The sequence below is a fragment of the Mesorhizobium sp. M0618 genome, from assembly GCF_040320765.1.
Taxonomy (GTDB): Bacteria; Pseudomonadota; Alphaproteobacteria; order Rhizobiales; family Rhizobiaceae; genus Mesorhizobium.
In genome coordinates this window covers 1-111,853 of sequence record NZ_JAMYQH010000021.1, presented here as the reverse complement: position 1 = coordinate 111,853, position 111,853 = coordinate 1, and the positions used below count along the sequence as shown (strand labels likewise).

At 62.8% G+C, this 111,853-nt stretch carries 110 protein-coding genes and 3 tRNA genes (1 of these 113 cut by a window edge); 70 read left to right on the top strand and 43 right to left on the bottom strand.

Annotation, left to right across the window (positions count from 1 at the left end):
- Positions 1-1,054: the start of a caspase family protein gene (locus tag NKJ04_RS21980; RefSeq protein WP_352677371.1), read on the bottom strand. It extends 1,967 nt beyond the left edge of the window; only the first 1,054 of its 3,021 coding nucleotides appear in the window; its start codon is at positions 1,052-1,054; the stop codon falls past the left edge of the window.
- Between the two features lie 143 nt (positions 1,055-1,197).
- Here NKJ04_RS21980 and NKJ04_RS21975 point away from each other — a divergent pair, with 143 nt between their 5' ends.
- The 3 genes from NKJ04_RS21975 (at position 1,198) to NKJ04_RS21965 (ending at position 4,942) form a co-directional block, all read left to right on the top strand.
- Entirely contained in the window at positions 1,198-2,148 is a 951-nt protein-coding gene (locus NKJ04_RS21975; protein ID WP_352677370.1) for an AEC family transporter, read from the top strand.
- 223 nt (positions 2,149-2,371) lie between these two features.
- Positions 2,372-3,829, top strand: coding sequence for an NAD-dependent succinate-semialdehyde dehydrogenase (locus NKJ04_RS21970; protein WP_352677369.1), 1,458 nt, complete (start codon positions 2,372-2,374; stop codon positions 3,827-3,829).
- A gap of 90 nt (positions 3,830-3,919) precedes the next feature.
- Positions 3,920-4,942, top strand: a complete 1,023-nt coding sequence (locus NKJ04_RS21965; protein ID WP_352677368.1) for an aldose epimerase family protein — start codon at positions 3,920-3,922, stop codon at positions 4,940-4,942.
- A gap of 50 nt (positions 4,943-4,992) precedes the next feature.
- Here NKJ04_RS21965 and NKJ04_RS21960 read toward each other — a convergent pair whose 3' ends face one another.
- Complete coding sequence (locus tag NKJ04_RS21960) at positions 4,993-5,913, bottom strand: sugar kinase (protein ID WP_352677367.1); 921 nt, start codon at positions 5,911-5,913, stop codon at positions 4,993-4,995.
- Positions 5,914-6,064: 151 nt separating this feature from the next.
- Between NKJ04_RS21960 and NKJ04_RS21955 the strand changes: the two genes are divergently transcribed.
- The gene (locus NKJ04_RS21955; RefSeq protein ID WP_023812254.1) at positions 6,065-6,514 is read left to right on the top strand and encodes a FixH family protein; all 450 of its coding nucleotides are present in this window, start codon (positions 6,065-6,067) and stop codon (positions 6,512-6,514) included.
- A gap of 7 nt (positions 6,515-6,521) precedes the next feature.
- Positions 6,522-7,721, top strand: coding sequence for a cytochrome-c peroxidase (locus NKJ04_RS21950; RefSeq protein ID WP_352677366.1), 1,200 nt, complete (start codon positions 6,522-6,524; stop codon positions 7,719-7,721).
- Between the two features lie 94 nt (positions 7,722-7,815).
- On the opposite strand, the gene NKJ04_RS21945 is transcribed toward NKJ04_RS21950, so the two are convergent.
- Positions 7,816-8,268: an Lrp/AsnC family transcriptional regulator gene (locus tag NKJ04_RS21945; protein ID WP_023812252.1), complete on the bottom strand. Its 453-nt coding sequence runs from the start codon at positions 8,266-8,268 to the stop codon at positions 7,816-7,818.
- A gap of 162 nt (positions 8,269-8,430) precedes the next feature.
- On the opposite strand from NKJ04_RS21945, the gene putA reads away from it, so the two are divergent.
- Complete coding sequence (putA, locus tag NKJ04_RS21940; protein ID WP_352677365.1) at positions 8,431-12,042, top strand: bifunctional proline dehydrogenase/L-glutamate gamma-semialdehyde dehydrogenase PutA; 3,612 nt, start codon at positions 8,431-8,433, stop codon at positions 12,040-12,042.
- A 13-nt stretch (positions 12,043-12,055) separates the two neighbouring features.
- On the opposite strand, the gene hmuQ is transcribed toward putA, so the two are convergent.
- From hmuQ to NKJ04_RS21920, 4 genes are all read right to left on the bottom strand, one after another.
- Positions 12,056-12,370 carry a heme-degrading protein HmuQ gene (gene hmuQ, locus NKJ04_RS21935; RefSeq protein WP_023812250.1) on the bottom strand — a complete coding sequence of 105 codons (315 nt, stop codon included), beginning with the start codon at positions 12,368-12,370 and terminating at the stop codon, positions 12,056-12,058.
- Between the two features lie 60 nt (positions 12,371-12,430).
- Positions 12,431-13,444 (bottom strand): TonB family protein, encoded by a 1,014-nt coding sequence (locus NKJ04_RS21930; RefSeq protein ID WP_352677364.1) that lies wholly within the window; start codon positions 13,442-13,444, stop codon positions 12,431-12,433.
- 91 nt (positions 13,445-13,535) lie between these two features.
- Positions 13,536-13,979, bottom strand: coding sequence for a hypothetical protein (locus tag NKJ04_RS21925; RefSeq protein WP_023812248.1), 444 nt, complete (start codon positions 13,977-13,979; stop codon positions 13,536-13,538).
- Between the two features lie 5 nt (positions 13,980-13,984).
- Entirely contained in the window at positions 13,985-16,195 is a 2,211-nt protein-coding gene (locus NKJ04_RS21920) for a TonB-dependent hemoglobin/transferrin/lactoferrin family receptor (RefSeq protein ID WP_352677363.1), read from the bottom strand.
- A gap of 197 nt (positions 16,196-16,392) precedes the next feature.
- Between NKJ04_RS21920 and hemP the strand changes: the two genes are divergently transcribed.
- Genes hemP through NKJ04_RS21895 form a run of 5 tightly spaced genes read left to right on the top strand, consistent with a single transcriptional unit; the run spans position 16,393 to position 20,510 of the window.
- Entirely contained in the window at positions 16,393-16,599 is a 207-nt protein-coding gene (hemP, locus tag NKJ04_RS21915) for a hemin uptake protein HemP (protein ID WP_023757683.1), read from the top strand.
- 23 nt (positions 16,600-16,622) lie between these two features.
- Complete coding sequence (locus NKJ04_RS21910; protein ID WP_128303988.1) at positions 16,623-17,684, top strand: hemin-degrading factor; 1,062 nt, start codon at positions 16,623-16,625, stop codon at positions 17,682-17,684.
- Positions 17,685-17,694: 10 nt separating this feature from the next.
- The gene (locus tag NKJ04_RS21905; RefSeq protein ID WP_128303989.1) at positions 17,695-18,603 is read left to right on the top strand and encodes a heme/hemin ABC transporter substrate-binding protein; all 909 of its coding nucleotides are present in this window, start codon (positions 17,695-17,697) and stop codon (positions 18,601-18,603) included.
- Positions 18,604-18,614: 11 nt separating this feature from the next.
- Entirely contained in the window at positions 18,615-19,712 is a 1,098-nt protein-coding gene (locus NKJ04_RS21900; protein WP_352677362.1) for a FecCD family ABC transporter permease, read from the top strand.
- Between the two features lie 6 nt (positions 19,713-19,718).
- The gene (locus NKJ04_RS21895; protein ID WP_352677361.1) at positions 19,719-20,510 is read left to right on the top strand and encodes a heme ABC transporter ATP-binding protein; all 792 of its coding nucleotides are present in this window, start codon (positions 19,719-19,721) and stop codon (positions 20,508-20,510) included.
- Between the two features lie 115 nt (positions 20,511-20,625).
- On the opposite strand, the gene rirA is transcribed toward NKJ04_RS21895, so the two are convergent.
- Positions 20,626-21,090, bottom strand: a complete 465-nt coding sequence (rirA, locus tag NKJ04_RS21890; protein WP_352627958.1) for an iron-responsive transcriptional regulator RirA — start codon at positions 21,088-21,090, stop codon at positions 20,626-20,628.
- Positions 21,091-21,366: 276 nt separating this feature from the next.
- On the opposite strand from rirA, the gene NKJ04_RS21885 reads away from it, so the two are divergent.
- The 3 genes from NKJ04_RS21885 to NKJ04_RS21875 all read left to right on the top strand — a co-directional run bounded on the left by NKJ04_RS21885 (position 21,367) and on the right by NKJ04_RS21875 (position 23,891).
- Entirely contained in the window at positions 21,367-22,662 is a 1,296-nt protein-coding gene (locus NKJ04_RS21885; protein WP_352677360.1) for a DUF445 domain-containing protein, read from the top strand.
- A gap of 110 nt (positions 22,663-22,772) precedes the next feature.
- Positions 22,773-23,201 carry a phasin family protein gene (locus tag NKJ04_RS21880; protein WP_128303992.1) on the top strand — a complete coding sequence of 143 codons (429 nt, stop codon included), beginning with the start codon at positions 22,773-22,775 and terminating at the stop codon, positions 23,199-23,201.
- Positions 23,202-23,393: 192 nt separating this feature from the next.
- Complete coding sequence (locus NKJ04_RS21875) at positions 23,394-23,891, top strand: MaoC family dehydratase (protein ID WP_023812239.1); 498 nt, start codon at positions 23,394-23,396, stop codon at positions 23,889-23,891.
- A 25-nt stretch (positions 23,892-23,916) separates the two neighbouring features.
- On the opposite strand, the gene NKJ04_RS21870 is transcribed toward NKJ04_RS21875, so the two are convergent.
- Positions 23,917-25,389, bottom strand: coding sequence for an MFS transporter (locus NKJ04_RS21870; RefSeq protein ID WP_352677359.1), 1,473 nt, complete (start codon positions 25,387-25,389; stop codon positions 23,917-23,919).
- 128 nt (positions 25,390-25,517) lie between these two features.
- On the opposite strand from NKJ04_RS21870, the gene NKJ04_RS21865 reads away from it, so the two are divergent.
- Positions 25,518-26,411: a LysR family transcriptional regulator gene (locus tag NKJ04_RS21865; protein ID WP_352677358.1), complete on the top strand. Its 894-nt coding sequence runs from the start codon at positions 25,518-25,520 to the stop codon at positions 26,409-26,411.
- A 49-nt stretch (positions 26,412-26,460) separates the two neighbouring features.
- Here the strand turns inward: NKJ04_RS21865 and cml are convergent, their stop codons facing one another.
- A complete protein-coding gene (cml, locus tag NKJ04_RS21860; protein ID WP_352677357.1) occupies positions 26,461-27,657 on the bottom strand; it encodes a CmlA/FloR family chloramphenicol efflux MFS transporter in 1,197 nt (398 codons plus the stop codon).
- A 232-nt stretch (positions 27,658-27,889) separates the two neighbouring features.
- Positions 27,890-29,293, bottom strand: coding sequence for an aminotransferase-like domain-containing protein (locus NKJ04_RS21855; RefSeq protein ID WP_023812235.1), 1,404 nt, complete (start codon positions 29,291-29,293; stop codon positions 27,890-27,892).
- A 104-nt stretch (positions 29,294-29,397) separates the two neighbouring features.
- Here NKJ04_RS21855 and NKJ04_RS21850 point away from each other — a divergent pair, with 104 nt between their 5' ends.
- Complete coding sequence (locus NKJ04_RS21850; protein WP_352677356.1) at positions 29,398-30,288, top strand: DMT family transporter; 891 nt, start codon at positions 29,398-29,400, stop codon at positions 30,286-30,288.
- A gap of 18 nt (positions 30,289-30,306) precedes the next feature.
- Here NKJ04_RS21850 and NKJ04_RS21845 read toward each other — a convergent pair whose 3' ends face one another.
- Positions 30,307-31,347, bottom strand: coding sequence for a zinc-dependent alcohol dehydrogenase family protein (locus NKJ04_RS21845; RefSeq protein ID WP_023812233.1), 1,041 nt, complete (start codon positions 31,345-31,347; stop codon positions 30,307-30,309).
- Positions 31,348-31,445: 98 nt separating this feature from the next.
- Positions 31,446-31,907 carry a winged helix-turn-helix transcriptional regulator gene (locus NKJ04_RS21840; protein WP_352552400.1) on the bottom strand — a complete coding sequence of 154 codons (462 nt, stop codon included), beginning with the start codon at positions 31,905-31,907 and terminating at the stop codon, positions 31,446-31,448.
- A 99-nt stretch (positions 31,908-32,006) separates the two neighbouring features.
- Here NKJ04_RS21840 and NKJ04_RS21835 point away from each other — a divergent pair, with 99 nt between their 5' ends.
- The gene (locus NKJ04_RS21835) at positions 32,007-33,248 is read left to right on the top strand and encodes an MFS transporter (RefSeq protein ID WP_128303994.1); all 1,242 of its coding nucleotides are present in this window, start codon (positions 32,007-32,009) and stop codon (positions 33,246-33,248) included.
- Between the two features lie 2 nt (positions 33,249-33,250).
- On the opposite strand, the gene NKJ04_RS21830 is transcribed toward NKJ04_RS21835, so the two are convergent.
- Genes NKJ04_RS21830 through NKJ04_RS21820 form a run of 3 tightly spaced genes read right to left on the bottom strand, consistent with a single transcriptional unit; the run spans position 33,251 to position 35,064 of the window.
- Positions 33,251-33,724 carry a DUF4262 domain-containing protein gene (locus NKJ04_RS21830; RefSeq protein WP_023812230.1) on the bottom strand — a complete coding sequence of 158 codons (474 nt, stop codon included), beginning with the start codon at positions 33,722-33,724 and terminating at the stop codon, positions 33,251-33,253.
- Entirely contained in the window at positions 33,714-34,364 is a 651-nt protein-coding gene (gene maiA, locus NKJ04_RS21825) for a maleylacetoacetate isomerase (protein WP_352677355.1), read from the bottom strand. The genes NKJ04_RS21830 and maiA overlap by 11 nt, the downstream gene beginning before the upstream one ends.
- A gap of 4 nt (positions 34,365-34,368) precedes the next feature.
- Complete coding sequence (locus tag NKJ04_RS21820) at positions 34,369-35,064, bottom strand: fumarylacetoacetate hydrolase family protein (protein ID WP_352677354.1); 696 nt, start codon at positions 35,062-35,064, stop codon at positions 34,369-34,371.
- A 175-nt stretch (positions 35,065-35,239) separates the two neighbouring features.
- On the opposite strand from NKJ04_RS21820, the gene NKJ04_RS21815 reads away from it, so the two are divergent.
- Complete coding sequence (locus NKJ04_RS21815; protein ID WP_023812226.1) at positions 35,240-35,923, top strand: response regulator; 684 nt, start codon at positions 35,240-35,242, stop codon at positions 35,921-35,923.
- Positions 35,924-35,960: 37 nt separating this feature from the next.
- On the opposite strand, the gene NKJ04_RS21810 is transcribed toward NKJ04_RS21815, so the two are convergent.
- On the bottom strand, positions 35,961-37,301 hold the full coding sequence (locus NKJ04_RS21810) for a hybrid sensor histidine kinase/response regulator (protein ID WP_352677353.1): 1,341 nt from the start codon (positions 37,299-37,301) through the stop codon (positions 35,961-35,963).
- A 14-nt stretch (positions 37,302-37,315) separates the two neighbouring features.
- The gene (locus NKJ04_RS21805; protein ID WP_050592709.1) at positions 37,316-38,500 is read right to left on the bottom strand and encodes an FIST signal transduction protein; all 1,185 of its coding nucleotides are present in this window, start codon (positions 38,498-38,500) and stop codon (positions 37,316-37,318) included.
- Between the two features lie 264 nt (positions 38,501-38,764).
- Here NKJ04_RS21805 and NKJ04_RS21800 point away from each other — a divergent pair, with 264 nt between their 5' ends.
- The 6 genes from NKJ04_RS21800 to NKJ04_RS33705 all read left to right on the top strand — a co-directional run bounded on the left by NKJ04_RS21800 (position 38,765) and on the right by NKJ04_RS33705 (position 45,775).
- Entirely contained in the window at positions 38,765-39,262 is a 498-nt protein-coding gene (locus NKJ04_RS21800) for a (2Fe-2S)-binding protein (RefSeq protein ID WP_352677352.1), read from the top strand.
- Positions 39,263-39,388: 126 nt separating this feature from the next.
- Complete coding sequence (locus NKJ04_RS21795) at positions 39,389-41,737, top strand: xanthine dehydrogenase family protein molybdopterin-binding subunit (RefSeq protein ID WP_352677351.1); 2,349 nt, start codon at positions 39,389-39,391, stop codon at positions 41,735-41,737.
- Positions 41,738-41,827: 90 nt separating this feature from the next.
- Positions 41,828-42,625: an FAD binding domain-containing protein gene (locus tag NKJ04_RS21790; protein WP_023812220.1), complete on the top strand. Its 798-nt coding sequence runs from the start codon at positions 41,828-41,830 to the stop codon at positions 42,623-42,625.
- 273 nt (positions 42,626-42,898) lie between these two features.
- Positions 42,899-43,921 (top strand): acyltransferase family protein, encoded by a 1,023-nt coding sequence (locus NKJ04_RS21785; RefSeq protein ID WP_352552390.1) that lies wholly within the window; start codon positions 42,899-42,901, stop codon positions 43,919-43,921.
- A 248-nt stretch (positions 43,922-44,169) separates the two neighbouring features.
- Complete coding sequence (locus NKJ04_RS21780) at positions 44,170-45,549, top strand: L-lactate MFS transporter (RefSeq protein WP_352677350.1); 1,380 nt, start codon at positions 44,170-44,172, stop codon at positions 45,547-45,549.
- A gap of 109 nt (positions 45,550-45,658) precedes the next feature.
- Positions 45,659-45,775, top strand: coding sequence for an MFS transporter small subunit (locus NKJ04_RS33705; protein WP_128304000.1), 117 nt, complete (start codon positions 45,659-45,661; stop codon positions 45,773-45,775).
- A 28-nt stretch (positions 45,776-45,803) separates the two neighbouring features.
- On the opposite strand, the gene NKJ04_RS21775 is transcribed toward NKJ04_RS33705, so the two are convergent.
- The 3 genes from NKJ04_RS21775 to NKJ04_RS21765 form a co-directional block, all read right to left on the bottom strand.
- Positions 45,804-46,301 (bottom strand): GNAT family N-acetyltransferase, encoded by a 498-nt coding sequence (locus NKJ04_RS21775; RefSeq protein WP_352677349.1) that lies wholly within the window; start codon positions 46,299-46,301, stop codon positions 45,804-45,806.
- Positions 46,298-47,056, bottom strand: coding sequence for a copper homeostasis protein CutC (locus NKJ04_RS21770; RefSeq protein ID WP_023812215.1), 759 nt, complete (start codon positions 47,054-47,056; stop codon positions 46,298-46,300). The genes NKJ04_RS21775 and NKJ04_RS21770 overlap by 4 nt, the downstream gene beginning before the upstream one ends.
- A gap of 106 nt (positions 47,057-47,162) precedes the next feature.
- Positions 47,163-47,594 (bottom strand): cupin domain-containing protein, encoded by a 432-nt coding sequence (locus tag NKJ04_RS21765; protein ID WP_352677348.1) that lies wholly within the window; start codon positions 47,592-47,594, stop codon positions 47,163-47,165.
- A gap of 284 nt (positions 47,595-47,878) precedes the next feature.
- Between NKJ04_RS21765 and NKJ04_RS21760 the strand changes: the two genes are divergently transcribed.
- The 4 genes from NKJ04_RS21760 to NKJ04_RS21745 all read left to right on the top strand — a co-directional run bounded on the left by NKJ04_RS21760 (position 47,879) and on the right by NKJ04_RS21745 (position 49,691).
- The gene (locus NKJ04_RS21760) at positions 47,879-48,367 is read left to right on the top strand and encodes an Hsp20 family protein (protein WP_352552384.1); all 489 of its coding nucleotides are present in this window, start codon (positions 47,879-47,881) and stop codon (positions 48,365-48,367) included.
- Positions 48,368-48,436: 69 nt separating this feature from the next.
- Positions 48,437-48,892, top strand: coding sequence for a hypothetical protein (locus NKJ04_RS21755; protein WP_352677347.1), 456 nt, complete (start codon positions 48,437-48,439; stop codon positions 48,890-48,892).
- Positions 48,893-48,936: 44 nt separating this feature from the next.
- Positions 48,937-49,161 carry a DUF982 domain-containing protein gene (locus NKJ04_RS21750; protein WP_352439896.1) on the top strand — a complete coding sequence of 75 codons (225 nt, stop codon included), beginning with the start codon at positions 48,937-48,939 and terminating at the stop codon, positions 49,159-49,161.
- 284 nt (positions 49,162-49,445) lie between these two features.
- Positions 49,446-49,691 carry a hypothetical protein gene (locus NKJ04_RS21745; RefSeq protein ID WP_352677346.1) on the top strand — a complete coding sequence of 82 codons (246 nt, stop codon included), beginning with the start codon at positions 49,446-49,448 and terminating at the stop codon, positions 49,689-49,691.
- 384 nt (positions 49,692-50,075) lie between these two features.
- On the opposite strand, the gene NKJ04_RS21740 is transcribed toward NKJ04_RS21745, so the two are convergent.
- Together NKJ04_RS21740 and NKJ04_RS21735 are read right to left on the bottom strand one after the other, a co-directional pair.
- A complete protein-coding gene (locus NKJ04_RS21740; protein WP_352629397.1) occupies positions 50,076-50,324 on the bottom strand; it encodes a hypothetical protein in 249 nt (82 codons plus the stop codon).
- A gap of 444 nt (positions 50,325-50,768) precedes the next feature.
- Positions 50,769-50,843, bottom strand: a tRNA-Asn gene (locus tag NKJ04_RS21735).
- 223 nt (positions 50,844-51,066) lie between these two features.
- Here NKJ04_RS21735 and NKJ04_RS21730 point away from each other — a divergent pair.
- The 9 genes from NKJ04_RS21730 to NKJ04_RS21690 all read left to right on the top strand — a co-directional run bounded on the left by NKJ04_RS21730 (position 51,067) and on the right by NKJ04_RS21690 (position 62,672).
- The gene (locus NKJ04_RS21730) at positions 51,067-51,324 is read left to right on the top strand and encodes a hypothetical protein (protein WP_024503836.1); all 258 of its coding nucleotides are present in this window, start codon (positions 51,067-51,069) and stop codon (positions 51,322-51,324) included.
- Positions 51,325-51,771: 447 nt separating this feature from the next.
- Positions 51,772-51,845: transfer RNA gene (locus tag NKJ04_RS21725), tRNA-Cys, on the top strand.
- A 90-nt stretch (positions 51,846-51,935) separates the two neighbouring features.
- On the top strand, positions 51,936-52,604 hold the full coding sequence (locus NKJ04_RS21720) for a protein-L-isoaspartate O-methyltransferase family protein (RefSeq protein WP_352677345.1): 669 nt from the start codon (positions 51,936-51,938) through the stop codon (positions 52,602-52,604).
- A 181-nt stretch (positions 52,605-52,785) separates the two neighbouring features.
- Positions 52,786-54,177 carry a TolC family outer membrane protein gene (locus NKJ04_RS21715; RefSeq protein ID WP_023812204.1) on the top strand — a complete coding sequence of 464 codons (1,392 nt, stop codon included), beginning with the start codon at positions 52,786-52,788 and terminating at the stop codon, positions 54,175-54,177.
- A 214-nt stretch (positions 54,178-54,391) separates the two neighbouring features.
- Entirely contained in the window at positions 54,392-55,210 is an 819-nt protein-coding gene (locus NKJ04_RS21710; protein ID WP_023812203.1) for a PopZ family protein, read from the top strand.
- A gap of 220 nt (positions 55,211-55,430) precedes the next feature.
- Positions 55,431-58,214, top strand: coding sequence for a valine--tRNA ligase (locus tag NKJ04_RS21705; RefSeq protein ID WP_023812202.1), 2,784 nt, complete (start codon positions 55,431-55,433; stop codon positions 58,212-58,214).
- Positions 58,215-58,572: 358 nt separating this feature from the next.
- The gene (locus tag NKJ04_RS21700) at positions 58,573-59,793 is read left to right on the top strand and encodes an OmpP1/FadL family transporter (protein WP_128304005.1); all 1,221 of its coding nucleotides are present in this window, start codon (positions 58,573-58,575) and stop codon (positions 59,791-59,793) included.
- A 307-nt stretch (positions 59,794-60,100) separates the two neighbouring features.
- Positions 60,101-61,825 carry a dihydroxy-acid dehydratase gene (gene ilvD / locus NKJ04_RS21695; protein WP_352439900.1) on the top strand — a complete coding sequence of 575 codons (1,725 nt, stop codon included), beginning with the start codon at positions 60,101-60,103 and terminating at the stop codon, positions 61,823-61,825.
- Positions 61,812-62,672 (top strand): tetratricopeptide repeat protein, encoded by an 861-nt coding sequence (locus NKJ04_RS21690; RefSeq protein WP_031213511.1) that lies wholly within the window; start codon positions 61,812-61,814, stop codon positions 62,670-62,672. The genes ilvD and NKJ04_RS21690 overlap by 14 nt, the downstream gene beginning before the upstream one ends.
- A gap of 49 nt (positions 62,673-62,721) precedes the next feature.
- Here NKJ04_RS21690 and NKJ04_RS21685 read toward each other — a convergent pair whose 3' ends face one another.
- The 4 genes from NKJ04_RS21685 to erpA form a co-directional block, all read right to left on the bottom strand.
- Positions 62,722-63,021 (bottom strand): hypothetical protein, encoded by a 300-nt coding sequence (locus NKJ04_RS21685; RefSeq protein ID WP_352677344.1) that lies wholly within the window; start codon positions 63,019-63,021, stop codon positions 62,722-62,724.
- Positions 63,022-63,110: 89 nt separating this feature from the next.
- Complete coding sequence (gene xth, locus NKJ04_RS21680; RefSeq protein WP_023812197.1) at positions 63,111-63,905, bottom strand: exodeoxyribonuclease III; 795 nt, start codon at positions 63,903-63,905, stop codon at positions 63,111-63,113.
- A gap of 17 nt (positions 63,906-63,922) precedes the next feature.
- Entirely contained in the window at positions 63,923-64,318 is a 396-nt protein-coding gene (locus tag NKJ04_RS21675) for a VOC family protein (protein WP_128304007.1), read from the bottom strand.
- Between the two features lies 1 nt (position 64,319).
- Positions 64,320-64,667: an iron-sulfur cluster insertion protein ErpA gene (gene erpA / locus NKJ04_RS21670; RefSeq protein WP_013531288.1), complete on the bottom strand. Its 348-nt coding sequence runs from the start codon at positions 64,665-64,667 to the stop codon at positions 64,320-64,322.
- 90 nt (positions 64,668-64,757) lie between these two features.
- Between erpA and NKJ04_RS21665 the strand changes: the two genes are divergently transcribed.
- The 13 genes from NKJ04_RS21665 (at position 64,758) to NKJ04_RS21605 (ending at position 80,749) form a co-directional block, all read left to right on the top strand.
- A complete protein-coding gene (locus NKJ04_RS21665) occupies positions 64,758-65,972 on the top strand; it encodes a deoxyguanosinetriphosphate triphosphohydrolase (RefSeq protein WP_023812194.1) in 1,215 nt (404 codons plus the stop codon).
- A gap of 75 nt (positions 65,973-66,047) precedes the next feature.
- Positions 66,048-67,805: an arginine--tRNA ligase gene (argS, locus tag NKJ04_RS21660; RefSeq protein WP_352439903.1), complete on the top strand. Its 1,758-nt coding sequence runs from the start codon at positions 66,048-66,050 to the stop codon at positions 67,803-67,805.
- Positions 67,806-67,908: 103 nt separating this feature from the next.
- Positions 67,909-71,265 (top strand): SPOR domain-containing protein, encoded by a 3,357-nt coding sequence (locus tag NKJ04_RS21655; RefSeq protein ID WP_352677343.1) that lies wholly within the window; start codon positions 67,909-67,911, stop codon positions 71,263-71,265.
- A 131-nt stretch (positions 71,266-71,396) separates the two neighbouring features.
- Positions 71,397-72,416, top strand: coding sequence for a beta-N-acetylhexosaminidase (nagZ, locus tag NKJ04_RS21650; protein ID WP_128304010.1), 1,020 nt, complete (start codon positions 71,397-71,399; stop codon positions 72,414-72,416).
- Positions 72,417-72,478: 62 nt separating this feature from the next.
- The gene (locus NKJ04_RS21645; RefSeq protein ID WP_050596706.1) at positions 72,479-73,279 is read left to right on the top strand and encodes a segregation and condensation protein A; all 801 of its coding nucleotides are present in this window, start codon (positions 72,479-72,481) and stop codon (positions 73,277-73,279) included.
- Complete coding sequence (scpB, locus tag NKJ04_RS21640; RefSeq protein ID WP_128304011.1) at positions 73,276-74,043, top strand: SMC-Scp complex subunit ScpB; 768 nt, start codon at positions 73,276-73,278, stop codon at positions 74,041-74,043. Before NKJ04_RS21645 ends, scpB begins: the two co-directional genes overlap by 4 nt.
- Before the next feature lie 169 nt (positions 74,044-74,212).
- The gene (locus NKJ04_RS21635; protein ID WP_023812188.1) at positions 74,213-74,434 is read left to right on the top strand and encodes a twin-arginine translocase TatA/TatE family subunit; all 222 of its coding nucleotides are present in this window, start codon (positions 74,213-74,215) and stop codon (positions 74,432-74,434) included.
- A gap of 29 nt (positions 74,435-74,463) precedes the next feature.
- Positions 74,464-75,246, top strand: a complete 783-nt coding sequence (gene tatB / locus NKJ04_RS21630) for a Sec-independent protein translocase protein TatB (RefSeq protein WP_128304012.1) — start codon at positions 74,464-74,466, stop codon at positions 75,244-75,246.
- Positions 75,243-76,118: a twin-arginine translocase subunit TatC gene (tatC, locus tag NKJ04_RS21625; protein WP_023812186.1), complete on the top strand. Its 876-nt coding sequence runs from the start codon at positions 75,243-75,245 to the stop codon at positions 76,116-76,118. Before tatB ends, tatC begins: the two co-directional genes overlap by 4 nt.
- Before the next feature lie 197 nt (positions 76,119-76,315).
- Positions 76,316-77,635, top strand: coding sequence for a serine--tRNA ligase (gene serS, locus NKJ04_RS21620; protein ID WP_352677342.1), 1,320 nt, complete (start codon positions 76,316-76,318; stop codon positions 77,633-77,635).
- Positions 77,620-78,378: a 5'/3'-nucleotidase SurE gene (surE, locus tag NKJ04_RS21615; protein WP_023812184.1), complete on the top strand. Its 759-nt coding sequence runs from the start codon at positions 77,620-77,622 to the stop codon at positions 78,376-78,378. Before serS ends, surE begins: the two co-directional genes overlap by 16 nt.
- Positions 78,375-79,034, top strand: coding sequence for a protein-L-isoaspartate(D-aspartate) O-methyltransferase (locus tag NKJ04_RS21610; RefSeq protein ID WP_023812183.1), 660 nt, complete (start codon positions 78,375-78,377; stop codon positions 79,032-79,034). Before surE ends, NKJ04_RS21610 begins: the two co-directional genes overlap by 4 nt.
- 203 nt (positions 79,035-79,237) lie before the next feature.
- Entirely contained in the window at positions 79,238-80,749 is a 1,512-nt protein-coding gene (locus tag NKJ04_RS21605) for a peptidoglycan DD-metalloendopeptidase family protein (RefSeq protein WP_352677341.1), read from the top strand.
- A gap of 133 nt (positions 80,750-80,882) precedes the next feature.
- Here the strand turns inward: NKJ04_RS21605 and NKJ04_RS21600 are convergent, their stop codons facing one another.
- Positions 80,883-81,773 carry an NAD-dependent epimerase/dehydratase family protein gene (locus NKJ04_RS21600; protein WP_023812181.1) on the bottom strand — a complete coding sequence of 297 codons (891 nt, stop codon included), beginning with the start codon at positions 81,771-81,773 and terminating at the stop codon, positions 80,883-80,885.
- A gap of 111 nt (positions 81,774-81,884) precedes the next feature.
- On the opposite strand from NKJ04_RS21600, the gene NKJ04_RS21595 reads away from it, so the two are divergent.
- Complete coding sequence (locus NKJ04_RS21595; protein ID WP_023812180.1) at positions 81,885-82,703, top strand: AraC family transcriptional regulator; 819 nt, start codon at positions 81,885-81,887, stop codon at positions 82,701-82,703.
- A 39-nt stretch (positions 82,704-82,742) separates the two neighbouring features.
- On the opposite strand, the gene NKJ04_RS21590 is transcribed toward NKJ04_RS21595, so the two are convergent.
- Positions 82,743-83,618, bottom strand: a complete 876-nt coding sequence (locus NKJ04_RS21590) for an ATP-binding protein (RefSeq protein ID WP_023812179.1) — start codon at positions 83,616-83,618, stop codon at positions 82,743-82,745.
- A 275-nt stretch (positions 83,619-83,893) separates the two neighbouring features.
- On the opposite strand from NKJ04_RS21590, the gene yajC reads away from it, so the two are divergent.
- The 6 genes from yajC (at position 83,894) to NKJ04_RS21560 (ending at position 89,559) form a co-directional block, all read left to right on the top strand.
- Complete coding sequence (gene yajC / locus NKJ04_RS21585) at positions 83,894-84,232, top strand: preprotein translocase subunit YajC (protein WP_023812178.1); 339 nt, start codon at positions 83,894-83,896, stop codon at positions 84,230-84,232.
- Positions 84,233-84,283: 51 nt separating this feature from the next.
- The gene (gene secDF / locus NKJ04_RS21580) at positions 84,284-86,833 is read left to right on the top strand and encodes a protein translocase subunit SecDF (protein ID WP_352609624.1); all 2,550 of its coding nucleotides are present in this window, start codon (positions 84,284-84,286) and stop codon (positions 86,831-86,833) included.
- A 28-nt stretch (positions 86,834-86,861) separates the two neighbouring features.
- Entirely contained in the window at positions 86,862-87,254 is a 393-nt protein-coding gene (locus NKJ04_RS21575; RefSeq protein ID WP_352609625.1) for an Mth938-like domain-containing protein, read from the top strand.
- Between the two features lies 1 nt (position 87,255).
- Positions 87,256-88,098 carry a phytoene/squalene synthase family protein gene (locus NKJ04_RS21570; protein WP_352629417.1) on the top strand — a complete coding sequence of 281 codons (843 nt, stop codon included), beginning with the start codon at positions 87,256-87,258 and terminating at the stop codon, positions 88,096-88,098.
- Positions 88,099-88,234: 136 nt separating this feature from the next.
- Entirely contained in the window at positions 88,235-88,609 is a 375-nt protein-coding gene (locus NKJ04_RS21565) for a hypothetical protein (protein WP_348629836.1), read from the top strand.
- A complete protein-coding gene (locus NKJ04_RS21560; protein WP_206638039.1) occupies positions 88,609-89,559 on the top strand; it encodes a sterol desaturase family protein in 951 nt (316 codons plus the stop codon). Before NKJ04_RS21565 ends, NKJ04_RS21560 begins: the two co-directional genes overlap by 1 nt.
- An 8-nt stretch (positions 89,560-89,567) precedes the next feature.
- On the opposite strand, the gene NKJ04_RS21555 is transcribed toward NKJ04_RS21560, so the two are convergent.
- The 5 genes from NKJ04_RS21555 to NKJ04_RS21535 form a co-directional block, all read right to left on the bottom strand.
- On the bottom strand, positions 89,568-89,900 hold the full coding sequence (locus NKJ04_RS21555) for a type II toxin-antitoxin system RelE/ParE family toxin (protein ID WP_128304048.1): 333 nt from the start codon (positions 89,898-89,900) through the stop codon (positions 89,568-89,570).
- Positions 89,884-90,174, bottom strand: a complete 291-nt coding sequence (locus NKJ04_RS21550) for a type II toxin-antitoxin system ParD family antitoxin (protein WP_352552353.1) — start codon at positions 90,172-90,174, stop codon at positions 89,884-89,886. The genes NKJ04_RS21555 and NKJ04_RS21550 overlap by 17 nt, the downstream gene beginning before the upstream one ends.
- A 73-nt stretch (positions 90,175-90,247) precedes the next feature.
- Positions 90,248-91,666 (bottom strand): methylenetetrahydrofolate--tRNA-(uracil(54)-C(5))-methyltransferase (FADH(2)-oxidizing) TrmFO, encoded by a 1,419-nt coding sequence (gene trmFO, locus NKJ04_RS21545; RefSeq protein ID WP_352439910.1) that lies wholly within the window; start codon positions 91,664-91,666, stop codon positions 90,248-90,250.
- A 555-nt stretch (positions 91,667-92,221) separates the two neighbouring features.
- Positions 92,222-92,362: a DUF1127 domain-containing protein gene (locus NKJ04_RS21540; protein ID WP_013531314.1), complete on the bottom strand. Its 141-nt coding sequence runs from the start codon at positions 92,360-92,362 to the stop codon at positions 92,222-92,224.
- A 49-nt stretch (positions 92,363-92,411) separates the two neighbouring features.
- A complete protein-coding gene (locus NKJ04_RS21535) occupies positions 92,412-92,552 on the bottom strand; it encodes a DUF1127 domain-containing protein (RefSeq protein WP_013531315.1) in 141 nt (46 codons plus the stop codon).
- A 237-nt stretch (positions 92,553-92,789) separates the two neighbouring features.
- On the opposite strand from NKJ04_RS21535, the gene NKJ04_RS21530 reads away from it, so the two are divergent.
- The 3 genes from NKJ04_RS21530 to NKJ04_RS21520 are packed head-to-tail and all read left to right on the top strand — an operon-like array spanning position 92,790 to position 95,964.
- A complete protein-coding gene (locus NKJ04_RS21530) occupies positions 92,790-93,908 on the top strand; it encodes a DUF2157 domain-containing protein (protein WP_352677340.1) in 1,119 nt (372 codons plus the stop codon).
- Positions 93,905-94,489 (top strand): GDYXXLXY domain-containing protein, encoded by a 585-nt coding sequence (locus tag NKJ04_RS21525; RefSeq protein WP_128304022.1) that lies wholly within the window; start codon positions 93,905-93,907, stop codon positions 94,487-94,489. The genes NKJ04_RS21530 and NKJ04_RS21525 overlap by 4 nt, the downstream gene beginning before the upstream one ends.
- A gap of 26 nt (positions 94,490-94,515) precedes the next feature.
- A complete protein-coding gene (locus tag NKJ04_RS21520; protein WP_352677339.1) occupies positions 94,516-95,964 on the top strand; it encodes an aromatic amino acid lyase in 1,449 nt (482 codons plus the stop codon).
- Between the two features lie 240 nt (positions 95,965-96,204).
- Here NKJ04_RS21520 and NKJ04_RS21515 read toward each other — a convergent pair.
- The 3 genes from NKJ04_RS21515 to NKJ04_RS21505 form a co-directional block, all read right to left on the bottom strand.
- Positions 96,205-96,290: transfer RNA gene (locus NKJ04_RS21515), tRNA-Leu, on the bottom strand.
- A 284-nt stretch (positions 96,291-96,574) separates the two neighbouring features.
- Positions 96,575-97,240, bottom strand: a complete 666-nt coding sequence (locus NKJ04_RS21510) for an outer membrane protein (protein WP_023812168.1) — start codon at positions 97,238-97,240, stop codon at positions 96,575-96,577.
- A 93-nt stretch (positions 97,241-97,333) separates the two neighbouring features.
- Positions 97,334-98,185, bottom strand: a complete 852-nt coding sequence (locus NKJ04_RS21505; RefSeq protein ID WP_352552344.1) for an alpha/beta fold hydrolase — start codon at positions 98,183-98,185, stop codon at positions 97,334-97,336.
- Between the two features lie 147 nt (positions 98,186-98,332).
- Here NKJ04_RS21505 and ade point away from each other — a divergent pair, with 147 nt between their 5' ends.
- On the top strand, positions 98,333-100,141 hold the full coding sequence (gene ade, locus NKJ04_RS21500) for an adenine deaminase (protein WP_352552342.1): 1,809 nt from the start codon (positions 98,333-98,335) through the stop codon (positions 100,139-100,141).
- 25 nt (positions 100,142-100,166) lie between these two features.
- Here the strand turns inward: ade and NKJ04_RS21495 are convergent, their stop codons facing one another.
- Both NKJ04_RS21495 and NKJ04_RS21490 read right to left on the bottom strand, forming a co-directional pair.
- Entirely contained in the window at positions 100,167-101,330 is a 1,164-nt protein-coding gene (locus tag NKJ04_RS21495; RefSeq protein ID WP_352677338.1) for an alpha/beta hydrolase, read from the bottom strand.
- A gap of 143 nt (positions 101,331-101,473) precedes the next feature.
- Complete coding sequence (locus NKJ04_RS21490; RefSeq protein WP_013531324.1) at positions 101,474-102,547, bottom strand: alpha/beta hydrolase; 1,074 nt, start codon at positions 102,545-102,547, stop codon at positions 101,474-101,476.
- A gap of 464 nt (positions 102,548-103,011) precedes the next feature.
- Here NKJ04_RS21490 and ilvA point away from each other — a divergent pair, with 464 nt between their 5' ends.
- Positions 103,012-104,268 (top strand): threonine ammonia-lyase IlvA, encoded by a 1,257-nt coding sequence (gene ilvA, locus NKJ04_RS21485; protein ID WP_023812162.1) that lies wholly within the window; start codon positions 103,012-103,014, stop codon positions 104,266-104,268.
- A gap of 15 nt (positions 104,269-104,283) precedes the next feature.
- Positions 104,284-104,844, top strand: coding sequence for a DUF1697 domain-containing protein (locus tag NKJ04_RS21480; RefSeq protein WP_352677337.1), 561 nt, complete (start codon positions 104,284-104,286; stop codon positions 104,842-104,844).
- Between the two features lie 8 nt (positions 104,845-104,852).
- On the opposite strand, the gene NKJ04_RS21475 is transcribed toward NKJ04_RS21480, so the two are convergent.
- Both NKJ04_RS21475 and gloA read right to left on the bottom strand, forming a co-directional pair.
- Entirely contained in the window at positions 104,853-105,143 is a 291-nt protein-coding gene (locus NKJ04_RS21475; RefSeq protein ID WP_023812160.1) for a DUF2218 domain-containing protein, read from the bottom strand.
- Between the two features lie 146 nt (positions 105,144-105,289).
- On the bottom strand, positions 105,290-105,730 hold the full coding sequence (gene gloA, locus NKJ04_RS21470) for a lactoylglutathione lyase (protein ID WP_127291474.1): 441 nt from the start codon (positions 105,728-105,730) through the stop codon (positions 105,290-105,292).
- A 217-nt stretch (positions 105,731-105,947) separates the two neighbouring features.
- Between gloA and NKJ04_RS21465 the strand changes: the two genes are divergently transcribed.
- From NKJ04_RS21465 to NKJ04_RS21455, 3 genes are read left to right on the top strand one after another with little or no spacing between them, the layout of a single operon-like run.
- On the top strand, positions 105,948-106,544 hold the full coding sequence (locus tag NKJ04_RS21465) for a cold-shock protein (RefSeq protein ID WP_502897956.1): 597 nt from the start codon (positions 105,948-105,950) through the stop codon (positions 106,542-106,544).
- Positions 106,545-106,568: 24 nt separating this feature from the next.
- Entirely contained in the window at positions 106,569-107,129 is a 561-nt protein-coding gene (locus tag NKJ04_RS21460; protein WP_027160409.1) for a DUF192 domain-containing protein, read from the top strand.
- A 20-nt stretch (positions 107,130-107,149) separates the two neighbouring features.
- A complete protein-coding gene (locus NKJ04_RS21455) occupies positions 107,150-107,917 on the top strand; it encodes an alpha/beta fold hydrolase (protein WP_352677335.1) in 768 nt (255 codons plus the stop codon).
- Positions 107,918-107,950: 33 nt separating this feature from the next.
- On the opposite strand, the gene NKJ04_RS21450 is transcribed toward NKJ04_RS21455, so the two are convergent.
- Positions 107,951-108,553, bottom strand: coding sequence for an HD domain-containing protein (locus NKJ04_RS21450; protein WP_352677334.1), 603 nt, complete (start codon positions 108,551-108,553; stop codon positions 107,951-107,953).
- Between the two features lie 147 nt (positions 108,554-108,700).
- Here NKJ04_RS21450 and cysE point away from each other — a divergent pair, with 147 nt between their 5' ends.
- A complete protein-coding gene (cysE, locus tag NKJ04_RS21445; protein ID WP_013531333.1) occupies positions 108,701-109,549 on the top strand; it encodes a serine O-acetyltransferase in 849 nt (282 codons plus the stop codon).
- 150 nt (positions 109,550-109,699) lie between these two features.
- Positions 109,700-109,903: a DUF3126 family protein gene (locus tag NKJ04_RS21440; RefSeq protein WP_013531334.1), complete on the top strand. Its 204-nt coding sequence runs from the start codon at positions 109,700-109,702 to the stop codon at positions 109,901-109,903.
- A gap of 62 nt (positions 109,904-109,965) precedes the next feature.
- On the opposite strand, the gene NKJ04_RS21435 is transcribed toward NKJ04_RS21440, so the two are convergent.
- Entirely contained in the window at positions 109,966-110,691 is a 726-nt protein-coding gene (locus tag NKJ04_RS21435; protein ID WP_352677333.1) for a hypothetical protein, read from the bottom strand.
- A gap of 125 nt (positions 110,692-110,816) precedes the next feature.
- Between NKJ04_RS21435 and NKJ04_RS21430 the strand changes: the two genes are divergently transcribed.
- Both NKJ04_RS21430 and NKJ04_RS21425 read left to right on the top strand, forming a co-directional pair.
- Positions 110,817-111,158, top strand: coding sequence for a DUF6949 family protein (locus NKJ04_RS21430; protein WP_352677332.1), 342 nt, complete (start codon positions 110,817-110,819; stop codon positions 111,156-111,158).
- 19 nt (positions 111,159-111,177) lie between these two features.
- The gene (locus NKJ04_RS21425; RefSeq protein ID WP_127291439.1) at positions 111,178-111,705 is read left to right on the top strand and encodes a gamma carbonic anhydrase family protein; all 528 of its coding nucleotides are present in this window, start codon (positions 111,178-111,180) and stop codon (positions 111,703-111,705) included.
- Positions 111,706-111,853: the final 148 nt, after the last annotated feature.

Genomic DNA, 111,853 nt, shown 5'->3' with positions numbered 1-111,853 from the left:
ACGGATCCTCCGGGATCTTTTCCGTGCCGAGCGCCTTCAGCACGCCATAGAGTGCATCGAGCGGCACACCTTCCTGCAGCGAAGCCAGTTCCACCTGCGCCCGTTTGGGGTCGGGCAGGTCGGAAATCGTCAGCAGGAGCTGGCGCCGCTCGCCGGTGATCAGCCCGTCGTCGCCGGTCGGCTCTGCTGGTGCGACACCAAAATAGAGCAGGCGGCGCAGGCTCTCATTGACCCAGGGGCGCTGCCTTGCCTTGGTGTCGAGATAGACCTCCTCGGTCACCATGCGCATGACCGAGCCGAACTCGGTGCCCTTCATCGCTGCGAGGTGGCGCAGCAAAGCGGATGCGTAAGGGCTGTTTTCACCGGCGGCGCCATCGAGTGCCGGACGACCTGGTTCGGCGGCAAAGCCGACCACCGTGCCCAGGCTCGCGTCGGCCGCCGGCGCATTGCCGAGTGCCTTGGCGCCGCGCACCGGCTCCAACCCGCCAGCGCCTATGGGCGAGGCGGAAGCGGTCGGTGAGCGCCGGACCATGGCATCCGCGGGGAATGGATTGGTGCGGCAGGCGTCGAGCAGCATGATCGTCACCGGCACTGTCTTTTTCAATGCCTCCATGACGGCCGATATCGGCACAAGGCTGGTGCCGGCATCCTTCAGCGACGGGACGTCGGCATCGACCGGAACCAGATAGTTTTCGCCGCCGGCCTCGATGCCATGACCGGAGTAGTAGATGAAGGCGACATCGGCGCCGTCGGCATCTTCGGTGAACCGCTGCAGGTCGCGCTTCAGCTTGGTGGCGTCGCGGTCGGTGACGCTGCGGGCGTCGAAGCCAAGGTCGGTCAGCATCTTGGCCATGTCGCGGGCGTCGTTGGCGGGGTTGGGCAGGGCGGCGATGTGCAGGTAATTCGACTGGCCGATGATCAGCGCCACGCCCTTAAGGCTTATTGTCTCGGCAACTGCAAGCGCGGTCGCGGCAAGGCAAAGCAGTGCGGCGATGAAAGCCGTCAGCCATGCCCGCCGCAAAAGATTAAGCTTCGAGGTTTCGACAAAGGTCATTTGTCGTTCGCATCCGCCCTGATGATCCAAGCCCTCTATAACGCTGCCAATGGACCATGATCAAATTTGGCCATGATCAAATTAGGGCATGATCAAATTCGGGCGCGATTGCGCCGCGGCCGTGGCTCGCCTATCCCTGAAAAATGTCGCCGCTCACCGAAACCGTTCTTTTCGTCTTCAGCCTCGTCGCGCTCGGCTATCTCACCGGGCTCACCGGCTATCTAAAGCCGGCCAGCGGGGACGGCATCTCCGAATTCGCCATCAACATGGCGATGCCGCTGCTGCTGTTTCGGACGATGGTGAATTCCGATTTCCATGGCGTGGCGCCATGGTCGCTGTGGGGCGCTTACTTCACCGCGGTTGCAATGACATGGGCTGCCGGCCATCTGGTGACGACGCGAATCTTCGGGCGGGACGCACGCACAGGTATCGTCGGTGGAGTGTCGTCGTCCTTCTCGAATGTGGTGTTGCTGGGCATTCCCTTCGTTCTCGGCGTATTCGGGTCCAGCGGATTCGAAGTGCTGTCGCTGCTCGTTTCCGTGCATCTGCCGACCATGATGATGGCGTCGATCATCATGTTCGAGATATTTGGCCGCGGTGGCAGCGAGCCCGTACACCCGCTGCGCATCATCCAGAGCTTTCTGAGAAGACTGTTCACCAATCCCCTGATCATCGGCATCCTGGCCGGGCTGGCATGGCGCCTAACCGGCGCGCCGCTGCCGAACCTTGCCACACGGCTGGTCGATGCGCTGGCTGACACTGCAGGACCGGTGGCGCTGTTTGCCATGGGCCTCAGCCTGCGTCGCTTCGGTATCTCCGGCAATGTCCGGCCGGCTCTGGCGCTTTCGGTGCTGAAATTGTTCCTGATGCCGGCTCTGGTTCTCGGTCTGGTCTGGCTGCTTGGCCTGCCGCCATTGACGGCCAAAGTGGCGGTGGTGGTGGCGGCGCTACCATCCGGCATCAATTCCTATCTCATCGCCGTGCAGTTCAACACCGGCCAGGCGCTGGCGTCGAACCAGATGACAATCGCCACGGCGAGCGCGGTTGTTACAACCGCCTTCTGGCTGACGGTGGTGCTCCACGTTTTCGGATAGGATATGTCGATAGTCAGATAGTGCGGCCAGCGATCGGCACGGCATATGTCCGGCCTGCTCTCGCCTCGGGCTGGTCCAACCCCTATATGCCATCTTGCGATTGCTTGCGGGCCTTGCCCTCGGTAAAGAGCAGTGGCTCCGGCGTGCCGGCTTCAGTCCATGGCGCACGCTCACCGAAGATTTCACAGACCGGCCCGTCAGCGCGCCGAACGGAGGATAGACCATGCTTCAGAAAACCAGCCATTTCATGCGGCAGGCCAATCTCATCAACGGCGAATGGGTGCAGGCCGACAGCGGCCAGACGGTCGACGTCAACAACCCGGCCACCGGTCTCAAGATCGGCACCGTGCCGAAGTCGGGCAAAGCCGAGACCCGCCGCGCCATCGAAGCCGCCGCGGAAGCTTTCAAGACCTGGCGCAAGACGACCGCGCTCGAGCGCTCGAAGCTGCTGCGCAAGCTGCATGACGCGATGATGGACAATCAGGACGTGCTGGCCGAACTGCTGACCATCGAACAGGGCAAGTCGCTGTTCGAATCGAAGGGCGAGATCGGCTCCGCCGCGGCCTATATATTGTGGTTCGCCGAGGAAGGCCGCCGCACCTATGGCGACGTGGTGCCGTCGCCGTGGGCGGATCGCCGCATCCTGGTGACCAAGGAACCGGTCGGCGTCATCGCCGCCATCACGCCGTGGAATTTCCCGTCCTCGATGCTGGCCCGCAAGCTCGGCCCGGCGCTCGCCGCCGGCTGCACCGCAGTGGTCAAGCCGGCCTCGCAGACGCCGTATTCGGGCCTCGCCTGGGGTGCGCTCGCAGAGGAGGTCGGCTTCCCCAAGGGCGTCGTCAACATCCTGACCGGTTCGGCAAGCGAGATCGGCGACGAGATCTGCGCCAATCCGCTGGTGTCGAAGATCACCTTCACCGGATCGACCGAAGTCGGCAAGCTTCTCATCCAGAAGTCGTCGGTCACCGTCAAGAAAGTGTCGATGGAGCTCGGTGGCAACGCGCCGTTCATTGTCTTCGATGACGCCGACCTCGAGCGTGCGGTCGCCGGTGCGATCACCGCCAAGTATCGCAATTCCGGCCAGACCTGCGTCTGCACCAACCGCTTCCTTGTCCAGGCTGGTGTCTATGACAAGTTCGTCGAGAAGCTCGCTGCCGCCAGCAATGGGCTGAAGGTCGGCTCCGGCCTCGAGGACGGCGTGCAGCAGGGGCCGCTGATCGACGAGAAGGCGGTCGAGAAGGTCGAAGAACTGATCGCCGACGCCACATCCAAGGGCGGCAAGATCGTCGCCGGCGGCAAGCGCCATGCGCTCGGCGGCTCGTTCTTCCAGCCGACGGTCATCGCCAACGCGACACCCAAGATGCGCTTCATGAAGGAAGAGATCTTTGGCCCGGTGGCGCCGGTGTTCAGGTTCGAGACCGAAGAGGAAGCGATAGCGCTCGCCAACGACACCGAATTCGGCCTCGCCTGCTACTTCTACACAGGCGATCTCGGCCGCGCCTTCCGCGTCATGGAAGGGCTGAAATACGGCATGGTCGGCGTCAACGAAGGCCTCATCACCACGCCGGAGGCACCGTTCGGCGGCGTCAAGGAATCCGGCCTCGGCAAGGAAGGCGGACATCAGGGCATCGAAGATTACCTCGATACCAAATATGTCTGCATCGGCGGCCTCGGCCTCTGATATTCTATCCCGGAGATGGGGAGGCCAATGGCCTGCCCATCTCAGCGGGAAACCAAGCCGAAGTCCTCTGGATCAACTGGCATTACGGGCATGGCGATGAAGGACGGCGAGGTTTTCAGCACGACGCAGGCTGGCGAGCAGGTGCGTCGCTTCACGATCAGGGGCGGCGGCATCACAGCCAACATCATCGGTCTAGGCGCGATCATCCAGGATCTGCGCCTGACCGGGCACGATGCGCCGCTGGTGCTCGGCTACGACAGTCTGGAAGGCTACGAGACGGATACGGCCTTCTTCGGAGCGGTCATCGGTCGCTACGCCAACCGCATCCGCGACGGCCGCTTCACCATTGGCGGCAGCCGCTACCAGACCGAGCAAAACTTCCTCGACAAGCATACGCTGCACGGCGGCTCGCAAGGTTACTCCCACCGGCCGTGGACGGTTTCTTTGCATGGCAGGGATTTTGTCACGCTGACGCTGCATGATCCCGACGGCGCGATGGGCTTTCCCGGCGCGCTCGATGTCACCTGCACCTACCGGTTGAAAATCCCCGGCACGCTCAGCGTCGAGCTGACCGCCACCTGCGAGGAGCCGACGCTGTGCAATCTCACCCAGCATTCCTACTTCAACCTGGACGATGGCGGCGCCGGAGACATTCTCGACCACAGGATGATGTTAAATGCCGGCGCCTATCTGCCGGTCGATGGCGATATGATCCCGACCGGGGTGGTCAAGCCGGTTGACGGCACGCCGTTCGATTTCCGCCAGGCGCGGCCGTTGCGCATGGAGACCGAGGGCGAACAGCTGCCCTACGACCAGAATTTCTGCCTCGCTTCGACACGCGGGCCGCTCAAGCAGGCGGCATGGGCGCAAGGCGCCAGTTCCGGTGTCGAGATGGAGGTCTGGACCACTGAGCCGGGCGTCCAGCTCTATACCGGCCAGTATGTGACGCCGCGCACCGGGTTGGAAGGCCGCGACTACAAGGCTTTTTGCGGCTTCTGCCTGGAGCCGCAGATTTGGCCGGACGCGCCGAACCGGCCTTATTTCCCGCAGGCGACGCTGTGGCCGGGCGCGATCTACCACCACGTGACGGAATACAGATTCCGTCTGCCCTGAGGCCTGCCAATGTTCAGGTGAAGCCCGCCTGACCTGAATCGCAACAGACTTTAGCCGGCGAAGGCCGCGCGCAGCGTCTCGAACGGCGCCAGCGCGCCGCGCACCTGCACCACGGCGGCGGCGACGCGATGCGCACGGCGTGCTGCTTCAAGCGGGTCGTGGCCGGCAAGTCGAGCCGCAAGATAGCCGCCGTTGAAGGAGTCGCCGGCGCCCGTCGTATCGGCGGGAGCGGCGACATGGATTGCCGGGACTTCGCGCAGCGCTCCTGCTTGGGCAATCAGTGCCGGTGCTTCGCCGTTCTTGACGACGACCTCGCTGACGAGTTGCCCGAGCCGCTTCGCTGTGGCTTGCGGTGTTGGATCGCCGAACAGCACCTGCTCGTCGGGGAAGGTCGGCAATGCGATGTCGGTGACGGCAAGGGCTTCGACGATCGCTGCCTGCGCATCCTCGCGCTCACGCCAGAGCCGCGGCCGGTAGTTGGGGTCGAAGGCGATAAGTGAACCAGCCGAACGCGCCTTGGCGACGGCGGCCAGCAACTCAGCGCGCGCGGCTTCGTCCAGAATTGCCAAAGTGATTCCGGAAAAATAGACAAGTGCCTGATTTTCCAGGTTTTTCGATAATGCGGCCGGGTCCGAGACAAGCTGCCGCGCAGCGGCGTCGCCACGCCAATAGGTGAAGGAACGTTCGGCTCCCGTCAGCGTGATGGCATAGAGGCCGGGCCGCGCGCCCGCTATGAGCGGGCTGGAGCCGATGCCGATGCCGTTTTCAGCGAAGAAATCGATCTGGCCTTGCGAGAATGGATCGTCGCCGAAGGCCGAGACATAGGTTGCCGGCCGCTCAGCGCTCAGTGCGTGCAGCGCCCACAGCGTGTTGAACGTGTCGCCGGCAAAGCCCATGCGCCAGTTCGGTCCCGTCTGGCCCGACAGTTCGAGCATGCATTCGCCGATCGAGGCGACGCCGGTTCCCGCCATCTACAATCCTCCAGTGATCTCGGTGCTGTAGCTTTTTGCCACCGGCAGCGCCATGCTTGGCAAGCAGGGTTTTTTCCGCCACAGCGTTTTCCCACAGGCTGGCGGGATGCGATCCGTTCGGCAGAGCGTTGTCTGCAGAAGAGGAACCGGTTTGGCATCGATATGGCGTTATCTTCTGGCAGGTCTTGGTCTGGCTGCCTTGCTGGTCGGCATTCTCGCGGTCGTTTACCTGACGGCGCCGCGGTCGGCGCGGCCCGCCGGCCCGGATGTCTCTCGGACGAAGAACACCGCCAACGGGCTGTTCGTGGCAAGCTTCGCGCCGGAGCGAGGCGTTGTGCGGCTAGGCCAACTGCAATCCTGGCTGCTGACGCTGAAGACAAAGGCTGGAGCTCCGGTGGAAGGGGCGGCGATCGCGATCTCCGGCGGCATGCCGCTGCACAGTCACGGCCTGCCGACCAGCCCGCAAGCGACCGACTATCTCGGCGACGGGCGTTACCGGATCGAAGGGGTGAAATTCACCATGAGCGGCTGGTGGCAGCTGCATTTCGCCATCTCGGCCACCGCAGGCTCCGATACGGTGCTCTTCAACGTGGTGCTGTGAGCAGGACATGAGGCGGCGTTCGCGTTTTCTGGCGCTAATGGTGGCCGTTGTCCTTACCGGCTGCACGAAGCCGGATTTTTCCGACGCCGAGAAGACGACCATCGCCTCGCTGGCGCTGTCGTCGCTGCCGGCGCTCAAGCCCGACACCACCGATCGTTTTGCCGACGTGCCGGCGGCTGCCGCACTCGGCTCGACGCTGTTCTTCGACCAGGGCATGAGCGGTGACGGGTCGATATCCTGTTCGACATGCCACAAGATCGACCGCCAGTTCCAGGACGACCTGCCGCAAGCCGTCGGCGTCGGCCGTACCAGCCGGCGGACCATGCCGCTGGCCGGCGTCGCGCGCGATCCCTGGTTCTTCTGGGACGGCCGCCGCGACAGCCTGTGGGCGCAAGCGCTGACGCCGCTCGAAAACCCGCTGGAGCAGGCGGGAAACCGCACCGCCTACGCGCATTACATCAAGGCGCGCTTCGGCGAGCGCTATGAGCGCATCTTCGGGCCGCTGCCCGATCTTTCGGGCATGCCGTCGAATGCCAGCCCGCTTGGAAACGATGCCGAGAAGGCGGCCTGGAATGCGATGAGCGGCGCGCAGCGCAGCGCAATCGACGGCGTCTTTGCCAATATCGGCAAGGCGATCGCCGCCTTCGAACGCTCGATCGAGCCGGCGCCGACGCGTTTCGACCGTTTTGCGCTGGATCTCGTCACCGGCGCTGAGCCGAAAGGCCATGCGGTCTTTTCCAAGCAAGAAATCCTTGGGCTGAAACTGTTCACCGGCAAGGCCAATTGCGTGACCTGTCACAACGGCCCGCGCTTCACCGACAACAGCTTTCACAACACCGGCGTGCCACCCATTGCGGGCCTGCCGCCGGACCGCGGCCGCATCGATGCGGTGCGCCAAGTCGAAGCCGACCCGTTCAACTGTTTCGGCGCCTATCGCGATGGCGACGCCAGCGCCTGCGGCGAGTTGCGCTTCATGGTCAAGGATGGCCCGCAACTGATCCGCGCCTACAAGACGCCGTCGCTGCGCGGTGCGGCAACGCGGTCGCCCTACATGCATGCCGGGCAGTTTTCGTCGCTCGACGAGGTCGTGGCGCACTACGCCAAGGCTGCACCCAGCGTGGAGGGTACGTCCGAAGTTCATCCGCTGGGGCTGTCGGATCGTGAACGTGCGGCGCTGGTGGCTTTCCTGAAGACGCTTTCGGAGTGAGTTAGAGCCCGATCCATCCCGATGTATCGGGATGGGGCTCTACGTTTGACCATGATCTTGTCCGAAAACCGGCTTCCACTTTTCGGGATCATGGTCATCGATCCTTGACTGTCTCCATCGCCACGAAGGTCGAGGTCTGGGCGACGTGGGGCAGGGCCGAGATGCGTTCGCCGAGGACGCGGCGGTAGGCGGCGATGTCCCTGGTGCGGACTTTCAGCAGATAGTCGAAGCTCGACGCCATCATGTGGCACTGCTCGATTTCCGGCACGGCCTGCACGGATCGGTTGAAGGCATCGAGCGCGGCGGACCTGGTGTCGGACAATTTCACCTGGACGAATGCAACATGGCCTTCGCCCATGCGCTCGCGGTCGATGATCGCCTGGTAGCCCCTGATGTAGCCGTCCTTCTCCAGCCGCTTCACCCGCGCCTGCACCGGCGTTTTCGACAGGCCGACGTTTGCCGCCAGTTCTGACATCGAAAGCCGGCCATCGCTTGCCAGCGCCGCCAGGATATTCCTGTCGATGCGGTCCAATTGGTCTTCTGTCATCGAAAATGCAGTCCATATGTCGGTTTTGAGCTGCTACGATAGATCGAATGACCTGCAATGTCGATTTCTTCGGACCGATTGAAAATTCGCATCTGTGCTAGCTTCCACCATTCGGTCCGGTGACCGCCGGCCCGATCCCTTTGCTCGATCCATGGGACCGCCATGCCAGCGCTCGATGCCATCCGCCAGCAGATCCGCGCCAACTACCTGCCCGATGAAGACGAGGCCGTGAAGCGGCTTGCCGACGCGACGGCGCTCTCCGGGAAAGACCGCAAGGCGATCTCGGCCCGCGCCGCCGATCTGGTGCGGGCGGTGCGCGGTTCGTCCGATCCAAGGCTGATGGAAGTCTTCCTCTCGGCCTATGGTCTCTCCACCAAGGAAGGCGTCGCGCTGATGTGCCTAGCCGAGGCACTGTTGCGCGTGCCCGATACCGAAACGATGGACGACCTCATCGCCGACAAGATCGCGCCGCACGACTGGTCGGCGCATTCGGGCGGTTCGAGCTCCATCTTCGTCAACGCCTCGACTTGGGCGCTGATGCTGACCGGCCGCGTCCTCGATGAGGGCGAGGGCGGCATCGAGGGCACGCTGCGCTCTATGGTGCGGCGGTTGGGCGAGCCGGTCATCCGCAAGGCGGTGGCCGCCGCCATGCGCGAGATGGGCGAGCAGTTCGTGCTCGGCCGCACCATCACGGAAGCCGTCAAGCGCGGCCGGCCGATGACGCAGAAGGGCTATCTCTATTCCTTCGACATGCTGGGCGAGGCGGCCCGCACCGAGGCCGACGCCTTGCGCTATCACAAGGCCTATGCCGACGCGATTTCGTCGCTCGATTCCGGCTCCAACGGTCCTGACATCAGGCAGAACCACGGCATTTCGGTCAAGCTTTCGGCGCTGCATCCGCGCTACGAGGTGGCGCAGAAGGAAGAGATGCTGCCTGTGATGGCCGAGCGGCTCTTGTCGCTGGCGCTTGCCGCGCGCCATTCGCGTATGGGCCTCAACATCGATGCCGAGGAGGCCGATCGCCTCGATCTGTCGCTCGACGTCATCGAGCGGGTGCTGGCCGAGCCGGAGCTCGCCGGCTGGAACGGCTTCGGCGTGGTGGTGCAAGCGTATGGGCCACGCGCGGCCTTCGCCATCGATTGGCTCTATGCGCTGGCCAGGAAATACGACCGCAACATCATGGTGCGGCTGGTCAAGGGTGCCTATTGGGACACCGAGATCAAGCGGGCGCAGACGCTCGGACTGTCAGGCTATCCCGTCTTCACCCGCAAGGCCAACACTGATGTCTCCTACATGGCTTGCGCGAAAAAGCTGCTATCGATGACCGACCGCATCTATCCGCAATTCGCCACCCACAATGCCCACACCGTCGCCGCCATCTTGGCGATGGCGGATAATCGCGATTCCTTCGAGTTCCAGCGCCTGCACGGCATGGGCGAGGCGCTGCACGAGACGGTGCGCCGGTCCGAAGGCACGCGCTGCCGCATCTACGCGCCGGTCGGTGCGCATTCCGATCTGCTGGCCTATCTGGTCCGCCGGTTGCTGGAGAACGGCGCCAATTCCTCCTTCGTGCACCAGCTGACCGACGAGGACGTCGAGCCGGAGGACATTGCGCGCGATCCGCTCGAAACGGTCGAGAGCCAGGGTCCGGCCGCCAATCCGGCGATTGCCCGGCCTTCCCAAATTTTTGGGGCCGGGCGTCGCAATTCGAAAGGATTCGACATCACCGACACGGTGACGCTGGCGGCGATCGACAAGGCCAGGGCGGCCTTCGCTGGGCCGGATCGTTGGCATGCCAAGCCGATCACCCGTGCCGCCGGCTACGGCAAGCAGCGTCCCATAGTCAACCCAGCAAAGCCTTCCGAAGTGGTCGGTACGGTCAGCGAAGCCGCCGCCAAGCAAGTCGCGACCGCCGTGCGCTTTGCGGTGGAAGCGCAGCCGGCATGGGCAAAACGTTCCGTCGCCGAGCGTGCTGCCATCCTCAACCGTGCCGCCGATCTCTATGAAGCCAATGCCGTCGAGTTCTTTGCACTCGCCACCCGCGAGGCCGGCAAATCGCTGGCCGACGGCGTCGCCGAAGTGCGCGAGGCGGTCGACTTCCTGCGCTACTACGCCACCGAGGCGGCTAATGCGGAGGCGGGCACGCAAGCGCGCGGCGCCATCGTGTGCATTTCGCCGTGGAATTTCCCGCTCGCCATTTTCACCGGCCAGATCGCGGCCGCACTTGTCACCGGCAATTCGGTCATCGCCAAGCCGGCCGAGCAGACGCCGCTGATCGCCTTCCGGGCTGTCGAGCTGCTGCGCGAGGCCGGTGTGCCGGAAGACGTCATCCAGTTGCTCCCTGGCGACGGCCCATCGGTCGGCGGGCCGCTTACATCAGATCCGCGCATCGCCGGCGTCTGCTTTACCGGCTCGACCGAGGTCGCCAAGCTGATCGAGAAGCAACTGGCCGAGACGGCCGCGCCCAACGCCATGCTGATCGCCGAGACGGGCGGCCTCAACGCCATGATCGTTGATTCCACCGCGCTGCCCGAACAGGCGGTGCGCGACATCCTCGCCTCGGCTTTCCAGAGTGCCGGCCAGCGTTGCTCGGCACTGCGCGTGCTCTATGTGCAGAAGGACGTGGAGAAGAAGATGCTGGAGATGCTGAAGGGCGCCATGGAGGCGCTCAGCATCGGCGATCCCTGGCGGATTTCGACCGATGTCGGCCCTGTCATCGACGACGAGGCGCAAAGCTCTATCCGCGAGTACTGCACGAAAATGGGCTTGCAGGGCCGGCTGATCGCCAAGCTCGAAGCACCCAAGGAGGGGCGCTTCGTCCCGCCGCACGTCTTCCGGGTCAAGGGCATCGAGGACATGGAGCGCGAGGTGTTCGGGCCGGTGCTGCATGTCGCTACGTTCGACGCCGACGAAATCGACGCGGTCATCGCCGCCATCAACCGCAAGGGCTATGGCCTGACCTTCGGCCTGCACACTCGGATCGAGGGTCGCGTCCAGCATTTCGTCGACGGCATCCATGCCGGCAACATCTATGTCAACCGCAACCAGATCGGCGCCGTGGTCGGCTCGCAGCCGTTTGGTGGCGAGGGGCTTTCAGGCACCGGGCCGAAGGCCGGCGGCCCGCACTACCTCCGCCGGTTCCGCAAAGGGCCGGAGGCTGGCACCCATTTGCAGGATGGCCATAAGGTCACGGCGACCGAGCTTGCCGACAATCTGCCTGATCCCACACTTGGCGGCTGGTCGACGCGTCCGGACCGGATCGCCATTCTGAGGAAGCATCTGCGCGGCAAGGGTGCTGCGGCCATAGGTGCGGCCGCCGGCATCGATTTCGGCCAGATCGACCTGCCCGGGCCGACCGGCGAGGCCAACACGCTCTCGCTCTCGCCACGCGGACGGGTGCTGTGCCTCGGTCCCGATGGTGATACGCTGCTGGCGCAGACGATCCAGGCGCTCGCCGCCGGCAATGCGGTGCTGGCCGTGGCGCCCGGCGCACCGGCTGCCCTTTCCCCATTGACCGGCAAGGGCTTGCCGCTGGCCGCCATCGATGGTCGGCCGGATCCGGTCGAAGCACGCTCACTGCGCGTTGATGTCGTCGCCTTTTCGGGCACGCCGGAGGCTGCACGCATCGTGCGCAAGGTCATCGCCGACCGCTCCGGCCCGATCGTGCCGCTGGTCAGCGAGGTACTGAACCCGGCGGCCTATGCACATGAACGGGCTGTCTGCGTCGACACCACCGCCGCCGGCGGCAATGCGAGCCTGCTGGCCGGAGCTTGAGCCCGGCCAGTATTTAAGCGCCTTCGACGACCGAAAAACCTTCGAACTGGGGGTGACCGAGATAGTGGACCTTCGTCGTGCCGACATTTCGATGGGCGGCGCGGAAATTCTCCGACTTGGTCCAGGCGATGAAATCCTCGTGGCTCGCCCACACCGTGTGCGACGCAAACAGCGTGTAGCCTTCGGTCTCGTTGACCGGGCCACGCAGCAGGTGGAATTCCCGAAAACCCTTCATCTCAGCGAGGCTGGAATCGCGGTTCTTCCACACGGCTTCGAAATCGTTCTCCGAGCCGGTCTGCACCTTGAAGCGGTTCATGGCGATGTACATGGCGGTTCCTTTCGTGCGGATGTTGATGATTGGCGGCTGCAGCGTTTGTTCTGCGCACATTCAAAATGGGCCGATTTCGGTCTCGAACTCCAAATTTGCGCTTGCTGCCTGTGGTGGAATTGGAGGGAAGGGGGCTGCCTTGCGGACAATGCCAAGCGCCGCCTGATCGAAAGCCGCCGACCCTGAGGTCTCCAGGATGCGCAACTCATTTATGTTGCCCTTCCTGCCTATGACGAATGTGACAACCGCATTGTTGCGTGCCGCCAGCTGTAGGGAAGGCGGGAGGGTGCGATTGACGCTGCCGAGTTTTCTAAAAACATCGCCGCGGTAATTGTCTTCCGCGGCCGTGCCTGCCTCTTTTTGCCTTTTGCCCTTGCTGGCTGCTTGCGCCGACCGGTCCTCGCCATTCGCCGTGCCGCGCTTCTCATCCGCCGTCTTTGAAGGGGCAGCTGCCGACGTTGGCCTGGCGCTGGGGATCGGTGGCTGCTCTGGAACGGCGACAGGCACTTCGGCGCTCTCGGCCTGCACGATCGGCTGCGCCGGCGTTTCGGCCTTGGGAGCCACGCTCTGGTCATCGGGGCGAGGGGCGCCGGCCACCAATATGTCGGGCGTCACCGTCTGCTGTTTGGCAGGTTCCGGCAAAGGCTTGAGCGGCTTTGCTGCGTCCTTCGCGGGTTGCGAAGGCTCTGTTGGCGGCGTTGGCTTGGGCGGCGTTGCCGGCTGTGGTTTGGCGGGTTGCGGGTTCGGCACCAGTGCAACGTTTATTGCCGTCGGGTCCTTGTCCAGCGCGCTGCCGACCACGTTGGTGCCCGACTGTTCACTGCCTTCCGGCTGCTCGGCATCTTGGAAACTGGAAGTCCCCGTAGGGGAAATCAGAAAGGCCGCTGCCACCGCGGCATGGAGCAGGCAGGAGACGACGATCGCCGCCGTCCACTTGCGGTTCCAGGCCGATGGCCGCGGTAGCGCGAGCGGCTCGGTTGGCTCTATCGCCAGCTCGGCCCTGGCTTCGGGGAGGGGACTGATATCCTGCATGTCTCGCCGCGAGACCTGCAGCGACAAGAGCAGAATTGTCAAATCAAGATCGTTCACTCGCAGCGGCAGTCGGCAGTGGCCGGCAACTGGCCACGCCGCATTGTTTTGCAGGAATGCGGGATGCAGTCCCACCTCAGACGCCGAAAGCGATACCGGTCTTGGTGTCCGTCTTCAGCTTGCGCATGCAGGCGTTCGGTTCGACGCCGGTACCGGTGCATTCGGTCGCGCTGTTGATCAGCACGCGGCTGACTTTCGAGCACTCGGTGCCGGCCAGATCGAAACGCGTCACCTTGGTCTTGCCCGCCGGCAATTCCTTGAAATCGAGCACGGTCAGCCGGTCGACGACGCCTGCCTCGTTGAACAAGGCGATCTCAAACGCCGCCTTGGATAGGTCGGCGCCGAGATTGTTGTTGACCACGAACGTCAGGCGGCAACCCTTGTCGGAAGGTTGCGCACCATTGAGTTCTAGGGTGAGTGCGGGGACCGGCGCGGACTCTTGTGCCCACGCCGGAACCATCGCAAGCGACATCGCCAGCATCGAGGTCAGCAGACGAAGGGATGTCATCAAGCTCGTCATGGTAATCAGCCTCCAAATCGCATCGTCGCCGCCAGCTTCAGGGTGACGCCGGGCTCGTAGGCCGCGAAGACCGGCTGCGGCGGCTGGCCGGCCGTGGTCAGGTTGAGCGGGTTGGCGTATTTGACATCGAACAGATTGTCGGCGCGGAAATCAATCTTCAAATTGTCCGTCGCCTGGTAGCTGGCAAAAGCATTGACCAGCGTGTAGTCCTCGGCGATCGGGTTGCCCTTGGGCTTGCCATTGTATTGCACTTCGCCGCCCACGGTTAGCTTGTCCTCGAGGAAGCGCAAGCCGAGCTGCGCGGTGACCTGGGATGAGGGGATGGTCAGCAGATCGGCCCGAACGTCCCTGTAGGAAATGGTATGACCATTGGTGATTGAGGCCGAAAGCCCGGCATAGCCCCATCCGGCATCATAGACGCCCTCAAGTTCGAAGCCGTCGATCTTGGCCTTGGCAAAATTCTGGTACTGGAAGCATATCGGGATACCGGGTCCGCTCGGGCAGCCGGCTGTCGGGTCAAACCGCGACAGGGTAACGCCATCGATGTAGTCTTCGACATCGTTGTTGAAATAGGCTGCCTTGATGCGCAGCGCATCGCCGGCTTCGAGGATGTCATTCTGCTTGTAGTTGAGGCCGAATTCGACGGTCTTTCCGGTTTCCGGCCGCAGATTGGGATTGGGCAGGAACGGGAAGGTGACACCCGCCGGATGGCGACCGCTGATCAGTGTTTCCGACAGGGAGGGTGACCGGTATCCTTCCGCATAGGTGCCGTAGAATTGCAGGCCGGCAAGGCTGGCGCTGTCGAAAGGCGAGACGCCGACGGTGATGCGCGGCGACAACCGGTCCCCCGACGTTTCGTGTGTGTCATCCTTGAGGCTGTAATTGTCGTAACGCAGCCCGGCGATGACTTCGAGCCACTCCCAGGTGAGCTTGTCCTGGACATAGGCGCCGGAGACGTTGCGCTTGCCAGACGGCGTGTAGAAACTGTCGCCACCTGCGGTGCCGCCGGTCTCGACGTTGTCGCCGGCCCAGTCGCCGCCATAGGTCAGTTCATGCGCGATGGCGGCAGTCTCGAATCTGGACGTGTTCCAGATGTCGATGCTGGTCGTGTCGATGTCGAAGGTCGATGTCGAGCCAGCCGGCAAAACAACTGGAAGGCCGGTGCTCGGATCAAACCGGTTGAGAGGCACGAGGCTGGTCAGATCGAGATTGGTCTTGTTGTAGGAGGTGTTGATATGGACATCGAGCCAGCTCTTGTCCTCATCCGTAATGTTGTAGCGGGCGGTGAAGGTGTTCGACTTCAGGTCGACGTCATTGACCGGCACGCCGCCGCTGATCTCGTTCCAGCCGTCGCTTGAGCCGACCCAACCGAGCTTCAGTTCGCTGTTGTCGGTCGGGCGGATGGTGGTCTTGAGCAGACCGCTCAGCACATCGAAGCCGGTGCCCTTGACCGTGTCGCCACCGCCATCCTTGTAGTCGTCATAGTTGCGGTAGACGATGTTGCCGAGCACATCCCAGTTCTCGTTGAGGCGGTAGGCACCGGATGCGCTTGTTGTCCAGCCCTTGCCGTTGCTCTCATAGCGTCCCGTGACGGAGCCGGCCCATGTCTCGTCAGGCTTGAGGAAATCCTGGGCATCCTTGGTGTCGAAGAAGACGACGCCGCCGATTGCGCCCGAGCCGTAGGTGTTGGCGACAGGACCGCGGATCACGTCGACAGATTTGACGAGTTCCGGGTCGATGTAGAAGGTCGACTGCGTGCCGTGGTCGGAACGCTGGAAATTCTGGCGCGCGCCGTCGACGATCACCGCGACGCGGCCGAAATCCTGCAAGCCGCGGATGTTGATACTGGTGCTGACGCGTCTGGCGTCGGCCTGCGCGGCGACGCCGGGCACGCCGAGCAGCATCTCATTCGGCGTCGTCGCCATGCGGCGGTCGAGCTGTTCCTGGCCGACATGGCTGGTCGATGCCAGCGATTCGATCGCCGTCTCGCCGGTGCGGCTGATGACGAGGATCTTGTCGAGCAGCGTTGCGCCCGCTTGTGCCGCCTTTTCTTCGTCGGCCTTCTTCGTTTGATCTGTCTGCTGGTCCGCCGGCTGCGCCGCCTGCTGAGCGTTGGCCAGCTGCGCCGACAAGGCGATCGCCGCCACGCTTGCCAGCAAAGCCGCTGCGCCGTTCGCCGCCGACCGGCCGCGCCATTCCCAAGTCACAAACCCCATGCCCCAACTCCAAAGTCCAGGTTTCATGCTGGCTGGCCCGGGGCTGGCTGGCATTTTTGATCTGTCCGGGGTCTTAAATGTTGACTCATTTAATCCGGTATTGCACTGACTAGTAAACATGATTATTCAAGTCAAGAAATGAATCGGATTACGCAACGCCTAGCCAGACGCCCGGCACAGGAAAGGGATCCATCCAGATGAACACCCACAATCCCAACGATTTTCGCTATCGCGTCCGCCGCTCCGACGATGCCTCCGCCCGTTTCGACCGGGTTCCGCTGGCGGTGCGAACCCTGTCCAGCAACACCCTGTTCCAGGGCGAGCACGAGATCGGCATCGAGCATCATGGCGCGCTCTATCGGCTGAAGATCACCCGCCAGGGCAAGCTCATTCTCAACAAGTAAGGCAAGGCCACAGGGACCAAGACATGGACCAGCGCGTAAAACCCGCCCCGCATGAAATCCGGCGGGCACGGACAGACAATCCGAAGACGCGCGAGCGTGATCTCGCCGCCCAGCTCGGCATTTCGGAGGCCGAGCTGGTCGCAGCCCACTGCGGCGACGGCGTCGTCCGTGTCGAGCCACGCGTCAACGATCTTTTGACCGGTCTCGAAGCCGTCGGCGAGGTCATGGCGCTGACCCGCAATGAAAGCGCGGTGCACGAGAAGATCGGCGTCTATGACAAAGTCGTCACCGGCAACCACAATGCCATGGTGCTTGGCGAAAACATCGACCTGCGCATCTTCCCGAAGGTCTGGGCACACGGCTTTGCCGTCGAGAAGCGAGACGGCGACGAAATCCGCCGCAGCCTGCAGTTTTTCGATGCGGCGGGCGAGGCCGTGCACAAGGTGCATTTGCGTCCGGCCTCCAGCCTCTATGCCTATCAGAAACTGGTTGCCGCGCTCGAATCGTCCAATCAGGAGCCGACGGTCGACATTTCAGGACCACTCCCCGATGACGAGATCTATGGCGACGAAACGACCGCCAATCTCGACGATCTCCGCGACCGCTGGAGCCGGCTGACCGATGTGCACCAGTTCTTCGGCATGCTGAAGACGCTGAAGCTCAGCCGCCGGCAGGCGGTCCGCCTGGTCGGGCAAGACTATGCCTGGCAGCTCGACAATGATGCCGTCCGTGCCATGTTTCATCACGCTGCGGAGGGCGAGATGCCGATCATGTGCTTTGTGGGAAACCGCGGCTGTATCCAGATCCATTCCGGTCCGATCAAGTCGATCAAGCCGATGGGGCCATGGATCAACGTGCTGGACGAAACCTTCCACCTGCATTTGCGGACCGACCACATCCAGGAGGTCTGGGCGGTGCGCAAGCCGACCAAGGACGGTCATGTCACCTCGCTTGAGGTCTATGACGTCGACGGCAAGATGTTCATCCAGTTCTTCGGCAAGCGTCATGAAGGCGAAAGCGAGCGGGACGACTGGCGCTTCCTGGCGGAAAACCTGCCGCGCATCCCAAACCCGACCGCAGCCTGAGGAAAATGCGATGCGTTTTTTCCCAAGATTGTCGACCGTGCGCGGATCTATTTTCGGGCCGGTGATCGGTCTCTCCATGGCTGTTATCGCATTGCAATCCGCTAGCGCCATGGAAGGCACGGCCGTGTTTGCCGATCCTTCGAAAATCGTGGCCGTTGGCGGCTCGATCACCGAGATCGTCTATGCGCTCGGCGAGGAAAAGCATCTGGTGGCTCGCGATTCCACCAGCCGGTACCCAAAGGCGGCGCTTGAGCTGCCCGATGTCGGCTACATGCGCGCGCTGTCGCCGGAGGGGGTGCTGTCGGTTAACCCGACCGGCATCCTGGCGCTGCATGGCAGCGGTCCCAAGCAAGCCGTCGATGTCTTGAAGAAGACGAGCGTCCCGTTCATCGAAGTGCCCGAGCACTATAGCCACAAAGGCATCCTCGAAAAGGTCCGTATCGTCGGCAAGGCGCTCGGCGTCGATGCCAAGGCCGAGGTGCTCGCCGGGGAGCTCGATGCCAAGCTCACGGCAGCTGAGAAGCAGACGGCGTCGATCAAGGAGCGCAAGCGCATCCTGTTCGTGCTGTCGATACAGGGCGGCAAGATCCTGGCGGCCGGAAGCGAGACCGCGGCCGACGGTATGGTCAAGCTGGCTGGCGGCGTCAACGCGGTCGAGGGCTTTTCCGGCTACAAGCAAATGTCCGACGAGGCGATCATAACCGCCAGACCGGACGTGATCCTGATGATGAGCAATGCCGGGCCTCCGGTGTCGGACGACGAACTGTTCGGCAATCCGTCGATCGCCTCGACGCCGGCCGGAACGGCGCGCAAGCTGATCCGCATCGACGGTGCCTATCTGCTCGGCTTCGGGCCACGCACGGCCGATGCCATCCACGACCTCGCTGTCTCGCTTTATGGCGGGCAGGTCACGGACTGAACGGGCGGATCATGGTCGATCAATCGATCGCCGGCCCGGTGATGGCAAGCGTATCCGAAGGCGACCGGTCGGGCCGCGCCCGCATCGTCATCCTTCTGCTGTGCCTGGGGCTCGCGGCTGCCATTTTTCTGTCGCTGACATCGGGGGCTTCGGACGCTTCGGCCGTCAACGTCATTGGCGACTGGCTGTTCGGCACAGTGCCTGATGACGCCGCGGTGAGTGCCCGCGACAGCCTGATTGTCTACGACATCCGCCTGCCGCGCATCATTCTCGGCATGCTGGTCGGCGCGGCGCTCGCGGTCTCCGGCGCGGTCATGCAGGGACTGTTCCGCAATCCGCTGGCCGACCCCGGCCTGATCGGCGTCTCGGCCGGCTCCAGCCTCGGCGCGGTTGCCGTCATCGTGCTCGGCGCCACGATATTGGCTCCGGTGACAGCCTTGCTTGGCACATTTGCCCTGCCGCTGGCGGCCTTCTGTGGCGGGCTCGCCACCACGCTGGTGCTTTATCAGGTAGCGACGCGGCGAGGGCAAACCTCGGTTGCCACAATGCTGCTCGCCGGCATCGCGCTGGCGGCGCTCGCCATGGCGCTGACCGGCATCCTCATCTTCATGGCCGACGATCGCCAGTTGCGCGACCTGACCTTCTGGCAACTCGGATCGCTCGGTGGCGCGACTTGGGCGAAGATCGCGTCGGTAGGGCCGATCATTGTGCTGGCGCTGGCGGCGATGCCGTTCCTGGCACGCGGCCTCAACGCGCTTGCGCTTGGCGAGGCGACCGCCGGTCATCTCGGCATTCCGGTGCAGCGGCTGAAATACACGGCCATCGTCGGCGTCTCTGCCGCGGTCGGCGCATCCGTCGCCGTCAGCGGCGGCATCGGCTTCGTCGGCATCGTGGTACCGCATCTGCTGCGCCTGCTGATTGGTCCGGACAATCGCTATCTGCTGCCGGCGTCGGCGCTGCTCGGTGCCTCGCTGCTGCTTCTGGCCGATGCGGTCGCACGCACCATCGTTGCGCCGGCCGAACTGCCGATAGGCATCGTCACCGCGATAGCAGGCGCGCCGTTTTTCCTTTGGATCCTGCTGCGCAAGCGCGGCGTGGTTGATTTGTGAGGCTTGATGATCGAGGCCAAGGATGTTTCGGTTGATATCGCCGGCAAGCCTATCGTCAGCGGTATCGATTTCCACGCGCGGCCCGGCGAGATCGCCGCCATCGTCGGCCCCAATGGTTCGGGCAAGACGACCTTCCTCAAAGCGCTCTCCGGCGAACTCGCCTATACCGGGCGCGTTGCCCTCAACGGCCGAGATCTCTCGACGATGAAGCCGGTAGAGGTGGCCGTCCATCGCGCTGTGCTGCCGCAGGCGACGACGCTGTCGTTCCCGTTCACCGTGCGGGAAGTGGTCAAGCTTGGCCTTGTCGGCGGCCGCTCAGGCGTCTTGCCGGGCGAGGATGCGCGGCTGCCGGAACGGGCGCTGGCGCGTGTCGATCTCGACGGCTTTGCCGGCCGTTTCTACCAGGAGCTTTCGGGCGGCGAGCAACAGCGCGTTCAGCTCGCACGCGTGCTGTGCCAGGTCTGGGCACCGGTGCTCGACGGCAAGCCGCGCTTTCTGTTCCTCGATGAGCCGGTTTCCAGCCTCGACATCAAGCACCAGTTGATCATCATGAACATTGCCCGCGACTTCGCCAGAAGGGGCGGCGGCGTGGTCGCCATCCTGCACGACCTCAATCTGACGGCCATGTATGCCGACCGGATCTTCGTCATGCACCGCGGCAGGCTAGCCGCCACCGGGTCGCCGCGGGATGTGCTGAGCGATGACCTGATCGAGAAGGTTTTCGACTGCCGGCTAAAAGTCGGCGTCCTGCCGACGGGGAACATGCCGTTCGTGCTGCCGCAATCTTCGGTCGGTTGATATTCAGGTGAGGCCGGCATTGCGCGCCAATTGTGGGCGCGCCAATTGTGGAAGTCGGCGCCGCCCCTCATTGCCCTGCCGGGCATTTCTCCCCGTAGAATGGGGAGAAAGACGCTCAGGCAGCCGGGGCGCGGCGCTCCATCAGCATGTCGATGCCGAGCAGGTTGCGCACATTCGGCCGCGCCGCCACCAGATCGGCGATCGTGTAGCGCTCCAGCACCGCGAAGAACGCGTTCAGCGCCTCGCGCAACGCCGAGTTCAGCGCACAGCTGTCGACAAGCGGGCATTCGGCGGCGTCGTTCTCGAAACACTCAGCCATAGCGAAGCTCTCTTCCGTCACGCGCACGACATCGAACAGGCTGATGGCTTCGGCAGCACGGCCAAGCTTGACGCCGCCATTCCTGCCACGCACGGTCTGGACAAGGCCGTGCTCGACCAGGGGCTGCAGGATCTTGAACAGGAAAAGCTCCGACACCGAATACGCGGCCGCGATCTCCGGGATGCGGCTCAATCGGTCATCATTGGCCGCGCAATACATCAAGATGCGCATGGCATAGTTGGTCTGGCGCGTAAGCCGCATTTTGTCCTCACAAGGTACTGGTGCGGTGCAACCACGCCAGATCTGGAAATTTTTGCTGATGCGGCTTTGACCCGAATTTCCGGATTCGCCACATTGGCCTCGGCGGAATATGGCCTATACCTTGGAATAATTCCAGACTAGCTTCGCGCGATAGATGAATTTCCTCCTCAACTTTGTGTGCGCGGCCGGGGAAGATTCCGGGCGAAACCCGCTGTCGCGGGTATTTTGGCTGTCAAACCACTAAATAGCCCGAGATCGACGAGGAGCGGCTCACCCATGTCACAATCGGCTTCGTCCCTGGCGCCTGTCCGTTTCGATGCCGAAGCGGATGCCAAGCTTTCCGCGTTGCGGCGGACAAAATTCGTCGCGGCGGCCGCACTGGCGCTTTGCGTGCTGGTGTTTGCGCTCGCCAAATCATTCGAGCACGTCCATCCGTGGCTCGGCTTCATCGCTGCCTTTGCCGAGGCGGCGACCATCGGCGGCCTCGCCGACTGGTACGCGGTCGTGGCGCTGTTCAGGCGACCTCTGGGGCTGCCGATCCCGCACACCGCCATTATCCCCGAGAACCAGAACCGCATCGCCGACAATCTCGGGCGCTTCATCGAGGTCAACTTCCTGGCGCCTGAACCGGTGCGTGAAAAGCTCGCCGAGGTCGATTTTTCGGCGCTGGTCGCCGATTGGCTGGCCGATACCGAGCGCGCCGCCGGCCTGTCGCGCTTCGTCGTGCGGCTGGTGCCGCAGACGCTGGCGGCGATAGAGCAATCCGGCCTGCGCGGCTTCGTCACCAGCCGCATGCTCGAACAGATCGAAAAGGTGCCGCTGGCGCCGCTGGCCGCCGAGCTGTTGTCAGCGCTTACCGACGACCGCCGCCACCAGAAACTGTTCGACGAGTTCACCAAGGTGATCGGCAGGTTCCTCAATGACGAACAGGCGCTGGCGACGATGCGCGAGAAGATCCGCGAGGAATTGCCGTCGCTGTTCAACCTGTTCCGCGCCGACGCCTATCTGCTGAAGAAGATCGTCGCCTCGGCCGGTTCGCTGCTCGACGAGGTGAGGGCCGATCCCGATCACCCGATGCGCGCCGAATTCGACCATTTCGCTCAAGGCTTCATCGAAAAGCTGAGGACATCGAAGCAATATGCCAAACGTGCCGAGAAGCTGAAGCGCGATTTCCTGGCCCGGCCGGAAGTCAGGGGACTGGCCGGCGACATGTGGGCAAGCCTCAGCCAGTTCATCGAGCAGGACGCCAAGGCGCCGAATTCGGTCATTTGCGCGCATCTTGCCAACATGTTCGTCGAGGTCGGCCGCCATCTTGCCGGCGATGCGCAGATCCGGGCCGACATGAACCAGGGGTTCGTGGTGGCGCTGGCGTCGTTCGTGGAGAGCCAGAAGGCCGGCGTGTCGACATTCATCGCCGACCAGGTCAAGCGCTGGGACCTGGCGCAGCTGACGCGGCTGATCGAGATGAACATCGGCAAGGACCTGCAATACATCCGCTTCAACGGCATGATCATCGGCGGCCTCGCCGGTGTCGTGCTCTATGTGGCCGAGCGGCTGTTCCTCGTGAATTGATGCGCGGCCCGACTGGCGCTCATTCCTCCGCGTTCATGGACTCGCGGCATGCGAGTGCTATTCTCCCGCCGAGGGTGCCCGCATCATGCGGCAAAGGGGAGCAAACGAGCATGGCAAAACAACCGGAATCCGATTCTTTCATGGACATGTTCGGCAGGTTCGGCCGCGACCTGAAGGTGCCCAATGTCGATGTCGAGGCGATCCTCGCCCATCATCGCAAGAACATCGAAGCGCTGGAGAAATCGGCACGAGCCGGTGCCGCCGGCGCCACCTCGCTGTTGTCCCGGCAGCGCGAGATGCTGCAGGATACGCTGCGCGAGGTCACCGATATCGCGCAAAGCTACAGGGCGCCGGGCAATCCGCAGGAACTGATGGCCAAACGGAGGGAGTTTGCCAGGAAGTCCTTCGAGGCCGCGTTGAAGAATGCGGGCGAAGTGGCTGAACTGGTCAAGAAATCCGGTGCCGAATCGGTCGACATCCTGCGCACCCGCATCAAGGAGGCGATGGAGGAAATCCGCGCCGGCTACGAGAAGAAGTAGCGGATGTGGCCGGGGCCGGCTCATTGCTGCCGACAGCGCCCTGAAGCCCGGAAAGCCCGATTTGACCTGCGACTGCGCCGGCGGCGTGGCACGATTGCGGCCGAAATCGACGGAACGGATTCGCGCAGAGCGAATTGACAGAGGCCGTCAGTTCGTGGTCCGGAGGCTCTGGAAGCGATCGGGAAACCAGGAATGAACGAAATACGGCCTAAAACGCCGCCTACCTACGAGCAGTTGAGGACGATGGCCGGGCTGGAACTCGGCGTGTCGGAGTGGACGACGGTCGACCAGAACCGCATCGACCAGTTCGCTGAATGCACCGGCGACCATCAATGGATTCATGTCGACCCTGAAAGGGCGCGGCGGCAAAGCCCGTTCCGCACGACGATCGCGCATGGCTATCTGACGCTGTCGATCATCGGCGCACTGGCGCTCGGCATGGGCATCGTGCCCGAGAATACGCAGGCCGCCTTCAATTATGGCTTCGACAAGGTACGCTTCCTGGCACCGGTCAAGGTCGGTGCCCGCATCAGACTGCGCATCACGCTGCTGTCCATGGAGGACAGGGGCCCCGGCCAGTATCTGATGAAGGCCGCCAACACGGTCGAGATCGAAGGCGAGGAAAAGCCTGCTTTGATGGCCGAAACGCTGGTCATGCTTTATGAACGCCGCAAGCGGGCAGGGGCGTGAGAGGCTGTTCACCTGGAGCGCAAAATCAGAGGTCTTGTGATACTTCCACCAGCCTCTGCCGCTTGAACTCGGCGCGGGCCGAGAGCAGTGCGAGGAACAGTGCAGCCAGCGCCAGCACCGTGGCCGTCTGAAATGTGACCTGCATTCCCCGTGCTGCGGCCTCGGAACTCAGAAGTCCAATGCCTTCCTGCCCTTTGGCCGATGCGACGGCGAATATGGCGCCCATCAACGAGGCGCCGGTGATCAGCCCGAGGTTGCGCGAAAGGTTGAGCAGGCCGGAAACGACGCCGCGCTGGCCGGCGCCGACACCGGTCATGACGGCTGCATTGTTGGATGTCTGGAACAGGGCATAGCCGATGCAGGTGACGGTGATCGCAACGACATAGCCGGCAATGCCGAATCTGATCACGGCGAGCGACAGCAGGAACGTGCCTGTCGCGAGGCTGAGCAGGCCTGCGACCATCATCCTGTGGGCGCCGAAGCGGTCGGCCAGGCGTCCGGCCACCAGCGCCGACAAGGTCGAGACGAGCGGCCCGGTGGACAGGACGAGGCCGACCATTGCGGCATCGAGCCCAAGTCCTCGCGACAGGTAGAACGGGGCCACCACCAGGGTCGCCATCATCACCGTGGCGACGACGAGGCTCATGGTGAGACTGGCGCTCAGTTGGAGGTCGCGGAAGCTGGCAAGCTGGATCAAGGGGTTTTTCACTCTCGCCTGCGCGGCGGCGAAGAGAAACACGCCGATGCCGGCAGCGATCAGCAGGCCGATGTTGAGTGCGCCGAAATTGCCTCTGCCCAGCGTCATGGCCAGTGCATAGGCGGCCAGCGTCAAGGCCAGCAAGGCGGTGCCCACGACATCGAACGTGCCTCGGTCGACCTGCTGCGCTGTCTTGCTGTGTGCCGGCAGGGCACGCCAGGCGAGAGCGAAGGTGAGCACACCCAGCGGGACATTGACGAGGAAGATCGCTCGCCAGCCGAAGCCGGCGATCAAAAGGCCGCCGAGCGAAGGGCCAAGTGTCGTGCCGATCGCGGACATGGCGCCGAGCAGGCCCATGGCGCTGCCAATTCTGTCTTTGGTCACGGTTTCGGCGACAAAGGCCAGCGTCAGCGCCATCATCAGCGCCGCGCCAAGTCCCTGCACGGCGCGTGCGGCGATCAGCAGCCACAGCGTCGGCGCCAGGCCGCAGAGCACCGATGCCGATGTGAACAGCGCGATGCCGGCAAGCAGCAACGGCCGGCGCCCGAACATGTCGGCCAGCCGACCGGCGCTGACGATCAGTGTGGTGATGGCGAGAAGATAGGCCAGAACAACCCATTGCACGGCCTGGAACGTCGCGCCGAAATTCTGCATCAGCGACGGCAGCCCGACGCTGGCAATGCTGGTTCCCAGCGACGACAGCAGCGTGGCGAGCGACAGGCTTGCCAGCGCCCAGCGGGCAGATTGGGTTTGTGGCTGCGCCGACACGTACTCATTTCGATTTTGCTCAGCGATTGCCACGGCGATCTCCTTCCATCAGTCCCACAACCGGAACTGCTGGAGATCTAGTTCCTTGGCCAATGTGGTGGAAGGCGCAGCATTTGCATCTTATTCGTGCGTTTGGCGCCATATCATGCCATGATCTGCCGATGACATCACCCGATCTCAACTTACTGTTCGCTCTCGACGTCCTGCTGACCGAAGGCAGCGTGGCGCGTGCCGCCAGCCGCCTGCGCCTCAGCCCCTCGGCGATGAGCCGGACGCTGGCGCGGCTGCGCGAGGCGACGGGCGATCCGCTGCTGGTTCGCGCCGGTCGAGGCCTGGTGGCGACGCCGCGTGCGGAAGAACTGCGACAACAGGCTGGTCGTGTCGTCCAGGATGCGGAGGCGCTGCTGCGTCCTGCCACCTTGCTCGATCTCCGGAGCCTGGACAGGGTCTTCACGCTGCGCACCAATGAGAGCTTCGTCGAAGAATTCGCACCTCGTCTCGTTGCCCGCATCCAGGCCGATGCGCCCGGCGTGCGGCTCCGCTTTGCACCGAAGTCCGATAGAGACGTCATGTCGCTCCGCGATGCGGCGATCGACCTGGACATAGGCGTCGCTGGCGAGACCGGACCGGAGGTGCGCATCCAAGCATTGCTTCGCGACTGCTTCATCGGCGCCGTGCGAACGGGCCATCCGTTGAGCGAGGGCGCGGTGACGCCAGAGCGCTATGCCGCAGGCCGGCACATCAGCGTTTCACGGCGTGGCCGCGAGAAAGGGCCGATCGACGAGGCTCTGAACCGGCTCGGGCTGCAGCGGACAATCGTGTGCATGGTGTCCGGGTTCTCGGCAGCCCTTGCCATGGCCCGCACATCAGACCTGATCGCCAGCGTTCCGGAGCGGCACACCGAGGGCGCACGCGTCGGCATGCACAGTTTTGCCCTGCCTGTTGCCACGGCTGGGGTCACCATCTCCATGCTGTGGCACCCGCGCCTGGATGCCGATCCGGCGCAACGCTGGCTGCGCGACTGCGTGCGGGAGATCTGCGCGGCGTCTCGCTGACAACGATGAGAAGCCTGCGCCAATCGCCCAGGCTTCTCATCCGTCCCGTTTATTCGGTTTGGCGTTTTCGCAAATATCTCAGCGCGCTCAGTGTGAGCGTCGCCATGACCGAACAGTAGCCCACCAATGGCCACGCCGTGTCTCCGCCGAGCACGATGACGAACAGCGTGCCGAGGGTGCCGACGACAAGACTCTGGATGCAGAAGTAGAGCGCGACGGCGGTTCCCGCGACATCGCCGAAGGCCTCGAGTGCGCCGTTCGCGGTGACCGAAACAGTGAAGACGATGCCCACGGCAATGATCCACATCGGGCCGACGAATGTCTCGAAGGACGGCGCCGCGAACAGTTGCCCGGCCGCCAGCAGAGCCGCGCCGAGCAGCAACATCGCCATGCCTCTGATAGCACTGCCCGCGATGCCCCAACGTGCAATGAACCTTTTGGCGAAGCGGGTGGTCACGATCATGACCAGTGCCGCGGTGGCAAAGGCAAGGCTGAAACCGAGTTGTGAAAAGCCGGCGCGATCCATGAGCACCCGTGGCGCTGTCGAAAAGAACACGAAGAAGGCGCCCATGGCGGCGCTGAAGCCGAGCGTATAGGTCCAGAAGGCTAAGCTGGAGAGAATGGGACGAAACGCCATTCGCCTGTCGTTGCCATTGATGGGCCGTGTTTCATGCCATCTCGGCCATGCGTTGAGGGTGGCGGCTACCGCCAGACCGCCGAGCGTCAGGAAGATCGCGCGCCAGCCGAGATTGTCGGCGATCAATGCACCGGCAACCGGCCCCAACGCCGGCACGAAGGCCAGCATCGAACTGAACAGGCCGTAGATGACGGCACTTTCAGGCCTCTGCGCATAAACGTCGCGAACCGTTGCAAAGGTCGCAACGAGAATGGCGGATGCACCGATGGCCTGCACGACCCGCAAGGCGACGAACACCATGGCCAGCGAGGTGCAGGCGAGCAGGACGGAAGCGCCTGCAAATAAAAGCGCGCCGCCGATCAGCACCGGACGCCTGCCGATCCTGTCGGAAATCGGGCCGAAGACGATTTGGCCGAGCCCAAGACAGATCATGTAGAGGCTCAGCGTCAGCTGGATGACATCAGGCGATGTCTTGAGGATTCCCGGCATCGCCGGGACGATCGGGAGGTAGATATCCATGGCCAGCGAGGCCAGGATGTCGAAGGGCGCCATCAGCACCATGGCTGCTGGCAGGGAAGTGGTCCATGTCGGGTTTTTTGGACAAGGCATGATTGAACATCCGCTCAAATGGCTACATTTGGCGGCGATCTGCCGTTCTCACTGAAAATGGGAAATGACGGGCCGCCGCAACAACGAACTGCTGTTGCGGCCTACTTGTCTGCTGACTTGCTGGTTCCCATAACCACTATCCCGGAATGATTGCGCGGACATTCTCTCGAGTGCGCTCGCGGTTCCCTAGCAGCCGAAGGTTGCCCAGGCAACAGGATCAGCTTGATGGGCATCAACGCGCCATCGCAGCTTCGATCACCGTGAAAATCCGCTCGTCCGTGCATTGGGCGACGTTGAAGCGCAGGAAGCGGCTGGCCGTTCCGGACAGGCTGAATGCGTTGCCGGGCGCCAGCACGATGTTGTCGGCCAAAGCGCGGCGGGCCACTTCAGCCGCATCGACGCCATCCGGCAGGCTGCACCACAGGAACAGGCCGGCCGGCTGGTCGATCCAGGGTGAGATACCGATCGCCTTCAGACGAACGCTGGTCTCGCCCATGGCGCGGGCAAGCTTCGCGCGCAGCAAATCCATATGCTTGCGGTAGCTGCCGTCCTTGAGCAGCGTCAGCACCAGTTCGGCCGCGAGCCGGCCGCCGCCGAAGGTGGTGGCGATCTTGAGGTCGGTCAGGGGCTCGATCCAGTCGCGCGGTGCAGCGATGAAGCCGCAGCGAACCGACGCCGAAAGCGTTTTGGAGAAGCTGCCGATGTGGACAACGCGGTTGAGACCATCGAACGCCGCCAGCCTCGGGGCGGGCGCATGTTCGAAATCGGCGAAGATGTCGTCTTCGACGATGGTCAGATCCGATTGGTCGGCGAGCTTGAGCAGCCGATGGGCGGTGACTGGCGACAGCACCGCGCCGGTCGGGTTGTGGATGGCGGAATTGGTGATGTAGAGGCGCGGCCGGTGCTCGGCCAACGCTTGCGCGAACAGATCGATATCCGGCCCCGACGGCGTGTAGGGGACACTGACGACCTTGGCCCGGTGGGCGCGCAACAGAGCGTGGAAGTTGAAGTAGCAGGGGTCGTCGACCAGCACGGTGTCGCCGGGCTCGATCAGGAACCGGCACAACAGGTCGATGGCCTGCGTGCCTGATTCCGTCAGCATGATCTGCCCGGGAGAGGCCTCGATGCCGTGCCCGGCCATACGCCGCGCCAGCAATTGCCGCAGCGGTGGCAGGCCGAGCGGCGTGCCGTAATCGACCAGTGCGATATCGTCGGCACGCGCTACCGTGCGCAGTGCCCGGCGCAGACCTGCCTGCGGCATCCACGAGGCCGGCAGCCAGCCGCAGCCGGGTTTCAGCATGTCGTCGCCGGCCTCCAGGGACTGGCGTGAGATCCAGAGGGGGTCGACCGCGCGGTCGAGGCGAGGACCAATCTCGGCCAGCGACAGCGGCGCCAGCGATCCGGCGGCATAGAATCCGGAGCCCGGCCGCGAGCGGATCGCACCTTCGGCGGCGAGCCGCTCATAGGCTTCGACCACGGTGGATTTGGACACTCGCATGGATTTGGCAAAGGTGCGGATCGACGGCAATTGCGCTCCCGGCGTCAGGCTGCGCGCCGCGATCCGCTGGCGGATCGTCGCCATGACGCCTTCGACCAGCGTTCCGCTGCTCTCGCTTCCTGTTGTCTGTTTGTCCATCCGTACTGCTCTTCTAAGCATGACAGTTGTGTGTAATTGTACCGCATTGTCTCTGGCGATACTACCGGCTCCGCGCGATACGGAGCCGACAAACGGAGCATACGATGGACAAGACCGCGAGCGGCTGGATGAATGGATTCATCGGCGTGTTGATCTTCAGCGGCTCGCTGCCGGCAACGCGCGTGGCGGTCAGGGATTTCGATCCGACATTCCTGACTTCGGCCCGAGCGGCGATTGCCGGACTGCTTGGCCTGGCACTGCTGCTCCTGTTTCGGCAAAAGCGTCCGGAGCGCGGCGACCTGCTGTCGCTGGTGATCGTCGCGCTTGGCGTGGTGGTCGGCTTTCCCTTGCTGACCGCACTGGCGCTCAAGCACGTCACCACGGCCCATTCCATCATCTTCGTCGGCCTGCTGCCGCTGGCCACTGCGATTTTCGGCGTGCTGCGCGGCGGCGATCGGCCGCGCCCGGCGTTCTGGCTGTTTTCATGCATCGGCAGCGCGCTGGTCGCGGGTTTTGCCCTGACGCAGGGCGTGACGGCCTCGCCGGTGGGTGATGGTTTGATGCTGGCTGCCATCATCGCCTGCGGTCTGGGCTATGCCGAGGGTGCCGCGCTGTCACGCAAGCTTGGCGGCTGGCAGGTGATCTGCTGGGCGCTGGTGCTGTCGCTGCCGATCATGCTGGTGGTGACGCTGATGACCATGCCGCCGTCGTTCGACGGCGTTGGCGTCAGTGCCTGGATCGGGCTTGCCTATGTCTCGCTGTTCAGCATGCTGATCGGCTTCGTGTTCTGGTATCGCGGGCTGGCGCAAGGCGGCATCGCCGCGGTTGGACAGTTGCAGCTGCTGCAGCCATTTTTCGGACTGGCACTGGCAGCGACGCTGCTGCACGAGCAGGTCAGCCCGCTGATGGTGGTCGTCACGCTTGGCGTCGTGCTTTGCGTCGTCGGCGCCAAACGATTCGCGAAGCAGGAATTGCCACGACGCGCGATCGCCTGACGACGGTGCCGTCCCCGCCTAAAACTTCGTGACCACCCCAATACCAATGCCCTCGAAGCCACCCATCGCCATCAGGGCCGCGGGCGCCTCGTCGAGGCTGATCCTCTTGCCGACCAGCAGTTCGGGCTTCAGCTTGCCGTTGCGGATCATGTCCATCATCGCCTGGTAGCGGTAGGCCTGCATGCCGTGGCTGCCGAGGATTTCGAGTTCGAAGGCGATCACCTTGTCCATCGGCACCTGCGGCCGGGCATGCTCGCCCAGCATCAGGCCGACCTGCACATGGCGGCCGCGCCGGCGCAGATTGGATATCGAATTGAACGAGGTGGTGGGGTGGCCGAGCGCGTCCATCGACATGTGCGCGCCGCCATTGGTGATCTGCTTGACCGCCTTGACCACGTTCGGTGTCGTGGATGCATTGATGGTGGCGACGGCGCCGATCTTTTTGGCGAAATCCAGTTTCTCGTCGGTGAGATCGATGGCGATGACATTGGCGCCCATTGAACTGGCGATCATGATCGCCGACAGGCCGACGCCGCCGCAGCCATGCACCGCGACCCATTCGCCCGGCTTCACCCGGCCCTGGTCGACGATGGCTCGAAACGAGGTGACGAAGCGGCAGCCGAGGCTGGCGGCGGTGGCGAATTCCATCTCGTCGGGCAAGCGCACGAGATTGGTATCGGCGTGTTCGATGGCGACATATTCGGCAAACGAGCCCCAGCCGGTGAAGCCAGGCTGCGTCTGGTGCTCGCAGACCTGGTGATTGCCCGAATTGCACTCGAAGCAGCGGCCGCAGCCGACGGCAAACGGCACGGTGACGCGCTCGCCGGCCTTCCAGCGGGTGACCTGCTTGCCGGCGGCAACAACGACGCCGGCCAGCTCGTGGCCCGGCACATGCGGCAGCGTGATGCCGTCGTCATGACCCATCCAGCCATGCCAGTCGCTGCGGCACAGACCGGTCGCCTCGACCTTGATGACGACGCCATCAGCGGCCGGCTTCGGATCAGGAACGGTCTGGATCCTCGGCGCTTCGCCGAATTTCTCGAAGACGACGGCTTTCATCGGTCACTCCACCCTCTGTGCTGCAGGAAACGATAGCCGATTCCCTGTCTGGTCGATCAGAAATCGATTCCGCCAGGCCTGTTGGCAGGCAGCAGCCCTTAACTGGTTCCGCGGTTGCGAAAGTCGGCAAGCCGGGTTTCGCCGGGGGCAAGCTGCCGCCCGTCCTCGGCATGTACTTCCAGTCGCTTGATCGGCCGGCTGGTGAGATTGTCGACCATGAAGGTATAGGGTTCGCCCGGTCCGGCGAAGTAGGTCTCGCCCCATTGCCGCAGGGCAACCAGGACATAGAACAGGCCGCGTCCCTTTTGCGTCAGCACATATTCATGATGCGCGCTGCCGTCGGGCGCCGGGACCGTTTCGAGGATGCCATGCGCGACAAGATTGCGCAGCCGCGACGACAGGATGTTCTTGGCGACGCCGAGGCTCTTCTGGAATTCGCCGAAGCGCCGCAAGCCGTCGAAGGCGTCACGCACGATGAGCAGCGACCACCAGTCGCCAATCGCGTCCAGTGGTCGCGCTATGAAGCAATCCGCTTCGTGGTGGCTCGTTCGTTTCACCATGGCAGTCGTTGGTCCAATGCTCTAATTTCGGTTGCAACATAAAACTGTTCCGCCTATCCAGCAAGAGGTTTCAAGTTGAAACCTTTTGTGGAGAGAGACATGAACATGCAGGTGGCGAACAGCGGTGCAACAAGCCTCGAGCAATCCGATGGGCCGCATCGGGTGGCGCCGCCGCCTACGGGATTGTCACGATTGACCGCGCTGATCTTCGCCATCGCCTGCGGCCTGAGCGTCGCCAATATCTATTTCGCTCATCCGCTGCTCGACGCCATAGCGCATGATTTTGCTATCGCGCCGGCCTCGGTCGGCATCGTGGTGACGGTCACGCAGATCGGCTATGGGCTCGGCCTGTTCTTCATCGTGCCGCTGGGCGACCTGTTCGATCGCCGCAAGCTGATTGCCGGGCAGGCGATTCTGTCTGCCGTGGCGCTGGTGGCGGTCGGGATCGCGCCCAACGCGGCGATGCTGCTGGCGAGCCTCGCGGTCGTCGGGCTGCTGGCGGTGGTGGTGCAGGTGCTGGTCGCCTTCGCTGCCGACCTCGCTGTAGCATCGGAGCGGGGGCGGGCGGTCGGCACCGTCACCAGCGGCGTCATCCTGGGCATCCTGCTTGCCCGCTTCGCTTCGGGGGTCGTCGCCGATTTCGCCGGCTGGCGCTGGGTTTATCTTGTCTCGGCCATGTTGACGCTCGTCATGGCGATGGTTCTCTACCTGATCCTGCCGCGCCACGAGGCGGAGCGGCCACGCACATCCTATCCACGCCTGCTCGCTTCGGTGCTGCTGCTGTTCGCGCAGGAGCCGCTGCTGCGCGTGCGGGCGGTGCTGGCCATGCTGATCTTCGCCAGCTTCAACGTGCTGTGGGCGCCGCTGGTACTGCCGTTGAGCGTCGCGCCATTTTCACTTTCGCATACCGAGATCGGGCTTTTCGGCCTTGCGGGCGTCGCCGGCGCGCTCGGTGCGCGCTGGACCGGCGGCCTCGTCGATCGTGGATGCGGCCAGTTGGTCACCGGCCTCAGCCTGCTGCTGATGATGGCGGCCTGGCTGCCGATCGCCTTCATGGGCATGTCTCTGTGGTTGCTCGTCGCCGGCATAGTCATGCTGGATCTGGCGATCCAGGCCGTCCACGTCACCAACCAGAGCCTGATCTTCGCCCGGCGGCCGGATGCGCGCAGCCGACTGGTTGGCGGCTACATGATCTTCTACTCGGTCGGCAGCGCCCTGGGCTCCATCGCCTCGACCATGGCTTATGGTGCAATGGGCTGGAATGGCGTCTGTGTGCTTGGCGCCGGCATCGGCCTGTTGGCGCTGCTGTTCTGGGCGTTGACGCTGCGCGTCGGCAGATAAGCCTATGGCCACGGCGCGGTGTCGAGAAGCGGCTGCCAGGCTCGGAACCAGTCGCTCGCCTCGGCCTGCCACGGCCAGATGCCGTCCACAGTGGGATAGATCAGCTGGAGAACACCGAAATCCAGGCCGTCGTAGAACCAGAGGTCCCAGCCGAAATGCTCGCGATAGTGTTCGATATGAACGGCGCCGAATTGACAGTCGAAACCTTCGATAAAACCGGACGATCGCTGCCCTGGTTGGAAAACCTCGCCGGAGCGGACGCGGCTGCAATACTCGTTGATGATGAACTGGGAGATTTCCGGCTTCAGGCCGATGACGATGAGTTCCGGCGCCTTGAAGTTGTGCTCTATCCCAACCGAATAGGTGAAAGGCGGATCGTCGCCTTCCTCCAGCACATGCAAGATGTGGCAGCCATAAGCCTCTATATCGGCCAGCGCCTTGGCTTCACCTGGGTCGGTGGCTTTTCTACTCGGCATCGATCTGGTTCTGGGGCGCGGCTTTCTGGAAGGCTGGCAGCGCCATGCAGGCGGCGTTGATGCGCGCGATCGTCGGGTAGGGCGTCAGATCGACGCCGAACCGGGCGTTGCTGGCAATCTGCGCGGCGAGGCAGATGTCGGCCAGGCCCGGCGCGTCGCCATGGCAGAATGCACCCGTTTCGGGCGAGGAAGCCAGGATCTGTTCAAGCGGCTGAAAGCCCTCGTTCACCCAATGGCGGAACCAGTTGGTGATGTCTTCGTCGCAGGCGCCGAACAGAGTGCGCAGCGAGGTCAGCACGCGCAGATTGTTCACCGGGTGGATGTCGCAGGCGATCATCTGCGCCAGCATTTTCACGCGGGCCCGTCCGGCCGGGTCCTTCGGCAGCAGCGGCGGTTCCGGGCTGGTCTCGTCGAGGAATTCGATGATCGCCAGCGATTGCGTCAGCAGCGTGCCATCACCGAGGATCAGCGCCGGCACCAGCCCTTGCGGATTGACCGCGAGATAGGCTGGTTCCAGATGCTCGCCATGGCGCAAATGATGCGGGACGTAGTCGTAGCTCAGCCCCTTCATCTCCAGCGCGATCCGCACCCGATAGGAGGTGGAGGAGCGATAGTAATTGTGCAGGACGAGTTCGCTCATGGCCTCACTTCGGCTGGCCGATGGTCACTTCGATGGTCCCGATGCCGTCGACGCCGCCGGTCATCGTGTCGCCGGGGCCAACCGCGCCGACGCCTGCCGGCGTACCGGTGAAGATCAGGTCGCCGGGCTCGAGTTCTATCGCCTCGCTGCAGATCGACACGATATCCGATATCGGCCAGATCAGTTCGGCGAGGTCGGCATCCTGCCTGACCTTGCCGTTGACGGCGAGCCAGATGCGGCCCTTCCGTGGATGGCCGGATTCCTGCGCTTGCACCAACGGGCCGCAAGGGGCGGAGCAGTCGAAGGCCTTCGACCAGTCCCAGGGCCGGGCGGCCTTCTTGGCCTCGTCCTGCAGGTCGCGGCGGGTGAGGTCGATGCCAACACCATAGCCCCAGACATGGTCCAGTGCCTTGTCGCGGGGAATGCGGAAGCCGGCTTTGCCGATCGCAGCCACCAGCTCGATCTCGTGGTGCAGATTGGCCGTCAGCGGCGGGTAGGGGATAGCGGTGCCGGAATCGACCACCGCGTCGGCCGGCTTGGTGAAGAAGAAGGGCGGATCACGCTCGTCATTGCCGAATTCGCGGGCATGCGCCGCGTAGTTGCGGCCGACGCAGTAGATACGGCGCACCGCGAAACGATCGGACGAGCCCGCAATGGCCACCGATGCGGTTGCGGGCAAGGGAAGGACGAATTCTGTCATGTGGGTCTCTGCTTGGTTGCCGGAACATTCGACCGATTTGGGGGCCTGGACAAGGCGATTTGGTCGAGAAAGTGCCGGCGGCACTTTCCGCCGGAGATGGCGATATACTATTTGGCAATAATCTGGCCATGCTGACGAGGCTATTCTAATCGCCCACGAACTGAAATGAACCCCTATGACCGCAACCCACGATCGCGCCCGGTTCCTGATCATCGACGATCACCCGCTGTTTCGCGAGGCGCTGCACAGCGCCGTGCAGATGGCCTACCCGGAAGTCGACACCGTGGAGGCGCGCTCGATCACCGAGGCGCTGGACCTTCTGGCCGGCGCCAAGCCGTTCGATCTCGCGCTGCTCGACCTCAACATGCCCGACGTGCATGGCTTTGAAGGCCTGCTGCAGCTCCGGACCCGCTATCCGCGCCTGCCGGTGGTCATCGTCTCGGGCTATGAGGAGCCGAAGATCATTTCCGAGGCGCTGTCCTATGGTGTCGCCGGCTTCATCCCGAAATCGGCGCGCAAGAGCGACCTCGCCGCCGCCATACGCTCGGTGATGGAAGGCGCGATCTATGTGCCGGAAACCTATGAAGGCCGCACGCCCGACGCCGAAAGCGTCGACCGCGCCGACATGGTGCAGCGCCTGTCGACGCTGACGCCACAACAACTGCGCGTGCTGCAAATGCTGCGCCAGGGCCTGCTCAACAAGCAGATCGCCTACGAGCTGCAGGTGGGCGAGACCACCGTGAAGGCGCATGTCTCGGAGATCCTGCGCAAGCTCAATGTCTACAGCCGCACCCAGGCGGTGATCGAGGTGTCGAAGCTGGACAATGCGGAGCTGTTTCGCGATCAGGCGGGGTTTTGAGTTTTACCCTTCTCCTCAAGGGGAGAGGGTATGGAAGCTAAGCCAGCAAATGCGCCAGTAGCGCCCTTAGCTGTGCCGGCTTCAGCGGCTTGCGCATCAGTTCGATGCCGCCGGAGCGGGCGGCTTTGGCGACCGCTTCCGAACTGTCGGCGGTGACGATCAGCGCCGGCACGGCGCGGCCGAGATAGTCGCGGACTTCGGCGATGGTCGTGGTGCCGAGATCGCCGCCGTCGAGATGCTGGTCGGCAATGACGATGTCGGGCACCCAGTCGGTGTCGCCAAGCATGTCGAGCGCATCGTCGGTCGAGGTCGCGGCCCGCACCAGGCATTGCCAGCGTTCGAGCAGGAAGGTCATGGCCTGCAGCACTTCGATATCGTTCTCGACCAGCAGCACCTTGGTGCCGAACAGGCCATAGCCGCGCGGCCGTTCCATGTCGGCAACGCTGGCGATGGCATCGACTGGCGCGCCGATGCCGACGGGAACATCGATGTGGAAGATCGTGCCGCGTCCGACCTTCGACGAGAATGTCACGGGATGACCGAGCGCGCTGGCCATGCGGCGCACGATGGCAAGCCCGAGCCCGAGACCGCCACCGTCCAGTTCGGCATTGGCCGGCGAGGTGCCGCGGTGGAACTCCTCGAACACCGCCTCGCGCTGGTCGTCGGGAATGCCGCAGCCCGTATCGGCGACGTCGATGCGGATGGTGTCGCCGCGATGCCTGGTGCCGACAAGCACGCCGCCCGAGCGTGTATAGCCCAGCGCGTTGGAGAGAATGTTCTGCAGGATACGGCGCAGCAGCGTGCGGTCGGAGCGGACGACGGCATGGACCGGCCGGAATTTCAGCGACAGGCCTTTCATCTCCGCCACCGGCAGGAAATCCGAGCGGAGCGACGAGAACAGCGCCTCCAGGCTGACATCGCTTATGTCGGGCTGCACCACGCCGGCATCGAGCTTTGAGATGTCGAGCAGCGTTCTAAGCAGATCCTCCATCGTCTCCAGCGAGCGCTCGACCTGCCGCACCAGTTTCTTGCCCTCGTCGCTGGTCTGAACTTCGGCGAGGGCCGAAACCGAGAGATGGGCCGCGTTCAGGGGCTGCAGCACGTCGTGGCTGGCAGCGGCGAGGAAACGGGTTTTCGACAGGTTCGCCAGTTCGGCGTTTTCCTTGGCGGCGCTGAGGTCGATGTTCGACTGCTCCAGCCGGCGCAAGGTCGAGTGCAGTTCCTCGGTGCGGGTGCGCACCCGGTTTTCCAGCGAAATCGCGGTCTGGAACAGCGAAAAGGCGTTGCCTTGCTGGTCCATAGAGCGCTCGACGCGGCTGACCAGTGCCGCGTTGATCTTCTTCAGCTTTTCAAGATCGTTTATGTCCCTCAGCGGCATCCTGTTGCGCCGTCCTATTCCGCCGCCTGGCGCTCGCCGAAGGCGATGCCGGTAAAAGTCTGATTCAGATGCATCGACCGGTACTGTTCGCCATAGGTGCCGAAGCCGATGACATTGTTGACCCGGTAGAGTTCCGAAATCTCGCGAAACACCTGCCGATTGCGCGCGTCGAGCCGGCGCAGCACGCAGTCGAAGCCGAGGATCATGTCGATGCCGCCAAGCCTCTCCTCGACATCGCGCAGGGCGGCGCGCGTCGATTCGACCATGTCCTTTGGTTGGGCGATCGACAGCACGACGCCATCGTCTATGGCGCAGAAGAACGACAGCGAGCCGTCGGCATGCATCTTCTGGATCGATCGGCAATAATATTGGCCGCCCACCTTCACCACCACGGGATGCGAGGCGAAGCTCAGTGGCGTCAGCATCTGCGCGACGATGCCGACGGACGCGGCATATTCCTGCGCTGCATTGGTGGCGTTGAATTCGCGCACGATGCGGTGATCGGGATCGGAAGCCGTCACCACCAGTTTTTCATCGGTGGGAACGAAGTTGTCGGTCTTGAAGACATGGAAGGGAATTTCGGTCGATATCAGCACGATGATGGCGCTGTCGGAGGTGACCTTGCCGTTCGAGATCAGGCGCGTCGTCTCGAATTTCAGATCGTCGCCGGCGGAGCCGCCAAGCAGCGGTATGTCATCGAGGCCCCAGTGGATGGCTGAACTCACCGCTTCTTCGGCATAAGAGAGCCCGTCGATGAAGCAGAGCGCGAAAGTGCCTTTGGTCCGATCGCAACCGAGGCGCGCGCGCAGCGATCGCCGCAGGGTCTCCACCTCGCCGGTGATCCTGTCCATACCCGACGAGGACAGATTTTCGACCATCACGCTAACGGCGGTGAACGCGGTGGACGGAAGCAGCATGGCCAGCACATGACCATCCTCGAGACCTTGCGGCGTGATCTCGCCGGCAGTCGAACAGCCGGCGTGGTGGAGCGCCGGTGCGTGGGTCATGAGCGCCTGGGAAAGGGCGCTGGCTTCGACTAGGCTCTGGGAAAAGAACAGCAGGGCAAAGCCTGCGTCGATGGCGGCTGCTTCCAGTGCGATCGCCTTGGCGAACGCCTCCATGTCGGGCTCGTCCGTGGTGAGCGCCGACAGGCCGCATGCATAGCGCGTCTGTGAATTGGCCAGCGATGTTCTCCGCATTTCCTCCGACGCTTTTTTGTGCGCGGCTGTTTTTAAATGCTTCTGGCGCGCGGGCGTCGACCGACATTGTTGCCTTCAATCGGCGGTTTGGCAATGGGGCCACCGGCACCGCATGTTTGGGCGCGGCCATGACCGAAAGTACAATGTTCCGCGTTTGCGACGTGCTGTTTTTTGTCCGATGTGCGGTGTACGAATAATGCACCACCGAAGCGCGAATACCGCGTCGGCAGCGTGGATACCAAGGTTGATACCCAGGGAGGGACCATGTCGGACGTTTCGTTGATGGTGAACGGAAAGCGGGTCAGCGGTGCTGCCGAGGACCGAACACTTCTGGTTCACTTCCTACGGGAAAATCTCGGTCTTACCGGCACGCATGTCGGTTGCGACACCTCGCAATGCGGTGCCTGCGTCGTCCACGTCGATGGCAAGGCGGTCAAATCCTGTACGATGCTTGCGGTGCAGGCCTCCGGCTCCACCGTGTTGACGATCGAGGGCCTGGCCAATGGCGCCGACCTGCATCCGGTGCAGGCCGCCTTCAAGGAACATCACGGGCTGCAGTGCGGCTTCTGCACGCCGGGCATGATCATGACGGCGACCGACATGATCAGCCGCCACCCCGAAGGGCTCGACGAGGCGACGGTGCGCGCCGAGCTCGAAGGCAACATCTGCCGCTGTACCGGCTACCACAACATCGTCAAGGCGATCCTCGCCGCATCGACGACGATGAAGGGGTCGAAGGGTAAGGCGAAACAAGCTGCTTAAGGCAAGGGAATAAGGGAGTAGGGCAGTAGGGGAGTAGGGCAAAAAGGCCAACGCAACGAGGCCTCTTTTTCCCTACTCCCTTGCTCCCCTACTGCCCTACTCCCATAAATTCCGGAGGAATTTCTGATGGGCATTGAAGGTGTTGGCGCTCGGGTCGCGCGCAAGGAAGACAAACGGTTCATCACGGGCGCCGGCCGCTATGTCGACGACATGGTGGTTCCCGGCATGAAGCACGCCGCGTTCGTGCGCAGTCCGCACGCGCATGCGCAGATCAAGAAGATCGATGTGAAGAAGGCCCAGGGCATGCCCGGGGTCATCGGCGTGCTGACCGGCAAGGAACTCAAGGCCGACGGCATCGGCAATCTCATCTGCGGCTGGATGATCCACTCCAAGGACGGCTCGCCGATGAAGATGGGGGCATGGTCGCCACTGGCGTTCGACCGGGTCCGTTATGTCGGCGACGCCGTCGTCATCGTCGTCGCCGAGACCAAGGGGCAGGCGCGTGATGCCGCCGAGGCGGTCGAGATCACCTACAAGGAGTTGAAGGCCGTCGTCGATGCCTCCAAGGCGATGGACAAGGGTGCGCCGCAGATCCACCCCGAAGCCGACAACAATCTGATCTTCGACTGGGACATCGGCAATGCCGACGACACCGCGGCGGCCTTCGGGAAGGCGGCCCATGTCGTCAAGATGGACATCATCAACAACCGGCTGGTGCCCAACGCCATGGAGCCGCGCGCCGCACTTGGCCATTACGACAAGGCCGAGGATCACTATACCTGCTGGACGACCTCGCAGAATCCGCATGTGGCGCGGCTGGTGATGAGCGCCTTCTACAATGTCGCGCCGGAAAACAAGCTGCGCGTGATCGCGCCCGATGTCGGCGGCGGCTTCGGCTCGAAGATCTACATCTATCCCGAAGAGATCGTCTGCCTGTGGGCGTCAAAGAAGACCGGCGTGCCGGTCAAATGGGTGGCCGACCGGACCGAAAGTTTTCTGACCGACGCGCATGGCCGCGACCATCACACCCATGCTGAAATGGCCTTCGACAAGGACCACAGGATCCTCGGCCTGAAGGTGGAAACCCAAGCCAATCTTGGCGCCTATATGTCGCTGTTTTCATCGGCGACGCCGACCTATCTCTATGCGACGCTGCTGTCGGGCCAGTACAACATCCCGGCCATCCACGCCAATGTGAAGGCGATATACACCAACACCGCGCCCGTCGATGCCTATCGCGGGGCAGGGCGGCCGGAAGCGACCTTCGTCATGGAGCGCATGATGGAGACGGCGGCCCGCCAGTTCGGCGTTTCGCCGGCTGAGCTGCGGCGCAAGAACTTCGTCACAGCGTTTCCGCATCAGACGCCGGTCATCATGTGCTATGACGCCGGCGACTATGCCGCTTCGCTCGATGCGGCAATGCAGGCGTCGGATTATGCCGGCTTCGCCAAGCGCAAGGCCGCCGCCGCCAACAAGGGGTTGCTGCGCGGCATCGGCATGAGCTGCTACATCGAGGCCTGCGGCATCGCGCCGTCTGCGGCCGTCGGCTCGCTCGGCGCCGGTGTCGGCCTTTGGGAATCGGCGGAAGTGCGCGTCAACGCGGTCGGTACGATCGAGGTGCTGACCGGCTCTCACAGCCACGGCCAGGGCCATGAGACGACCTTCGCGCAACTGGTCAATGAGCGCTTCGGCGTGCCGCTCGATTCGGTCTCGATCGTCCATGGCGACACCGACAAGGTGCAGATGGGCATGGGCACCTATGGCTCGCGCTCGGGTGCGGTCGGCATGTCGGCCATCGTCAAGGCGCTCGACAAGGTCGAGGCCAAGGCCAAGAAGATCGCGGCGCACCTGCTCGAGGCCGACGAAGGCGACATCATCATCGAGAACGGCGCGCTGAAGGTGGCCGGCACCGACAAGAACGTGCCGTGGTTCCAGATGGCGCTGGCCGCCTACACTGCCCACAACCTGCCGGGCGGCGTGGAGCCCGGGCTCAAGGAGACGGCGTTCTACGATCCGTCGAATTTCACCTTCCCGGCGGGCTGCTATATCTGCGAGGTCGAGGTCGACCCGGAAACCGGCGTCACCGAGATCGTCCAGTTCGTCGCCGCTGACGATTTCGGCAACATCATCAACCCGATGATCGTCGAGGGCCAGGTGCATGGCGGGCTGGCGCAAGGCATTGGCCAGGCACTGCTCGAAGGCGCCTATTACGACAACAGCGGACAATTGCTGACCGCGAGCTACATGGATTACACCATGCCGCGCGCCGGCGATCTGCCGTCGTTCAAGGTCTCGACCTCGAACACGCCTTGCCCGGGCAATCCGTTGGGGATCAAGGGCTGCGGCGAGGCCGGCGCCATCGGCTCACCGCCGGCGGTGATCAACGCCATCACCGATGCCATCGGCAGCAACGATCTTGCCATGCCGGCTTCGCCGTCCACCGTGTGGGCCGCGATCCGCGCGACGAAACATTGAACGCGAATGGCGAATAGGGAGTAGCGAATAGGGGGAGAACGCGATGTTCGCTACTTCCTGTTCGCTCTTTCACCCAGGGGAGAAAGACAAATGTACGCAGTCAACTATCACCGCGCCGCCTCGGTCGCCGATGCCGCCAAGCTGATCAAGACCGGCGACGCCAAGCTGCTTTCGGGCGGCATGACGCTGATCCCGGCGATGAAGACGCGGCTTGCCGCGCCGTCCGACCTTGTCGACCTGTCGCGGATCACGGAGCTGCAGGGCGTCACGGTGTCGGGCAAGACCGTCGCCATCGGCGCCGCCACCACGCATCACGCTGTTGCCAATGACGAGAAGCTGAAGAAGGTCTGTCCGGCGCTTTCTCATCTGGCATCGCTGATCGGTGATCCGGCGGTGCGCCACAAGGGGACGATCGGCGGCTCGATCGCCAACAACGATCCGGCGGCCGATTATCCGGCGGCGCTGCTGGCGCTGGGCGCCACCATCATCACCAACAAGCGCCAGATATCAGCCGACAAATTCTTCAAAGGCCTGTTCGAAACGTCGTTGAAGGATGGCGAAATCGTCACCGCCGTCACCTTCACCGCGCCGGCCAAGGCGGCCTATGAAAAATTCCGCAATCCGGCATCGCGCTACGCCATCGTCGGCGTGTTCGTGGCCAAGGGCAAGGATGGCGTCAGCGTCGCCGTCACCGGTGCCGGCGACGACGGCGTTTTTCGTTCGAAGGAGATCGAGGCAGCATTAGCCGGGAACTTCGCGGCCTCGGCACTCGAAGGGGTAAAAGTGCCGGCGAAGAATTTGATGACCGACATCCATGCCTCGGCCGACTATCGCGCCAATCTGATCGCGGTGATGGCCAAGCGCGCGGTGGCTGCCGCCAACGCCTGATACGGTCAGTTGTGAACACGGGAGAAGGGGTCATGCGGCCCCTTTTCCTTTTTGGGACGACCTGTAGTTGTCCAATTTTGATGGAATCGCCCCCCGCACCAATCGTTTGCCTGAGCAATTTCTTCCGCCGACACTTCACCTGGAACTGCACCGGCGGCAATCTCGCACTTGCACAAATCCATATTGCACTGCAATATGGATTTGGGCGGGAATGCGAGCTGGGTTCGAAATGTACCGTCGTACCCTTCGCATACCTATTGCGAGAGGATCGGCATGACCGACATTTCCGCGACGCATGTCGTTCCGTCCCGATCCGCCGCCGACAGATCAACCAGAACAAGACTGGCCTATCTCGACGGCTGGCGCGGGCTTTCGATCGCGCTGGTGCTGATCGGCCATTTCTTTCCGGTTCCGGGAATCAATCTTGGCGTGCTGGGCGTCGAATTCTTCTTCGTGCTCAGCGGCCGGCTGATGGGCGAGATCCTGTTCATCGAACGCTACCCGCTGAAAAAATTCTTCAAACGCCGCTTCTCCCGCATCTATCCAGCTCTTCTGGTCTTCGTAGTCGTCGCGATGATCGCGCTGGCCGGCACGTTCATCGCCTTCAAATGGAAGGCGGCGCTGACGGCGCTGACATTCACCTACAACTATGCCGGCATTCTCGTGACGCGGGCAGGGGCGCTCGACCATATCTGGTCGCTCTGCATCGAGGAGCACGCCTACATGATCCTGGCGCTGATCAGCGTCATCGTCTCAAGTCGCTCTCGCGTGGTCGTGCTGCTCCTGGCGCTGGCCTTGCTGGCCATGGCCAATGGCGCGGTTTCGTACTGGGTCTTCGGGATGGACTACGAAACCACGTATTGGCGCACCGACGTGCACATCGCGTCGATCCTGCTGTCGGCTTCGATCTGCCTGCTCAAGGCCGATGGCAGGCTGCCTGCGTTTTTGAGAGGCAAGCATGTGGCCCTGGTGGCAACGTTCTGTGCCGTTGTCCTGTTCCTGGATCAGGTGCCGACGCCGATCCACTATCTCTTCGCGGTGCCGCTGCTGGCGCTGGCCGTCAACGCACTCGATTTCAGCCCACGGTATTTTTCCGGATTGCTGTCCTCCTGGCCGATGGCGACGCTGGGCCTGTGGTCGTACTCGCTCTATCTGTGGCAGCAGCCGTTCTACAAATTCGTCTATGAACAAGGCAGCGCGCCGATCCCGATGCTGGCCGGCGTTTTTGCCTGCGCGCTCTGCAGCTACTACCTCATCGAGCGCCCGGCGCGCGAATGGCTCAACCGCAACTGGTGAATGCCGTCGTGCCCGGCCAGATGATCGCGAGTGCAGGTGGAGTGGATCGCGCTTCATAAGCAGACAATCAATTAATTATCTCTAATATAATTTTTTTGGAAAGTAATGACCTGCTTTCGATATAGGCCAGTCTCATTAGACATTGGCCTTATGACAGGCATTCCTTATTGCCTCACCGGCTCACCCGCCTAGTTTGTTCGCAGGACACATCTGAGAAGATGGTTCGAAGACGCATCTGGGAGGATGGAATGGACACGACCGGGGAGAGGGCGGGCGGCTGGCTCGACCGCTCACGCACCGTCGCCGAGCCTGGCTTCAGCAGGTGGATGGTGCCGCCAGCGGCGCTCTGCATACACCTTTGCATCGGCCAGGCCTATGCGTTCAGCGTTTTCAACCTGCCGATGTCGAAGCTGATCGGCATCACCGACTCGGCGCCCGACGACTGGAAGCTGACCGGCCTTGGCTGGATTTTCTCGATCGCGATCCTGTTCCTGGGCATTGCGGCGGCGTTCGGCGGCGGCTGGCTGGATCGTGTCGGGCCGCGCAAAGCCATGGTCGCTTCCGCCTGCTGTTTCGGTGGCGGCTTCATTGTCTCGGCGCTCGGCGTCTATCTGCACCAGTTGTGGATCATCTATCTCGGCTACGGCGTGCTGGGCGGCATCGGTCTCGGCCTCGGCTACATCTCGCCGGTCAAGACGCTGATCACCTGGTTTCCGGACCGGCCGGGCATGGCAACCGGCATGGCGATCATGGGCTTCGGCGGCGGCGCCTTCATCGCCTCGCCGCTGTCGGTTTATCTGATGAAGCTGTTTTCGACGCCTGAGCATATCGGCGTCGCTGAAACCTTCCTCGTGCTGGGCATCGTCTATTTCGTCTTCATGCTGATTGGGGCTGTTATCGTCAGGGTGCCGCCGGAGGGCTGGCGGCCCGCCGGATGGACGCCGCCGGCGGCACAGGATGCGATGGTGACGACGTCCAATGTCCATCTCGACGATGCGTTGAAGACGCCGCAGTTCTGGCTGCTTTGGGGTGTGCTGTGCCTTAACGTCACGGCAGGCATTGGCGTGCTCGGGCAAGCCTCGGCCATGAGCCAGGAGATATTCCCGGGACGCATCTCGCCGGCCGCTGCTGCCGGTTTCGTCGGCCTGTTGTCGATCTTCAACATGCTCGGCCGCTTCTTCTGGGCCTCGACCAGCGATTATATCGGCCGCAAGACAACCTATGCCATCTTCTTCGCGCTGGGCGTCGTCCTCTATGCGGCGGTGCCTTGGACCGGCCAGACCGGCAGCGTCTTCCTGTTCGTGCTGTTCTACGGGATCATCCTCAGCATGTATGGCGGCGGCTTCGCCACCATTCCCGCCTACCTGCGCGACGTCTTCGGCGTGCGTTACGTCGGCGCCATCCACGGCCGATTGCTGACCGCGTGGTCGGTGGCGGGCGTGCTTGGCCCGGTGCTGGTGAATTATATCAGGCAGTACCAGATCGACAGCGGCGTGGCGAAGGCCGACGCCTACACGGTCCCCATGTACATCATGGCCGGCCTGCTGGTCATCGGCCTCCTGCTCAACCTGATGATGCGGCCGGTCAATGCGCGCTTCCACATGAAGACCGAACCAGCGGTGGCTTAGAGCCAGTTCCATCCCGATAGAATCGGGATGGGCTCTATCGTATTGTTTGAGCATGATCTTTTCCGAAACCGGAGCCCAATTTCGGGATCATGCTCTGAGGAGACCGACCATGGCGCAAGACAACGGCAATTCGATCAAACTGACGCTGGCCTGGCTGCTGGTCGGCATCCCGTTGGTCTGGGGGTTCTGGATGACGCTGGTGAGTGCGACAGCCTTGTTCCAGTAGCCCTGTCTTCAGTTCGATCCGCCTGGCCTCAGACGGAGGTTCGTCTGATGTAATAGCGGACCGCTTTCTTGCCGCCATGGATGACGGCGTCGCCGGCCTCAGTGAAGCCAAGGGCGGCGTGAAAGGCATCCGAGGCAGGGTTCGGCGGGGCGGTGTTGACTTCGCAGGTGACCAGATTGTAGCCGGCGCGCTCAACATGGCCGAACAGATCCTGATAGAGCCGGCGGGCATGGCCGCGGCCGCGCGAATGCGCCGCCACGACGACGCGGTCGACATAGACGAAGCGCTTATAGCGCTCGCGGAACCACAGGAAATTCGGGCTGTCGTAGCGGGCGTCCTGGTCGAAGGTCATGATGAAGGCTTCGAGATCGCCGATGCGCCTGGTGTAAAACGCTTCGCCAAGCAGGAAAGACAGCCGCTCAGCCTCCAGCCACGACAGTTCGGCGGCATGCTCGTTGTTGAGCGCCAGGATCGCCGCTTCGTCTGCGGCCGATACACGGGCTATCGGGGCAGGGGTAGAGGTCATGCCTTGGCTGCCGCAATCGTTGCCGCCACCAGCGGTGTGTCGGTCAGCGTGTTGCGATACTCGCGATCGAGATCGGAACCACCCATGCCGACATGGGGATTGCGGTAGTCCATGGCACTCGGCACATCCTTGAGGGCGGCAAAATGCATTTCGGACAGGCCGGTTTTGCTGCGCACTTCGGCAATGTTGTGCAAATCCAGGCCGCCGCAGCCGAGGATGACGATGCGGTCGCCGGCCTGCCGCACCAGATCCGCCAACAGCGGCAAGCCTTCGACGGCAGTGTCACGCTGGCCGCTGGTCAGCACGCGGCCGACCTTGCTGCGGATCAGCGATTCGAGCGCCTCGGCCGGATCGCGCGTCATGTCGAAGGCGCGATGGCAGGTGACGTTCAAGGGGCCAGCGGCTTGTGTCAGTTCGCTCATGCGCGCCTCATCCATGGTGCCATCGGCGTTCAGGCAGCCAAACACCACGCCGGGCACGCCGAGTTCGCGCAGTGCCGAGACATCGGCCAGCATCGAGGCGTATTCGGTCTCACTGTAGAGAAAATCGCCGCCGCGCGGCCGCACCATGACGTGAAACGGCACGCTTGCCTGCTCGATGGCGGCGCGGACCGTGCCGAGGCTCGGCGTGATGCCGCCTTCGATGAGGCTGGCGCATAGTTCGACCCGGTCGGCGCCAGCGGCTTGCGCCGCGAGCAGGCCGTCAATGCCTTCGACACAGATTTCGATCAGCGGCAGGCGGAGAGCTTTGGTCAAGGAGCGATCCAGTCCATGATTTCCCGGCCAGCCCTACCACCGGGCCGGCTGCTGCGAAAGCGCGAACAGCCTTCCGCCTTCCCGCCTTCGGGCACGGACTTCATGGTTATTGGCGCAATTCCGTATTCTTGGCGCCTTGCTCGACCTGATCGATCACCAGAAGCTTCACCTCGACATCCCCGATATTGGTGGCCTGATGCCACTGGCCGATCATTTCGATGATGAAATCGCCAGCCTTGTAGGTGTTGCTGATGCCGGTCTCGACATTGGTGACCTTTAGCGTACCGGCCTGGACATAGGCATAGCGCGGGAAAGGGTGCCTGTGGACCGGCAAGGTCGCGCCCGGCGCGATGTCGTAGCTCGAGACCAGCACCTGCACGTTCTTCTGCGGCAGCGTGATCGGCTGGCCGGACGCGGTCGTCGTGCGCGACGCAAGAGGGGTCACGACGACAGGCGTGCCGCTGCTGTCCAGCGCGTGGGCCGGGTTCGCGGAAAAGGCCACCGCGAGCAGCAGTCCGGACATCAAAATTTTTCGCATGATTCGCTCCACCCCGCCGCCAACATCGCGCAGTGACCGCCAGCACGCAAGGCAGTGCCTTGGGCACCCGCTTCAGCGGACCTCGTACGGTGTGGCGGAATTCCCCGCCGAAGAGCATGGCTCGCTGGATCTGCCTGCCGGCCAGAAAATTTTTTACGCCCCTCTTGACGGAAAAAAACACGATTACCAGATCGTTTTCCGTCGAGGCTTCGGCTCGACATATTGGCGTCGCAGCGGCGCTGCGACAGCCTCGTAACCCATGTTGCTTCACGGAGGATATGGCTATGAGAAGCTTTGATTATACCCCTCTTTACCGCACAACGGTCGGCTTCGACCGTCTCTTCGATATGCTCGAGAAAAGCGGGCGCTCCGACTGGCCTCCCTACAATATCGAGAAGATTGGCGAGAACGACTATCGCATTACGATGGCTATCGCCGGCTTCGCTCTCGATGAAGTCGAACTCATACAGAACGGCCCCGAATTGTCTGTCATCGGCCAAAGGAAACCCGACCAGGAAAATCGGGAGGTCCTTCATCGCGGCTTGGCGACGAGCAACTTCAAGCAGGTGTTCAAACTTGCCGACCATGTAAAGGTCAAGGCGGCCAACCTCGAGAATGGCTTGCTGTCGGTGGACCTGATCCGCGAAGTGCCCGAGGAACTCAAGCCTCGGCGCATTGAGATAGGGTCCGAAGCCAAAGCGGTTTCGCTCGAGCAACCCGGCAAGAAGCGGTTGATCGATTCCGATGCGGAGCCTCAGCGCGAGGTCGCCTGATTCCCTGGAACCTAGATCTACGGTCCGCCTCCCGGTTCGGCCGGGAGGCACAGATCGCGGAGAATGGAGATGAGAACCGAAGCTTACAGTTTTTACCAACCCGAACCGAAAAATCTTGCCGCGGAACCCGCGGGGTTGCGGACGCCAGATGACGTCCTGAACGAGGAGACGATGACAATCGGCGCAAAGCGGGCTTTGCTCGCTTTCTGGGCTTCCGACGTTCATGCGGTTCCTGACAATCCCGCGTTGCGGCAATTGGACAACGGCGCCATCGTGGAAGTCAGTGACATACTTCGCGCCCTCCACCTCCTGGACGAATCCGGGCGGGAACCGCGTATTTCAAAGATGCCGGGCACCGTCAGCCCGTCTTTCGACCGTCGCCGCAGGAAGAGCCGCCTCGGTTGGATGCGGCACCCCTGGCGAGATGACGACGATGATCCGCCGCCAATCCCGGCCATTGCAACGGTACCGCCTGGGCGTGGAGGTGGCGGCATGTTGGCCGAGCCGGAGCATGCAATCGCATGATGACCCGAACCAGCAACAACCCACCGTGCCGAATGGAGGATTACATGAGTGACAGGACGTTCGACCAACCGGTCCTGGTCAAGAATGGCGAGTTCATTCAAGAAATAGGGTGCCTCGACGACGCCTTTGACTTCTTTGACGAGTGGCCAAGGGAACGGCGGGGTCCGATTTTCGAAACGGCCTTTCGAGCCTGCCAGCGTGCTTACGACGGCCAGGTTCCGCTGACGGTTGCGCGCGATGCCGTCGCCGGCTTCGCAAGATCCGTCTAGATCCTGCAGGACCCGCTTGCTCAGTTCCCTTGGATGGACACAAGGTCAGGTCGCGGTGGGATTACCGCTTAGCCTTGATAAAAGGGGCGGCGCTACCAGGACGGCTGGGCCTGCATCGTCGTTTTCACATCGCTGCAAGGTGAGCTGCCCTACCAGTTCACCTTGTAGCGGGGCGGCTCGATCTTTTGTTCGAACTCCCTGGTGCGGTCTTTGGCGACTGGCTAGGTCAGCCTCGCAACAGTCAACGCTAATATAATGTTCGAAGCGTCGCCACAGGAGGTTCAATGGTTTCCGCTATCGTAAGTCAACATCCGCATGTCCCGGAAAAACAAACGGCAGTGGGGAAGCCGCAAACCGGGGAAGGATTTTCGCCGGGCCGCAGCGCGGACGCCGTGGGACATCTGGCCAAAATCATGGTTGCCGCAGGCGGCGATATGGATGCTGGCGCGCAAGGCCGCGTGGCATCCAAGATCGCCAGGATGGACATCACGGTTTTGACCGCACCACCCGTAGAAACACCAACAGAGTAAAATATGCTCGTTCGGGCGCCTCCGCGCCGTCATCAGCGGCATGCGCGGCTCTCGCAGATTACGCCACGGCTCTCAGCGGAGGCTCCGCCATCGTCCCCAGGCCGCCGTCGCATTCCGCGCAGGCGCCCGTCTTTCCAGGGCAGCCACCCCGATGGGTTCCCTGCGGGCAGCAGTGCCCGTTTGACGCATACCACTTGGAGCAGTCGAAAACCCTGCCGCTGCCATGACAGCGCGGGCATTCCATATTCGATGAAATCATACTAATTCTTGCCCAACCCAAACGCACTCGCCCTACGTCGCAAGTAACAGGAATCATTGTGCTTTCAAGCACATTGCCCTGACTTAAATTGGGGGGATCGACGGATGGCCGGCATCGATGGCGAGCTATTGTTGCGCCGTAATTACGTTCCCCGTGAAGACCTTGCTCGCCACAAGCCGCGTTGGACATTGGCCGGCAACAATAGGTTGCGCCGCCTTGTCCCGTTCGTTCTCAATGGTGACGGCGACTGCGTCGCCGGGCTTCGCGTCGGCGGCCTGTGTGGCCGTGGACGCGAAGAGGACCGTCTGGGTGATGAGAGCCGAAAACGCGGCAACCTGGACCAGCACGGCGGCGAGGGCGATCTTCTTCAGCATGCGAGAAAACGCTCTTCGATGTTCCCGGTTCCCCACGCATTCAGGTTTTCTGCTCGCTACGGAACAAGAGACCGGCAGGGCGGTTAACTCGATTATGCCGAGCAAGATCAAAGAGCCACCATCGAAGCCCGCACCGGAGAAGATACCTGTGCAACGCCGGGACAAAGAAGTCCCGCCAGAGCTTAAGCATGTCGACCCGCCACCGCGAGATGTGCGAGAGGCACCGGCACCCAACCCGAACGGCGACAAGAGATGAGATCGCCGAGATCGAAGCAAGGCCTTATGCCTGCTCCCGCGAACCGTCCCGATGCCGCGGCGTCATCGACGGCGCTGGACAGCGGGGCCAAGGTCAAGTTGAGAATCAACCTGCTGACCGCGATTTTGCAGACATGCCATAGATCAGCCCCTATGGGCGACCTGACCGTCTCAAGGCTTTGAAAAGATTGGCTCCCCGGGCCGGATTCGAACCAGCGACCAACCGGTTAACAGCCGGTTGCTCTACCACTGAGCTACCGGGGAACGGATGCTCTTATGTGAGTGGCGCAGCCTATAGCTGCCCTTTTCGGCTTTGCAAAGAAGCTTTTCACATTTTTCCGAGGCTTTTTCGCGCAGGCGTTTCTCGCAATCGTCGAAGGAAGCCCTCATATTAGCCGTCTTGGCGGGGATATGGAACCGAAAGCGCGGCGGCGGCTTTGGTTCAAGCATGCCTGCGAACGATCAAACGGGTCAATTTTTCGAGACGATGACAGCACAAGACAACCAGATGCCGGCGCGGAAAATCTCCGTTTTCGGGCGCGAGTTCAAAATGCCGCGCTCGCGCGGGCTCAGAATCACGATCGGCATCCTGCTGACCATCGGCGGTATCCTCGGTTTCCTGCCGATCCTCGGCTTCTGGATGGTTCCGCTCGGATTGCTGGTGCTGTCCTATGAATTCGCCATGGTTCGCCGTCACCGGCGTCGCTTTGTCGTCTGGTGGGAACGGCGTCGCCGGCCCGATTGACCTCCGATAGCGCAAGGTGGGTGTTCAGCGGGCGGCGTGTTCTTCCAGTGCCTCATGGATTTGCTTGAGAATCGCCGCGGCCGAGGCAAGCCTTGCCCTGTCATGCGGCGACAGGCTGTCCGCACCTTCGATGGACCGACGGTCGATTGCGTAATGCAGAAGCTCTCCGCATTGTGGCAGGGACAGGCCGGACGAGGCTTGTATTTGCTGCCACTGTCCGGTGCATGGCTCTTCCTCCTGCCATGTCCAACGCACGGGCCGCCGATGAGTTTCTTCTCCGGGCAGGCTATGCTTAATTGTCCGCTAATGGAGCGGTCAGGCCCGGTCCGGCGATTTGCCGGGTGCCGTCTGGACTGACGCGAGGAAACCGTTCGGAATGCACGGTGGCCGCTTGACGGCATTTTCGCCGCAACCTATTGGAACCGGGTGGAACGCCGGGAGCAATGAGGCCTCGTGGCGGAGTGGTTACGCAGAGGACTGCAAATCCTTGCACCCCGGTTCGATTCCGGGCGAGGCCTCCAATGCCCGGGCCCCCGCGCGGCAGCGCAGGGGCCTGAAGTTTCTGACACAATGGACCGCGGTTCTGGCGCGGCAAGCGGATTGGTTGGGACATGAGCGCTGATTTCTCCGAACTACGCGTCAAGATGGTCGACGGCCAGGTCCGCACCACCGATGTGACCAGCGCGCCGCTGCTCGATGCAATGCTTGTCGTCCCAAGAGAGATGTTTGTCGGCGCCGCCCAGCGCGATCTGGCCTATATCGACGAGGACATCCGCATTGCCGCCGGCGCGGCCGGCGCGCGCTACCTGATGGAAGCATCGCCGTTGGCCAAGCTTATCCAGCTGGCGGAGATCAACCCGACCGATTCGGCGCTCGATGTCGGTTGCGGAACCGGCTACGCCTCGGCCATCCTGTCGCGACTGGCCAGGTCCGTGGTGGCGCTCGAAAGTGATTCGGCGCTGGCGGAAACCGCCAGATCGACGCTTTCGTCGCTGGGCTGCGGCAATGTGACCGTCGTCCAGGGCGCGTTGCCGCAGGGGCATGCCGCCAAGGCGCCTTATAACGTCATCTTCGTCGGTGGCAGCGTCGCGGAAGTGCCGGTGGCGCTGCTGGACCAACTCGCCGAAGGCGGCCGCCTTGTCGCCGTCGAAGGGCAGGGCAATTCCGGCGTGGCCCGTCTCTTTTTCAAGGCCGGGGGGGTTGTAACCGGAAGACGTGCATTTAATGCGGCAATTAAGCCACTACCGGGGTTTGAACGCATTCGTGCTTTCGAATTCTGAATGATTTGGCCTTGCAGGAGAGGCTGTGTCATGGTCGCTTGCATTTGAACGATCGCTGCGGATCCCAGACTGGGGGCACTTTGGGGTGAGCAGCAGGGAACATCGAACACGCGGCGCCGGCTGATCTATGAGAGAAGCAGGCGCGGCGCGGTTCCCATGGAAAACGAATGAGGGTTTAACCGTGCCGTCTTTACGCAAGTCACTTTTCACCGCCGTCCTCGTTTCGGCGACCATGCTGTCCCCACTGGCGGCTTCAGCCGAAAGCATCTCCGGCGCGCTTGCAAAGGCCTATCAGTACAATTCTTCGCTGAATGCATCCCGCGCCGGCGTTCGTGTCACCGACGAGGGTGTCGCCATCGCCAAGTCGGGCTACCGCCCGATTGTCACCGGCTCGGCGGATATTGATTATTCGAGCAGCCATCTCAATGGCACCAATTCAAGCGTGAGGCTGACCACCGGAAATTTTGGCGTCCAGATAAACCAGATGCTGTTCGATGGCTTTCAGACCAGGAACAATGTCGCTGCCGCCGAAGCGCAGGTCCGCGCTTCCGTCGAAAGCCTGCGCAACACCGAAGAGGGTATCCTGTTCAGCGCGGCCCAAGCCTATATGAACGTGATTCGCGACCGGCAGGTCGCCGTGCTGACTGAGCAGAACCTTCAGTTCCTGACCGAAACGGCGCGCGCGGCGCGTTCGCGTTTCGAAGTTGGCGAAGGCACGCGCACCGATGTCGCCCAGGCCGATGCTTCGCGGGCCGCCGCCGTGGCATCGCTGAGTGCCGCCCGGGCGCAGGCGCTGGCAAGTGCGGCGATCTACCGCCAGATCGTCGGCGACGAGCCGGGCAAGCTCAAGGGCGCTTCGCCGGTGGCAAAGCTGTTGCCGTCGAGCCTCGCCGCCGCCGTCGGGGTGGCCTCGAACGAGCATCCGGCCATCCTTGCCACGCAGCATCTGGTCGACGCGGCCGCGTTTTCGGTGAAGTCGGCCGAAGGCGCGCTGTTGCCGCAGCTGTCGGCTTCCGCCGGCGTTTCGAGCGCCTATCGCAATACCTCGCCTTTGCCGGGCGTCGGTTCGCAGGATGGCACGACCAATTCGGCCAGTGTCGGGGCAACGCTGACCATCCCGATCTATTCGGGTGGCCGCACCTCGGCGATCGTGCGCCAGGACAAGGAATCGCTCAGCCAGGCCCGCATCCAGGTCGACGTCAGCCGCGACCAGGTGCGCCAGGCCGTCACCGCCGCCTGGACCGAGTACACCGCCGCGCAGCAGCAGCTGACGGCCAACAGGCAGGTGATCGAGGCCGCGAAGCTGGCACTGAACGGTGTCATCGAAGAGCGCAATGTCGGCCAGCGCACCACGCTCGACGTCCTCAACGCGCAGGCGACGGTCATCACCGCCCAGATCAACCAGGCCGGTTACGAACATGATGTGGTGGTGGCGAGCTACGCCATCCTGCAGGCGACCGGCCGTCTGTCCGTCGACCGCCTTGGCTTGCAGGTAGCGAAATACAAGCCTGAAGAGCATTACAACGCGGTCAAGGACAAGTGGTACGGCCTGCGCACGCCGGACGGCCGCTGAAGCGTTCGGCCAGGACTGGCCGTGCTCCTCGTTTGAGCAGGATCTTTCGTACTGCGCTCTCGGGTTCAGATCGCGCTAATCTGTTGAAATCCCACAAGTCCCCAGATTGGGGATTCTCGTGCGGCGATCCGTCGGTTACGCTGTCGCCATGATTCGATCCGGCTCTGCCGGATCGGAAAACCCAACAGGGGTCACAAGGGCGGCGGATGTGACGATGGCAACGGCAAGCAGCGCACAGCGCGAACCTTCCATGGAAGAGATACTGGCTTCCATCAGGCGGATCATCGAGGACAGCGACGGCGGCCGCAAGCAGCCGGGCGACGCCGATGAGTTGAGCCAGGATCTGGAGCGCGCGTCGAGCGCCTATGCAGCCCCCGACGTGGAAGCATTCCGTGCCGACCTGCATGCCGCCCCCGACGGCAGGAAGCCGGTCACGCTGGCGGAAGTCCAGACACAGTTGCCGGCGGCCGAGCCGGTGGCCGCACGCATGGAAACGCCGGTGCGCCCCGATCCCGGCCCGGCAAAGCCATCGATGACACTTGCCGAGGTCAGCGCCCGCGTCGCCGCCGAGCCAATCACGGTTGAAGCGCCGGGATCGCGTCCTGTCGCCGACGCTTCCATCGCCGATTGGCGTCGCGAGATCGCCGCGGTCGGTGAGCAGGCGAGGGCGGTGTCGGACCGGAGCGAAGCCCCCAAGACCGCTGCCCAGCCGTCCGTGGAGACTCCAAGTGACGAACCGACCGCGAAAGCAGCCGTCGAGCCGTCTCGTCCGGATGCAAGCGTGGTGCGACCGGTGGCGGCCAGCGACGCGCCGCGTCCGGCGATCGTTTCCGAGCACACCGGCCGGCAGGTCGCGGCTGCCTTTGGCGAGCTTTCCGACGCGTTTGCCAGCCGCAGCAAGAAGACATTCGACGAAATGGCCGAAGAGATGCTGCGGCCGATGCTGCAGGACTGGCTCGACAACAATCTGCCGACACTGGTCGAAAGGCTGGTGCGCGAGGAGATAGAGCGCGTGGCGCGCGGGGCGCAGTAGTTCCCCATGCCGATCGCCAAAGGAAACGGCGCCCTCGTGGCGCCGTTTCCTTTGGTGAGGTCAGCTTGTTGGCAGGACGACGGATCGCTTTCCGTTGAAATGACCAAGGCCGCGCCTATCTGGTTGTGAGGGTCCGAGACAGCCCTTGCGGTTGACTTGGTCAAAGCCTTCCGATTTACAGCGGACCAGCAAAACTCCCGACAGCGCGGACCATTTTCCCATGCTTGAAAAGACCTACGACGCCAAAACCGTCGAGCCGAAGATCGCCAAAGTCTGGGAAGAGGCCGACGCGTTTCGCGCCGGTGCCGGGGCCGAGGAGGGGGCGGAAGCCTTCACCATCGTCATCCCGCCGCCGAACGTCACCGGCTCGCTGCATATGGGACACGCGCTCAACAACACGCTGCAGGATATACTGGTGCGCTTCGAGCGCATGCGCGGCAAGAATGTCCTGTGGCAGCCGGGCATGGACCATGCCGGTATCGCCACGCAGATGGTGGTCGAGCGGCAGCTGATGGAAAAGCAGATCCATCGCCGCGACCTGACCCGCGAGCAGTTCATCGAGAAAGTGTGGGAGTGGAAGGCCGAATCCGGCGGCGCGATCTTCAACCAGTTAAAGCGGCTCGGCGCCTCGGCCGATTGGTCACGCGAACGCTTCACCATGGACGAAGGCCTGTCCAAGGCCGTGCTCGAAGTGTTCGTCACGCTCTACAAGGAAGGGCTGATCTACAAGGATAAGCGCCTTGTGAACTGGGATCCCAAGCTGCTCACCGCGATCTCCGATCTCGAGGTCGAGCAGCAGGAGGTCAACGGCAATCTCTGGCACTTCCGCTACCCCGTAGAGGGCCAGGTCTTCGACGCGGAAAACCCAACAACCTTCATCACCGTGGCGACGACGCGCCCGGAGACGATGCTGGGCGATACGGCCGTCGCCGTGCACCCTGACGACGAGCGCTTCCGGCATCTGGTCGGCAAGAACATCGTCCTGCCGATCGTCGGTCGCAGGATTCCTGTGGTGGCGGACGAGTACTCCGATCCGGAAAAGGGTTCGGGCGCGGTCAAGATCACGCCCGCGCACGATTTCAATGACTTCGAGGTCGGCAAGCGCCACAAGCTGCCGGCGATCAGCATCCTGACCACGGAGGCGGCGGTAAGTCTCAGGGATAATGAGGATTTCCTTGCCGGCCTCGAGGTGACGCCGGAGCGCCAAATTGTCTGGGACGAACTCGACGGCCTCGACCGCTTCGTCGCGCGCAAGAAGATCGTCGAGCTGATGGAAGAGGGCGGCTTCCTCGAAAAGGTCGAGCCGCATCGCCACGCCGTCCCGCATGGCGATCGCGGGGGCGTGCCGATCGAGCCGTTCCTGACCGAGCAATGGTATGCCAATGCGGCGGAACTGGCCAAGCCAGCGATCGCTTCGGTGCGCGAGGGGCGCACCAAGATCATACCCGGGAATTGGGAAAAGACTTATTTCCAGTGGATGGAAAATATCGAACCCTGGTGCATCTCACGCCAACTGTGGTGGGGTCATCAGATCCCGGCATGGTACGGGCCGGATGGGCGCGTCTTCGTCGAGAAGACCGAGGAAGAGGCGCTCGGCGCCGCGATCGAATACTACCTGGCTCTGGAAGGACCCTGGAAGGGCTGGGTCGAGGACAAGTTGGAGAATTTCCAGCCGGGCGAGATCCTGACCCGCGACGAGGATGTACTCGACACCTGGTTTTCGTCGGCGCTGTGGCCGTTCTCGACATTGGGATGGCCTGATGAGACGCCGGAGCTGAAGACCTACTACCAGACCGACGTGCTGGTGACCGGCTTCGACCTCATCTTCTTCTGGGTTGCCCGTATGATGATGATGGGCCTGCACTTCATGGACGAGGAGCCGTTCCACACCGTCTACATGCACGCGTTGGTGCGCGACAAGAACGGGCAGAAGATGTCGAAGTCGAAAGGCAACGTCGTCGACCCCCTCGACCTGATCGACGAATACGGGGCCGATGCGCTGCGCTTCACCCTGACGGTGATGGCGGCGCAAGGCCGCGACGTGAAGCTCGACCCGGCGCGCATCGCCGGCTATCGCAATTTCGGCACCAAGCTGTGGAACGCCACGCGCTTCGCCGAAATGAACGAGGTCGCGCGCAATGACGAGTTCTGGCTGAATGACGCGAAGCTGGCGGTCAACCGCTGGATCCTGACCGAACTGACGCGCGCGGCGCGCGAAATCACGGACGGCATCACCTCATACCGCTTCAACGAGGCGGCGGGTGCCGCCTACCGCTTCGTCTGGAACCTGTTCTGCGACTGGTATCTGGAATTGCTGAAGCCGGTGTTCATGGGCGCCGACGAGGCGGCCAAGGCCGAAAGCCGCGCCTGCGTCGCCTTCGTACTCGACGAGATCTACAAGCTGCTGCACCCGATGATGCCGTTCATGACCGAGGAACTGTGGGCGCAGACCGCTGGCGAAGGCAAGCAACGCCTCTCGCTGCTGTGTCATGCGGCATGGCCGTCACCGGATTTCGAAGACGCCGAGGCCGCAGCGGACATCAATTGGCTGGTCGAACTCGTCTCTGGCATTCGCTCCGTGCGTTCGGAGATGAACGTGCCGCCGGCAGCCATTGCACCGCTCGTCGTGGTCGGCGCCAATAATCTGACACGCGAGCGCCTCGTTCGCGAGGATTCGGCGATCAAGCGGCTGGCGCGGGTCGGCGACATCTCGCTTGCCGATGTCGCGCCCAAGGGCTCGGCGCAGATCGTGCTCAATGAGGCGACGGTCTGCCTGCCGCTTGGCAGCCTGATCGACCTCGCCGCCGAGGCGGCACGGCTGCAGAAGGAACTGGCCAAGGTGACCGAGGAGATCGCGCGCCTGCACAAGAAACTGTCGAACGAAAGGTTCGTCGCCAGCGCGCCGGCCGAGATCGTCGATGCCGAGCGTGAAAAGCTCGCCGAATACCGCGATGCGCAGGGCAAGCTGTCGGTCGCGTTGGCCAGGGTTCGCGACGCCGGCTAAGGATAGATTCGCGAGACTTTAGCCCTCTCTAAACTGCTGGTTTTCCGCCTCGAAAATCAGCGTTCCGTTGCGTTAATGTTGACGTAAACGGAAGTTTTAGCCCCATTGTTGCCATAATGTAACAATGGGGCTCCCGGACCGCAAAAAACGCTGTTTTCGAACCCTTTTTGATGGGTTTCCTCTGTTTTTTGGAAGCGGATCCGCCATCATGGACCGTTTTTCGGCCTTGCCGCATGCCGTTGCATTTGCTCGAAAATGCGCCTGACGAATGTGTACATGTACGCCCTTGAATTCGTTGTTGCACCGTTAACCTGAATTGGTTCTAGCTTGATGCACTCGAATTCGGGGAGGACATTTCATGACTATTCTGCGACTGAAAGCGCTGCTTGGGGCGGGCTGCTTTTCGCTGGCTTTGATCGGGACGGCGATGAACCCGGCACATGCCGGCGGCCTGGAGCGTGCTGGCTACGATATCGACCTGTTGTTTGATCCGGCTCCGTTCGCGACCGAAGCGGAAGCGACCTATGTGATGCCGGACCGCAAGTACAAGAATGCGCGCGGCCCGGGCGGAGCCGATCTCGGTTTGGGCACCTCGGCCGACGGAGCCGAGGGCTATTGGGTTCCACGCATTGGAGCCAAGGTCCAGGTCGTGCAAGGCGTGGATTGCATGGTCGATTATTCGCAGCCCTGGGGTGCACATACCGCGCCGGGAAATGCGTGGAACGGCGCGTTTTCGAATATCGAAACCGACATCAAGAGCGACAACTACGCGGCTACCTGCTCCTACAAGATGGACGCCGGCAAAGGCCAGCTTCGGTTCATAGGCGGTGTTTTCTACCAGAAGATCTATGGCTTCAAGGAGAACTACACAGATATTGGCTTCGGCACGATGGTCGGTCGTGTCGATCTGGAGGCCGATGGCTGGGGCTGGCGTGCGGGCGTCGCTTATGAAATTCCAGATATCGCGCTGCGCGCCAGCCTTGTCTACAATTCGCAAGTGAAGCTCGACAATATCTCTGGTACTCTGAACATCGGCGGCGTCGTCTCTGTACCGATTTATGGTGCGACGGAGTCAATGCCGGATTCGCTCGAATTGAAACTGCAGTCGGGCATCGCACCTGGCTGGCTCGCTTTCGGTTCGATCAAGTGGGTCAATTGGAGCGTCCTGCAAAGCGTTCCGATCTGTGCCCAGGGTACACCCTCCTCATTCTGCGTCACGAATGGTCTGGGCCAACTAACTTCACTCGACCTGATGTATCGTGATGGCTGGACTGTCACGGGCGGTATCGGTCACAAGTTCAATGATCAGTGGAGTGCCGCTGGGCAGCTTTCCTGGGATCGTGGCACGTCGCATGGCTATGGTGCACAGACCGATACCTGGACGCTGGGTGGTGGCGTTGCCTATACGCCCAGGCCGAATATCGAGGTTCGTCTGGCAGGTGCGGTCGGTGTGCTGACCAGCGGCCATTCAGGGGAGTTGGCTGGCGAGAACGGCTATATCGCGGGCACCGATGACAGCTATGACTTCGGCAACGATCTGGTCACGGCAATTTCCGGCGGTATCAAGATCAAGTTCTAAGCAACTGAAAATTCTAAGCAAAAGGCCGGGCGTTGCTCGGCCTTTTTCGTTTGAGCCGGCATCGCCCGTGCGCCCCGTATCCAAGCTGCGTTGCATATTAGCCGCACCTCTTTCGCCCCGTGCGATTGTGACGTTTTGGCAACACTTTCTGAACAACCCCTGCGCTGGAAGCCGGGCTGAGGAAATTGCCCATTTCCCGCCATAAACCCGGCGCACCTCGATCTTGTCTCGGGACACGCGCCAAAAGGCTCGGCGAGGGGGCAGGCCGCTCCGCCCCATTTGCAGGGAAGATGGGGCAAGGAAGAGTATGGACGCCAAAGTCATCTCCAAGGCTAAGCTCCCCAGCCGCCATGTGACCGTCGGTCCGGCGCGTGCGCCGCATCGTTCCTATCTCTATGCGATGGGTTTGTCGGCGGCCGAGATTGCGCAGCCGCTGGTCGGGGTCGCCTCCTGCTGGAACGAGGCGGCGCCCTGCAACATCTCGCTGATGCGCCAGGCGCAGGTGGTCAAGAAGGGCGTCGCTGCGGCCAGCGGCACGCCGCGCGAATTCTGCACCATCACCGTCACCGACGGCATCGCCATGGGTCACCAGGGCATGAAGTCATCGCTGGTGTCGCGCGAGGTCATCGCCGATTCGGTCGAACTCACCATGCGCGGCCATTGCTACGACGCGCTGGTCGGGCTGGCCGGCTGCGACAAGTCGCTGCCCGGCATGATGATGGCCATGGTGCGGCTCAACGTGCCGTCGATCTTCATCTATGGCGGTTCGATCCTGCCCGGCAGCTATCGCGGCCGCCAGATCACCGTGCAGGATGTTTTCGAGGCGGTCGGCCAGCACTCGGTCGGCACGATCAGCGACGACGAACTGCTTGAGATCGAGCAGGTCGCGTGTCCCTCGGCCGGTTCCTGCGGCGCCCAGTTCACCGCCAACACCATGGCCACCGTCGCCGAGGCGATCGGCCTGGCGCTGCCCTATTCCTGCGGCGCGCCGGCTCCCTATGAAATGCGCGACCGGTTCAATTTCGCCTCCGGCGAAAAGATCATGGAACTGATCGCGAAAAACATCCGGCCGCGCGACATCGTCACGCTGAAGGCGCTGGAGAATGCGGCGACCGTGGTCTCGGCCACCGGCGGTTCGACCAACGCGGCACTGCATCTGCCGGCGATCGCCCACGAGGCCGGCATCAAGTTCGACCTGTTCGACGTGGCCAAGATCTTCGAGAAGACGCCTTACATCGCCGACCTCAAGCCGGGCGGCAAATATGTCGCCAAGGACATGTTCGAGGCCGGCGGCATTCCGCTGCTGATGAAGACGCTGCTCGACCACGGCTATCTGCATGGCGACTGCATGACCGTGACTGGCCGCACTTTGGCCGAAAACATGCAGCACGTTGTCTGGAATGAGCATCAGGACGTGGTCCGCCCGGCCAACACACCCATTACCCAAACCGGCGGTGTCGTGGGTTTGAAGGGAAACCTTGCCCCCGAAGGCGCGATCGTGAAGGTCGCGGGCATGGCGGAGTTGAAGTTCTCCGGCCCGGCACGCTGCTTCGATTCGGAAGAGGAATGTTTCGAGGCGGTGACGCAGCGCAACTACAGGGAAGGCGAAGTTCTCGTCATCCGCTACGAGGGGCCGCGCGGCGGCCCCGGCATGCGCGAGATGCTGTCGACGACGGCAGCACTTTACGGCCAGGGCATGGGCGGCAAGGTGGCGCTGATCACCGACGGGCGCTTCTCGGGCGCGACGCGCGGTTTCTGCATCGGCCATGTCGGCCCCGAAGCAGCCGTAGGCGGCCCGATCGGACTGCTCAGGGATGGTGACGTGATCTCGATCGACGCGGTGAACGGCACGATCGACGTGGCGTTGTCCGATAGCGAACTGGCGGCGAGGGCAAAGACATGGAAGGCGCGCGCGACCGATTATCAGTCGGGCGCGATATGGAAATATGCACAGACGGTAGGGCCGGCGCGCGATGGCGCGGTGACCCATCCAGGCGGTGCGAAAGAAACACACTGTTATGCGGACATCTGAGTTGTTGAAGTCAACACCAGAGTTGTTGAGGTCGTCTGTCTTTTCGGCACTGGTCGTGATCGCCACTTTTGGCGCGACCTTTGGCGCCGTGGGCCAGGCCATGGCCTTCGACGACAAGGTGTTCGACGACAAGACCGGGGTGAAGCCGCAATCCAGCCCATGGGCGGTCTTCCAGTTCGGCTTCTCCGCCTACAAGAACGGCCACAAGGAACAGGCTGCCGAGGCCTACAAATACGCCGCCGAAAACGGCCAGATCGGCGCCACCTGGAAGCTTGCCCGCATGTATGCCGAGGGCGACGGCGTGGCGCGTGACGACTACGAGGCGTTCAAGTTCTTCTCCGAGATCGTCGATCAGGACGTCGAGCCCGGCTCGCCTGAGGAAAGCTATGTCTCCGACGCGCTGGTGGCGCTTGGCGACTATTTGCGCACGGGCATTCCCGGCAGCCCGGTCGCCGAGAACGAGGTGGCGGCCCAGGAATATTACATGCGCGCCGCCGCCAACTACCGCAATCCGAACGCGCAGTTCGAAATGGGGCAGATGTTCCTGAAGGGCGAGGGCGGCGTGAAGGCCAGCGTCAAGCAGGCCGGGCGCTGGTTCCAACTCGCCGCCGAGAAAGGCCATGCCGGCGCACAGGCGACACTGGGCCATTTGTTGTTCCAGAGCGGCAAGATCGTTCGTGGCCTGGCGATGATGACGGCAGCGCTCGAACGCGCTTCACCGGCTGACCAGCCCTGGATCCGCGGCATGCAGGAAGAGGCATTTGCCACCGCCGGCGAGGCCGACCGCCGTACCGCCATCTCGCTGGCCGATGATATCCTCACCAAGGGCAACAACGCGGACCAGTAGTCTCGCGGCCGCGTCAGCTTCACCAGCAGCACTCGATTTTCGGCCGTGATCAGTTCACGATCGGCTCCGCCGGCACCATGCTGGGCGCCGGCGTCGAGATCGGCGTGACATGGGGTTGTGGCGCCAGCGTGTTTTCCGGGCAGCTATCCCCGATCTTCGTCCACGATGTGTTGTTGAGCACCATGTCGCAGCGAGCCAGATGGCTCCGGTCGGCAAGCGTCAGGCAGGCGACCTGGCCAAGCTGGTAGGATTTTCCATTGGCCAGGCATTCCTGGTCGGCAAATGCCGCACCGGGAGCGGCCATGGCAAATGCCAGGCCGATCGGACAAAGATGAAATCGTGTGCTCATGGAACCCCAGCCGCCATGCTGGCCCGCAATGAGCGGCGCGAAATGTGGCGATATGAGGTCCAGCGCAGACGTGCCCGGCGAGGGTTCTCTCAGGCCGGCTGAAGCGCGAGATCGATCGCCACCGGCACGTGATCGGACGGTTTTTCCCAGGCGCGCACGTGCTTTTCGATCGACGCGGAAGAAAACCGGTTGGCGGCTTCCGGCGACAAGAGCAGGTGGTCGATGCGGATGCCGTTGTTCTTCTGCCACGCGCCGGCTTGATAGTCCCAGAATGTGTAGGTGTCGGGTGCGTCGGTGACCGCGCGCACCGCCTCGGTGAAACCAAGGTTGAGCAGCCGCCGGAAGGATTGTCGCGTCTGCGGCTGGAACAGCGCGTCGCCCAGCCAGTTCTCCGGAAACCGCGCGTCGATCCGCTCGGGAATCACGTTGTAGTCGCCGGCGAGCACCAGAGCCTCCTCCAGCCTCAGCCGCTCTTCGGCCCAGCGCTCCAGCCGCGCCATCCAGGACAGCTTGTAAGGAAACTTCTTCTCGTCATCGATCGGATTGCCGTTCGGCAGATAGAGCGAGGCGACGCGCAGCGCGCCCTTGTCAGTCGAGAAAACCCCTTCGATGAAACGCGCCTGTTCATCGGCATCGTCGCCGGGCAGGCCTCGGATCACCTCGTCGAAGCGCAGCTTCGACAGCAGGGCGACGCCGTTAAAACCCTTTTGGCCGTGGGTTTCGACATTGTAGCCAAGCGCCTCGATCTCGGCGCGCGGGAATTGCTCGTCGACCGACTTGATCTCCTGCAGGCAGACGATGTCGGGTGCGCTCTCGGTCAGCCAATGGGTGAGGTTGCCAATGCGGGCGCGGACACCGTTGATGTTCCAGGTGACGATTTTCATGGCGGTCTCGATGCTGTTCAGTTGGATTCTTGCGGCGGATGGCGTTCGACGAGGCCAATCGTATTGCCAGCCGGGTCCTTTAGGAAGGCCATCCATTCGCTTTCCCCCGCTGGACCGAACTGGCCCTCTGTGTCGCGATGGACAAGTGTTGGCGGCGCGGTGAAGGGTACGCCTGCCGCGACCGCAGAGGCATGGAAGTCATCGAGGCCCGATATGTCGAGATAGACGGTTCCGGCCGGTATGCCGTCGGTGAACAGCAGCCTGATATCGCCGGCCATGATGAAGGCGATGCCCGGCGGGTCGAAGCGCGCATGAACCGCCATGCCGAGCACGTCGCGCCAGAAAGCCAGCGTGGCGTCGAGATCACGGCCAGCCGACAGCGCGATCTGACGGACCGCACCGATAGCAGGCATTCTATATGGAGAAACTCGTGCCGCAGCCGCAGGAGGCGACGGCGTTCGGATTGCGGATCTGGAACGACTGGCCCATCAGATCGTCGACGAAATCGATCACAGAGCCGCCCATATAGACCAGCGACAGATCGTCGATCAGCACGGTGGCACCGTCCTTCTCGATGGCGACGTCGTCGTCATTGCGCGTATCGACCAGATCGAACTTGTAGGAGAAGCCCGAGCAGCCGCCGCCTTCGACCGACACGCGCAGCGCCGTCTTGCCGGCCTCGTTCGAGACAATCCTGGCGATCCGCTTGGCGGCGGCCTCGGTCATATCGACTTTCATGGCAGTCTTGGCATCAGCGCCCATGGGCGTCACCTTGCTTTCGGTTTCACATGATAGGTATGAAGCGCGAGGGGCCAAGTCAACCTGGCTAAGTCAAACGCGGCAGCATCAGCCATGACCAATGAGTTGGGCGACATCGGATTCGGCTATCGGCCGCGCGCCGCCTATGCCTGCGACCCGGCAAAGTCGCGCGGACGGCTGTTCGACGAGGTGGAAAGCCCGACCCGCACGCCATTCCAGCGTGACCGTGACCGCATCATCCATTCGACGGCCTTCCGGCGCCTGAAGCACAAGACGCAGGTCTTCATCGCGCATGAAGGCGACCACTATCGCACCCGGCTGACCCATTCGATCGAAGTGGCGCAGATCGCGCGCGCCCTGGCACGGGCGCTGCGCGGCGACGAGGATCTCGCTGAGGCGGTGGCGCTGGTGCATGATTTCGGCCACACGCCCTTCGGCCACACCGGCGAGGACGCGCTGAACGAAAAGATGGCCACCTGGGGCGGCTTTGACCACAACGCGCAATCGCTGCGCATCGTGACGAGGCTGGAGGCGCGCTACGCCGAGTTCGATGGGCTCAACCTGACCTGGGAAACGCTGGAAGGCCTGGTCAAGCACAATGGACCGCTGACGGACGCCAACGGCAAGGGTCTGAAAGGGCCGGTGCCGCAGGCGATCCGTGATTACTCTGAACTGCACGATCTCGAACTCGACCGGTTCGCCGGCATCGAGGCGCAATGCGCGGCGATCGCCGACGATATAGCCTACAACACGCATGACATCGATGACGGCTTGAGGGCAGGGCTACTGACGCTGGACATGCTGGAGACGGTTTCGCTGCCGGGAACGATCCTGAAAGGCGTTCGCTCACGCTATCCCTCCCTCGATGATGTGCGCACCGGCCACGAGCTGATGCGGCGGCAGATAACCGCCATGGTCGAGGACGTGATCAAGTCGACGACCGCCAATCTCGATCGCATCAAGCCGCGGAGCGCCGATGCAGTGAGGGCAGCTGGCGAGACGATGGTAGTTTTCTCGGCCGAAATGGCTGCCTTGGAGAAAGAACTGAAGGCCTTCCTGTACAAGCACCTCTACCGGCACGCGGAGGTTATGCGGGTGCGCGCGGACGCCGAGCAGATCGTCAAAAATCTGTTCGACGCCTATTTCGCCGATCCGCGCGCCATGCCGGACGGCTGGCGCGAGGGGCTGGATCGGGCCGACGACCGCATCAAGGCGCGCAGCGTCGCCGACTTCCTGGCGGGTATGACCGACACCTACGCGCTCAAGGAACACCGGCGTTTGTTTGACCATACGCCTGAATTGGGCTAGGGCGGGCTCGATTTTGCCGGCCAACGAGCCGGATTCGCTGCAAAGCCGCCAGAGCCAGACCCCAGAGTCACACAAATGAACATCTTCGCCGATTTCACCGCGCGAATCATAAAAGCCGTCGAAGCGCTTGATCTGAAAGACAAAGACGGCGTTTCGCCTGACCTGTCGCGCATTGCCGTCGAGCCGCCGCGCGACGCCAGCCACGGCGACCTGGCGACCAATGCGGCGATGGTGCTGGCCAAGCCGACCGGCCAGAACCCGCGCGCGCTGGCCGAAAGACTGGCGCAGGCGCTGCGTGACGACAAGGATGTCGCGGCGACGGAAGTGGCAGGGCCCGGTTTCGTCAATCTCAGGCTCAAGGACGGCTTCTGGCAGACACATCTGACCGCACTGCTCGGCGAGGGCCGCAACTATGGCCGCTCGACGGTTGGCGGCGGCAGGAAGACCAATGTCGAATATGTCTCGGCCAATCCGACCGGGCCGATGCATGTCGGCCATTGCCGGGGTGCTGTCGTCGGCGACGCGCTTGCCAATCTGATGGCCTTCGCCGGCTACGATGTGACCAAGGAATATGTCATCAACGATGCCGGCTCGCAGATCGACGTGCTCGGCCGTTCCGCATTCCTGCGCTACCGCGAAGCGCTGGGCGACGATATCGGCGAAATACCCGCCGGTCTCTATCCCGGCGATTACCTGGTGCCTGTCGGCCAGGCGCTGGTCGCGGAATTCGGCCGCTCGCTTCTGCAGATGCCGGATGACGAGGCGCTCGCCATCGTCAAGGATCGCACCATCGATGCGATGATGGCGATGATCCGCGAGGACCTGGCGATGCTCAACGTGCATCACGACGTGTTCTTCTCCGAGCGCACGCTGCATGCCGACAATGCCAGGAAGATCCGCTCGGCGATCAACGATTTGACGCTGAAGGGCCATATCTACAAGGGCAAGCTGCCGCCGCCCAAGGGCGAGAAACCCGACGATTGGGAGGACCGCGAGCAGACGCTGTTCCGCTCGACCGCGGTCGGCGACGACATGGACCGGGCGCTGGTCAAGTCCGATGGCTCGTTCACCTATTTCGCCGCCGACGTCGCCTATCTCAAGGACAAGGTCGATCGCGGCTTCGTCGACCTGATCTATGTGCTCGGCGCCGACCATGGCGGCTACGTAAAGCGGCTGGAGGCCTTGGCGCGGGCGATTGCCGGCGACGAGGTGAAGCTCACTGTCCTGCTGTGCAATCTGGTCAAGCTGTTTCGCGAGGGCGAACCGGTGCGTATGTCGAAGCGGTCGGGCGATTTCGTGACGCTGCGCGAAGTGGTGGAGGAGGTCGGCCGCGACGCGATCCGCTTCATGATGCTCTACCGCAAGAACGATGCGCCGCTGGATTTCGATTTCGTCAAGGTGACCGAGCAGTCCAAGGACAATCCGGTGTTCTATGTCCAGTACGCCTCGGCGCGCTGTCATTCGGTGTTCCGGCAGGCGAGCGAGCAACTGGGCGAAGCCAATTTCGACCGCAACAGCCTGGCGTCGGCCGCGGCATTGCTGACCGATGAGGGCGAGATCGGCCTGATCCGCAAGCTCGCCGAATACCCGCGGCTGATCGAGTCCGCCGCCCTTGCTCTCGAGCCGCATCGGCTGGCATTTTACCTCTATGATCTGGCTTCCAGCTTCCACGGACACTGGAACCGTGGCACGGATAATCCGGACTTACGTTTTGTTAAGGTTAACGACCGACAATTGACGCATGCCAGACTAGGGCTGGTGCAGGCTGTTTCGGACGTTTTGACGTCCGGCCTGACGTTGATCGGGGCCGCCGCGCCCACCGAAATGCGTTAGGTTTGACTAAATAACCTGTCACCTTTTGCCCACATTGCGCTGGTAAGGGCCAACCCTACGCGACGTCCATGGCGTCCGAATGAGTGCGAGTTCGGGAACAATAATGGCAGACAGAACCCAGCTGAGAGTAGCCGACAACAACGACATCGCTGACGATGATCCGTTCGCGGAACTGACCAGGATCATGGGATTCGACCCGCGCCAGCCGGTCAGGCCGCAATCGCCCGCCCAGCCGCAGGCCCCAGCCGCCGATCGCGGGCTCGAAGAGGGCGATTTCGATATCGATCTCGAGAAAGAAATGATGGGCGAGTTCGGCGCTGACGACAGCGACGCCGCTCCGGTTGTCCAGGCTCATGAGCCGACCTTCGAGCATGAGCCGGCATTCCAAGCGGCTGACGCCAGCGCGATGGACGACGAGCTTTCGGTGTCGCTCGACGACGATTTCCAACTGGACATGGCTGAGATCGACGGCCACGTCGCCGGCACCAGCCATGCGGTCGCAGCTGAAGCCGCGCCGTCCGTCGAGCCGGCTTTCGCGTCTGATTTTGACGATGCCGTCGCCGGTTCGCTTGAGGACGTCTCCCCCTTCGAGGACGATCAGTCGATGGCGGACGAGCTTGCCACTTCGCTCGACCAGGACCTCCGGATCGATGAGGAAGCCGAAGAGGCCCAATACGCCGTTGCCGACACGCACGCTTCTGTCGAGCCAGTTGCCTCAGATGACGAATTCGACGATGCGGTGGCAGTCTCGCTTGAAGACGAGCTGATGCTCGACGGCCATTCGGCGACCGAACAGTCATTCGTGGCCGCCGAGCCCGTCGAGTATCCCATGCCGGAGCAGGCGGCGGCGCGTGACGGCCATGCAATCTCCGATGAGAGCTTTGCCGGCCATTTCGACGACGCCATGGCTGATGTCGACATGGATTTCGACGTTCGCGCGGATGAGCCGAATGCCTTCGACGAGCCGCCAACGCATGATGCGTTTGCCGATGTCGCTGATGCGAAGGGCGAGCTTCCCAGCCCTGAGGGCGTGCCGGACGATGCTTTTGACCTGAATTTGGACGACGCGTTTGCCGAAACGGTCGAAGAGCCGGTCACAGAGGTTGCCGCCGTTGCCGCCCAGCCGGCGGCGCCGGAAGCCTACATCGCAGCCGCGGCGCATGCCCCGACCGCGGACGAGCGGAGCCTGGAAGACGAGTTAAATGCGCTGCTGGGTGCCATGACGGCGCGCACAGTGCCGGTGGACAGTGAGCCCGTCACGGCTCAGCCGGCTGTCGCCGCCCTGCCGCCTGTTGCCGAGACCACCGAGGAGCCGGCCGACCTTGTCGGCGACCTCGACTGGGATCTTGACGGACCCGCGCCTGAGCAGGACCGGCATGTTGGCACGGCCCAAGCGGCCGATGCGGATATTGACGACCTTATGCTTGATGAACTCCAGGATACGACCTGGAACACGGTTGGCGATGTCGATTTCGACGATGATGCGTTCGACGCGGCTTTGCCCAAGGATCTTGATCCGCGTGACGAAGCCGCTGACCGGGACAATTCGGCGGATTCTCTCGATTGGCTTGCGGAGCGTTCCCAACCGGCAGAGCCGCCGCGTTCGTGGAGCCGCGTGACGCCGGTTCCGCAGCAGCCGTCATTCAGCGCTCAGCCTGCGTTTGGTGCTCAGCCGGCCGCTTCGGTGGCATCCGTGGCCGCCGGGCCGGCAGTCGCCGCCATGACATCCTACCGTTCGTCCGAGCCGGTCGAGGCCGTGGCTCCCGCTGCCCCGGTATCGGCGCCGCAATCGCGCCAGCCGGCGCATTACGAAGACATGCCCGACGTCGAAACGGTCGATGTACCCGAGCGTGTCGTCGCGCTGGCGGACGATCTCGATATTCCCGAACTGCACTTCGAGGAAGACCAGCCAGCGTCGCCTGGCTACGACGATCTCGATGCGGAGTTCTCCAGCCTTCTCTCCGAGATGAACGCGGTGGAGGTCGCTGCCGCTCCCACAGGCAATTTGGCCGGCGCGTCTTACGATGATGACTCCTATGCCGCGGGCTTCAAGCCGGGCTATGACAGCCTCAAGCCGGCATATGACGGGGTCAAGCCGGGCTATGATGGGATCAAGCCGGGCTATGAGCCGGAAGCGCGGACCTATGCCGCGCGGCCGATGGACATGTCCGCCCGCGCGGCGGCGCCCACGGGTTATGCCGACGCCTCTGGTTTCGACCTTGACAGTCTGCCAGGGAGCCAGCCGGTTTCCCAAGCCGATGATTTCACCGTCGATGAACTCGACTACGATCCCGAACTCGACGAGGCTATGGCTGTCCCGGGGCTCGGCGAGCGTGAGGCCGCGAGGCCGTCGCGCGGACGCGGCCTGTTCATCGCCGCGATTGTCGGCGCGGTCGCCGTCGCGGGCGGTCTCGGTGCCTTTGCGCTGTCCTTTGGCGGCAAGGGCGGCAGCGAAGCGCCTGTCATCGTCAAGGCCGACAACGCGCCGATCAAGGTTAAGCCGGAGAATCCGGGCGGCGCCGTGGTGCCCAACCAGGACAACAAGGTCTACGACGCGGTCAGGGGCGCAAAGCCAGCCGAGCCGGTCCAGGAAAAGCTGGTCACCAACGTCGAAGAGCCGGTTGACGTGCAGGCGAAGGACCCGGCCCGCGCCATCGATCTTTCGCCGGACCAGAATGCAGCCGCCGCTGGAACCGATGTCGGCAATGCCGCGCCGATGTCCGGCGCCGCTTCGGCCGACAACGCTTCTGCCGATAGCACTGCGCCGGCGCCCAAGTCCGAGGATCGCATCGCGCAGGTGCTGCAGGATGCCGACAAGGGCACCAATGCCGATGTCGTCGCCGTTGCGCCGCGCAAGGTGAGGACCATGGTGGTCAAGTCGGACGGTTCGCTGGTGCCGCGTGAAGATCCGGCAGCGCCCGCCGCTCCGCAAATGGCCGCTACCGAGCCGGTCGATCCGGCGCCGCAGCATGTCGCCCCGGCGGCGCAAGCCGATGCGGACCAGACCGGCACCGTGGCGCCTGCCGCCGCCCAGGCGGACGACGAGCCGGCCCTCAAGCCGGTCGCCAAGCCGAAAGCCGAGGCCCAATCGGCGAACACGCCGGCAAAGGTTCCGCTCGCGCCGCAGCGTCCGTCCGACCAGCCGGTCGATGTTGTCGGCGAGGTCAAGCCCGATCAGGTTGCGTCCATAGATCCGGCATCGACCGCGGCCGGCGGTGGCTCGTGGTCGATGCAGATCGCCTCGCAGCCGACCGTCGAAAGCGCCCAGTCCAGCTATCAGGATCTGCAGCGCCGCTATGGCAGCGTGCTTGCCGGGCGTACCGCCAACATCGTCAAGGCCGAGATCGCCGGCAAAGGCACGTTCTACCGCGTGCGCGTTCCGGCCCAGTCACGCAATGACGCGATCAATTTGTGCACCAGTTACAAGGCCGCCGGCGGCAACTGCTTCGTCTCGCGCTAAAGCCGGAGCCAACCATCAAAAGCCGGCGCGGTCCACCGCGCCGGCTTTTTCATGGGGAAAGCAGATCCGGCATTGTCCCGGATGAATCCCTGGCGATTCCCTTTGATCGCACAAAGCCCTAAACTGCCGACATGACCGAATCAAAATCCATGATCCTCGGCTGTGCCGGGAAATCGCTTACCCGCGAAGAAATCAATTTCTATCGCAATGAATGCCCGTGGGCCTTCATCCTGTTTGCGCGCAACATTGGCGAGACCGAACAGATCCGCGATCTGGTCGCCGAGATGCGGGACTGCCTAGGGCGTCCGGACGCGCTGGTGTTCATCGATCAGGAAGGCGGCCGTGTGCAGCGCTTGCGACCGCCGCTGGCACCGAACTATCCCGCCGGCGGCGCGCTCGGCGCGCTGTGGCGCGACGATCATGATGCCGGCGCCCGAGCGGCCTGGCTGATGGCGCGGCTGCATGCCTTCGACCTGCTGCGCTACGGCATCACAGCCGATTGCCTGCCGGTGCTCGATGTGCCGATCGAAGGCGCCAGCGATGTCATCGGCGCGCGGGCCTATGGCAAGGATCCGCGACCGGTGATCGAGCTCGGCCGCGCAGCCGCGGAAGGGCTGATGTCGGGCGGCGTGCTGCCGGTCATGAAGCATATTCCGGGTCATGGACGTGCCTTTGCCGACACGCATTTCGAACTGCCGGTGGTCAATGCCTCGCTCAGCGATCTGCAGCGGCATGATTTCGCCCCGTTCAAGGAGCTTAGCCATCTGCCGATGGCGATGACAGCCCATGTCGTCTACAGCGCGATCGACCCCAACAATCCGGCGACCACCTCCGGCAAGGTCATCGACGAGATCATCCGGCGCGAAATCGGCTTCGACGGACTGCTGATGAGCGACGACACCTCGATGAAGGCACTTTCTGGGGATTTCCCGACAAAGGCGGCCTCGATCCTTGCGGCGGGCTGCGATCTGGTCCTTCACTGCAACGGCGTTTTTGAGGAGATGGCCGGCATCGCATCGCGCACCATGGGGCTTGAGGGCACGTCGCTGGAGCGCGCAAAGCGGGCGCTGACCTATATAAAGAACCGTGACACGGTTGAAGAAACCGAAATACGTGCCGAATTCGCCACCTACTTCGATGCGGTGGCATAGCAAAGGGAAAGCGACAGGCAGTGGCGGAAACATTGGAAAGCAAGGCCGCGAAGGCCGCACCGATGGACCGTCTGTGGGCCGAGAATGACGATTCACGCGTTACCGGCGACCCGTCGCTGGTCGTCGACGTGGCCGGCTTCGAAGGTCCGCTCGATCTTCTGCTGCATCTTGCCCGCACCCAGAAGGTCGATCTGGCTCGCATTTCGATCCTGGCGCTGGTCGAGCAATATCTGACCTTTGTCGAGACGGCGAGGGCGCTCAGGCTGGAGCTTGCCGCCGACTATCTGGTGATGGCGGCGTGGCTGGCCTTCCTCAAGTCCAAGCTCCTGATCCCCAAGCAGCCCGGCGACGAGGGCGAAAGCGGCGAGGAACTGGCGGCGGTGCTGCAGTTCCGCCTGAAGCGGCTGGAAGCCATGCGCGACGCCTCGGCGCGTCTGGTCAACCGCAACCGGCTCGGCCGAGACGTGTTTGCGCGCGGCATGCCGGAAATGGTCATCGTCGAAAAGCGTAACGCATATTCGGCCTCGCTCTACGATCTCTTGACCGCCTATGCCCAGCAGCGCCAGAAGCAGGCGATCAACAATGTGACCATCGCCAGGCGCGGTGTCTGGTCGCTCAAGGACGCGCGCGACATCCTGACCCGCCTGGTCGGGGCTGCAAGCGACTGGACGGCGCTGGAGAGTTTTCTGATCGCATACATGACCAGTCCCGAGGAGCGGCGCACGGCGATCGCCAGTTCGTTTGCGGCCACGCTGGAGCTGGTGCGCGACGGCACGATGGACGTGCGGCAGGATCAGACGTTCGCGCCGATCTACCTGCGCGGCCGCACGCAGGCAATCAAGGCAGTCGAGGTGGCATCATGAGCGAACGCTTCAACGCTTCGGTTGTCCCGTTCAAGGTCGGCGATGAACCCGAAGAGGAGTTGCTTTCCCAGGATCCGGCCGAGCAGCAGCTACAGAACCCGGCCGAACGGCTGCATCTGGCCGAGGCCGTGCGCATGGCCGAGGCGATCGTGTTCGCCAGCGCTGAACCCGTCAGCGAAAAGCAGCTTGCGGCCCGCCTCCCTGACGGCATCAACATTGCCCTGGCCATGGCCGAGCTGCAGCAGATCTATGCGCGGCGCGGCGTCAATCTGGTGCGTGTGGGCGACGCCTGGGCGTTCCGCACCGCCGGCGACCTGGCTTTCCTGATGAGCCGCGATACCGTCCAGCAAAGGAAGCTCTCCCGCGCGGCTCTCGAAGTGCTGGCGATCATTGCCTATCACCAGCCGGTGACGCGTGCCGAGATCGAGGACATCAGGGGCGTGGAGACCTCAAAAGGTACGCTCGACACGCTGCTGGAAACGGAATGGGTGCGCATGCGCGGCCGGCGAAAGACGCCCGGACGCCCTGTGACCTACGGCACGACGGAGACCTTCCTCGACCATTTCGCGCTGGAAGAGATTCGCGATCTTCCTGGCATGGAGGAACTGAAGGGGGCCGGACTGCTTTCGGGCCGCATGCCGTCGAATTTCTCCATTCCGCAGCCGCCGGCCGATCCCGACGCATTGACCGACGACGAGGATGCGCTGACCGATATCGATCTCGAGGAACTCGGCCTGCTGACGCCGCGCGTCACGGAAGATTGACTGGCATTGGCGGCGAACTTGATGAGGATGCGCGGATTCGTAGCGGGCGTTCCCGTCGAAAATGCGTGACATCCGTCACCCTTTCATAAACTCTGTCGCAGTTGTGTTTGAATCCCAACGCGAAAACGCATAGATCATCGCCAGGGAAAACATTCGAGAGAGATTTGCTATGGGTTCATTTTCGATTTGGCATTGGCTGATCGTGCTGGTGATCGTGCTTTTGGTGTTTGGCCGCGGCAAGATTCCCGAGCTGATGGGCGATATGGCCAAGGGCATCAAGAGCTTCAAGAAGGGCATGGCCGACGACGAGGTTGCCGAAGACAAGCGCACCGTCGAACACCGTGCCGACGAGACCGTTGCGGCCGCGAAGGAAAAAGCCAGCAAGAGCTGAGCCAAAGGTTCTAGTCGGAACAGAGTGCCATGTTTGAAGTCGGCTGGACCGAAATGCTGGTCATCGCGATCGTCATGATCGTGGTCGTCGGACCCAAGGATTTGCCCAATATGCTGCGCACCTTCGGCCGCACGACGGCGAAGCTGCGCGCCATGGCGTCCGATTTCCAGAAACAGTTCAACGAGGCGCTGAAGGAAGCCGAGCTCGACGACGTCAAGAAGTCAGTCGACGAGCTCAGGGGTCTCAGCCCGATGGCCGAGATCAGGAAGCAGCTCAATCCGTTCGAACAGGCCGCGGCCGATGTTCGCTCCGGCGTCGATGCGGCGATGAAGCCGAAGCCGGCCGATCCGGCAAGCTCTGTCGCTTCGACCCCGCAGGCGGCCGAGCCGTTGAAGAACGGTGCAACGACCATGCCTGGCGTCAACGGACCGGAAGCAGCGCCAGCAGCGCCGATTTTCCCGGCGATGACCGACGAATCGGTGGTGACGACGTCAGTACCGGCGGCACCTGTCGTGGCGCCGAAGGCATCCGCGGCGAAGAAACTAACCAAGCCTGCACCGGCAAAAGCGACGCCGGCTGCAAAAGCTTCGGCAAATGGTGCAAAGGTTGCCGCGAAGGCAGCGTCTGCGTCCAAGACGCCGGCGAAGGCCGTGACGACGGCACAGCCTGAAACGCTCAGGGCCAAGACGCCCGCTGCGGCCAAGGCTATCGCGGCCAAGACTGTAGCGACCAAGACGGGGGCGAAAGCCGAACCGAAGCTTGCAGCGGTGAAGAAGCCGGTGGCCAAGAAGACGGCTGGAGCCGCCAAGTGAGCGTTTCGGACACCGAAAAGGACGAGATCGAGAAATCGTCGGCGCCGCTGATGGAGCATCTGATCGAGTTGCGCCGGCGGCTGATCTGGTCGCTGGGCGGCTTCTTCGTTGCCTTCCTGGTCTGTTTCTTCTTCGCCAAGAAACTGTTCAACCTCCTGGTCGTGCCGTTCAAATGGGCGACGCAATGGGCAGGGCTCGATCCGCACAAGGTCGAGCTGATCTACACGGCGCCGCAGGAATTCTTCTTCACTCAGGTCAAGCTCGCCATGTTCGGCGGCATGGTGATCGCCTTTCCGCTGATTGCCACGCAGATCTACAAGTTCATCGCGCCCGGCCTGTACAAGAACGAGCGGAATGCCTTCCTGCCGTTCCTGATCGCGTCGCCGATCCTGTTCCTGATGGGTGCGTCGCTGGTCTATTTCTTCTTCACGCCGATGGTGATGTGGTTCTTCCTCGCCATGCAGCAGGCCGGCACCGACGATCAGGTGCAGATTTCGCTGCTGCCGAAAGTGTCGGAATATCTCAGCCTGATCATGACGCTGATCTTTTCCTTCGGCCTGGTGTTCCAGCTGCCGGTGGTGACCAGCCTGATGACACGGGTCGGCATGCTGTCGTCCAAGGGACTGGCCGAGAAGCGCAAATGGGCGATCGTCATTGCCTTCGTCGTCGCGGCGATACTGACGCCGCCCGATCCGATGAGTCAGATCGGCCTGGCCATCCCGACCATCCTTCTCTACGAGGTGTCCATCTGGGCTGCCCGGCTGATCGAGCGCGATCGGGAAAAGCAGCGCGTGGCACGCGAGAAGCAGGATGCGGCGGACGAGGTGGCGGACAAAGCACCGGACGAGCCCCCGGCACCTGCCTCCTCATAGGCAACAGAGCGGCTGCAGCGGCGGAAAAACATAGTCGTCGCCCCGCCCATCTTGCATCGATCTCGGATGCGGTTTACGCCCTCTGGCTGAAACGCATCGCGCTCAAAGCGATGCGTTTCAGTTTTGTTTTGAGCATATCGTTGTCCCAAAATCGCTGTGCACTTTTGGGCGACATGCTACCCAGGAGCGTTCAAACCATGCTTGACATCAAATGGATTCGCGACAACCCGAAGGCCCTTGTCGAGGCGCTGGTGAAGCGCTCGTGGTCGGCCGGTGAGGCGCAGTCCATGGTCGACGGACTGATCGCCTCGGACGAGGCGCGGCGCGAGCACGTTACCGAACTGCAGACCAAGCAGGAGCGCCGCAATGCCGCGTCGAAGGAGATCGGTAACGCCATGCGTTCGGGCGATGCCGCCTTGGCCGAAAAGCTGAAAGCCGAAGTCGGCGAGATCAAGGTCTTCATCCAGAACGGCGAGGCGCGCGAACGCGAGCTCGACAAGGCGCTGACCGATGCGCTGGCAGTGCTTCCCAACGTGCCGTTCGACGACGTGCCTGTCGGCAAGGACGAGCACGACAATGTCGTCAAGCACCTCGTCGGCAAGGTGCCGACGCGGCCGAACTGGGTGAAGGAGCACTTTGAGATCGGCGAAGCGCTCGGCATGATGGATTTCGAGCGCGCGGCAAAGCTGTCGGGCTCGCGCTTTACGGTGCTGAAAAGCGGACTGGCCCGGATGGAACGTGCGCTCGGCCAGTTCATGCTGGACCTGCATACGACCGAACACGGCTACGAAGAAGTCATCCCGCCGTTGATGGTCAAGGACGATGTTCTGTTCGGCACCAACCAATTGCCTAAGTTCGAGGAAGATCTGTTCTTCACGCCGCACGGGGAGGGCAGGCTTGGCCTGATCCCGACCGCCGAGGTCCCACTCACCAACCTTGTGCGTGAAGAAATCACCGCGCATGAAAAACTGCCGCTGCGCTACACCGCGCTGACGCCGTGCTTCCGTTCGGAAGCGGGTTCGGCCGGGCGCGACACGCGCGGCATGCTGCGCCAGCATCAGTTCTACAAGGTCGAGCTGGTGTCGATCACCGATCAGGAATCGTCGCTTGCCGAGCTCGAGCGGATGACGCAATGCGCCGAGGAAGTGCTGAAGCGGCTCGGCCTGCCGTTCCGCACCATGACGCTGTGCACCGGTGACATGGGGTTTGGTGCGCGCAAGACCTACGACATCGAGGTCTGGCTGCCCGGCCAGAACGCCTATCGCGAGATCTCGTCCTGCTCGGTGTGCGGCGATTTCCAGGCGCGCCGCATGGACGCGCGCTACAAGGACAGGGACGGCAAGGGCAACCGCTTCGTGCACACGCTCAACGGCTCGGGCACAGCCGTTGGCCGCGCGCTCATCGCTGTCATCGAAAACTACCAGAATGAAGATGGCAGCGTAACCATTCCTGAAGTGCTGCGGCCTTACATGGGCGGTCTGGAAAAGATCGAAGCGAAACAATGCGCATTCTCCTGACCAATGACGACGGCATTCATGCCGAGGGACTGGCGTCGCTCGAACGCGTCGCACGTACGCTGTCCGACGATGTCTGGGTGGTGGCGCCCGAGCAGGACCAGTCCGGCTATGCGCATTCGCTGTCGATCTCGGAGCCGCTGCGGCTGCGCAAGATTGGCGAGAAGCATTTTGCCGTGCGCGGCACGCCGACGGATTGCGTCATCATGGGCGTCAAGAAGATCCTGCCTGGCGCACCCGACCTGATCCTGTCCGGCATCAATTCGGGCGCCAACATCGCCGACGATGTCACCTATTCCGGCACCGTCGCCGGCGCCATGGAGGGTGCGCTGCTCGGCATCCGCTCGATCGCGCTCAGCCAGGGCTACAGCTATGTCGGCGAAGATCGCGTCGTGCCCTACGAGACGACAGAAGTGCTGGCGCCGGCGCTGCTGAAGAAACTTGTCGCGACGCCGTTGCCGGACGGCGTGCTGCTCAACGTCAATTTTCCCAACTGCACGCCCGAAGAGGTCGCGGGCACGGTGGTCACCACGCAAGGCAAGCTCGTGCACTCCCTGTGGGTCGACGAGCGCCGCGACGGGCGCGGCCTGCCTTACTACTGGCTGCGCTTCGGCGGCGAGCCGGTCGAGGGCAAGCAAGGCACCGATCTCTACGCGTTGCGCAACAGGCTGGTGTCGGTGACGCCGCTGCAGCTCGACCTGACCGCGCATGAAATCCGTGACCAATTGAGCAAGGCGCTTGCATGAACCAAGGCCTCCCGATCGATGACCGCGAAGGTTTTGCTGCCTTTCTGCTGCGCCTGCGCGGCCGGGGGACTGTGCCGAAGGCGCTGATCGCGGCCTTCGAGGCGACGCCGCGGCGCGGCTTCCTGGCGGCCCAGTTCCATCAGATCGCCTGGTCGGACCGTATGCTGCCGATCGAATGCGGCGAGGCGATCGAAGGTGCCGACATGCAGGCGGCGGTGATCGCGGCGCTCGCTATCGAGCAGGGCAACCGCGTGCTCGAGATCGGCACCGGCTCGGGCTACACTTCGGCGGTGATGTCGCGGCTGGCGGCGCGGGTCATCACCACCGATCGCTACAAGACGCTCGCCGAGCAGGCGCGGCAGCGCTTCGAGGCGCTCGGCATCGGCAATGTGATCGTGCGCCACGCCGATGGTTCCGGCGGGCTGCCGAATGAAGGGCCATTTGACCGTATCGTCGCCTGGGCTGCCTTCGACAGCCTGCCGCGCTTCCTGCTCGACCAGTTGTCGAGCGGCGGTATCGTCATCGCTCCGATCGGCCCCGAAGAGGGCGAACAGGTGCTGGCCAAGCTGACCAAGGTCGGCAGCCGCTTCGAGCGTGAAGACATCGGCCTCGTTCGCCTGCAGCCGATCCTGCGCGGTGTCGCCGCTGTCATCTAGCGCGTATGTCGATGTTCAGGCCGCGCCGCGTCGGGTGCGCGCGCCGTCTTCGACCCCGGCCGGCATGACCTGAAAATCTCCCCTGGGCTCGCTCTCTAATATTTTAAGAAAAATTGCGTCGGATTCCATGGGGTTAACCGTCGAGTAACATTAACGCGCTTTAATCATGCCTAGTTTGTACCGGGTATGTGCGGGTTAGTGCGATGCAACTCAGTGTTTTGAAGACAAACGGTCGCAATCTGGCGCGAGGCTGCGCCATACTGATGGTCGCGGGTGCCGCTGCGGGGTGCAGTTCCCAAGTTTCGCGGTTCAATGGCGTCGACGATGTCTTTACATCCTCGACCAACAATCAGCGCGCCATCATCAACAAGCAGGATGCCGTACAGCAGCCCTATCCGGGCGATGTCGCCGCCGCTCCGATCGATGGCAGCCATACACAGTCGGTCAGCCGCTCCAGCCTCGATCCGGTCTCGACGCGGCCGCTGCCGCCGCCGGTTGCCCAGGCTTCCGAAGTGGCGCCGGTGTCGAAGCCGGTACGCACCGCATTGGCCCCGGCACCGCATGTCGACAGGACCACGACCGGCACCGTCGCCCCAGTGGCGTCGCCTTTCAAGGTTTCGCAACCTGACGAACCCCGCGTGGCTGCTTCCGGCACTCCGCATGCAACCGAGATCGTCGTCAGGGACGGCGAAACGATCGGCGGCCTGGCGCAGCGCTACAAGGTGCCGTCCGCCGTGATCATGAAGGTCAACGGGTTGAGCGCGACCAAGGGGCTGAAGACCGGCCAGAAGCTGGTCATCCCGGCCTACGCCTATTCGAGCAAGAGCGAGCCGAAGCTCGCGGATGCCAAGCCGGCGAAAGACACCAAGCACAACCTGCCGGCCACCGCGCCCGACAAGGTGGCCGTCCTGCCGCAGCAGCCGAAGCCTAGGGAGGGCAAGTCCGCCGCTCCGGTCGACACGTCGGCCGCCGCGAGCCAGCCCAAGGAGCCCAAGCCGCAGGTAGCTGCGGCCAAGGCGACCAATGCAGCTGGCACCTATACGGTTCAGTCGGGCGACACGCTTTCCTCGATTGCCAGGAAGACCGGTGTCGGTGTCGTTGCCATCAAGCAGGCCAACGGCATGCAGGATGGCTTGCTCAAGATCGGCCAGACCCTGAAGGTGCCTGCCGGTGGAACCGCGATCGTCGCCGCCGCCAAGCCGGCCAAGGTCGATCCGGTGACGACGGCCACGACGCAGCCCGCGGCAAAGACCACGCCGTCGGAAACGCTGGCGTCCTACACGCCGCCGAAGAAGGATTCGAAGGTCATCCAGCAGGCCGAGGCCGACGACGCCGTCGCGCCAGACGCCACCGGCATCGGCAAGATGCGCTGGCCGGTGCGCGGCCGCGTGATTTCCGGTTTCGGCTCCGGCAAAGACGGCGTTGACATCGCCGTACCCTCTGGCACACCGGTCAAGGCAGCCGAAAACGGTGTCGTCATCTATGCCGGCGACGGCCTCAAGGAATTCGGTAACACGGTGCTGGTGCGCCACGAGAATGGCCTGGTCACCGTCTACGGCCACGCCAGCTCGATCGAGGTCCAGCGCGGCCAGAAGGTCAAGCGCGGCCAGGAAATCGCGCTGTCGGGCATGAGCGGCACGACGGACTCGCCGAAGCTGCACTTCGAAGTGCGCAAGAACTCCGCCCCGGTCGATCCGTCCGGCTATCTCGAATAGTCGAGGCTATCTCGAATAGAAGAAAAAAAGCAATTTTGCGGGCCGTCTGACCTCCAGTCCGGCCCGCCGGCTCAGCCCGTTCCGAAAGGAGCGGGCTTTTTCAGCTTCAACGCGACGCGCCAGTCTTCAAGCTTCAAAGATGATCACGCAGGGTGTCGGCGATCATGACGCCAAGGCTGCTGGCCTTGATGCCGAGAAGCGTCTCCGCGTCGGAGGAATCGACCAGCAAGGGATTGTCGAAGAGGTAGCTCATTTCGATGAGCTCATGCATGCCCGATGCCTCCATTTCGGGGATGGAATAGGAACGTGTCTCTGGAATTTCACGGTGAAGCATTGCCGCCGTCGTTAGGATGAGTTCCCGGGGTGAGGCGTGTTGCGATGGAACATGGAATGCTCGTCCCCATTCGCCCGTGTAGCGGGAAGCGGCGACCAGTGTCCTGGCCACGTCCTTCGTGAAGGACCAGGCATGAGTCGCGTCGAGGTTTCCAATGAAAGCAGTCGGCCTCCCCTCGATTATGGAGGGCAGCGCGACCAGTGAGAAAGAGCTGATCGCGCCATGTCCAAGATAATCGCTGGACCGCACTTCGACTGCCGGCACGTCCGCACGGACCGCGCGCTGCCACATGATCGTCCGGGCGGTTCCTTTCTTCGAAGTCGGATCCAGAGACAGGTCGGAGTGAAGCGGACTATCGGCATGTTCGCCATAGCCATAGAGGTTTCCGAGTATCACAAGCTTCGCGCCGACCGCTTCCGCGGCCCGCACGGTGCCGTCGATGATTGGGAAAAAGTCGGTCGGCCACCGGTGATAGGCGGCCATGGCACACATGAAAACGGCGTCGGCGTTTCGGCAGATACGCGCCAGTTCAACGCCATCGGTGGCATCGGCCTGCACCGCCCGGACGTTCCGCAACCCGTTTGAGCCGACACTCCGGCTCGTGAGAACGACATCATGTCCTTCTTCTCCCAGAAGGCGCGCGGTCTCGTGCCCGACCGGGCCTGCTCCGACAACTACATAAAAACCCATGGCAACCTCTCGTCCAAACTCTATGGAGAGGCGTAGGTACATGTCCCCGGCATTGAAAATCGCGCGGAAATTGCCAATTCTTGGACAGGTTTTGCCATGAAGTGAGAAAGCATGCATTCGCAGTCTGTTCCGGCTCGATTTCCGCCCGACGTCACAATGGCCTTCTGGCATATCGAAGCGGGCGTCCATCGTCTCTCCAAAGCGGCCCATCATCGCATCATGGTGCATGCAAGCGCGGCGACGCGTTCCTACTGCAATGAGGTTGGTCGATATTTCGTGAGGCGCGCCGGCGATATTGACCTGGTGCCCGCTGGCCAAGAGGGCGGTTTCGAGACTGAAACCCCGTTCGACACGATCGAGATCGCGTTACAACCAGCCCTGATGGAAAGGGTGGCGGCTGAGCTTGGCGGCAAGGCGCGCGCATTGCCGCTCGACACACGTCACCTGCTTCGTGATCAGCGCATCCAACATCTCGCCCGAGCACTCGAGAGCGATGTCAACGCAAACTCACCGAGTGGACCTTTGTTTGCCGACAGCATTGGCGCAGCTCTTGCGGTGAGGCTGCTCGGTCTTGACAATCTCGATGTCGACCGAAGAAACCGGTTGTCAGATGCCCAGCTCAAGCGTGTGTTGGAGCATATTGAGGCTGGCCTGCACGAGCCCCTTTCGATCCTCCGACTGAGCCGAGTTGCCGGGGCGAGCAGCTCGCACTTGCGGGCTTGGTTCAAGGCGGCGACAGGCTTCACCCTGCACCGGTACGTGTTGCGACGCCGGGTCGAACGCGCACGCGTCCTGCTCCGGCGCGGGGATCTCAGCACAAGCGAGGTTGCGGAATTGACGGGCTTTGCGCACCAGTCACACCTGGCGCATTGGATGCGTCGTGAGATCGGCCAAACGCCGCGTGACTTGCGGCGGTCGCAGCCCAAATGATCTTGTCATTGGATGGCGTTGGCGACGCCACCCAACGTATCAGTCCCTCAGTGGCTTGCCGAGCCGGCCAGCCAGGTCCTGGGTGAACTGCCAGGCGACGCGACCTGAGCGGCTGCCGCGGGTGGTCGCCCATTCCAGTGCTTCGGCGCGCAGTTGCTCGGGATCCACGACAAGGCCATGGTGCCTGACATAGCCGTCGATCATGTCGAGATACTCGTCCTGCGAACATTTGTGGAAGCCGAGCCACAGCCCGAACCGGTCGGACAGCGACACTTTTTCCTCGACCGCCTCGGACGGGTTGATGGCGGTCGAGCGCTCGTTGTCGATCATGTCGCGGGGCAAAAGATGCCGGCGGTTCGAGGTGGCATAGAAGATGACATTGGCGGGGCGGCCCTCGACGCCGCCTTCGAGCGCTGCCTTGAGCGATTTGTAGGAGGTGTCGTCGTGGTCGAAGGAGAGGTCGTCGCAAAACAGGATGAAGCGGAAGGGCGCCGCCTTGAGCAATCCCATCAGCTTCGGCAGCGTGTCGATGTCCTCGCGGTGGATTTCGATCAGCTTCAACGGCAGGTCGGACTTGGTCCTGGCGTTGATCTGGGCATGCACGGCCTTGACCAGCGACGATTTGCCCATGCCGCGCGCGCCCCACAACAATACGTTGTTGGCCGGATAGCCGCCAGCGAAGCGTTCGGTGTTGTCGACAAGGATGTCGCGGACGCGGTCGACGCCACGGATCAGGCCGATGTCGACGCGGTTAACCCTGCGCACCGGTTCCAGATAGCCCGGATCGGCCTGCCAGACGAAGCAATCGGCCGCGCCGATGTCGGTTTGGGGTACCGGCGGCGGGGCAAGACGGCTCACCGCTTCGATCAGCCGGTCGAGTTTCTGGTTCAGGGCTTCAATGCTGCTGTCGGTCATGGCTGTCTTTTGTTTCGCGTTTTGACGTGTGGGGGCGTGAAGCTGGCCGATTCCGTCTGATACAAAACCGGCTGCAACCTTTTGTTCGAGCGTGATCTTTTCCAAAAACTGGCTCGCGCTTTTCGCGATCCTGCTCTAACACGGCTCAACAGGCCGGAAAAGCAGCCGATTTGGGCGGCCGCGCAGTTGCATTGACAACTTTACCGACTATATTCCGGCCAAATTTCAAGGGGCCGCCAGATTGGCGGCTGTTTTCAAAATTCAGGAGTACCTCGATGTTCGTGACACCGGCATACGCCCAAGGCGTCGGCGCTTCTCCAGACATGTTCATCAGCATTTTGCCGTTTGTCCTGATTTTCGTGATCATGTATTTTCTGATCATCAGGCCGCAGCGCACGCAGCTGAAGAAGCGCGGCGAGATGCTGGCCGCGGTCCGTCGCGGCGACACGGTCGTCACCGGCGGCGGCTTCGTCGGCAAGGTGACCAAGGTGATCGACGACAACGAGCTCGAGATCGACCTCGGCGGTGGCATGAAGGTGACGGCGCTGCGTTCCACGATCGCCGATGTGCGCGTCAAGGGCGAGCCGGTGGCGAACCAGAATGCCAAGAAATAACCGAATTTTAGGCGGAGCGATCCGCGGACACGCTCTGACGGACGACGCCATATGCTGTATTTTTCGCGCTTCAAGATGATCCTGATCTGGGTGGCCGTGGCCATCACAGTGATCCTCGCCGCGCCCAATCTCATCCCCGCAAGCACCTTGGCCAAGCTTCCCGACTGGGTGCCGAAGCGGCAGATGACGCTCGGCCTCGATCTGCAGGGCGGTTCGCACATCCTGCTGGAGATGAATCAGAACGATCTGATCAAGGACCGGCTGGAGACGACGCGCGACGAAATCCGCACACTGCTGCGCGACGCCAAGATCGGCTATACCGGCCTTGCCGGCACGGGGCGGACCTTGCAGGTCCGCATCACCGATCCCGCTCAACTCGATGCCGCCAAGGCAGCACTGAAGACGCTGACCGATCCGGTCGCTGCCGGCCTGTTCACCGGCGGCTCCATCCAGGAAATGACGCTGGACGATTCCGAGCCCGGCCTGCTCAAGTTCAACGTCACCGACGCCGGCATCAAATATCGCACATCGACGGCGCTGACGCAGTCGATCGAGGTGGTCGAGCGCCGCGTCAACGAACTCGGCACGACCGAACCTATCGTGCAGCGGCAAGGCGACGACCGTATCCTCGTCCAGGTGCCGGGTCTTCAGGATCCGCAAAGGCTGAAGGAAATCCTCGGCCAGACCGCCAAGCTGACCTTCCAGATGGTCGACCAGTCGATGCCGGTGCAGGACGCGCTGAACGCCCGCCCGCCCGCCGGCTCGTCGGTGCTGTACTCGCAGGACGATCCGCCGGTTCCGTATCTGATCGAAAATCGCGTCATCGTCTCGGGCGAAAACCTCGTCGATGCGCAGGCGACATACAATTCGCAGAACAACGAGCCGGTGGTTTCGTTCCGCTTCGATTCGAAGGGTGCCGCGCGTTTCGGCCAGGCGACCTCACAGAATGTCGGCAAGCTGTTCGCCATCATCCTCGACAATCAGGTGATCTCGGCGCCGCAGATTCGTGAGCCGATCCTTGGCGGTACCGGCCAGATTTCCGGCAATTTCACCGCCCAGAGCGCCAACGACCTCGCCGTGCTGCTGCGCGCCGGCGCCTTGCCCGCGACGCTGACGGTGATCGAAGAGCGTACCGTTGGTCCGGGTCTCGGCCAGGATTCGATCCATGCCGGCAAGGTGGCCGGAATCATCGGCTCGATCCTCGTCGTTGCCTTCATGTTCGTGGCCTACGGCTTCCTCGGCTTCCTCGCCAACATCGCGCTGGCGGTGCACGTGGCGATGATCGTCGGACTGTTGTCGCTGCTCGGCGCGACGCTGACCTTGCCTGGTATCGCCGGCATCGTGCTGACCATCGGCATGGCGGTCGATTCCAACGTGCTGATCTACGAACGTATCCGCGAGGAGCGACGAAACGGCCGCTCGGTGATCCAGGCGATCGATACCGGTTTCACCAAGGCGCTGGCGACCATCGTCGATTCCAACGTCACCTCGCTGATCGCAACGGTGGTGCTGTTCTATCTCGGTACCGGGCCGGTGAAGGGCTTTGCCATCACCTTCGCCATCGGCATCCTGACCACGGTCTTCACCGCCTTCACCTTCACCCGTCTGCTGGTCTCGATCTGGCTGCGCCGGGCCCGCCCGAAGGAGTTGCCGAAGGCGCCGGTGACGTTCATTCCGCCCGGCACGAAGATCCCCTTCATGGGCATCCGCCGCTGGACCTTCGCGCTGTCGAGCATCCTTTCGGTGCTCTCGGTCGTGCTGTTCATGACCGTCGACATCAATTACGGCATCGACTTCAAGGGCGGCTCGCTGATCGAGGTGAAGGCCAAGACCGGCAACGCCGACATCGCCGATATCCGCGCGCGGCTGACCGAACTCAACATCGGCGAAGTCCAGGTGCAGCAGTTCGGCGATCCGAACGACGTGCTGATCCGCGTCGGCTCGCAGGATGGCGGCGAGAATGCCGAGCAGACCGTCATCGACAAGGTGCGCGGCGAACTGCAGGACAATTATGACTTCCGCCGCGTGGAAGTGGTGGGACCGACAGTCTCCGGAGAACTCGCCAAGCAAGGCACCATCGCCATGCTGATCGCGCTGCTCGGCATCCTGGTCTATGTCTGGTTCCGCTTCGAATGGCAGTTCGCGGTCGGCGCCATCGTGGCGACGGTGCACGATGTGGTCATGACACTTGGCTTCTTCGTCATCACCGGGCTGGAGTTCAACCAGTCGTCACTGGCGGCGATCCTGACCATCATCGGCTATTCGCTGAATGACACGATCGTGGTCTATGACCGTGTTCGCGAGGATCTGCGAAAATACAAGCGGATGCCGCTGCCGCAACTGTTGAACAACGCCATCAACGAGACTCTGTCGAGGACGACACTGACATCGGTGACGACGATCCTGGCGCTGCTGGCGCTGGTGCTGTTCGGCGGCGAGGTGATCCGCTCGTTCACCATGGCCATGCTGTTCGGCGTCGTCTTCGGCACCTATTCCTCGATCTTTATCGCCGCACCGCTGCTGATCCTGTTCAAGTTGCGGCCGCAGGCAACTGCCGACGAGGAGAAGCCGGTCAATGGCGGCAAGGCGGTCGCGACCTGACGCGCCGCCCCGAAGGGATGACAGAACGATGACCAGCAAAGGCATCGTCATCCGCGAGGCGCATTTTCCGGGCCGCGCGCCGATCGAAGCCTACGGCAATGGCGGGTTCCGCTTTGCCGACATGTCGCATCGCGGCTCGCTGCTCTGCCTGCCATCCGGCATCCATGGCTGGGAGCCGGCGGATCCTCTGGCGCTGACGGTGGCGGATTTCGACAAGCTGCTGGCAGAAGCCGACAGGGTCGAGATCCTGCTGGTCGGCATGGGCAGGGAACTCAGGCCATTGCCCGCCGCACTGCGGGCCGCGCTGAAGGCGGCCGGAATTGCGTCCGACCCGATGTCGACCGGTGCCGCGGTACGGACCTACAATGTCCTTCTGGCGGAAGAGCGCGCCGTGGCCGCCGCGCTCATCGCTGTCGACTGAGATGTCCCAGAATGCCAAAATCGTCATGGACGCGGTGCGCGTCGCCGACCATGATCGCTATCTGACCGCGCTCTACGCGCCCGACGACAAGCGCGACGCGCTGTTTTCGCTCTACGCCTTCAATGCCGAGATCGCAGGCATCCGCGATCGCATCCATGAAGCGTTGCCGGGCGAGGTGAGGCTGCAATGGTGGCGCGATGTCATTGCCGCCGGCGGCGAGGCCGGCGCCGGCCATCCCACTGCCGAAGCCTTGAACGCCACGATAGCGACGTTCGGCCTCCCGGAGCCGGCCTTCGAGAACATGCTCGATGCGCGCATCTTCGACCTCTACGACGACCCGATGCCGTCGCGCATCGATCTGGAAGGCTATTGCGGCGAGACGGCCGCAGCACTCATCCAGCTTGCGGCGATGGTGCTCGATCCCGTCGAGGCGCCGCGCTTTGCCGATCTGGCGGGCAGGGCAGGCTGTGCGCAGGCGATGACCGGCCTGCTGCTGCTGTTGCCGCTGCATCGCCGGCGCGGACAGTGTTTTGTCCCGGCCGATATCCTTGCAGCGGCCGGCTCTTCGCCGCAGGAGTTCGTTGCCGGTGATGGCGGACCCGGCGCCAAACGCGCGGTGGCGGCGATGATGGCGCTGGCACGGGAACATCTTTCCGCCTTCGAGCGAGGCGCTCCGGCTCTGCCTGTATCGCTGCGTCCGGCATTCCTGCCGCTCGCCCTGTCACGTGCCTATCTCGGCAAGATGGAGAATGGTTCGCCGCTCGAAGGCGTGGCGCGGCTGTCGGCCTTGCGCCGGCATTGGCTGCTGCTGCGTCGCGCGAGCAAGGGCTGGCCTGCGCTTTGACGTAAACGTCAATCATGTTAAGACGTCCCCGCGCCAAACTGTTGCTGAAGACAACAGGCCGGCCCGGAGGAGATGAATGAGCTTACCCATATTGGTAGCGATCGTTACCTTCGGCATCGCGCTGTCGGTTGCGGCGGTGCATTTCACCGGCGGCAGCAAGACGGCGACGCTCAGCAGTGTCGATCGCGCAGTGAGCCGATTCACTGAGGATTTTCCCGACGAGATCGCGACGGTGGTCCGCCTGACAGCGGATGCCAAGACGGCGTTTCTGGATATCGGGCGAGGGCGCATCGGCATCGTTCACAGCATCGGCGATCGCTTTTTGACCCGCATCGTCTCGCCTCAGAATGTCGCGGTTTTGAACGCCGGAGATGCGAACACGGTTTCGCTGCGGCTCGCCGATTTCACCTGGAAGGGCGGCCGCTTCCGCTTTGCCAGCTCAACGGATGCACAGGGCGTGCTGAAAGCGCTTGAGCCGCAAGGTTCAAATTCCACTGGGCAGGCCGCGTGATGGACAGCTACAATTTCCCGCAAGTCACCCAACTGGCCATCCCGTTCTTCGTGGTCGCGATCCTGATCGAGCTTTGGTTGGTGCGCACCGGCCGCGCCAGGGATTCGTTCGAGACGCGCGACACCTTGACCAGCCTGATGATGGGCACCGGCAATGTCGTTGCCGGGCTGCTGCTTGGCGTCGTGTCCTACTGGGCACTGCTGTGGCTGTGGCAATTCCGCGTCTTCAATCTCGGCCTGTCGGTCTGGGTGTTCCTGGCCGCCTTCCTGCTCGATGATCTGCGCTACTACGTCTATCATCGCATCGCGCACCGGGTGCGCTGGGTGTGGGCCGAACACGTAAACCACCATTCCAGCCAGCACTACAATCTGTCGACGGCGCTCAGGCAAAGCTGGACCGGTCTGTTCACCTTCATGTTCGTTTTGCAGGCGCCGCTGGTGCTGCTCGGCTTCCACCCGGCGGTGATTGCCTTCACCTTCGGCTTCAACCTTGTCTGGCAGTTCTGGATCCACACCGAGACGATCGGCAAGATGTGGAGCTGGTTCGAGTTCGTCTTCAACACGCCGTCACACCACCGCGTCCATCACGCCACCAATCCGCGCTACCTCGACGCCAACTATGCCGGCACGCTGATCATCTGGGATCGCGTGTTCGGCACCTTCGTCGGAGAACTGGAAGAAGACCGGCCGCGCTACGGCATCGTCAGGAATCTCGGCACCTTCAATCCGCTGAAAGTGGCGTTCCATGAATGGATCGGCATGTTCAGGGATGCCTTTGCGCCCGGTCTGACGTTGAGCGACCGCCTGAACTATCTGATCAAGCCGCCGGGCTGGAGCCATGACGGCTCGCGCGAAACTTCCGAGACATTGAAAGCAGCCTATGTCAGGCGAAATCCTGATGAGGCGGGCAAGCCGGGGTTGCCGGCGGCTGGTGTCGAGCCAGCCGAATAACCATCGCCTCAGGATGGTTCGCTCGACCCGCCCTCGCGCATCAGCGTTTCATAGTCGCGACCGCCATGGAAGATGTTGACGATGCGGACGAAGTTATCGTCGATGATGTAAGCGATGACTGCAGAGTGCTCGAACGGAACTGTTCGCAATCCTGGCAGGATGTCGTCGCGGGAACGACCGCCGCGAGGCGCGTTGCCGATGCTCTGGCACCGGTCTTCGATGCGCAGAACGAACTTCAGCGCGACGTCAGGACTTCCATTGGCTTCGACTATATGTCTGAAAATGTTGGCCAGATCATTTCTGGCATCTTCACGATACTCGACCTCAAGCCGCCGAATCATCGGCACGGCTCGAATACTGGGCGAAGAGTCCCCGGAGGTGAGTGCGAACCTCTTCTCCCGAATGGCCCGGCCTTGTATCCTCGATCGACGCCTTCACCCGGGCTCTGATCGACGCCATGCGCTCGGCATGCTCTTCCTCTTCGCGCTGGAAGGCGCGAAGGGCTGCACGGATGACTTCGCTGGCCGATCCGAAGGAGCCATCTTCGACCTTTTCGCGGATCATGCGCGCCATTGCGGGCGTGACGGTGATCGATAGTTTCTCGGCGGATTCCATGGCTGTCTCTCTTAGGCAAGAAGTGAGATAGTATCCTACTTGACGCCTATGGTCCAATCAGAGAGGAAGCTGGCTACTCTGCAGCTTCGGCCGTTTCCGTTTGCGCCGCCAATCCCAGCCATTGCCGGCAATCGGCGCGTGCGCGCGATGTGATGGCATGCCGCTTGGCGACGGTCTTGTCCTTGCCGCGCATGCGCTTGCCCTCGGTCTTCGGCGCTTCCACAGGCGGGAACAGGCCGAAATTGACATTCATCGGCTGGAAAGAGCGCTTTCCCGGCTCGTCATCCGAAACGATGTGGCCGCCTGTGATGTGGTTGAGCAGCGCGCCGAAGGCCGTGGTCAGCGGCGGCAGCGACGGCGCATGGCCGAGCCTTTCCGCGGCGGCGAAACGGCCGGCGAGCAGGCCGATCGCGGCACTCTCGACATAGCCCTCGCAGCCGGTGATCTGGCCGGCAAAACGCAGGCCGGGGCGCGACTTCAGCTGCAGCGAAGCGTCGAGCAAGGTCGGCGAGTTGATGTAGGTGTTGCGGTGCAGGCCGCCGAGGCGGGCGAAATCGGCGTTTTCGAGACCCGGTATGGTGCGGAACACGCGCACCTGCTCGGCGTGCTTCAGCTTGGTCTGGAAGCCGACCATGTTATAGAGCGTGCCCAGCGCATTGTCCTGCCGCAGCTGGACGACGGCATAGGCCTTCACCGTCGGATTGTGTGCATTGGTCAGCCCCATCGGCTTCATCGGGCCGTAACGGAGCGTCTCGACGCCGCGTTCGGCCATGATCTCAATCGGCAGGCAGCCGTCGAAATAGGGCGTGCCTTCCCATTGCTTGAATTCGGTTTTCTGGCCGTCGACCAGCGCCTGAACGAAGGCAAGGTACTGGTCCTTGTCCATCGGGCAGTTGATGTAGTCCTTACCGGTGCCGCCGGGCCCGACCTTGTCGTAGCGCGACTGGAACCAGCAAATGTCCATGTCGATCGTGTCGAAGTGGACGATCGGCGCGATGGCGTCGAAGAAGGCTAGCGCATCGGCGCCGGTCGCTTCCGCGATCGACTGGGCAAGTGAGGGCGCGGTCAATGGACCCGTGGCGATGATCGCCTGGTCCCAATCCGCCGGCGGCAGGCCCGGCACTTCCTCGCGCTGGATTGATATCAGCGGGTGCGCTTCAAGCCTTTTCGTCACCGCGTCGGCAAATCCGTCGCGGTCGACCGCGAGCGCGCCGCCAGCAGGCACCTGGTTGGCGTCGCCGGCGCTCATGATCAGCGAGCCGGCCAGCCGCATTTCGGCATGCAACAGGCCGACGGCATTGTTGTCGGCGTCGTCGGAGCGGAAGGAGTTCGAACAGACCAGCTCGGCCAGGCTGTCGGTCTTGTGCGCATCGGTGCCGCGAACGGGCCGCATTTCATGCAGGATGACGGGCACGCCGGCCTCGGCTGCCTGCCATGCGGCTTCGGAACCGGCGAGGCCGCCGCCGATGATGTGGATTGGGTTTTTGCTCATGAACGCCGGAATAATCGCTTGGTGCGGCGATTGCAATTGCCGTGCGCGGTGCGGAGCAAACAGCTGCTGATCGGAGCGCCCCAGAAAACAACAACACCCGCCGGGGGAGGAGGTCCGGCGGGTGTCGTTTTTGGGGTCGACCCTCGGGAGGAGGTGAAGGCCGACCATATTCGTCATCGCCGGGGAGGAGGTCGGCTTTGACGAAAACTCTTTCGCTAATTTTGAAAGGGGCGAAACCCTTCTGGGGCCGGGAAACAGCGCCCGCCGCGGGAGGAGGTGCGGCGGGCGCCGTTTTGGTGGCCAACCTTCGGGAGGAGGTGAAGGTCGGACCTATTCGTCATTGCCGGGGAGGAGGTCGGCTTTGACGAAATCTCTTTCGCTAATTTTGAAAGGGGCGAAACCCTTTGGGGCAAATTTGATTTGCCCCGGGGAAACAGCGCCCGCCGCGGGAGGAGGTGCGGCGGGCGCCGTTTTTGTGGCCAACCCTCGGGAGGAGGTAAGGGGTGACCGTATTCGTCAAGGTCGGGGAGGAGGTCGACCCTGGCGAAATTCTGTCTAGATCGCCTGGCGGGCGATGATCTTGATTTCGTCGCGGACGATACCGAGATCATGCAGCTGGCGGTTGGAAAGGCGACCCAGCTCGGTAACCGTCTCGCGATAAACGCGCCAGTTACGATAGTTGCGGATCAGGTTCATTGTCGTTCTCTTTTTCAAAACTGGTTCGGACCATTCGCGGTCCGAAGAATTAGACCGCCTTGCGAGCGACGTAAGGAATGTCGCTGCGGCTGATGCCGAGGTCGGTCAGTTCACGGTTGCTCAGGCGGCTCAGCTCGGACACGGTGTCCCTGTAGCGGCGCCAGTTGCGGTAGTTGCGGATCAGGTTCATGGTAGTTCTCGTTTCGTCTTTCTTGCGGATCATTCCGTTTGTGTACGAACTATAAATAGGCGGACCCATATCGATTTAAAAGCGCTATGGCTGCATGGCAGCAATGCAAATTGTGCAATGCAGCATTAACGGGCGTTCACGGACCTGACACAAAGAAACCCGAATCGGAAAATGCCGCCGCGTCAACGATTTGACCGGATCGGCTGAAAAAAAGACCAAACGTGGGGGAGACACAGCATGGCGGGGTATTCGTCGCGAGTCAGGGCGGATATCGCGCGTTGGCTGCAGGCCGGGCTGATTGACGCCGCCACAGCCGATTCGCTTTCGCGCAATGTCGAGGCCAACGCGCGCGAGTCGCTCAGCTTCGGCTCTGTCCTGGCAATGATGGCCGCTTTGCTGTTCGGCGCCGCCATCCTGATTTTCGTCGCCGCCAACTGGGACGCCATCCCGCGCCTGGCACGCGTGGCGGCACTGTTTGCCGTCATCCTCGGCGGCTATGTCGGCGGCGCGGTGCTGAAGACCCGCGACCATGCGGCCATCGGGGAAGCGCTCTGGATCGTGGCGGCTGCGGCTTTCGGCGGCTCGATCGCACTGGTCGGCCAGATGTATCATCTCTCGGGCGACGAGGCCTCGGCTCTGGTCACCTGGGGCGCCGGCACGGCGCTGGCGGCAGTGGCGATGCGTTCGAACCCGTTGACCATGGCTTCGGTCGGCATCGCCGATGCCTGGCTGTTCCTGAAAGGCTTCGACTATTACAGCCGCAGCGAATTTCCGCATGCCTTCTTGATCATGGCGATCGTGCTGTTTGCCGTCTCGTTCTGGACCCGCAGCCAGGCGGCGCGCCACCTGATCATCCTGTCGGTTCTGTTCTATCTTGTGCTGCTGGTCACCAACCACGACACGCTGCAGGTGGCGATCCCGCTGGTCGTCGTCTCGGCGCTGCTGTTCGCGGCCTCGGTCTTCGCGCCGGATCCGGTCGACCGGGTCGTGCAGCTCGGCGGCCGCTTGCCCTTGCACGCATTGCTCGGCTTCCTCACCGGCCTCGCAATGATCCAGTTCGAACTGGCCGATGAAAGCACCTACGAAAGCGGTTTTGCCCTCGCTTCGGTGATCGCGCTTGCCGGCATTGTCGCCGCAATCGTGCTGGCAGGACGGGAGAGCCGTGGGCTGCGCTGGCTTGCCTATGCCGGCTTCGCCTTCGAACTCGCCATCATCTATGTGGTGACCTTGCAATCGATGCTCGATACAGCCGGCTTCTTCCTTGCCGCCGCGGTGCTGCTCGGCATCCTTGCGATCGTCATCATCCGCGTGGAAAAACGCATGAAGGGCCCAGATGCCAAAGGAGCCACGGCATGATCACCGGGAAAAGGCTTGTCATCTCGGCACTGGTGCTGGCGCTCGTTCAAATCGGCTTCCTGAGCTGGATCATCGCCGGTCGCGCGGCCATCCTGCGCAACGGCAAGGAAGTCTTGCTGAAGATCGAACCTGTCGATCCGCGCGACCTCCTGCGCGGCGATTATATTATCCTGGGCTACGATATTTCGCGCATACCGGTGAAAATGATCGCCAACATTCCGCCCGACAAGTTTTCCAGCGACGACACCTCGATTGTCGTGCGCCTGAAGAAGGGCTCCGACGGCTATTGGCAGCCGACGACAGCCTGGTTCGGCAAGGCGCCGAAGCCGGCCGCTGCGGACGAGGCCGATATTTTAGGCCACATCGCCGAGGGCTGGGATCTTCGCGGCGAAGGGATGACCATCGCGCCGGACTATGGCATCGAACGCTTCTATCTGCCGGAAGGCGAGGGGATGGCGATCCAGAACGACATGCGGGTGCGGCCATTCGGCATCCGTCTTGCGCTCGCCGGCGACGGCACCGCGCAGATCAAGGCGCTGGTGGACGGCGACAAGACGCTGTTCGAGGAACCACTCTACTAAGTCCCTTATTTGCAGTGGTGTGAAACATGCCAGTTAGCCTGTCGACGCGTGAGGACATCAACCTCGACACTGTTTTCCGCGTCGCCTGGAAGAAGGACACGGTGGACATCGACGAGAAGGCCTTGCAGCGCATCGCCGAATGCCGCGCCTCGTTTCTCAGGCTGATTGAATCCGATCCGCCACCGGTCATCTATGGCGTCACCACCGCCATGGGAGAGCTGGCGAGCCGCAAGCTCGAACTCGACGAGCGGGATCGCCATGCGCGCATCAAGGCGTTTGCCGCCGCCACCTCGTTCGGCGATCCCTTGCCGGATCGCGTGGTCAGGGCGATCGTGCTTGCCCGCCTGACGAACTTCATCGAGGGCAACGCCGCCACCTCGCCACGCATCGCGCTTGCCGTGGCCGCAATGCTCAATGGTGGGCCGATGCCAACAGTGCCGGCCTCGGGCCAGGGCGGCGCCGGCGAAATCCTGGCGCTCTATCCGCTGTTTGCCGAGCTTTCGACGCCATTCGATCTCGAGGTCAAGGAACGCGGCTCGCTGATCAACGGCTCGCCCTGCGCTGCAGCCCTCGTAGCGGACGCGGCGCTCGCGGCGCGCCGCCGGATCCGCATGGCGCAAAAAGTGTTCGCGCTGTCGATCGAGGCGTTTCGCGCCCCGCTCGAACACTATGACGCCGCCCTCGATACGCTCTGGGGTGATGAGCATGAGGCCGCGGCCCTGCAGGGTTTGCGGGAATTTCTGGTTGGCGCCGGCGATGGGCGACGCAATTATCAGGCGCCGGTCAGCTACCGCATCGTGCCGCGCGTCCTCGGCCAGGCGCATCGTGCGCTGTCGTCGGCCGAGCGGGCAGCCAATGTGTCGCTGGCCTCTATATCGGACAATCCGGTCTATATCCCGCCCGACGATGCACATCCGCTCGGCCGCTGCATCTCGACCGGCGGCTATCACAACGCCATGGCGACGCCGGCGCTGGATGATCTGGCGGCGATATGGGCCGACATCTGCCTGCTTTGTGATCGCCACGCCTCCAAGCTGCTCAACGGCAAGGTGTCGCTGCTGCCCGATCTTCTGATGACCGGACGACACTCGGCCGACAGCGATGGCCACGGCAATGTCGGCTACGTGCCGATGGCGATCACCGGCTATCTCGAGCAGGCCAAGCTGGCGGCGCAACGTACCTTCATTCCGGGCACGGAATCGGCCGGTGCGGGGCAGGACGACGTCGCCACGACGGCATTCTTCGCATGGACCAAGGAAGCGACCGCCGGCCGCTGCGTCGATGCCGCCATGGCGATGCTGGCGATGATCGCCTCGCAGGCGCTGCACGTCACCGAACGGACGCCGCCGCCGGCACTACGGTCCTTCGTCGATCAAGTCAGAGCTATCGTGCCGCCTGTCGGTGCCGATCGTGTGCTGGGGCCTGAGCTTGCCAGGCTGGCGGAATGGTTCACACAGAAAGTGTTCGAGGCGTAGAGATGCCAACAAGCCCTGGCTGGTGAAATTGGTGCGCCTGAACGGATGAAATTCGAACCGGTCCTCCTTGGCCAAGGCTTCGGAGGACGCTCCTTTGTCTAAGCGGTGTCGCGCCTTCAGGCGACCCGCTTCAGGTCTTTGTCTTTGTGCATGTCGCTCTCCCAAAACCGAGGTCACTTTGGGCGACATGCACTAACGAGCTTCAGGTGGCCCGTCACCCCAAGCTCGAAGAGCGAAGGCTGGTGCGGACGACGGGAATCGAACCCGTACGATCAGAGATCGAGGGATTTTAAGTCCCTTGCGTCTACCAATTCCGCCACGTCCGCAGGCCAGCCCTTTTCAGACGCCTGACACAGGCCGTCAAGTCGTGTTGTTGAGCGTTCGCCGAACGTGCAAACAGACGGGGCGGCTTGATGATACTGGCGCGATCACGGAATTATCGGCGCGGCGGGTAGTGGTAGGATGCCTGTGTGGTGGATTTGATCTGCCAAGGCCGGCGCCTCTCAGGCCCAACCCATTCCCCCCGCCCACTGGGAGCGTCGGCCACCCTTCCATGAAAGAGCCCTTTGAGTGGCTGCCTGGTCTGGCAGCGTCGCGATTGTGGCCCTGCTCAGAACTTGTAGCTCAAATTGATGCCTACCGTGTTGAGCTTCACGTTCTGATCGCGATCGTTGAAGGGTTCCGCCACGTCGTAGTGCTCGGAGCCGAAATCATAGTAGCGATACTGTGCGCCGACGACGAACTTGTCGGTCAACGCGTAGTCGACGCCGGCACCCACGGTCCAGCCGACATTCGTGCGCGTGCTGGCGAACGCCGGACCCGCGACTTGCGATGTTTCGATGCCGGCAAAGGCGACGCCGCCAATGCCGTAGACCAGCAGGCGATCCATGGCGTAGCCGGCCTTGGCGTTGACCGACCCGAACCACTTGATGTCGGTGCCGAATGTGCTTCCCAGCGCCGATACCGTCGTGCCGCCGACCGAGGAATAGTTGAGGTCCGCCTCGGCGCCGAGCACCGCCTGGTTGAACTGCCACAGGCCTGCGACATGGCCGCCGACAAAACCGCCGTCAATGTCGGGCGCGATGGAAAACGGCGCGCCTTCTGTCACCGATATATCGGATTGGCCCCAGCCATAGCCGGCCTGCAGACCAGCGTAGTAGCCCGTCCAGTCGAAGCCGGGCGCGGTCATAGGCACGTCGACCGCTGGGTCGGCTGCAAAAGCCGGCACGGCCAGAACGGCAAGAAAACCGGCACTTGCGACTATCAGTCGACGCATCGAACTCCCCAAATGACGATTCAGAAAGGTCCTCGCCAGAAGGATAACCGCATTCGCCGCAATCGCAATCCCCCTGTCGCCGCACAGAATCCTCTATTTGGCGTCGATGAAGTCCAGCACAGCCTGGTTATATTCGTCCGGCGCTTGCAGCATGGCGAAATGACTGGCGTTGGGCAGGATAATCAGCTTCGCGCCCGGGATGACGGAGGCGATATATTCGGTGTGTTCGCGCTTGATCGCTTCGTCATGGTCGCCGGCAACGATCGCCGTCGGCGTGGTTATCTCAGCGAGCTGCTCCTTGGTCCACGCCGGCTCGGTCTCCCACATATGGCTCATCTGCGCCACGAAGGCGTCATACTGGTCCGGTGTTTTCGACATCTTCTTGTATTCGCGGCCGGAGCGGTCGATGTAGGCGGCAAAGGTCTTGTTGGTCATCACGCCCGGATCGACGCCGTCGGTGGTTACGTTGGCGGCTTGCGCAAAGAGCCTTGTCAGCCGCTCCGGATGATGCAGTGCGATGTCGATACCGATAATTCCGCCATCGCTCCAGCCGACGAGCGCGGTCTTGTCGATCTTCAGGTGATCGAGCAGCGCCAGATAGTCCGACGCCATCAAGTCATAGCCATAGGGCTGCTCGGTGCGGGTGGAGCGGCCGTGACCACGGCTGTCGGCGACGATCACCTTGTGCGTCTTGGAAAACGTGGCCACCTGGCTGGCCCAGATGTCGGCGTGGCCGAGGCCACCATGGATGAGCAGCACGGGGTCACCCGCTCCGAAAACGGCGTAGTACATATGGATGCCGTTCACCGGCGCATATCCGCTCTGATCGGGTTTGGGCATGGCTGCAGGCTCCGGCAAGGTCTGCCAACGTTCCTCGGCGGCGGCAAAAGCGCTCGAGGCGGCGAACAAGATGACGATGGCGAACACTTTGCAAAAACGGGTCATGTTTTCCCCTTACGGCTCGGTCCGTAGCCAGAATCGCGCTTTGGCCAGCTTAGTCAACAAGCTCAGTCTGCCGCGGTGTGTTGGCCCGACGGCTCTGGCGGCGCCCGCCGACATTTGCGAGACTGGCGACAACCGAAGGAATCGCCAATGACGAAAGCAACGCCCGCAAAACCCAGACCGTGGACCGAGATGGCGACACATCTGGTCGATGTCGCCATGGGGCGCAAACCCGCTGACCTGGTCGTCCGCAACGGCCGTTGGGTGAACGTCCATTCGGGCGAGATCATCGCCGGCACCGACATCGCCATCGCCGGCGGTCGTTTCGCTTATTGCGGGCCGAACGCCAGCCATGCCATCGGCCAGGGCACCAAGGTGGTCGACGCCGGCGGGCGCTATCTGGTGCCCGGCCTCTGCGACGCGCATATGCATGTCGAGAGCGGCATGGTGACGGTGACCGAGTTCTGCCGGGCCGTTATTCCGCACGGCACCACCTCTATGTTCATCGACCCGCACGAGATCGCCAATGTGCTTGGCCTGCCCGGCGTGCGGCTGATGCATGACGAGGCCGTCGCGATGCCCATCAACGTGCATGTGCAGATGCCGTCCTGCGTGCCCTCGGCGCCCGGGCTGGAACATGCAGGCGCCGAGTTGACGGTCGCCGATGTCGCGGAGGCAATGAGCTGGGAAAACATCATCGGTCTTGGCGAAGTGATGAATTTCCCCGGCGTCGCCGCCAACGATCCTGTCATGTCGGGCGAGATCGCCGCAACGGTGAAAGCGGGGAAAACGGTCGGCGGCCACTACGCCTCGCGCGATCTCGGCCTTCCGTTCCATGGCTATGCCGCCGGCGGTCCCGAGGACGATCATGAGGGCACACGCGCCGAGGATGCCATCGCCCGTGTGCGCCAGGGCATGAAGGCGATGCTGCGGCTCGGCTCGGCCTGGTACGACGTCGCCTCGCAGATCAAGGCGGTGACGGAGAGCGGCATCGACCCGCGCAATTTCATCCTGTGCACCGACGACAGCCATTCCGGCACGCTGGTCCAGGAAGGCCATATGGACCGCGTGGTGCGCCACGCCATCCAACAGGGGTTGAAGCCGGTGACGGCGATCCAGATGGCGACGCTCAACACCGCCCAGCATTTCAGACTGGAGCGCGAGATCGGCTCGATCGCGCCGGGCCGGCTGGCCGACCTGCTGATCGTATCGGATCTCGCCGCAATGACCATCGACGAGGTCTATGCACGCGGCGTCAGGCTGGCCAAGGGCGGCAAGCTCGAAATCGATATTCCGGCCTATGATTACCCGAAGACGGCGAAGAACACCGTCAAGCTCGGCAAGAAGCTGAAGGGCGGCGACTTCGATATCGTTGCTCCCAAAGGCGCCAACGAGGTGCGGGTGCGCGTCATCGGCGTCATCGAGAACCAGGCGCCGACGCGCGCGCTGGAGGCCGATCTGCCGGTCGAGGACGGGCTGGTCGCCATGGACCGCCGCAACGACATCTGCCAGATCGCGCTGGTCGAGCGCCACCGGGGCACGGGCGGCGTCACCAACGCCTTCGTTTCCGGCTTCGGCTATATGGGCGACTGCGCCATGGCGTCCAGCGTCGCGCATGACGCCCATCACATCATCTGCGTCGGCACCAACAAGCAGGACATGGCGCTGGCCGTCAATCGCCTGGGTGCGATCGGCGGCGGCGTCGTGCTGTTCTCCAAGGGCAAGGAACTGGCGCTGGTCGAAATGCCGATCGCCGGGCTGATGTCGGACGAGCGGGCGGAAATCGTCGCGGCCAAGGCCGAGAAGCTCACCGAGGCGATGCGCAAGATGGGCTGTTCGCTGAACAACGCCTACATGCAGCACTCGCTGCTGGCGCTGGTCGTCATTCCCGAACTCAGGATTTCCGATGTCGGCCTGATCGACGTGACGACGTTCCAGAAGGTTGATCTTTTCGTTTGAGATCAGCCGTCTGCGCTCGGCCGGTTCACCCGCCGGTGGCGATGGTCAGCACCTTGAACGGCGTGGTGATGACGATCTCGGCGACCGAGCCGACGGCCTTTCCGAGGCCCTGGCCGAGATTGTTGAGCTGAGTCGGGACGGGCTCGTCCGAGGCAAGGCCGGCAGGCGCCCGCAGCCGGTCGCCCAGCAGTTGCACCAGCATCGGGTTTTCGGCGAATTTGGCGTGGTTGAGGCGGTCACCGCCCTTGGCCTGGGAAAGGTCGACCACCGACACGCCATAGCTGGCGAGGTCGGCCGCATCGCCGTAATCCCCGACGCGCGGCTTATCGCCCGAGATCAGGGAGGAAAGCTTGAGAGCCCGGTCATCCGCCGAGAGCAGGATGGCGAATGGCTTGTCGGGTTTGCCGTAACGGATCATCTGTTTCTTGAACACGTCGACATCGATGTCGGGCGAGGCCAGGATGACGTAGCCGAGTTTGTCGTCGAGATCGCGATCGCCGGTGATGGCAAGCTGGCGCAGCGCCTCCATGGTCACCCAGGTCCCCATCGAGTGGGCGATGATGTCGATGCTCTTGACCTTGGTCTTGGCCAGCATCCTGAGCGTCGCCTCGAGGTCGTCGCGCGCTGCGTTGGCGCTTTCCTTGTCGTAGATGTAACCCGTGGTCTTGCCGCTCGAAGCCCACGAGAACAGCACCGGCGTGCCGGGATATTTCGTGTCGTGGGCGATCTGCGTCAGCCGGTAGATGCCGTCGTCGAAACCGTTGTTGAAGCCGTGCACGAAAACCAGCGCACGGTCGCCGCGCATGGCGATGTCGGCGCCGACCGCCTTGGCGAATTGCGGCGCGCCTTCATAGAAGGTGACGTCCTTGGCGGTGAAATCCTTGGCCGGATTGCTGTTCGCGGATCCCTTGGCCCGCTCGATGGCGCCGACCTGATGGTTTTTCGGGACGGTGACGTCGACACGGGCAAAGCTGGTGGTCAGCGAGCGATCGCCGTCGAACACCTGTCGCGGGTCTTTTGTTGCCCTCTGGCGTGTCGTGGCGACGAAGATCTCATGCGTGGCCGCGATGTCGGAAGCGGGCACCGTGACCGTCGTCTTGTTGAGCAGGTCGTGCGTTTTCCCGCCGGCGCAGCCGGTGACAGCGAGCGTCAATGCAACGACGAGATAACTCTTCGAACGCATGGTCATACGCCGGCTCCCGCAAAGGGGGACGTCAAACGCATGACGTCGCTGGCTATTCCGATAAGGCCGGAGACCGGCGCGGTCCAGTTCAAAGTGAATCGATACATCCGCAATGGTGAACAGGCATGGCGAAAACCGCGGGACCGCACCTATTGGCCAAGTAGGCTGATGCGGTCGGTCACGTCACGGTCGCTGGCAAAGCCGTCATCCTCGCGCAGCCGCTGGCCGATCATCTTCACCAGCGTCGGATTGTCGGCGAACTTCGTATGGTTGAAGCTGTCCGATCCCTTGACCTTGGACAGGTCGACGACCGTCACGCCATAGGAGGCGAGATCGGCGGCATCCTTGTAGTCGCCGACGCGGGGCCGGGATCCGGCGATCAGGCCGGAGAGCCGCAGCGCGCGGTCGTCGTCCGACAACAGCAGGATGAACGGCTTGTCGGGCTTGCCATAGCGCCGCATCTGGCTCTTGAACACGTCGACATCGATGTCGGGCGAAGCCAGCACCACGTCGCCGAGCTTGCCGCCGAGATCGCGGTCGCCGGTGATGGCCATCTGCCGCAGCGTTTCCATGGTGACCCAGGTTCCGAGCGAATGCGCGACGATGTCGATGCGCCGCGCGCCGGACTGCTCCAGCATCCTGAGCGTCACTTCCAGCTGGTCGCGGGCAGCACTGGCGCTTTCCTTGTCATAGACATAGTCGGTGGTCCTGGCGCCCGATGCCCAGGAAAACAGCACTGGTGTGCCGGGATAACCGGAATCATGGACGATCTGGGTGAGGCGATAGACGGCGGCGTCGAAGCCGGTGTTGTAGCCATGCACGAAGACCATGACGCGGCCGCCACGCGCCGCGATGTCGGCGTTGAGCGCGCTGGAGAATTTCGGCTGCGTGTCGTAGCCGACGACCTCGGAAGCCATGAAATATTTGGCCGGGTCGTCCGACTTGCCGCGCGAGCGGCGCTCGATCTGGCCGGTCTTGTGAAGCCCCGGAACGGTGACGTTGACGCGGGCATAGTTCAGCGTCGCCGAGCGTTCGCCGTCGAAAACCTTGTTGGGATCGTCGGATTTCTTGCGCGTCGTGGCGATGAAGATCGAGTGGTTGCCGGCAATCTCCGTCACCGGCGCGGACACCATGGCGCTGCCCAGCAATTCCTGTGTTTGCTGGCCGGCGCAGCCGGCGACGAACAAGGCCAGGACAACGGTAAAAATCTTCTTCAAAGGCACGCCTGAATTTCCAACTCCGGCCGAAAGGCCTGTCTATCCTCACGATACCTCCCGGACAGGCAGAGTGCGGCAGAACTAAGTCATGTACAGTCGAAATGTGATCGGCGCCCCGCTGCGGGCATCGCAGTGTTGCGCGAAAGCCAAAATGGCGGAAAACGCCTGCGTGATCCGCGCAATGAGCGGCGTCGCCGCCGGCCTTCCAATTCCCGCAGAGATAGCGATTTCAAGCCGCCCGGTGCCAGGGGCATTAGAATGCACCCGCAAGTAGCTGAAAGTATTCCGCAAAATTTCCGCCCGGAAGGACGCACATGATGGACGATGGCGCCGCGTAGCCGGATATGCAATACGCGGGCTCGCGCCGCACCTTGTCCGGGCGCTCAACAACCGACGTGCGCGACCCGATCAATGATAGAGGTCCGCGGACAGCGTGCAACGCAAGGCGGCTTTCCCAAGGGTGGTTTCCGATGAACAGTTTCTCTTCCCGTGTTGCTGCCGCTGCCGCCGCGATCCGCCAGATCTTCCCTGAAACGCCGCTGCAGGAAAACGATTATCTGTCGAAAAAGACCGGTGCGCGGGTGCTGTTGAAGCGCGAGGATCTGTCGCCGGTCCGCTCCTACAAGATCCGCGGCGCCTTCAATTTCTTCCGCAAGACACTGGCGGCCGGCAACGAGGCTGAACTGTTCGTCTGCGCGTCGGCCGGCAACCACGCGCAGGGTTTTGCTTTCGTCTGCCGCCATTTCGGCAGGCGAGGCGTTGTGTTCATGCCGGTGACGACGCCGCAGCAGAAGATCGACAAGACCAGGCTGTTCGGCGGCGATTTCATCGAGATCAGACTGGTCGGCGATTTCTTCGACGACTGCTATCGCGCTGCCTTGGAATTCACCGGCAGTTCCGGCGCCCATATGGTGCCACCCTTCGATCACAAGGACATCATCGAGGGCCAGGCAACCGTCGCCTACGAGATCGCAGACCAGATGCCGGGCGCCCGCATGCCCGATATCGTCATGCTGCCGGTCGGCGGTGGCGGACTTGCCGCGGGCGTCACCCATTATTTCGCCGATCAGGGCAGGCAAGCACGGTTCGTCTTCTGCGAACCGGCCGGCGCGCCGAGCCTGCGCGAGAGCCTCGCGGCGGGAAAACGGCTCAAACTCGCCAAGGTCGACAATTTCGTCGATGGCGCCGCGGTGGCCGAGATCGGCCGCGAGCCGTTGCGTCATCTCAAGGATTTTCCAGCTGACACGGTGCGACTGATCCCGGAAAACCGGCTCTGCGCCACCATGATCGAGATGCTCAATGTCGAAGGCGTCGTGCTGGAGCCGGCCGGCGCGCTGGCGATCGATGCGCTCAAGGATTTCTCCAAGAAGGAGATCAGGGGCAAGACCATCGTCGCCGTGGTTTCGGGCGGCAATTTCGATTTCGAGCGGCTGCCGGACGTCAAGGAACGGGCGCTGCGCTTCGAGGGCCTGAAGAAATACTTCATCATCCGTTTTCCGCAACGGCCCGGCGCGCTGCGCGACTTCCTCGAACTGCTCGGGCCCGACGACGACATCGCCCGTTTCGAATATCTGAAGAAATCGGCGCGCAATTTCGGTTCGGTGCTGATCGGCATCGAAACCAGGGACCGCCGCAATTTCGATCTGCTCAAGGCGAAGTTCGAGGCCGAGGGCGTCCAGTATCAGGACATCACCGACAACGAGACACTGGCCGGGTTCATCATATGAGCGATCGGAGATCAAATGATTGAGCCGGGAAAAATCTTCGTCGCGCTGTTTTCCGGCATCAATGTCGGCGGCAATCGCATCGTCAAGATGGCGGAGCTGCGGTCGTTCTTCGAGGGGCTCGGCTTCTCCGATGTCGCCACCTATGTGCAGAGCGGCAATGCCGTGTTCCGGGGGAAAGAGGGCGAAGCGGTCACGTTGACGAAACAGATCGAAGCAGCCTTCGAGAAGAAATGGGGTTTTTATTCGCGCATCATGGTGCGTGATCTCTCGTGGTTCGAGCGGCTGGTGAGCGAAAATCCCTATCCGGAAATTGCCGCGGACCACACGAAGCTGCACGCCTATGTGCTGGAGCGCGAGCCGACAGCGGACGAGGTGGCGCGGCTGACCGAAAAGTGTACCGGCCCCGAACGCTTCGAGATCAAGGGCGATGTGCTCTACCTCAGCGCACCGGACGGGCTGGGCAAATCGGTGTTTGCCGGGCTGATCCCGCGCACGCTGAAAGTGCCGGGAACCGCGCGCAATTGGCGCTCCGTGCAGGCGTTGCTGGAGATGGCCGCACACGCCGGTGAGAAGTAGGTCACTGCCTAGGCGGAGGTGGGTTTCCAGTCGAAGGTCAGCTCTTCGCGGAAAGCAAAGCGCTTGATGTGATCGGCGACAACGCTTTCCAGGCGCTCGATCGATCCTGCTTCGTCAGTCGACACCGTGATATGAAGCGTTGCCGCATCGGCATCCATGACGGTACGGCCCATTGAGAGATCGATGATGCCGTGGGTGAGATCGAACTCGACCGGGAATTTGTGCGCCCAGTGCTTGCACAGCTGCTGCAGGTAGCGGCTGGCATGTTCGGTGGCGACGTCGGCATGGCTGGTCGGCATGAATTCTCCTGGGCAAGCGCCTGTTGCGTGGCCGGGGCACCGGCCCAAGCCTGGCGCCTCAGCCAGAGAGATAGGCGCCGTCCCTGAAAAACCAAACAGTACCGGGCCGTCAGACTGCCATTGTCCGCTCAAGACAGCGTGATCGGCTACCAGCTTCCGGTGTTCGCCATCGAAGCCCATGGTTCGGCCTTGGCCTTGGCCGGGCCTTTCTGCAGAAGCTCGATCGAAATGCCGTCCGGCGATCTGACGAAGGCCATGTTGCCGTCGCGCGGCGGCCGGTTGATGATGACGCCATTGTCCATCAGGTGCTGGCAGGTGGCGTAGATGTCGTCGACCTCATAGGCGAGGTGACCGAAATTGCGCCCGCCCTTGTAGTCTTCCGGGTCCCAATTGTAGGTCAGTTCGACCAGCGGCGCCTTGTCGGCGATGGCGCTTTGTTCGTCTTCGGAGGCCGCGAGGAAGATCAGCGTGAAGCGGCCTTGCTCGTTTTCGTAGCGGCGCACTTCCTTGAGGCCGAGCTTGTTGCAGTAGAAGTCGAGTGAGGCATCGACGTCGGTGACGCGGATCATGGTGTGCAGATAGCGCATGTGATTTCCTTGATAAATTGCGTTGCGGCGCAACATAGGGTCGGCCCTGTCAAAGGGCAATCGTGCGGCGGTGCGCAATGCCGGCAAAGAACAAATCCGGTATTGCCCAAATGAACCGTGAAAAAAGGCACGGCAGGTCTTGCACAGACCGGAAGCCGCAGTGTTAATCTGTTGGCAAGAATCAGTTGCGGTGTTCTTGAAAAGAGGGGGCATTCTTATGGGGGAAAAGGCCTCTTTCATGGGGCGGGACGGACCCCTTGGCGACGCCCCGCAGCGTGACGAAGGCGGCGACGCCGCCGACCTGCGAGAAATTGCCGGCGCCATCAAGTGGTTCGATGTGGCCAAGGGCTATGGTTTCATCCTCCCGGATGACGGCATTTCGGGCGACATCCTCCTCCATGTGACATGTCTTCGAAAGGACGGCTTTCAGACGGCCCTGGAGGGCGCGCGCGTGGTCTGCCTTGTCAAACATGGCGACCGCGGATTGCAGGCCTTCCGGGTGCTCTCCATGGACCTCACCACCGCGGTCCACCCGGCCGAGATGCAGGAGCAGCGCACCCATGTCGCGGTGACGCCGGAGAGCGGTCTCGAACGCGCCTTGGTGAAATGGTTCAACCGCACCAAGGGGTTTGGTTTTCTCACCCGCGGCGACGGCACCGAGGACATCTTCGTCCATATGGAGACCTTGCGCCGTTACGGTATCACCGAGCTTCGGCCCGGACAGGTCGTGCTGGTTCGTTTCGGGCGCGGCGACAAAGGCCTTATGGCCGCCGAAATTCACCCCGATATGGGGACCTTGCCGGTCTCGCACTAGGGCGTTTCCGGCCGAGGATCTCGAATGGCTTACAGGAACTGGCTGACCGCGGGCGCGATGTGCGCGATTGCCTTCATCGCCGCCGCCGGTGGTTATTTCTATTCCGAAAAGCCGACCTCGGCGGACAGCCGGGCGATGATCCTTCCGGCCGATCCGGCGCCACTGGTCGTGGTGACGAAAGGCGGTGATCGCTCTTTTTCCATCGAAGTCGCCGACACCGCTGCGGAGCGCGAGGCCGGCTTGATGTACCGCCAGGACATGGCGGACAACCACGGCATGCTGTTCGTCTTCGAGGTCCAGCAGCAGGTTGGCTTCTGGATGCACAACACGCCAATGCCGCTTGATCTGATTTTCGTCGGCCAGGATGGCAAGATCCGGGCGGTCAAGCACGGCGAGCCGCAATCGGACGCCGTCATCTCGCCCGGCGTGCCGGTGCGCTTCGTGCTCGAGCTCAAGGCCGGCACTGCCGCCAGGAACGGCATCGAGTATGGCGACCTTTTGCGCCACCCGGCCGTGGGCACGGTATCCGGCCCCGGCATGCCACCAGCCGACAATGGCGATGCGCCGAATGGCGGTGGCGGTTGAGCACACAGGCGGGATCGCAGATGCAGTCTTTCACCCATGACGGCTTCGAGCTTGCCTTCCTCGACCGCCAGCCGGCATCGGGCGAGGGCGATCCGGTGCTGATGATCCATGGCTTCGCCTCGAGCCATTATGTCAACTGGGTATCGCCCGGCTGGTTCAAGACGCTGAACGATGCCGGTTACCGCGCCATCGCCTTCGACAACCGCGGCCATGGTTCGTCGTCGAAGAGTTATGAGGAGGCCGACTATACGCCGGTCAAGATGGCCTCGGATGCCGCCGCGTTGCTCGGCCATCTCGGCATCGAGCGCGCCCATGTCATGGGCTATTCGATGGGTGCCCGCATCGCGGCGTTCATGGCGCTGTCGGATCCGGACAAGGTGGCGACGCTGGTCTTTGGTGGCCTCGGCATCGGCATGATCGATGGTGTCGGCGATTGGGATCCGATCGCCGCGGCCCTGCTTGCCGATGATCCGGCCGCGACCAGCCATCCGCGCGGCCGGTCGTTTCGCGCCTTCGCCGACCAGACCCGCAGCGATCGCTGTGCATTGGCCGCTTGCATCGCCAAATCGCGCGAACTGCTGAGTGAAGAGGATATTGCCCGTATCGCCCAGCCGACGCTGGTCGCTGTCGGCACGACCGACGACATTGGCGGCTCGCCCGATGAACTCGCGGCGTTGATGCCGAACGCCAGGGCCTTTCACATCGAGGGCAGGGACCATATGCTGGCCGTCGGGGACAAGACCTTCAAGCAGCGCGTGCTGGAGTTCTATGCCGAGAATCCGCTCTGAGCGGACGGTGAGGGACGCGGGACGTGACTGCCCTCAGCCTGTGGTGAGAGCCGCCAGCGACCGCGCCATGTTTTCCCGGGCCTGCCGTTCAAAGCGTTGCCGGAATTCCTCGGTGTGGAAAATGTGTGGGCGGGCGAGGAAATTCTTCAGCACCGCACTGCGTCCGGCTCGCCACATCGGCTCCTCCACCCAGTGATACTCGCGCCGCACGGCGCGCTCATAGGCGTCGAAGGCGTCCGGCGCGGCTCCCAGGATCGACAGGTCCATATCCAGAAACAGACTTGCGTCCCGTATGGCCGCCGCGTCGTCGAACGGCGGCACCTGATGCGTGGCGGTGGCGACGATCATTGCCGAGATGCGGTCGAGACGTGAAGAATCCGCGCGGCCCGCCAGCTCTTTCTCGGCAAGGGCCGCACTTTGCGCCTCATTGTCCTTGGCCTTGCTGTCGTAGATGGCATCGTGGAACCAGATCGCCGCTTCGATCGCCTCGGGGTCGCCGAGCAACCTTCGACAGTCGCCAGCGAGCGCCAGCATTGCCTCGATATGGGAAAGGTTGTGATAGTGGCGGCCTGGCGCCCGGTAGAGAGCCGAAAGCTCGCTTTTCAGCGCGTCGTCGATCAAGGGTTCGTTTTCCATGGCTGCTTGAATTCCCGCGAACCAAATCCATTTGACAAAGCACTAAGGAAAATTGAGTTCAATCGTGCTATGATCTGGCTTATATGTGCGGCCGGGCAACAGGCAAGCACTACAGGCAAGCCAGGCAGGACGCAGGACCAGACGGCGATGAACAGCATCAGCATTTCCCGACACAGCGCATTGAAGCCGGTCGATCCGATCTGGCGTTCGATCCGCGACGAGGCCATGGAGGCTGTCAACCGCGACCCGCTGCTCGCTGCATTCCTTTATTCGACCATCCTCAACCAGGACAGCCTGGAGGAGGCGGTCATTCATCGGCTGGCCGAGCGGCTGGCGCACCAGGACATCGGCTCCGATCTCATCCGCCAGACCTTCAAGTCCATGCTGGCCGACGACAAGGAGTGGCCGACGACGGTGCGTGTCGACATCCAGGCCTATTACGATCGCGATCCGGCTTGCGACCGCTTCATCATGCCTGTGCTCTATTTCAAGGGTTTCCACGCCATCCAGACCCATCGGCTGGCGCATTGGCTGTGGAACCAGGGGCGCAAGGATTTCGCGCTCTACCTGCAGAGCCGCTCGTCCTCGGTCTTCCAGACCGACATCAACCCCGCCGCCCGCATCGGCAAGGGCATCTTCATCGACCACGCCACCGGCCTCGTGGTCGGTGAGACCGCGGTCATCGAGGACGACGTGTCGATCCTGCATGGTGTGACGCTGGGCGGCACCGGCAAGGCCGGCGGCGACCGCCACCCCAAAATCCGCTATGGCGTGCTGATCGGTGCCGGCGCCAAGATCCTCGGCAACATCGAAATCGGCCATTGCTCGAAGATCGCGGCAGGCTCGGTGGTGCTGTCGCCTGTGCCGCACAACAAGACGGTTGCCGGCGTGCCGGCCCGCGTCGTCGGCGAGACCGGCTGCGATCAGCCGTCGCGCCAGATGGACCAGCTTCTGCCGTCGCAGACGATGGATCAGGTCGTCAGTTTCGACATCTGATTTTCACGGCGCCGCCGTCTGCTGTCGAATTCCGGCCGCGGGCAGGAGCGGGCGGTTGTCTCGCCTTATCAGGCCGCTTGCCTTTACATCGCCATTGTCGACGTGCCAGAAGCGCGTTGAACGAGCAAGCCCGATGATCGGAGAAGACTGTTGAAGCCGGACGAAATCAGAAAGCTGGACGCCTATTTCAAGCGCGTCTTCCAAAACCCCAAGCTTGAGGTCAAGGCACGGCCGCGCAAGGATGATTCGGCCGAGGTCTATGTCGGCGACGAATTCCTCGGCATCGTCTTCAAGGACGAGGACGACGGCGATTACAATTTTTCGATGGCAATTCTCGACATCGATCTGGCCTGAGCCAGCAAATCTTGCGGTCGGTCGGCTCATGCGGCCGGCCAGCCGGTTCCCTCGAAGCGTTCTTAGCGTCCCGCCTTCAGAACGCGCCCGGCTTCAGTGGCGATTGCCGCGTCGAGCGCCTGCCAATCGCCCAAAAACTCCCTTGGGAAGCGATAGGTGAGGCTGAGTTCGTCGCCGACCTGAATGTCGCGCTCGCAAGGCGCCAGCGATTGCTCGGCACTCGGCCCGCTCAGGCAACGGGCCACGAACGGCTCCTTGCCGGGGCGATTGCCGACAACCAGCACCTCGTTCAGATAGCCTGATTTCTCGTTGAAACCATAAATCATCGTGCCGCCAGGCCCGGCAATGCCGGGTCGGGTGATCAACGCGCTGTAGATCGGCGTGAAGCGGCCACTCATGTCACGCGACATCATCTGCTGTTCGAAGGACAGAAAGACGACGTTCTTGACTGTGCCCGTGTGGTTGAAATCGTTGCGCGCCGGCTCGCTGTAGCCGTCCATCTGGGGATAGCGCAGATAGAGGTCGAGCCGCGAGGCGATGCCGTCGCGCCGGGCCTGGGCGAAACGGATGGCGTTGGCCGGGACAGCGATGACATTGTTGCCGATCACCACCTGGTGGACCGTTGCGTCGTCGGTGTATCCGGCCATGGCGATCGAGTGGCCGAACCATTTGCCGCCAAGGCTGATCGCCACCGACAACAGGGCGAGCACCGCGAACCCGTAGAGCACCCGCTTCATCAGCGTGGAATCGACCACAGTAAGTTCGTTGGCGAGCGCTGCCTGCTTCATCTCAGTCCTCGGATCTCGGGCGGCCCGTCCGCCTCCAGTGTCCCTGGGCGGCACACATCGCACGGCACGGCTCTTGCAGCCTGCATGGAACGACTGTGCAATTTCATGGTAAATGGAAAGTTAAGATGGGGCCGCTGGAACTCACACTCTTTGCTTTTGCCGTCGGGTTGACGGCCTGTGGGCTGGCCGGATCGGCTATGGAACTGGCGTCGGGCCGCAAGGTCGCCTTCACCGAACCCTATGTGTCGCCGTCACATGTCTTGCGCTCGTTGCTCGCCACGGCCTGTGCCGGACCCTTCATGCTGGTGAACGATGCCATCGATGCTCGGCGTCAGCGCCGCATTTCAACGTTGGCGCTGATGTCCTGCGGCTGCACGGCAATTGCGTGGACCTTGGCGCTGGGCGTCGTCGTGCTTGCCATTGCCTCATGGACGGTCCGTCTCCTAGGGTCCGAGCTGCCAGGCTGAGACGATTCGGAGACCAGAAATGCCGCTTTATGCGATCGATGGAACAGAGCCCAGCTTCGCCGATGCTGACTCGAACTGGATCGCGCCCGATGCGACGCTGATCGGCGACGTCAGGGTCGGGCGCAATGCCGGCTTCTGGTTCGGCGCCGTCATCCGCGGCGACAACGAGCCTATCGTCATCGGTGCCGACACCAATGTGCAGGAACATACGGTGATGCACACCGATCCCGGCTTCCCGCTGACGATCGGGGAGGGCTGCACGATCGGCCACCGCGCCTTGCTGCATGGCTGCACGATCGGCGACAACAGCCTGATCGGCATGGGCGCCATCGTGCTGAACGGCGCGAAAATCGGCAGGAATTCGCTGGTCGGCGCCGGCGCGCTGGTCACAGAAGGCAAGGAATTCCCGGACAATTCGCTGATCGTCGGCTCGCCTGCCAAGGCGATCAGGGTGCTGGACGACGCGGCCGTGGCAAGGTTGCGCGGCTCGGCGGCGCATTATGTCGCCAATGGCAAGCGCTTCAAGGCGGGATTGAAGAAGGTCTAACGAGCAGCCTCCGCCAGAAATGGCGGAGCCCGCCCCGGGGCCGGGGCGGCGCCGATAAACCCGGCGGTGGGGGCGGGGGGGGGGGGGGCAAGCCCCGGGTTATACAGCAACCCCACCCATTAACACCGCCCCCGTGGGATGAGTTGTA

Bases quoted from the DNA above. Each gene is read 5' to 3' on its own strand.
- NKJ04_RS21665 (WP_023812194.1), top strand. From the start codon at position 64,758: ATGACCAATGAGTTGGGCGACATCGGATTCGGCTATCGGCCGCGCGCC.
- serS (WP_352677342.1), top strand. From the start codon at position 76,316: ATGCTTGACATCAAATGGATTCGCGACAACCCGAAGGCCCTTGTCGAG.
- scpB (WP_128304011.1), top strand. From the start codon at position 73,276: ATGAGCGAACGCTTCAACGCTTCGGTTGTCCCGTTCAAGGTCGGCGAT.
- NKJ04_RS21495 (WP_352677338.1), bottom strand. From the start codon at position 101,330: ATGACCATGCGTTCGAAGAGTTATCTCGTCGTTGCATTGACGCTCGCT.
- NKJ04_RS21805 (WP_050592709.1), bottom strand. From the start codon at position 38,500: ATGCGGAGAACATCGCTGGCCAATTCACAGACGCGCTATGCATGCGGC.
- NKJ04_RS21710 (WP_023812203.1), top strand. From the start codon at position 54,392: ATGGCAACGGCAAGCAGCGCACAGCGCGAACCTTCCATGGAAGAGATA.
- NKJ04_RS21705 (WP_023812202.1), top strand. From the start codon at position 55,431: ATGCTTGAAAAGACCTACGACGCCAAAACCGTCGAGCCGAAGATCGCC.
- NKJ04_RS21590 (WP_023812179.1), bottom strand. From the start codon at position 83,618: ATGACCGACAGCAGCATTGAAGCCCTGAACCAGAAACTCGACCGGCTG.
- rirA (WP_352627958.1), bottom strand. From the start codon at position 21,090: ATGCGGCTTACGCGCCAGACCAACTATGCCATGCGCATCTTGATGTAT.
- NKJ04_RS21570 (WP_352629417.1), top strand. From the start codon at position 87,256: ATGTCCCAGAATGCCAAAATCGTCATGGACGCGGTGCGCGTCGCCGAC.
- NKJ04_RS21525 (WP_128304022.1), top strand. From the start codon at position 93,905: ATGATCACCGGGAAAAGGCTTGTCATCTCGGCACTGGTGCTGGCGCTC.
- NKJ04_RS21885 (WP_352677360.1), top strand. From the start codon at position 21,367: ATGTCACAATCGGCTTCGTCCCTGGCGCCTGTCCGTTTCGATGCCGAA.
- NKJ04_RS21925 (WP_023812248.1), bottom strand. From the start codon at position 13,979: ATGACGAGCTTGATGACATCCCTTCGTCTGCTGACCTCGATGCTGGCG.
- cml (WP_352677357.1), bottom strand. From the start codon at position 27,657: ATGCCTTGTCCAAAAAACCCGACATGGACCACTTCCCTGCCAGCAGCC.
- hmuQ (WP_023812250.1), bottom strand. From the start codon at position 12,370: ATGTACATCGCCATGAACCGCTTCAAGGTGCAGACCGGCTCGGAGAAC.
- NKJ04_RS21655 (WP_352677343.1), top strand. From the start codon at position 67,909: ATGGCAGACAGAACCCAGCTGAGAGTAGCCGACAACAACGACATCGCT.
- NKJ04_RS21635 (WP_023812188.1), top strand. From the start codon at position 74,213: ATGGGTTCATTTTCGATTTGGCATTGGCTGATCGTGCTGGTGATCGTG.
- NKJ04_RS21965 (WP_352677368.1), top strand. From the start codon at position 3,920: ATGGCGATGAAGGACGGCGAGGTTTTCAGCACGACGCAGGCTGGCGAG.
- NKJ04_RS21740 (WP_352629397.1), bottom strand. From the start codon at position 50,324: ATGCTGAAGAAGATCGCCCTCGCCGCCGTGCTGGTCCAGGTTGCCGCG.
- NKJ04_RS21850 (WP_352677356.1), top strand. From the start codon at position 29,398: ATGGACAAGACCGCGAGCGGCTGGATGAATGGATTCATCGGCGTGTTG.
- NKJ04_RS21520 (WP_352677339.1), top strand. From the start codon at position 94,516: ATGCCAGTTAGCCTGTCGACGCGTGAGGACATCAACCTCGACACTGTT.
- surE (WP_023812184.1), top strand. From the start codon at position 77,620: ATGCGCATTCTCCTGACCAATGACGACGGCATTCATGCCGAGGGACTG.
- xth (WP_023812197.1), bottom strand. From the start codon at position 63,905: ATGAAAATCGTCACCTGGAACATCAACGGTGTCCGCGCCCGCATTGGC.
- NKJ04_RS21535 (WP_013531315.1), bottom strand. From the start codon at position 92,552: ATGAACCTGATCCGCAACTACCGCAACTGGCGCCGCTACAGGGACACC.
- hemP (WP_023757683.1), top strand. From the start codon at position 16,393: ATGAACACCCACAATCCCAACGATTTTCGCTATCGCGTCCGCCGCTCC.
- NKJ04_RS21560 (WP_206638039.1), top strand. From the start codon at position 88,609: ATGGACAGCTACAATTTCCCGCAAGTCACCCAACTGGCCATCCCGTTC.
- NKJ04_RS21550 (WP_352552353.1), bottom strand. From the start codon at position 90,174: ATGGAATCCGCCGAGAAACTATCGATCACCGTCACGCCCGCAATGGCG.
- putA (WP_352677365.1), top strand. From the start codon at position 8,431: ATGCCAGCGCTCGATGCCATCCGCCAGCAGATCCGCGCCAACTACCTG.
- NKJ04_RS21745 (WP_352677346.1), top strand. From the start codon at position 49,446: ATGGTTTCCGCTATCGTAAGTCAACATCCGCATGTCCCGGAAAAACAA.
- NKJ04_RS21830 (WP_023812230.1), bottom strand. From the start codon at position 33,724: ATGCCGAGTAGAAAAGCCACCGACCCAGGTGAAGCCAAGGCGCTGGCC.
- gloA (WP_127291474.1), bottom strand. From the start codon at position 105,730: ATGCGCTATCTGCACACCATGATCCGCGTCACCGACGTCGATGCCTCA.
- NKJ04_RS21855 (WP_023812235.1), bottom strand. From the start codon at position 29,293: ATGGACAAACAGACAACAGGAAGCGAGAGCAGCGGAACGCTGGTCGAA.
- NKJ04_RS21790 (WP_023812220.1), top strand. From the start codon at position 41,828: ATGTACGCAGTCAACTATCACCGCGCCGCCTCGGTCGCCGATGCCGCC.
- NKJ04_RS21430 (WP_352677332.1), top strand. From the start codon at position 110,817: ATGGGGCCGCTGGAACTCACACTCTTTGCTTTTGCCGTCGGGTTGACG.
- NKJ04_RS21920 (WP_352677363.1), bottom strand. From the start codon at position 16,195: ATGGGGTTTGTGACTTGGGAATGGCGCGGCCGGTCGGCGGCGAACGGC.
- NKJ04_RS21600 (WP_023812181.1), bottom strand. From the start codon at position 81,773: ATGGGTTTTTATGTAGTTGTCGGAGCAGGCCCGGTCGGGCACGAGACC.
- NKJ04_RS21645 (WP_050596706.1), top strand. From the start codon at position 72,479: ATGGACCGTCTGTGGGCCGAGAATGACGATTCACGCGTTACCGGCGAC.
- argS (WP_352439903.1), top strand. From the start codon at position 66,048: ATGAACATCTTCGCCGATTTCACCGCGCGAATCATAAAAGCCGTCGAA.
- NKJ04_RS21675 (WP_128304007.1), bottom strand. From the start codon at position 64,318: ATGCCTGCTATCGGTGCGGTCCGTCAGATCGCGCTGTCGGCTGGCCGT.
- NKJ04_RS21880 (WP_128303992.1), top strand. From the start codon at position 22,773: ATGGCAAAACAACCGGAATCCGATTCTTTCATGGACATGTTCGGCAGG.
- NKJ04_RS21760 (WP_352552384.1), top strand. From the start codon at position 47,879: ATGAGAAGCTTTGATTATACCCCTCTTTACCGCACAACGGTCGGCTTC.
- NKJ04_RS21910 (WP_128303988.1), top strand. From the start codon at position 16,623: ATGGACCAGCGCGTAAAACCCGCCCCGCATGAAATCCGGCGGGCACGG.
- cysE (WP_013531333.1), top strand. From the start codon at position 108,701: ATGAACAGCATCAGCATTTCCCGACACAGCGCATTGAAGCCGGTCGAT.
- NKJ04_RS21700 (WP_128304005.1), top strand. From the start codon at position 58,573: ATGACTATTCTGCGACTGAAAGCGCTGCTTGGGGCGGGCTGCTTTTCG.
- NKJ04_RS21945 (WP_023812252.1), bottom strand. From the start codon at position 8,268: ATGACAGAAGACCAATTGGACCGCATCGACAGGAATATCCTGGCGGCG.
- NKJ04_RS21875 (WP_023812239.1), top strand. From the start codon at position 23,394: ATGAACGAAATACGGCCTAAAACGCCGCCTACCTACGAGCAGTTGAGG.
- erpA (WP_013531288.1), bottom strand. From the start codon at position 64,667: ATGGGCGCTGATGCCAAGACTGCCATGAAAGTCGATATGACCGAGGCC.
- NKJ04_RS21595 (WP_023812180.1), top strand. From the start codon at position 81,885: ATGCATTCGCAGTCTGTTCCGGCTCGATTTCCGCCCGACGTCACAATG.
- NKJ04_RS21605 (WP_352677341.1), top strand. From the start codon at position 79,238: ATGCAACTCAGTGTTTTGAAGACAAACGGTCGCAATCTGGCGCGAGGC.
- NKJ04_RS21905 (WP_128303989.1), top strand. From the start codon at position 17,695: ATGCGTTTTTTCCCAAGATTGTCGACCGTGCGCGGATCTATTTTCGGG.
- NKJ04_RS21795 (WP_352677351.1), top strand. From the start codon at position 39,389: ATGGGCATTGAAGGTGTTGGCGCTCGGGTCGCGCGCAAGGAAGACAAA.
- yajC (WP_023812178.1), top strand. From the start codon at position 83,894: ATGTTCGTGACACCGGCATACGCCCAAGGCGTCGGCGCTTCTCCAGAC.
- NKJ04_RS21835 (WP_128303994.1), top strand. From the start codon at position 32,007: ATGAACATGCAGGTGGCGAACAGCGGTGCAACAAGCCTCGAGCAATCC.
- NKJ04_RS21800 (WP_352677352.1), top strand. From the start codon at position 38,765: ATGTCGGACGTTTCGTTGATGGTGAACGGAAAGCGGGTCAGCGGTGCT.
- NKJ04_RS21685 (WP_352677344.1), bottom strand. From the start codon at position 63,021: ATGAGCACACGATTTCATCTTTGTCCGATCGGCCTGGCATTTGCCATG.
- NKJ04_RS21765 (WP_352677348.1), bottom strand. From the start codon at position 47,594: ATGCGAAAAATTTTGATGTCCGGACTGCTGCTCGCGGTGGCCTTTTCC.
- NKJ04_RS21895 (WP_352677361.1), top strand. From the start codon at position 19,719: ATGATCGAGGCCAAGGATGTTTCGGTTGATATCGCCGGCAAGCCTATC.
- NKJ04_RS21780 (WP_352677350.1), top strand. From the start codon at position 44,170: ATGGACACGACCGGGGAGAGGGCGGGCGGCTGGCTCGACCGCTCACGC.
- tatB (WP_128304012.1), top strand. From the start codon at position 74,464: ATGTTTGAAGTCGGCTGGACCGAAATGCTGGTCATCGCGATCGTCATG.
- NKJ04_RS21950 (WP_352677366.1), top strand. From the start codon at position 6,522: ATGAGGCGGCGTTCGCGTTTTCTGGCGCTAATGGTGGCCGTTGTCCTT.
- NKJ04_RS21480 (WP_352677337.1), top strand. From the start codon at position 104,284: ATGATTGAGCCGGGAAAAATCTTCGTCGCGCTGTTTTCCGGCATCAAT.
- NKJ04_RS21465 (WP_502897956.1), top strand. From the start codon at position 105,948: ATGGGGGAAAAGGCCTCTTTCATGGGGCGGGACGGACCCCTTGGCGAC.
- NKJ04_RS21810 (WP_352677353.1), bottom strand. From the start codon at position 37,301: ATGCCGCTGAGGGACATAAACGATCTTGAAAAGCTGAAGAAGATCAAC.
- NKJ04_RS21555 (WP_128304048.1), bottom strand. From the start codon at position 89,900: ATGATTCGGCGGCTTGAGGTCGAGTATCGTGAAGATGCCAGAAATGAT.
- secDF (WP_352609624.1), top strand. From the start codon at position 84,284: ATGCTGTATTTTTCGCGCTTCAAGATGATCCTGATCTGGGTGGCCGTG.
- NKJ04_RS21610 (WP_023812183.1), top strand. From the start codon at position 78,375: ATGAACCAAGGCCTCCCGATCGATGACCGCGAAGGTTTTGCTGCCTTT.
- NKJ04_RS21785 (WP_352552390.1), top strand. From the start codon at position 42,899: ATGACCGACATTTCCGCGACGCATGTCGTTCCGTCCCGATCCGCCGCC.
- NKJ04_RS21960 (WP_352677367.1), bottom strand. From the start codon at position 5,913: ATGGCGGGAACCGGCGTCGCCTCGATCGGCGAATGCATGCTCGAACTG.
- ilvA (WP_023812162.1), top strand. From the start codon at position 103,012: ATGAACAGTTTCTCTTCCCGTGTTGCTGCCGCTGCCGCCGCGATCCGC.
- NKJ04_RS21455 (WP_352677335.1), top strand. From the start codon at position 107,150: ATGCAGTCTTTCACCCATGACGGCTTCGAGCTTGCCTTCCTCGACCGC.
- NKJ04_RS21815 (WP_023812226.1), top strand. From the start codon at position 35,240: ATGACCGCAACCCACGATCGCGCCCGGTTCCTGATCATCGACGATCAC.
- NKJ04_RS21450 (WP_352677334.1), bottom strand. From the start codon at position 108,553: ATGGAAAACGAACCCTTGATCGACGACGCGCTGAAAAGCGAGCTTTCG.
- NKJ04_RS21750 (WP_352439896.1), top strand. From the start codon at position 48,937: ATGAGTGACAGGACGTTCGACCAACCGGTCCTGGTCAAGAATGGCGAG.
- NKJ04_RS21865 (WP_352677358.1), top strand. From the start codon at position 25,518: ATGACATCACCCGATCTCAACTTACTGTTCGCTCTCGACGTCCTGCTG.
- NKJ04_RS33705 (WP_128304000.1), top strand. From the start codon at position 45,659: ATGGCGCAAGACAACGGCAATTCGATCAAACTGACGCTGGCCTGGCTG.
- nagZ (WP_128304010.1), top strand. From the start codon at position 71,397: ATGACCGAATCAAAATCCATGATCCTCGGCTGTGCCGGGAAATCGCTT.
- ilvD (WP_352439900.1), top strand. From the start codon at position 60,101: ATGGACGCCAAAGTCATCTCCAAGGCTAAGCTCCCCAGCCGCCATGTG.
- NKJ04_RS21435 (WP_352677333.1), bottom strand. From the start codon at position 110,691: ATGAAGCAGGCAGCGCTCGCCAACGAACTTACTGTGGTCGATTCCACG.
- NKJ04_RS21530 (WP_352677340.1), top strand. From the start codon at position 92,790: ATGGCGGGGTATTCGTCGCGAGTCAGGGCGGATATCGCGCGTTGGCTG.
- trmFO (WP_352439910.1), bottom strand. From the start codon at position 91,666: ATGAGCAAAAACCCAATCCACATCATCGGCGGCGGCCTCGCCGGTTCC.
- NKJ04_RS21720 (WP_352677345.1), top strand. From the start codon at position 51,936: ATGAGCGCTGATTTCTCCGAACTACGCGTCAAGATGGTCGACGGCCAG.
- NKJ04_RS21820 (WP_352677354.1), bottom strand. From the start codon at position 35,064: ATGACAGAATTCGTCCTTCCCTTGCCCGCAACCGCATCGGTGGCCATT.
- NKJ04_RS21540 (WP_013531314.1), bottom strand. From the start codon at position 92,362: ATGAACCTGATCCGCAACTATCGTAACTGGCGCGTTTATCGCGAGACG.
- maiA (WP_352677355.1), bottom strand. From the start codon at position 34,364: ATGAGCGAACTCGTCCTGCACAATTACTATCGCTCCTCCACCTCCTAT.
- NKJ04_RS21775 (WP_352677349.1), bottom strand. From the start codon at position 46,301: ATGACCTCTACCCCTGCCCCGATAGCCCGTGTATCGGCCGCAGACGAA.
- NKJ04_RS21840 (WP_352552400.1), bottom strand. From the start codon at position 31,907: ATGGTGAAACGAACGAGCCACCACGAAGCGGATTGCTTCATAGCGCGA.
- NKJ04_RS21755 (WP_352677347.1), top strand. From the start codon at position 48,437: ATGAGAACCGAAGCTTACAGTTTTTACCAACCCGAACCGAAAAATCTT.
- NKJ04_RS21475 (WP_023812160.1), bottom strand. From the start codon at position 105,143: ATGCCGACCAGCCATGCCGACGTCGCCACCGAACATGCCAGCCGCTAC.
- NKJ04_RS21505 (WP_352552344.1), bottom strand. From the start codon at position 98,185: ATGACCCGTTTTTGCAAAGTGTTCGCCATCGTCATCTTGTTCGCCGCC.
- NKJ04_RS21460 (WP_027160409.1), top strand. From the start codon at position 106,569: ATGGCTTACAGGAACTGGCTGACCGCGGGCGCGATGTGCGCGATTGCC.
- NKJ04_RS21975 (WP_352677370.1), top strand. From the start codon at position 1,198: ATGTCGCCGCTCACCGAAACCGTTCTTTTCGTCTTCAGCCTCGTCGCG.
- NKJ04_RS21730 (WP_024503836.1), top strand. From the start codon at position 51,067: ATGACAGCACAAGACAACCAGATGCCGGCGCGGAAAATCTCCGTTTTC.
- NKJ04_RS21690 (WP_031213511.1), top strand. From the start codon at position 61,812: ATGCGGACATCTGAGTTGTTGAAGTCAACACCAGAGTTGTTGAGGTCG.
- NKJ04_RS21575 (WP_352609625.1), top strand. From the start codon at position 86,862: ATGACCAGCAAAGGCATCGTCATCCGCGAGGCGCATTTTCCGGGCCGC.
- NKJ04_RS21425 (WP_127291439.1), top strand. From the start codon at position 111,178: ATGCCGCTTTATGCGATCGATGGAACAGAGCCCAGCTTCGCCGATGCT.
- ade (WP_352552342.1), top strand. From the start codon at position 98,333: ATGACGAAAGCAACGCCCGCAAAACCCAGACCGTGGACCGAGATGGCG.
- NKJ04_RS21845 (WP_023812233.1), bottom strand. From the start codon at position 31,347: ATGAAAGCCGTCGTCTTCGAGAAATTCGGCGAAGCGCCGAGGATCCAG.
- NKJ04_RS21900 (WP_352677362.1), top strand. From the start codon at position 18,615: ATGGTCGATCAATCGATCGCCGGCCCGGTGATGGCAAGCGTATCCGAA.
- NKJ04_RS21510 (WP_023812168.1), bottom strand. From the start codon at position 97,240: ATGCGTCGACTGATAGTCGCAAGTGCCGGTTTTCTTGCCGTTCTGGCC.
- NKJ04_RS21970 (WP_352677369.1), top strand. From the start codon at position 2,372: ATGCTTCAGAAAACCAGCCATTTCATGCGGCAGGCCAATCTCATCAAC.